Raw genomic sequence first — 113612 nt, 5'->3', positions numbered from 1 at the left:
AGCGGCAAGTCGACGCTGCTGCACCTGGTGCTGCGGCAGTTCGACGTGACCGCCGGGGCGGTGCTGCTGGACGGCACCGACGTCCGGCACCTGGGCGCGGAGCACCTGGGCCGGTTGGTCGCGGTGGTGCCGCAGACCCCCCGCCTGTTCTCCGGGACGCTGCGCGACAACCTGCGGTTCGGCGATCCCGACGCGGACGACGCACGGCTGTGGCACGCGCTGGCGGTGGCGCAGGTCGACGACGTGGTGCGACGGTTGCCGGACGGGCTGGACGGCGTGCTGGCGCGCGGCGCGCTGGACCTGTCCGGCGGGCAACGGCAGCGCCTCGCGATCGCCCGGGCCCTGCTGCGCCGCCCGCGGCTGCTGCTGCTCGACGACTGCTTCTCGGCGCTGGACGCGGGCACCGAGGCCCGCCTGCGCGCGGCGCTGCGCGCCGAGCTGACCGGCACGACGGTGCTGCTGACCAGCCAGCGGGTCGGCGCGCTGGCGGCGGCGGACCGGATCGCCGTGCTCGACGGCGGCCGGATCGTCGGTGCGGGCACCCACGCGGACCTGCTGCGGGACAACGACGTGTACCGCGAGTTCGTCCGGGCCCATCCGCCCGGTGAGCGGATCGCGTCCCGGCCCGGTGGGGAGATCGTGGATGCGCGGCCCGGCCGCCGGTGAGCGCGGGCGGTTGACCCGCCGGCTGCTGCGCCTGTGCCGTCCACGCCGGGCCGCCCTGTCGGTCGCCGTCCTGTTCGGACTGTGCTCGACCGTCGCCGGTCTGCTCGGCCCGTACCTGCTGGGCCGGGCCACCGACCTGATCGCCGCCGGCCTGGTCAGCCGCACCCTGGCGCCGGGAACCAGCCGGGAGCAGGCGCTCGCCGGGCTGCGCGAGCGGGGCGACGGGTTGGCCGCCACGCTCGACCCGGCCGATCTGGTGCCCGGCGAGGGCGTCGATTTCACCCGGCTGGCCATGCTGCTGGCGCTGAGCCTGGGCGTCTTCCTCGCCGGTGCCGTGTTCCTGTGGCTGCAGGGCCGGGTGCTGTCGCGCGCCGTGCAGGAGACCGTCCACGACCTGCGCGAGCGGGTGCAGCGCAAGCTGTCGCGGCTGCCGCTGGCCTACCTGGACCGCACGCCGCCCGGTGAGGTGCTCAGCCGCGTCACCAGCGACGTCGACAATCTGCAGCAGACGCTGCAACTGTCCGTCGGGCACAGCGTGAACATGCTGCTCTCCGTGGTCGGCGCCCTGATCGTGATGCTGCTGCTCTCGCCGCTGCTGGCGGTGCTGGTGCTGCTGGCCGTGCCCGCCTGCGTCGCGGTGATCGTCGTGGTCGGCCGCCGGGCGGTGCCCCGCTTCGCCTGGCAGTGGGCCGCCACGGGAACGGTCACCGCCCGGGTCGAGGAGATGTACACCGGGCACACGGTGGTGCGCGCGTTCGGCCGCCAGCCGGAGGTGATCCGCGAGTTCGAGGCGCACAACCGGGCGCTGGCCGACGCCGAGCGGCGGGCCCAGGCGCTGACCAGCACGATCGAGCCCACCGCCCGCTTCGTCACCGACCTCACGTACGTGCTGGTGGCGGTGTTCGGCGCGGCCCGGATGCTGTCCGGGGCGCTGTCGTTGGGCCAGGTGCTGGCCTTCACCCAGTACGCGGGCATGTTCACCCGGCCCCTGACGGTGCTGGCGAGCGTCGCCGGTCAGCTCCAGTCCGGCCTGGCCAGCGCCGAGCGGATCTTCGAGCTGCTCGATGCCGAGGAGCAGCGGGCGGAGGTGGCCGCGCCGGCATTCCCCGCGCGGGTGCGCGGCCGGATCCGCTTCGACCGGGTGTCTTTCCGGTACGCCGACGACGTCCCGCTGATCGACCGGCTGTCGCTGACCGTGGAGCCGGGGCAGCTGGTCGCCATCGTGGGTCCCACCGGCGCGGGCAAGACCACGCTGGGCAATCTGCTGCTGCGCTTCTACGAGGTGAACCAGGGCCGGATCCTGGTGGACGGCGTCGACATCGCGTCGATGACCCGTGACGACCTGCGTGCCCTGATCGGAATCGTGCCGCAGGAGCCGTGGCTGTTCCACGGCAGCGTCGCGGAGAACATCGCGTACGGGTCGCCGCGCGCGACCCGCGAGCAGATCCTGACCGCCGCCCGGGTGACCGGCGTCGACCGTTTCGTGCGCGGCCTGCCGGACGGCTACGACACGGTGCTGGACGACGAGGTGGCCCCGCTCAGCGCCGGGGAGAAGCAGCTGGTCACCCTGGCGCGGGCGGCCCTGCGGCCCTCCGCCGTCCTCGTCCTGGACGAGGCGACCAGCTCGGTCGACGCCCGCACCGAGGGGCTGGTTCAGCAGGCGATGAGCGCGCTGCGCGCGGACCGGACGAGTTTCGTGATCGCGCACCGGCTGTCCACCGTCCGCGACGCCGACGTCATTCTCGTGATGGACCGGGGTGCGGTGGTCGAGTCCGGCACGCACCAGCAGCTGCTGGCCCACGGCGGCCGGTACGCCGACCTTTATCGGAGTTCCCTGCACGCCGGCCGGGAGTAGCCTGTGTGGTAACGGTGCGGTAACCCGTGGAATCTCTAATGTTTTCCCAGTTTTGCCTCTGCTAGTGAACCCCTTATTCCGGCCGGGTTTCCCGCTTGTTGCCGGTCCCGACCGCAACGCTCAAACCGCCCTCCAGGTTCACCGGGCCCTCCACTATGGTCAATGTCGCTTTCCTGCCCACGTGCTGTCCACCGCCGACGCCATGACCTAGCATCGATCGCCGGAAGGCGTACGTTCTCCCGGCAGCACATTGGAGTGGCTGTGCTTGAATCCCTTCACCGATCGGCACCCCGCCCGCTCGGTGTTCTCACATATTCTTCGCCATTGCGACCGACCACCAGCCGATCCGACGAATTGTTTCGTTCATTGTTTGAAAGGTCCGGAGTGGGCATCGCCATTCTGGATTCGAGGCGCCGGGTGCAGCGCGTCAACGCCGATCTGCTGGCGATGTTGGACCGCAATGCCGCCGAGGTCGAGGGATTCGAGTTCACCGAGCTGCTGCGCTCCGACAGCAGGCACCGGCTACTGAACCGGCTCGACGCCCTGGGCGCGGGCCGCGACCGCAGATTCACCGAGCACGTTCAGGTACGCCGCCCGGACGACAGCGTCGTGGAGGGTGATCTGACCGCCCTGCCGGTGCCCGGCGACAGCACGGACGACGCCGCCTACATGGTGCTGCTGGTCGGGACCAGGTCCCGGGCCGAGGTGCCGGTGGCCCCCGGCAAGAAGCTCCTCAGCGCGGTCGACGCCAAGATCCTCGAAGGCGTGGCGGCCGGGGCGTCCACGGTGCAGCTGGCCGGTCAGCTCTTCCTGAGCAGGCAGGGCGTCGAGTACCACGTCAGCGCGATGCTGCGCAGGCTCAAGGCACCCAACCGGCCCGCCCTCATCTCCCGGGCCTACCGGATGGGCATTCTCACCATCGGCGCGTGGCCACCCCGGGTGCGGGAGGAGTTCGTGCACTGACGCACGCCGCGTCTGTGTCCGGTCCCGCAGACGCCGCTGGCCGGTCATCGCGGCTGCGATGACCGGCCAGCGGCGTGGCGGGTCAGGACTCGACGAACTCGGGGTGCACCTTCGGCGGCCAGGTCTCGATGTTGAACAGGCCCAGCGAGTGCGCCTTCGAGATCAGGGCGGGCCGGTTCGAGACCCGCAGCAGGCGCAACAGGGCGGTGACCCGGTACTCCACCCCGCCCCGGCTCATGAACAGCGAGGACGCCAGCTTCACGGTGGAGTCGCCGGCGGCCACCCCTTCGAGGATGCGCGCGTCCATCGGCCGCAGCTGGACCTTGAGGCTGGCCGACGCGGCGGCCCCGCCCTGCCGGGAACTCGGCATGACGAGCACGAGAACGGTGTCGACGTCGCCCTTGGGGTCGGACACCGCCACGGCGGTCATCTTTCCGGGCAGCAGCGTGCCGTCGCGTCTGGTCGCCACGATATGGCCGGTGAATCGTTCCCGCTGATTGGTGACGAGTGCGCTCAACTCGCGCTCTACCGTCGTGCGCACACTGCGGTGCAGCAGGGCCAGGAATGATCGGCCGTAACTGTCCTGTGGTTTGCGGTCCAGCTGACGAAGGAAATCCGAGTTCGCCTCGCGTAGCCGCAGCCCGGAATCCAGGTTGGCCATACACATGCCGGACTGCTCGAACAGGGACTTGAATCTGTCCTGGAACTCCGGCTGACACTTCGGCACGACCGAGAGGTTCTCGGTGGTCGCACCGCCCCAATCGCGTTGCATATGACACCCAATCTGCCGGCTGGCATCGAATAGAGACCGACTGAGTTTCTCGCGCCGCGACACGGTGGCGGCGGCCCTGCTGAGTCGTGCTGTCCACGCAGGGACGGAAAATCCTGCGGCGCCCGCGCCGGGTCAGGCGCGATCACCGCCGGCTCTCCGCGATGTTCACATCCGATGAAGACTCGATGAGGACTCGTCATGGCTGCATGCCCACCGCCCCCGGCGGCCGAGACGGGGCGCCGGACGCCCGGCTGTCTCGACAGGACCAGCCAACTCCATGCGACTCCTCGCGGGCAGCAGCAGCCCAGACCATGATGCTACTGAGGGGTAACCTGCATCGATGCTACTAGGCAGATCAGCCCTCGCCTATGGATTCAATAGCGGGCCTGCCGACTTCACCGTTTCGCAACCTCAACCTTGGCCCGGGCCACCGGGCGGCGCACCGGAAGCGTCGGTAGCAGGACAGGTCGGGACCCCGACACTATGCACGGACCTGTACCGATGCCGACGCCGCCGGGCGGGGACCCGGAGATGATCTTATTGGGGACCGACTGTCCACACGCGACCGGGCTCCCCGCGACGAGAAGCTAGGGAAAGCCCTAGAGCCCGGCGCCCACCAGCCGTCCGGCCCCCATCGGCCAGGCTCCTTCGCTACGATCGCGCCATCGACATGGACGAATCGACTCGGGGAGGCGGGCAGATGCCCGACGCGGGTGTTGACCCCAGCCCGGCTGGGACACGCCGCGCCACGGCGGTCCAGCGGCTGGTCACGGTGGCGGTGGCGACCGTCGCGACGGCCGCGGTGTGGCTGCTGGCGCACGTGGTCTTCGACGTCGCGCTGCAGGCGAAGTCCGGCAACGCCGTCCGCACGGTCACGCTGTCCGGGGTCGTCACCACGACCGTGGTCGTCGGTTTCGCCGCCTGGGCCCTGCTGGCGATCCTGGAACGGGTGACCTCGGCGGCGCGCACCATCTTCATCGCGGTCGGCGTCGTGTTCCTGCTGATCTCGCTACTCGGCCCGCTGAGCGCCGAGACCGGCGCCGCGAAGCTGGTTCTGACCGCCGAACACCTGCTCGCCGCGCTGATCATCATCCCCGGCCTGGCCCGGACCACCCGGCAGCGCTGAGCGGAGTCCCGGGGCTACGGGCCTACAGCACCCAGTGGTTCGAGCGCTCGGTCAGTGCACGGTGGACCGTGGCCACCGCCGGTGCGGCCAGGCCACCGACGCGGGTCACCAGGTACAGGGTGTTCAACGGGGGCACCTGCGGCTGGTGCAGCACCTCCACCGACCCGGCCGCGAGCGCCGGCTCCGCCACGTACCGGGGCAGGACCGACACCCCGGCGCCGGCCACCACGGCGGCCAGCGTCGCACGCAGGTCGGGGATGGTGATCGCGACCGGATTGGGTGGACGGCGGCCGAACTCACTGCGCCAGTACCGGCGGATGATGGGCAGGTCCTCCGCGTACGCGATGAGCGGCAGGTGCGCCAGCGCCCGCAGCGGTTCCGTGGCCAGCGCGCCCGGATCGATCGTGCGCGCCAGGCTGGGCGCGCCCACCAGGACGAACTCCTCGTCGGCGAACGCCGTGGCCACCACGGTGCCCGGCGGCGGCCGCACCGCGGACACCACCATGTCGAGGCTCCCGGCCGCCAGCACCGCCAGCAGGTCCTCCGCGAGACCCAGGGTGATCCTCAGCCGCAGCCCGCGTACCGCCAGCGGGGCGAGCACCGGCATCACGCGCATGGCCAGCAGATCCGAGGGGCCGGCCAGGCGTACCGTGCCGCGGTAGGCGGCCAGGTCCTCGGGCGGCGCGTCGAACACGTGGTGCAGCTCGTCGATGTGGGTCCCGATCCGACGGGCGAGATCAAGGGCCCGTTCGGTGGGCACCGCACCGCGCCGGGACCGGTCGAACAGGCGCTGGCCGACCTGCTGTTCCAGGCGTGCCAGCTGGCCGCTGACGGCAGCCTGGGACAGCCCGCGCCGCGCCGCCGCGGCCGTGAGCGATCCGCTGCGGTAGATCTCCAGGAAGGTCGCCAACAGGTCGAGGTCCGGCACGCAAGCCTCCATCCATCAGAATTCTGATGGATGATCTCAGGCCCGGGGAGGAATTCCGAAGAGCGCGAGGTTGCATGGGTACGACGGCACAGGCCGTGAACGGCACGAGGAAGGAAGAGGGACCGCCATGGCAAGGATCCTGATGGTCATCACGGGCGCGGACAGCCTGACGCTGGCCGACGGCACGAGTCACCCCACCGGCTACTGGGCCGAGGAGGTGGTGGCCTCCCACCGGGCGCTGCGCGAAGCGGGCATCGAGGTCGACATCGCCACCCCCGGGGGCGTACGACCCACCGTCGATCCCATCAGCCTGGACGAGCGCGGTGGCGTGCCGGAGGCGGCCGCCGCGGAGTTCCGCGCGTACCTGGAGTCCCTCGACGACCAGCTGGCCCGGCCGCTGGTCCTCGCGGAGGTAGACGCCGCGGACTACGACGGCGTCTACCTCCCGGGCGGGCACGGCCCGATGCAGGACCTGGCCCGCGACGCTGACCTCGGGCGGCTGCTGACCGACACCGACCGCTCCGGCAAGATCGTCGCCGCGCTGTGCCACGGCCCCGCCGGACTGCTCAGCGCGGTCGGCGCGGACGGGGCCTTCGCCTTCGCCGGACGCCGGCTGACCGTCTTCACCGATGAGGAGGAGGGGCAGGGCGGGCTCAAGGACGCGTCGCCGTACCTGGTGGAGAGCCGGCTGCGGGGCCTCGGGGCCGTCGTCGAGTCCGGGCCGGCGTGGTCGAGCACGGTCGTCGTGGACCGCAACGTCATCACCGGCCAGAACCCGCAGTCCAGCGCCGACACCGCGCACCAGGTGGTGAAGGCCCTGGGCTGAGGCGCGGGGAGGCCCCGCCGGTCGGCCGTCCTATCGGGGCGCGACGCCGTAGCGCAGCACCAGCACGCCGCTCCCGTCGAGCGCGGTGGTGTCGAGCAGCGTGAGCGGCCGCCCGTCGAACGGGCCGCCGACCAGCGGGACTCCCCCACCGGCCAGCACGGGGTTGAGTTTGATCACGAACTCGTCGATCTCGTCCCGGAGGGCGGCCGCCAGCGCGCCGCCGCCGCACAGCCAGATGTCCTTGCCCGGCCGCTGCTTGAGTTCGCGCAGGTACGGCGCCGGGTCGTCGGCCACGACGGTCACGGCCGGATCGGTCGCCGGATCCAGCGTCCGGGAGAAGACGTACTGGTCGAGGTGCGCGTACGGGCTGGTGACGCCGGCCGCCAGGGCCGGCTCGTAGGTGCCGCGTCCCATGACGACGGTGTCGAAGACCTGCGCGGGGCCGGTGGCGCCGAGTTGCTCGCGCACCGCCGTGGGCAGGGTCTCCGGATACCGCGCGGTGACGTACGCCATCAGCCCCGGGTCCGGCGCGCCGAAGAAGTCCCAGCTGCCGTCCGGTGCGGCGATGAATCCGTCGAGCGTGGCGGCCACGTAGTACACGAGCTTTCGCATGGGAGTCCCTCCGAACCACTATTGCTGTCGTGGACCAAAGTACATCACCTGTAGTGGTTTGTGCGATAGCCTTTTCCGATGGCAAGGAATCCCGAACGCCGGCGCCTGCTGGCCGACGCGGGGCTGCGCGTGCTCGCGGACTCGGGCGCGCGCGGCCTCACCCACCGCGCGGTCGACACGGAGGCGGGCGTGCCGACCGGCACCGCCTCCAACTACTTCCGCTCGCGCGACGCCCTGCTCGGCGCCCTCGGTGAACGGATCATGGAGCGGTTCGCGCCCGACGAGGCGGTACTGGCCCGGCTCGCCCGGCGCGAGCCGGGCCGGGAACTGTTCGTCGACTACCTGCGGTACATCGTGGAGCGGACCACGGCACAGCCCGAGCTGACCCGCGCGCTGATCGAACTGCGCCTGGAAGGGGCCCGGCGCCCCGAACTGGCCGAGAGCCTCGGCGCGACCCTGCGCGGCGGCTACCGCGAGGACGTGGCGTTCCACGCCACGACCGGGCTGCCCGGCGGCGCGGTCGAGATCGCCCTGCTGCACTACGCCCTGGACGGCCTGCTGCTCGACATGCTGACGACCTCGATCGGCGCGGACCTCACCCCGGACGACGCGGTGGTGGCGTTCGTGGACCGGCTCGTCCGCTGAACCCGGCGATCGTCACCCCGTTCCCCGCCGGCGCGGCCGCACCGGCGCCGAGATGCTCGCACCGGGCGCGGCCCGCCGCAGCAGCTCGGCGGCGGTCCGGCTGTCCACGATCAGGTCAGAGATGTAGCCCGCGGACAGCGCGGCGACCAGCCCGGGGACCTTCCCCGCCCCGGACGCCACGCAGACCGAGCGGCGCGAGCGAGCGTACAGCGACAGCGGGGGCCCGCTGGAGCGGCGGTTGATCGGCAGGTCGCCGGAGCCCTTCTGGTCGAAGAAGACCGTACCGATGTCGCCGACCACCCCGGCGGCCCGCAGGTCCCGGACGTCGCGGTCGCTGAGGAAGCCGGCCGTGTAGATGTGGCTGGCCGGGTCGCCGACCAGCGCGCCGGTGCTGAACACCAGCAGGTCGGCGTTCTCCTGCAGGGCCAGGATCTGCCGGATGCTGCGTTCCTTCCAGAGCGCCTCCTTGGTCGCGGCGTGGTCGAAGAACGCGGGCACCGGGAACAGGTGCGGACTGGCCGCGAAGTTCTCGGCGAACCGGACGACGATGTCCGAGGCGTACGCGAGGCCGAAGTTCACCCCGTTCCCGGCGCCGTTGAGCTGGACGACCAGCAGGTCGCTGACCGGCTTGGGATTCAGGTAGTCGATGAAGCTGCTGACCGTGTTGCCCCAGGCGATGCCGATCGTCATGCCCGGCTCCACCATGGCGGCGACCGCGTGGGCCGCGTACCGGGCGACGGCGTTGTTGACCCGGCCGCTGCTGGCGCCCGCATGCACCCCGATGACCTGGAACCGCACGTGCGGATACCGGGCCACCAGGTCGGCGGCGAGACCGGTGGAGGCGTCGAGGGTCTCGTGCACCCGCACCTCCACCACCCCCGCCTCGCGGGCGAACGCCAGCAGCCGGGACACCGTGGAACGTGAGACACGCAGATAGTCGGCGATCTCCTGAGTGGACTGTCCCGCACCGTAGTACATCCGGGCCGCCGTCACGGCCAGCGCCCGCCGCGTCTCTGCCATCCCTGCCTTGCCGGGTATCGCCGGATCAACCCTCCTTAGGGACAGCGTAGTCAAAAAGATCGATGTAAATAGATAGGAACCGGGGGCGTCAGCCGATGGCCTTCCAGTTGGCCAGCAGCTTGTCGTAGTCGACCGTCTCGGGGCGGCCGCGCTCGTCCGCCAGCTTCGGCGCGGGAGCGCCCGGCTGGTCGAACCAGGACTGCGCGCTGGTCTCCGGGTTCAGCTTGGGGGCGCAGTCGCCGCCGTAGCCGCGCCGTTCCAGCCGGGCCAGGATCTCGTCCTGCTGGCGGGCCAGGTTGTCCATCGACTGCTGCGGGGTGGTCTCCCCCGTGACGGCGGTCGCGACGTTCTGCCACCACAGCTGCGCGAGCTTCGGATAATCCGGCACGTTGGTGCCGGTGGGGGTCCACTGCTTGCGGGCGGGCGACCGGTAGAACTCGATCAGCCCGCCGTAGTTCTTCGCGTTGCGAGTGAAGTAGTCGCTGCGGATGTCGGAGTCGCGGATGAAGGTCAGGCCGGTGATCGACTTCTTCAGCGACACCGTCTTGGCCGTGACGAACTGCGCGTACAGCCAGGCGGCGGCGCGGCGCTTCGCCGGGGTGTTCTTCAGCAGGGTCCACGAGCCGGCGTCCTGGTAGCCGAGCTTGTTGCCGTTCTTCCAGTACGCGCCGTGCGGGCTGGGCGCCATCCGCCACTTCGGCGTGCCGTCCGCGTTGACCACGGGCAGGCCCTTCTTGGTCATGTCGGCGGTGAACGCGGTGTACCAGAAGACCTGCTGCGCGATGTTGCCCTGGGCGGGCACCGGACCGGCCTCGCTGAAGTTCATCCCGGCCGCCTCCTGCGGCGCGTACTTCTTCAGCCACTCGACGTACTTGGTCAGGGCGTACACGGAGGCGGGGCCGTTGGTGTCGCCGCCCCGGCTGACCGAGGAGCCGACCGGGCGGCAGTTCTCCACCCGGATGCCCCAGTCGTCCACCGGTAGGCCGTTGGGGATGCCCGGGTCGCCGTTGCCCGCCATGGACAGCCACGCGTCGGTGAAACGCCAGCCCAGCGACGGGTCCTTGCGGCCGTAGTCCATGTGACCGTAGACCTTCCTACCGTCGATGGTGCCGTTGCCGTTGACCTTGCGGGAGAAGAAGTCGGCGATGTCCTCGTACGCGGCCCAGTTCACCGGCACGCCCAGGTCGTAGCCGTACGCCGCCTTGAACTGCTTCCTGATCTCGGGATTGGTGAACCAGTCGTAGCGGAACCAGTAGAGGTTCGCGAACTGCTGGTCGGGCAGCTGGTAGAGCTTGTTGTCCGGGCCGGTGGTGAAGCTGGTGCCGATGAAGTCGTTCACGTCGAGGGTCGGTGAGGTGACGTCCCTGCCCTCACCGGTCATGTAGTCCGACAGCGGGACGACGTAGTCCCCCCGGGAGTGGGTGCCGATCAGGTCGGAGTCGTTGACGTACGCGTCGTAGATGTTCTTGTCGCCCTGGATCTGGGTCTGCAGCTTCTCGATGACGTCGCCCTCCTGGATCAGGTCGTGCTTGACCTTGATCCCGGTGATCTCTGTGAACGCCTTCGCCAGCACCTGCGACTCGTACTGGTGCGTCGTGATCGTCTCCGAGACGACGTTGATCTGCATCCCCCGGTACGGCGCGGCCGCCTTGATGAACCACTCCAGTTCCCCCAGCTGGTCCGCCTGCGACAGCGTGCTGGGGGTGAATTCGGCGCTGACCCACCGGCGGGCCGCCGCCCGGCCGTCGTCCACCTTGAAGTCGCTCTTGGGGGTGTCGTCGTCCCCGCCGGTGCAGCCAACCAGCACCAGGCTGAGCGCGGCGACCGACGCTACCAGAGATCGTCGTAGCACGGTGACTCCTCTCGATGTGATGTCATCCCCACCGCCCGATGACGACCACGGCCAGCAGCGCGCACGCCACCGCCAGCCACATCGACAGGTCGGTGACGGCCAGCCACACCGCCAGCACGACGGCGGCGGTGATCAGTCCGATGTAGAGCCGGTCGCCCCGGTCGGTCTCGATCCGCAGGAAGCCGCGCCGGGCCACCGGGGGCGACAGCCGGGCCCACACCCCCATCCCGGCCAGCAGCACGGCCAGGCCGAGGAAGACCGAGGCCGTCGGCGCGGTCCAGACCATCCAGCCGAGCATGGTCAGACCCTCCCGAGGGCGAAGCCCTTGGCGATGTAGTTGCGGACGAACCAGATGACGACGGCGCCCGGGATGATGGTCATCACGCCGGCGGCGGCCAACAGCCCCCAGTCCACCCCCGCCGCGCTCACGGTGCGGGTCATCGTGGCCGCGATCGGCTTGGCGTCGACCGACGTGATGGTCCGGGCGATGAGCAGCTCGACCCAGCTGAACATGAAGCAGAAGAACGCGGTGACGCCGATCGCCGACCGGATCAGCGGCAGGAAGATCCGCAGGAAGAAGCGGGGCAGTGAGTACCCGTCGATCGCCGCCGTCTCGTCGATCTCGCGCGGGATGCCGGACATGAACCCTTCGAGGATCCACACCGCCAGCGGAACGTTGAACAGCATGTGCGCGATGGCCACGCCCAGGTGGGTGTCGAACAGCCCCACGCTCTGATAGATCTGGAAGAACGGCAGCAGGAACACCGCCACGGGCGCCATCCGGTTCGTCAGCAGCCAGAAGAACAGGTGCTTGTCCCCGGCGAACCGGAAGCGGGAGAACGCGTACGCGGCCGGGATCGCCACCACCAGCGACATCATCGCGTTCAGCGACGTGTAGACGATGGAGTTCAGGTAGCTCGAATACCACACCTCGTCGGTGAGGAAGGTCCGGTAGTTGGCGGCCGTCACCTGCGTGGGGATGAGGGTGAAGCTGCCGAGGATGTCCTCGTTCGGCCGGATCGACATCCCGAACATCCACAGGATCGGCAACATCAGGGTGGCCGCGTACAGCCAGAAGACGGTGCGGGCCCACGGCAGCCGGCGCCGCACGCGTGGCTCAGCCGCCGTGGCCCGCCGGGCGGCCCGCGTGGTCTCGTGTTCGGTGACGGCCACCGCTCACCTCCCGGTTCTGGTCAGCACGACGAAGAAGACGAAGCAGACGACCTGCACGAACAGGAAGTACAGCAGCGAGAACGCACCCGCCGGACCCAGGTCGAACTGCCCGACGGCGACCTTCGACAGCAGGATGGAAAGGAACGACGTGGCGTTGCCGGGACCACCCCCGGTCACCACGAACGGCTCGGTGTAGATCATGAAGCTGTCCATGAACCGGAGCAGGATCGCGATGGTCAGCACCCCACGCAGCCGGGGCAGCTGGATGTGCCGGAACACCGCCCAGGCCGAGGCGCTGTCGATCTGGGCCGCCTGGTAGTAGGGCTCGGGGATCGAGCGCAGGCCCGCGTACGCCAGCAGCGCCACCAGCGGCGTCCAGTGCCAGACGTCCATCAGCAGGACCGTCACCCAGGCGTCGGTGGAGTCCAGCGTGTAGTTGAAGTCCACACCGAACACGCTGTTGATCGTCCAGCCGCCGAGCCCGATGTCGGGACGGGCGAAGATCTGCCAGATGGTGCCCACCACGTTCCAGGGGATGAGCAGCGGCAGCGCCACGACCACCAGCGCCGCCGACATCGCGCGGCCGCGGCGTGGCATCGCCACGGCGATGGCCACCCCCAGCGGGATCTCCAGCAGCAGCACCTGCAGCGAGAACAGCAACGTACGCAGGAAAGCCGCGCGGATCTCCTGGTCGCGGGTGACGGAGCGGTACCACTCGAGTCCCACGAAGATGCGGTCGTCCGGGCTGAACACGTCCTGGACGGAGTAGTTGACCACGGTCATCAGCGGGATCAGCGCGGTGAAGGCGACCGACGCCACGACCGGCAGCACGAAGATCCAGGCCCGGTTGTCCTTCGGCCTCGTGTCCGCGGACCCGTCGCGCGGGGTGTCGCTCACGGCCGCTCCGCCTCACCTGCGGCGGCGAGCACGCCGCACCGGACCGCGTCGCGGAACAGGAACGCACGGTCCGGGGCGAAGTGGAAGTACTCCAGGCTGCCGGGTGCGTACCAGGAGCCGGTGTCCACCTTGGCGACCAGCGGGTGCCCGTCGACGTCGGCGCGCACGAGGTGGTACGCCCCCATCCGGTCGACGCCGGTGACCCGCGCCGGCAGGCCCGGCGCGGCGGGCGCGGCCGGGATCCGGACGAACTCGGGCCGTACGCCGATGCGCGCCGGTCCGGCGGGCAGGTCGCCGTCGACACCCACCGCACGCCCGACGGTGGTGTCGCCGACCCGGACGACGCCGCCGGTGACCTCGGCCGGAATCATGTTCATCCCCGGTGAGCCGATGAAATGGCCCACGAACTCGTGTGCCGGCGACAGGAACAGCTCGGTCGGCTCCCCCGACTGCACGACCGCGCCGTCCTTGAGCACCACCACCTCGTCGGCGAACGTCAGGGCCTCCGTCTGGTCGTGGGTGACGTAGACCAGCGTGTGCCCGGTGTCGCGGTGGATCTCCTTGAGCTTGCTGCGCAGCGTCCACTTCAGCGCCGGGTCGACGACCGTGAGCGGCTCGTCGAGCAGCACGGCCGCCACGTCGGAGCGGACCAGCCCGCGGCCCAGGCTGACGATCTGCTGCCGCCCCGCATCCAGCCGCCGGGACCGGCGGTGCAGCTGGTCGTCCAGCCCGAGCAGCCGCGCGACCGTTCGCACCCGCCGGTCGACCTCGGCCTTGGGATACCTCCGGTTGCGCAGCGGGAAGGCGAGGTTGTCGTAGACCGACATGCCCTCGTAGAGGACCGGGAACTGGAAGACCTGGGCGATGTTGCGGGCCGCCGTGGGCATCGTGGTGACCTCGCGGTCCCCGAAGTAGATCCGGCCCACGGTCGGCCGCAGCAGCCCCGACATGATGTTCAGCAGGGTCGTCTTGCCGCATCCGCTGGGCCCGAGCAGCGCGTACGCGCGGGCCGAGCGCCAGGTCCGGGTCATCGGGCGCAGTGCCCAGCTCCGGCCGCCGTCGTAGCTGTGGCCCACGCCCTCCAGGTGGATGTCAACCATGCGGTTCGGCCTCCGCCGCCGGTCGGGCGGGCAGGCGTGCCCCGGTGTCGTCGAAGACCAGGACGCGCGCCGGGTCCACGTACGCCACCGCCTGCTCGCCCGGGGTGAACCGGTGCGTGCCGGGCAGCTGGGCGACCAGATGCCGCCGGTCGGACAGGACGAGATGCAGGAACGTGTCGCTGCCGGTCATCTCCGCCAGCCGGATCTCCGCGGGGAACGCCAGATCGTCCGGGCCGGTGCGCTCGACCGTGACGTGGTGCGGCCGCACGCCGAGGGTGACCTCCGCGCCGGGGGTGGCGGCGGGCGGCGGCGGGAGGGAGGCGCCGAGGCAGCTGATCCGGTCGTCGTGGACGGTCCCGGGCAGGCGGTTCAGCGGGGGGTCGCTGAGCGTCGCCGCGACCGCCAGCGTCGGCGGCTGCTCGTACACGTCGGCGACGTCGCCGACGTGCTGCACGCGCCCTTCGCCCAGGACGACGGTGGGCGCCGCGAAGCTCAGCGCCTCGGCTGGATCGGCGGTGGCGTAGAGCACCACCCCCGGGGCGTCGGTGAACATGTCCTTGAGGTCGGCGCGCAGCTGTTCGCGCAGCTTGTAGTCCAGGTTCGCCAGCGGCTCGTCCAGCAGCAGCACGTCGGCCGGCCGGGCGAGCGCGCGGGCGATGGCGGTGCGCTGCTGCTGGCCGCCGGACAGCTCGGCGGGCCTGCGGTCGAGCAGCGCCTCAATGCCCATGAGCGCGGCGATGTCGCGGACCCGGCCGTCGATCCCGGCCGTGGGGAATTCGCGGGCGAGCCGCAGCGGGGAGGCGATGTTCTCGTACACCGACAGCGAGGGATAGTTGATGAACTGCTGATAGACGAAGGCGACGGAACGCTTGCGGACCGAGAGCCGCGTGACGTCCACGCCGCCGACGACGATCCGCCCGGCCGTGGGTGCCAGCAGTCCCGCCACGACCCGCATCAACGTCGTCTTTCCGGCGGTCGCCGGCCCGAGGAGTACGGTCAGCCCGGCGGGCAGTTCGAGGTTCAGCTCGTGCAGCCAGACCTCCGCGCGTTGTCGCACGTGGACATGGTCGAGAATGAGCGCCACGGCATGCGATCCTCCCTGCTCGGAGTCTGATCTTTACCGTCGTGGCGCCTCAGCCTAGGAGCTGTTTCGGCGCGAGGGCAATCGCGGTGAAAATACGTGCACGACCCCGGGTCATGATCTGCATTCCTGTGCACCTCCCATTCACTCACGACAATGCGTTATTCGTGGACCGGGCTCAACGCGTCCGCCGGGCGGTTGCCCCCGCATGATCGAATGAAGGGGTGTCCGACATCGAGGAACGCCTGGCCCGGCTGGCCGAGCTGGGGCGCGAACGCGAGATCCTGCTCGCCCGGCGCACCTCGTTGCGGGGGCACCGCGACGTGCAGGCCGCCGCGCTCGAGGCCCTGCTTCGGCGCCACGCGCTCGAACAGCGCGACGTGGACCGCCTGGAGGGCCTGTCCCTCACCCGGGTGTGGGTCGCGCTGCGCGGCGCCCGCTACCGGCAGGACGCACTGGTCCGCGAGCGCGCCGAGGCCGGTGCGGCCCGCTACCGGGCGGCCGAGGCGCAGGACCGGCTCGACGCGATCGGGCGTGAACTGGCGGCCGTCGAGGCCCGGCTGGCGGAGCTGGCCGACGTTCCCGCCCGGTTCGCGGCCACGGTCGACGAGAAGGAACGCTACGTCCACGCGGCCGGTGGCCCCCTGGCGGCCCACCTGATGGAGCTGGCCGAACAGCGGGGACGCACCGAGGCGGAACTGCGCGAGCTGCACGAGGCGCGGCGGGCCGGGGAGGCCGCCCACCGGGCCCTGCTCGAGGTGCGGCGTCAGCTGGACGGCGCCGCGGGCTGGTCGGCGTACGACACCTTCCTCGGCGGCGGGGTGCTGGCCAGCTCGTTCAAGCACCACCGGCTGGACCAGGCCGCGGCCGCCGCCGCGTACGCGGACCGGTGCCTCGCGGTGCTGCGCGGCGAGCTGGCCGACGTGGGCCTGGTCCGGTCGATGGGCGAGGTCGGCGTGCGGCGCACCACCCGGTTCGCGGACGTGTGGTTCGACAACATCTTCACCGACCTGACGGTGCGCGGCCACATCAAGCAGGCCCTGCACAACGTCGACGAGTCGCTGCGGACGCTGGGCGCCGTGCACCACGACGTGGCGGCCCGGACCTCCACGGCCCAGGCGCGGCTGGCCGAACTGGCCCGGGCGCGCCACCACCTGCTCCAACCGTGACCGCCGACAGCGCTGGCCGCCGGGGCGCAGACGGCGCCCACGGTTGAACGCCAGGATCAGGCGGGCAGGCCGTCCAGGCGGGCGAGGACCTGCAGCATGACCTCGTCGGCGCCCGCGCCGATCGAGGTCAGGCGGGTGTCGCGCAGCAGGCGGGCGGTCCAGGTCTCCTCCAGGTAGCCCGTGCCGCCGTGCAGTTGCAGGCAGTAGTCCGCGACCTCCCGGACCAGGCGGCCCGCCTTGAGCTTGGCCACGGTGGCCATCCGGGTGATGTCCTCGCCGGCCATGTGCGCCTCGCACGCCTGCAGGTTGTGGCTGCGCAGCAGGTCCACTTCGGCCTGCAGCTCGGTGAGCCGGAACGCGACGTACTGGCGGTCGGCCAGGGGGCGGCCGAAGACGGAACGCTCGGTGACGTACGCGCGGGTGCGGTCGAGGGCGTACTGGCACTGCCCGACGGTGGAGTACGCGGCGAACATCCGCTCCAGGACGAACTGCCGCATCTGCTGCTGGAAGCCGCGCCCCACCTCGCCGATCGTGTTGGCCACCGGCACCCGCACCGAATCCAGCACCAGCTCGGCGGTGTCGGAGCAGCGGTTGCCGAGCTTGTCGAAAGTGCGCGCCACGGTGAAGCCGGGCGAGTCCGTGGGCACCACGATCTGGGACATGCCCCGGTAGCCGCCCTCGTCCGAGGTGCGGGCCAGCAGGCAGAGCCAGTCGGCCTGGGCCCCGTTGGTGATGTACACCTTCCGGCCGGTGATCACCCAGTCGTCGCCGTCGCGGACCGCGCGGGTACGCAGGCGCGAGACGTCGGAGCCGGTGTCGGGTTCGGTCACGGCGATCGCGGTGACCGCGGTGCCCGCGATGGCGGGGGCGAGGTAGTCCCGTTTCAGCTCCGGTGTCCCGTACTCGTGCAGGGACGGGGTGGCCATCATCGCCTGGACGCCGATGGCCATGCCGATGCCGGTGGCGTGCATCCGCCCGTACTGTTCGGCGGCGACGAGCTGGAAGCTGTGCTCGGCGCCCTCGCCCCCGTACGCCGCGTCGTATTCGAGGCCGAGCAGGCCGAGCGCGGCGGCCTTTGCGAACACGTCGTGCAGCGGCGCGCGCCCGGCCGCCTCCCACTGGTCGACGTACGGGTTGATCTCGGTGTCGACGAACCGGCGAACGGTGTCGGCGAACGCGCGGTGGTCCTCGGTGAGCCGCATCCGTCGACGGTATCGACGGCGCGCCGGGAAAACAAGCACGCTTGCTTGTTTTTCTCGGCTGTGCCAGTGTCACGTGTCATGGACCCTGACGTGCTGCGGGTGGGCAACAGCTCCGGCTTCTACGGGGACCGGCTGGCGGCCATGCGGGAGATGCTGGAGGGCGGCGCGCTCGACGTGCTCACCGGCGACTACCTCGCCGAGCTGACCATGCTCATCCTCGGCCGGGACCGGATGAAGGACCCCGCGACCGGCTACGCCCGTACGTTCCTCGCCCAGCTCGACGACTGCCTCGCGCTGGCCCTCGACCGCGGCGTGCGGCTGGTCACCAACGCCGGTGGGGTCAACCCGGCCGGGCTGGTCACCGCGATCGAGAAGCTGGCCGCGCGCCACGGCCTGAGCCCGCGGATCGCGCTGGTCCGCGGCGACGACCTGACCGCGCGGGCCCGCGACCTCGGGCTCGGCTCGCCGCTGGGCGCCCACGCCTACCTGGGGGCGTTCGGCATCGCGCGGGCCCTGCGCGCCGGGGCCGACATCGTGGTCACCGGCCGGGTGACCGACGCGTCCCTGGCCGTCGGCCCGGCCATCGCCCACTTCGGCTGGGACCGCGCGGACTTCGACGCGCTGGCCGGTGCCACCGTGGCCGGTCACGTCATCGAGTGCGGCACCCAGGCCACCGGCGGCAACTACGCGTTCTTCACCGAGGTCGCCGACCCGCTGCGGCCGGGCTTCCCGATCGCCGAGATCGCCCGCGACGGCTCCAGCGTCATCACGAAACACCCCGGGACCGGCGGCGCGGTCACCGTCGGCACCATCACCGCCCAGCTCGTGTACGAGGTGGACGACGCCCGCTACGCGGGCCCCGACGTCACCACCCGCCTCGACACGGTGTCGCTGCGCCAGGCCGGACCGGACCGGGTCGAGATCACCGGGGTACGCGGTGAGGCCCCGCCCCCCGAGGTCAAGGTGTGCCGCACCGCGATCGGCGGCTACCGCAACGAGCTGACCGTGGTGCTCACCGGGCTGGACATCGAGGCCAAGGCCGAGCTGTTCCGCCGCCAGTTCACCGCCGCCTGCCCGCGCGAACCCGCCGAGGTGAGCTGGACCCTGGCCCGGCTCGACACCCCGGACGCCGCGACCGAACAACAGGCGTCGGCGCTGCTCACGGTCGTGGCACGCGACCCGGACGAGGCCACGGCGGGGCGCGCGTTCACCAGTACCGCGGTCGAGCTCGCGCTCGGCTCCTACCCCGGGTTCTTCGCCACCGGCGTACCCGGCGGCGCCCACCCGTACGGGGTGTACACGGCCGGGTTCGTGCCCCAGTCCGTCGCCGCGCACGAGGTGGTGCTGCCGGACGGGACCGTCGAGCCGATCGCCGCCCCGTCGCAGACCCGGGCCCTGGAACCACTGACCGGGCCACTCCCCCGCGACCCCGGGCCGCCCGGCCCGACCCGGCGGCTGCCGCTGGGCACCGTCGCCGGGGCCCGCTCCGGCGACAAGGGCGGGGACGCCAACGTGGGCCTGTGGGTGCGCGACGACGCGGCGTACCCGTGGCTGGCGGCGCTGATCACCGAGGACACCGTCCGGGAGCTGCTGCCCGAGGCGGCACGGCTGCCCGTACGGATCACCCGGCTGCCGAATCTGCGCGCGGTCAACGTCGTCATCGAAGGGCTGCTCGGCGCGGGCGTGGCCTACCAGGCGCGCTTCGACCCGCAGGCCAAAGGGCTCGGCGAGTGGCTGCGCGCGCGGCACGTCGAGATCCCCGAATCGTTGTTGGAGGCACCGTGACGATCCTGCGGTCCACACTCGACACCACCACGGGCGACGCCCGCGCCGCGCGGCAGGCCATGCTCGGCGCCCTCGATGAGGTGGCCGCGCAGACCGCCCAGGCCGTGGCGGGCGGCGGCGCCAAGGCGGTCGAGCGCCACCATTCCCGGGGCAAGCTCACCGCCCGGGAACGCATCGAGCTGCTGCTCGACCCGGACGCGCCGTTCCTGGAGCTGGCCGCGCTGGCCGGGTACGGCTCCGCGTTCACCGTGGGCGGCAGCGTGGTGGCCGGGATCGGCGTGGTCAGCGGCGTGGAATGCCTGCTGATCGCGAACGACCCGACAGTCAAGGGCGGGTCCAGCAACCCGTGGTCGCTGAAGAAGACCCTGCGCATGCACGACATCGCCCGGCAGAACCGGCTGCCGGTGATCTCCCTGGTCGAGTCGGGCGGCGCCGACCTGCCCACCCAGAAGGAGGTCTTCATCCCGGGCGGTGCGGTGTTCCGCAACCTCACCCAGCTGTCGGCGGCCGGGATCCCCACGATCGCGCTGGTGTTCGGCAACTCCACGGCCGGAGGCGCGTACCTGCCGGGGATGAGCGACCACGTGGTGATGATCGAGCAGCGGTCCAAGGTGTTCCTCGCCGGTCCGCCGCTGGTCAAGGCCGCCACCGGGGAGGAGTCCGACGACGAGTCCCTGGGCGGCGCCGAGATGCACGCCCGGGTGTCCGGGCTGGCCGACCACTACGCCCGCGACGAGCCGGACGCCATCCGGATCGGGCGCTCGATCGTCGCCCGGCTGAACTGGCGCAAGGCGTCCGGCCCGGTGACCGCGGTGCCGCGCGCGCCCCGGTATCCGGCCGAGGAGCTGCTGTCGATCGTGCCGCCCGACCTGAAGGCACCGTTCGATCCCCGCGAGGTGATCGCCCGCATCGTCGACGACAGCGACTTCGACGAGGTCAAACCGTTGTACGGCACGTCGCTGGTGACCGGGTGGGCGCGGCTGCACGGCTATCCGGTGGGCATTCTGGCCAACGCCCGTGGGGTGCTGTTCAGCGCGGAGGCGCAGAAGGCCGCCCAGTTCATCCAACTCGCCAACTCCTCCGCCACCCCGCTGGTGTTCCTGCACAACACCACCGGCTACATGGTCGGCGCCGAGTACGAGCAGGGCGGCATCATCAAACACGGCGCCATGATGATCAACGCGGTGTCCAACTCGACCGTCCCGCACGTCTCGGTGCTCATCGGCAACTCGTACGGCGCCGGGCACTACGGGATGTGCGGGCGGGCGTACGATCCGCGGTTCGTCTTCGCGTGGCCGAGCGCGCGGTCGGCGGTGATGGGCGCCCAGCAGCTCGCCGACGTCACGTACCTGGTGTCCCGGGCGTCGGCGCTGGCGCAGGGCAAACCGTTCGATGAGGACGGCGCGCAGGTGGTACGGCACATGATCGAGCAGCAGATCTCCGCCGAGGCGATGCCGCTGGTGCTGTCGGGGCTGATCTACGACGACGGCATCATCGACCCCCGCGACACCCGCGACGTGCTCGGCGTGGCGCTGTCGGCCATCCACACCGCGCCGGTGCGGGGCACCGACGCCTTCGGCGTCTTCCGGATGTGAGGCACCATGACCGAGGTTCCGATCACGAGTGTTCTGGTCGCCAACCGTGGGGAGATCGCGCGCCGGATCTTCGCGACGTGCCGCCGCCGGGGGTTGGACACCGTGGCGGTCTTCTCCGACGCCGACGCGGACAGCCCGCACGTACGGGAGGCGGACGCCGCGGTGCGCCTGCCCGGTGCCGCACCGGCCGAGACGTACCTGCGCGGTGACCTGATCATCGAGGCGGCGAAGCGGGCGGGCGCCGACGCGGTCCACCCGGGCTACGGCTTCCTGTCGGAGCAGGCGGACTTCGCCCGGGCCGTCCAGGCGGCGGGTCTGGTGTGGATCGGCCCGGACCCGGAGGCCATCGCGGCGATGGGCTCGAAGGTGGCGGCCAAGGCTCGGATGGCCGCCGCGGGGGTGCCCGTACTGGCGGATCTGGAGCCGTCCGCCGTCACCGAGGCCGACCTGCCCGTACTGGTGAAGGCGTCCGCCGGTGGCGGCGGGCGGGGGATGCGGGTGGTCCGGGCGCTGGCCGATCTGGAGACGGCGGTGGCGTCGGCGTCGCGGGAGGCCGCCGCGGCGTTCGGCGACCCGACCGTGTTCTGCGAGCGGTTCGTGGAGTCCGGCCACCACGTCGAGGTGCAGATCGTCGCGGACGCCCACGGCACGGTGTGGGCGCTGGGCGAGCGGGAGTGCTCGCTGCAGCGCCGCCACCAGAAGGTCATCGAGGAGGCGCCCGCGCCGCTGGTCGAGCGGATCGGCGGCGACCTGCGCGCGCGGTTGCTGGCCGCGGGCCGGGCCGCCGCGTCCGCCGTCGGCTACCTCGGCGCGGGCACGGTGGAGTTCCTCGCCGACGCGGCGGGCGACTTCTGGTTCCTGGAGATGAACACCCGGTTGCAGGTGGAACACCCGGTCACCGAGTGCGTCACCGGGGTCGACCTGGTGGGTCTGCAGCTCGACGTCGCCGCGGGCCGGGCGCTGACCGGCGCCGAACCCACGATGACCGGCCACGCGATCGAGGCCCGCCTGTACGCCGAGAGCCCCGCCGACGACTGGCGACCGCAGACCGGCACCGTGGAGACCTTCGACGTCCCGCACGTGACGGCGCGGTTCGCCCATCCGGGGGCGGACGGGATCCGCCTCGACTCCGGCGTCGAGGACGGCAGCGTCGTCGGCACCCACTACGACGCCATGCTGGCCAAGGTCGTCGCGTACGCGCCGACCCGGGAGGCCGCGGCCCGGCAGTTGGCCGCCGCACTGCGCCGCGCCCGCGTCCACGGCCTGGGCACCAACCGCGACGTGCTGGTCGCGAGCCTGCGCCACCCCGTGTTCCTGGCCGGTACGGCCGACACCGGCTTCTACGCCGCCCACCCGCCGGCCGAGCTGACCATCGGCACCGGCCTGGAACCCGCCGTCGGCGCGCTGGTCGCGGCGCTGTCCGACGCGGCGGCCGAACGCGCCGCCGGGTTCGGCGACGCCGGGGCCGGGTCCCACGATCCGCTGCTGCCCGGCGTGCGCAGCGGATTCCGCAACATCGAAGTCGGCTACCGCAGCCGCACCTACGCGGCGGGCCCCGAGGAGTTCGAGGTGCGCTACCGGTTCGGCCGCACCGGTCTCGAGGTCGACCGGATGACCGGGATCGACCTGGTGGAGGCCACCGCCGAGCAGGTGGTTCTCGACGTCGACGGGGTACGCCGCCGGTGGCGGGTGGGCCGCTTCAGCACGGGCGACGACCGCCGGGTGGTGGTGGACGGGCCGCACTCCTCGATCGAGCTGCGCGTCGTGCCGCGCTTCACCGACCCGGCCGCGCAGGTCCCGGCCGGGGCGCTGGTGGCGCAGCTGCCCGGCACCGTGGTCCGGGTGCAGGTGCGCGCCGGCGACGCGGTCGTGGCCGGGCAGCCGCTGGTCTGGCTGGAGGCCATGAAGATGGAACACGCCGTGCACGCCCCGGCCGACGGCACGGTCATCGATCTGCCGGTCGTGGTGGGACAGCAGGTCGCGCAGGGTACGCTGCTGGCCGTGGTGGACAGCGGTGACGACTGACGACGCGGTGCCCAAGCAGGACCGCAGCCGCGCCACCCGGCAGCGCCTGCTGGAGACCGCCGTCCGCTGCCTGGCCACCCACGGGTGGGAGATCTCGACGGTCGGCTTCATCGCCGCCGAGGCCGGCATCAGCCGAGGCGCGGTGCAACACCACTACCGGACCAGGGAGGCGCTGATCCTCGCGGCGCTGGAGCACATGTTCGAGGAGCGTACGACGCTGCTCGACGCGCTGCCCGACCCGGCGGGTTCCGGGCCCGAGCGGGTACACGCCGTGGTGACCGGCCTGGTCGAGGCGATGGGCGGGGAGCTGTTCCGGGCCGCGTTGCAGGTGTGGACCGTGGCGGCCGCCGACCCGGAGCTGCGGGCCGCCGTGGTGCCGCTGGAGCGCCACTTCGCCCGCGAGGTGCACCGGCGCGCGGTCCGCCTGCTGCGGGTGGACGACAGCGACCCCGCCACGCGCGGGCTGATCCAGGCCACCCTCGACCTGGCCCGCGGCCTGGCCCTGGCGGACGTGCTCACGGACGACTCGCGGCGGCGCGCCCGCGTGGTGCGGGCCTGGTCGACCCAGCTCGCGGCGGCCCTGTCCGCCAGCGAGGAACCCGTGGGGAGCTGAGCGCCCCGGTCGGCGGGTGGGCCGGTCAACCCGGTGCGGCGCCGACGGCCGCATGCCGGGGGCGCAGGCCGGGCAGGGCACAGGCCAGGAAGCAGGCCGCGCCCGCGCACGTGTTCAGGTTGGCCAGGTACTCGTTGACCATCGATCCGGTGGCGGGCAGGACGTACCCGGCGAGCGCGGAGACGCCGAAGAAGACGCAGCCGAGCAGGTTGACGGCGGGCTGCCACCACCCGGCCGGGCCACGCGCGGGGAGCCAGCCGTGGCGGGCGGACGCCCGGTAGGCGATGGCGCCGGAGACCAGGAAGCAGATCGAGCCGAACAGGTCCGGGCGCCACACCCGGTGGTCGTAGCCGGGGCTGGACAGGGCGGTGTGCATGGCCTGGAAGGTGGAGACGTTGAAGAAGACCGTACCGGCGGACTGGGTGATCGCCGCCCACCACGCGGCACGTCCCGGGCCGGGGTCGTGGCGCCCCGGCGCGGCGGCCCGGACCTGCAGCGCGCCGCCGGTGGTGAACAGTATCGAGCCGACGAAGAACGTGACCGCGTCGGCGGTGTCGCCGACCAGCTCGGCGTAGCCCGGGATCGGGCCGATCAGGAAGCACGTCGACCCGAGGGCGAACGCGAGGGCCATCCACACGGCCGGTGGCGGGCCCGCTAGTGATGGAAGCCGGACGCGGTGGACGCGTCGTGCGTCGGCACGGGCTGCTTCTCCAGGCGTTGCAGGGCCCGCCGCAGGTCCTCGACCAGCATGTCGGCCAGGTCGTGGGTGAAGCCGCGCCGGACCACGATCCGCAGGGCCGCGAGGTCCTCGCGGTTCTTGGGGAACGTGTACGCGGGCACCTGCCAGCCGCGTTCCCGCAGCGCCTGCGAGACGTCGAACACCGTGAAGTTGGTGACCTGCTCGCGCAGCTTCACCGCGAACACCGGCAACTCGTCGCCGCGGGTGATCAGCTCGAACGGGCCCAACTCGGCGATCTGCGCGGACATCCGGGTGGCGACGTCGCGGGCGTACCCCTGGACCCGGGTGTAGCCGGCGAAGCCCAGCCGCAGGAAGTTGTAGTACTGCGCGGCGACCTGGGCCCCGGGCCGGGAGAAGTTGAGCGCGAACGTGGGCATGTCGTCGCCCAGATAGTTCACCCAGAAGATCAGATCCTCGGGCAGTGCCTGCGCGTCGCGCCACACGATCCAGCCGACGCCCGGGTAGACCAGCCCGTACTTGTGACCCGAGGTGTTGATCGACGCCACCCGGGGCAGCCGGAAGTCCCATTCCAGCTCCGGGTCGAGGAACGGCGCGATGAACGCGCCCGAGGCGCCGTCGACGTGTACGGGCACGTCGACGCCCGTGCGCTGCTGCAGGTCGTCGAGCGCGGCGCAGATCTCCGCGACCGGCTCGTACGATCCGTCGAAGGTCGAACCGAGGACCGCGACGACGCCGATCGTGTTCTCGTCGCAGAGCTTCACCGCCTCCTCGGCGTTCAGGTGGTAGCGGTCGCCGTCCATCGGGACCAGCCGCATCTCGACGTCCCAGTAGTTGGCGAACTTCTCCCAGCACACCTGGACGTTGATGCCCATCACCAGGTTGGGCCGGTCGGTGGAGGCGCCCGCGGCCGTGCGCCGTTTCTGCCAGCGGCGTTTGAGCGCGAGGCCGCCGAGCATGGCGGCCTCGCTGGACCCGGTCGTGGAGCAGCCGGTCGCCTGCCGCGGGTCCGGCGCATGCCAGAGCCGGCTCAGGATGTGCACGCACCGCGACTCCAGCTCGGCGGTCTGCGGGTACTCATCCTTGTCGATCATGTTCTTGTCGAAGCATTCCGCCATCAGCCGGTCGGCCTGCGGCTCCATCCACGTGGTGACGAACGTGGCCGTGTTCAGGCGGGCGTTGCCGTCGAGCATCAGCTCGTCGTGCACGATCTGGTACGCCACGTCGGGCGACAGCTCGTCGGCGGGCAGCTCGTGCCGCGGGATGGTCAGGTTCTCCAGCCCGTACCGGGGTGCCACCGCCACCTGCTCCGACACCGGCCGCGCGGCCCTGGGATGCTTCAACATCCGCGTCTCCCGTTCACCAAGCATTCAGGGTTGCTGCCGCAATCGAAACGTACGGCGCGCCTGGCTCACCTCCTCCGCGGCGAATGACCGGGTGGCACCGGGGGACGCGGAAATCCCCGTCGTGGGGTGGGCCGGCCCGTGCGAGGATGGCGCCCCCGCGTCGAGGAGGTGGTGGCGGTGACGGCCGCGGATGCGCTGAGCGCGCAACGGAACCGGGTGTGGGCGCGGGTCGGCGAGACCCCCGGCGGCGCGGTCGGCTACCTGCCGTTCTGGCGGCCCCTGCCCGAGGCCGACGGCACGCCCGGGCCGGTTGCCTGAGCCAGTTCTGGCAGGCGCCGTTCGTCGCCGGCGGCACAGTGTTCCCCACCGCCGAGCACTACATGATGTGGCGCAAGGCGACGCTGTTCGCCGACGCGGGTACGGCGCGCCGGATCCTGGCCGTCGAGGACCCGGCGGCGGCCCGGGAACTCGGCCGCCAGGTGCGCGGGTTCACCGAGCAGACCTGGCCGGAGCATCCCGACGCCGGTGTGCCCGGCCGCTGGCGCGGGCAGAACCTGCTGGGTTTCGCGCTCATGGAGGTGCGCGACCGATTGCGGGCCGCCTGACGCGGCCGCTCTTACGGCACCGGCTCCGTCAACCGGGCCCGGATCACCAGTTCGTCGAGGTCGGCGTGCGCGGACGGCTGTTCCGGCAACGTACTGTCCTGCTGCGCCTGGTCGAGCCGGGCGCCCAACCCGGCGAGGTCCTCGTCGAGCACGTCGGCGGCCACCCGGTCGCCGAGCGCGCCGTGTTCGGCGGTGGCCTTCGCGGCGATCAGGTCGGCGAGGTATCCGGGTGCCCGCTCCTCGGCGAGCAGCGTGGGCAGGTGCGCCTGGACCCGGCCGGTGCGCATCAGGTGGATTCCGGTCAGCAGCGCACGGAACGTGTACAGCAGCGGCTTCAGCTCGCGGGTCCGGTCGAACAGCCGCCGCTGCGTGGCGGCGAAGCCCCGGTAGTGGTGGGCGTGGTTGCGGGTCAGCACGCGCGGGGCCAGCGCCACCAGCTCGGCGTGCACCGGCCCGGTGTGCACCACCAGCGGCGACAGCAACTGTTCGAGCACGTAGCCGTTGCGGCGCAGCATCAGCCGCACGAACTTGCGCAGGTCGTGCGTCACCAGATCCATCTCGACCCCGGCGCGGTCCCACATCGTCGTGCGGGTCTCCTCCGGCTCGCCCAGCCCGATCAGGGCCGGAACCGGCAGCAGGTGCACACCGCGCAGGTCGACGTCGGAGTCGGCGGACGGGAAGCCGTACAGGTGCGCGCCCGACACGGTCGCGAACAGCACCGGGTACGGCTGCTCCGCGACGACCGCGGTCAGGTCGACCCCGCCGGGCAGCCCGGCACCGTCCAGCACGCTCATGCCCCACCCACCGATCGGCGCCGTACCGAAACAAGCCAGTTCTCGACCCGATCCTCGTCGGGTCCGTCCGGCAACGGGCTGCTGTCGAGGGCCGACCGCAGGCCGGCCGACAGCCGCCGTTGCCACTCGACCACCTCCGCCCACGGCACCTGGCCCGCCTTGACCGCCAGCAGGCGGTCCCGATGCTCACCGACATCGAGCACCAGCCTCCCGGTACGCACCAGCTCGCCGCCCGCGATCAGCAGCCGGATCAGATGCATCACGTGCCGCCAGACCGGGGTGCCCGAGCGGTCGATGCCGCGCTGCGCCTTGCCGAACTGGGCGTCCGCGTAGCGCAGGTAGGTGTCGGCCACCCGCCGCGACAGGAAGGCCGGGGTGAGCTCCCGCAACTCCTCGCCGAGCGGCGTGCACGTCTCCACCAGCGGCGAGTGGAGCACCTCCAGCACGTTCGGGTTCGCCGCCAGGCCCAGGCCGCACACCCGTTCCACCTCCCACCGCAGCTGCTCCGGCAACGGACCCTCGTGGTGCGGCGGCGGCTTCGCCAACCGCCAGAACGCCGGGGCGGGCAGCGCGAAGACGCCACGCCGATCCGTGTCCGAGGCCGGACCGGCCAGCCCGAACGCCCGCGACCCCACGACGACCTGGAGGATCGTGTGCTCCTCGACCAGTTCGTCGGTCAGCGCGGTGTGGTGGGCCATGGACCTGATCTTCGCCGACGTGCGCGGCCGCACGCACGGAAATTCCTGGTCACCGGCCCCCTGCCGGGAGACGGCGCGTGGCACCATCGTCTCCACCGCGCGGCCAGCAAGGACGTCCGCGGCCGACCATGGAGCACAGCGAATGCCACGCAGCATCAGGATCAGCGCGGACCAGGACCAAGCCATCGCCGGTACCCGGAAGATGCTCAAAGCGCACCAGCTGTTCGAGTACGTGGAGCGACTGAACCGTGGCATGCGCGAGGCGGCCGAGCAGCAACCCGCGGTCGTCGTGGTCGGCGAGGTGAAGCGCGGCAAGAGCTCGCTGGTCAACGCCCTGACCGGACGGGACGTGTCCCCGGTCGACGTGGAGGTGGCGACCGCGGCGTTCCTGCGCGTGGTGCCGCCGTCGGACGACCTGCCGGACGGCACCTGGGCCCTGGTCGGCCCGGACGGGCGGCGCCCGGTGCCCGCTCCCGAGGCGGCCGCCTTCCTGCGGGCCGGACCCGGCGAGGACGAGGCGGAGTCCGCCGAGTACGCCGAGGTGGCGGCGGACAGCCGGTGGCTGCCCACGGTGACCCTGGTGGACACGCCCGGGGTGGGCGGCCTGGAGTCGGCGCACACCCGGCTCGCCTCGTGGGCGGCGGCACGCGCGGGCGTGCTGCTCATGGTGACCGACGCCGGCCAGGTGCTCACCGCGCCGGAGCTGCGGTTCCTCCAGGAGGCGGCGCAGGGCGTGGAGACGGTGGTGTTCGCCGTGACCAAGTCCGACCGTTACCCCGACGGCGGCGGTCAGATCCTCGCCGAGAACGCGGCCCTGTTGCGGACGCACGCCCCCCGGTTCGCCGGCTCGCCGATGCTGGCCGTCTCGGCGAGCCTGGCCGCCGAGGCCGGCACCGTCGACGGCGACCCGGAGATCCGGGAACTGCTGGAACGGGAGTCGAACCTGCCCGCCCTGGCACAGGTGCTGCGCGAGCGCACCGCCGACGCCCGTACGGTCGGGTTGGCGAACGTGCTGCGCGTCGCCATCACCGGGCTGGACCGGCTCACCGGGGACCTGCAGGGCCGGCGGCGCGGTGCCGCCGGCTCACCCGACGGCGGCGACCCCGTCCAGGCCGAACGGGACGCGCTGACGCAACTGCGGCTGCGCGAGCGCCGGTGGCGCTCGGACCTGGACCGGGACCTGCTTCGGTTCCGGCAGTCCGCCATCCGCGACGCCGGCCGCCTGCTGGACGACGTACGCGACCGGTGGAAGTTGCGGATCTCGAAGGAATGGAGCGGGGTGACCGAGGACGGCGCCCGGCAGTTGCTCGGCGAGCTGCGCAGCGAACTGCGCCTCGTGGCGGCCCACGTCAGCGCCACGGTGCAGGACGGCCTGGTCGCCACGCTGGCGGAGCAGATCGGCGGCGTGGACGCCGCCGTCGCGGTGCTGCGCCCGGTGACCGCCGACTTCGAGATCGAGCTGACGCCGGGCCGCCGCGGCCCGGACATGAGCTCCGGCATGCTCGACCCGTCCCTGGCCAGTTCGGCGGTGATGGGTGCGGGCATGGCGACCAGACTCGGGGTCATCCACGCCACCGGAGCGACGATCTTCGGGCCGATGGGCCTGCTGTTCGGCGGGGCGTGGTTCCTGGTGAACCTCGGCATGCGGCGGCTGCGCGTCGGACGCCAGCGGCTCGAAGCCGCCCTCAACGAGTCCCTCGCGGTGCTGCGCGGTGACCTCGCGGCCGGGATCGACGCCGCCATCCGGGACTGCCGGCCGGAGGTGGGGATCGCCGTGGAGGACCAGCTGCGCGCGGAGATCGCGCGGGTCACGGCGGTCATCCAGGAGGCCGAACGCCACGCCAAGGCCTCCGCGCACGAGCGCGAACAGGAGGTGGCCGCGGTGGACCGGGAACTGGCCGCGGTGGCCACGCAACGCGACCTCGTCGTACGGGAGCTCGCGTTGCTCGCCCGGCCGGGAACATCCGCGGCGTCCGCCGCATCCCACTCCCGATGACCGACGACCGCGCCCGGGAGACGCCATGACCGACGAGCATCACTGGACCGACGCTCTGCAGCCGTTCCTGACCGACGCGCCCGAGCCGATCCCGTTCGAGCCGGACCCGGCGCCGTTCGACCCGGCACACGTGCAGGACGGCCCGCACGACGATCCGGCCGTGCCCGAGCGCCCCGAGCTGGACTTCGGTGCCGTGGGCCTGCCGGATCCCGGCTGGGTGACGGACGGCCGGCTGGTCGGCGACCCGACCGGGGACGCGGAGCACTGGTTCGAGCAGTCCGCCAACGGGTACTGCGTGCCGGCCAGCATCGCGCAGATCGTCTCGGAGTACACCGGCGTCCACAACATGGACGAATCGGCGTTCGTGGCCCGCGCCAACGCCCTCGGCCTGTTCACCGTCGGCCCGGACGGGGTGCCCAGCATGGGTGTCGGTGGCGCCCAGAAACTGCTGGAGGACGCGGGCGTACCGGCGGGGATCGAGGCTGGCATCGGCATCGAGACCCTGGAGGATTACCTGGCGCAGGGGCGCCGGGTGATGCTGGCGGTCGACAGCGACGAGATCTGGTACGGCCGTGAGGACGAGGCCACCGCGGACCACGCGGTGGTCCTCACCGGCATCGACACCGCGCGCGGCGTGGCGGTCCTGTCCGACCCCGGCACCCCGGACGGCAACATGCTGGAGGTTCCGCTGACCGTGCTGGCCGACGCGTGGGAGGACTCGGGCAACACGGCGCTGGTCTGCGACGAGCCGCCCGGCGGGCGGACGCCGGCGCAGCCGGACGGGGCGGTCCCCGTCGGGCTGCCGGTCGCCGACCAGGCGGGCAAGCCCGTGTTCGGCGTGGCCGACGACGCGACGGCGGCCCTGCTGGCGCCGAAGGGACAGATCGAATCCGTGGTGTCCTGGGTCGTGGACCGGCCCTACGTCCTCCTGCCGGTGGTCCTGGCCGGTGGCGCCTTGATCGCGACCCGTCGCAGGTGAGCGCGCCACGTGATCCGGGGGTGCTCGGCGAGCCGCCGGCACCCCCGCCGGAGGTGTGGACCTGGGTGCTCGCCCGAGCACTCGACCCCACCGCGCCGATGATCGAGGCCACCGGTCTCGTACCAGAGCTGGTGGATTTCGCCGGCTCTGGTGAGGGTCCGGCGGATTTCACCGGTTTCGAGGCGGACCATGCGGATGTCGTCGACGACCCGGCGGGGCCGCACCACGACGATCCGGACCGGTGGTCCGAGCCGTCCGGGCGGTTGACCGGGCATGCGCCGGAAGATCATGATGGCGCGGATCTTTCCCCGTCCGACGACCCCTGGTCACCGGGGCCTGAACCGGAGATGTACTGAATTGCCCGGCTGGTCCTTGTCGATCGACTTCGGCACCTCCAACACCGCCGCCGCGTACCGCCGCGGCGGCGGGGATCCCGTGCCCATCATGTTGACCAACGACGCCCACCAGATGCCGTCCGCCGTGCTGGTCACCCCGGACGGGATCCAGGTCGGCGCCACGGCGCGCCGGTCGGCGCGACGGTTTCCCGACGGGTTCGAACGTTCACCGAAACGCCTGATCGGCCAGGACACCACGTACCTGGGTGGCCGTGACGTGCCGGTGCAGAGCCTGGTCGCCGCCGTGCTGCGGGCCGTGGCCGCCAAGGCGAGCGAGGTCGGCGGCGACGACCGCCCGGACTCGGTGCTGCTCACGTACCCGCAGGACTGGGCGGGGCCGCGCCGTGACGTGCTGCGCGCGGCGGCCCTCGAGGCGGGTTTCGCCCCGGACGTCGTACGCCTGATCCCGGAGCCGGTCGCCGCGGTCGCCTACCACGCCCACACGACGCCGCCGCCGCCCGGCGCCGCGGTCGCGGTCTTCGACTTCGGCGGCGGGACCTGCGACGTCGCCGTGCTGCGGGCCGCAGACGCCGACAACCCGGCGGACCTGCGGGTGCTCGCCTCAGCCGGAGCCGACCCCCTGGGCGGCGACGTCATCGATCACCTGCTGGCGACGGCCGTACTGGCCCGGCTGGACGACCGGGACCGCGGTGACCTGGTCCAGGCCCTGCGCGATCCCGCGAACGCCAAGGCGCTGCACCGGTTCCGCAATGAGGTCGAGGTCGGCAAACGCGAGCTGAGCGAGAACGAGCAGGCCCGGGTCATGGTCGAGCTCGGCGACGACGAGGAGATCGTGACGATCACCCGCGCCGAGTTCGACGAACTGATCGCGCCGCAGATCCGGCGCGCGATCGAGCTGACCGAGCGGACCCTGGCGCAGGCGCAGGTCGCCGTCGCGGACCTGCACAAGCTCTACCTGACCGGCGGTTCGTCGTACCTGCTGGCGGTCCAGCGGGAGATGACCGCCATGCTGGGACGCTCGCCGGAGAAGTTCGACGACCCGAAGCTCGTCGTGGCGCTTGGCGCGCACCACGCCGCCGCCGCGCCGCCGACCAAGGCGAGCCCGGAACGAGCCGCGTCCCAGGCCTCACCGCCGGACCCGCGACAGGCCGCGGCACCCGCCCGGCCGGCCCCGGCGCCCGCCCGCCCGGCCGCGACCCCGCCGGCCCCGGAGCGGGCGGCGGCACCGCCACCGGAGACGGAGCAGGCGGCGGAATCCGCCGTGCCGGTGACGGCGAGCCTGATGATGTCGTCCGCCGGTATGCACGCGGCCAGAGCCGTGGCTTCCGGGGCGGCCGGGCTCAGCGCCGCCGCGCAGCGCGTCCTGATGGTCAACCCTGCGCTGATGACCGCGCTGGCGGCCACGCCGGAGGGCCCGGCCACCGTCGACGACCTGCCCACCCTGGCCGCACTCATGTGCGTTCCGGGGCTGCTGGACCAGGTGTGCGCCGACCCCGGCCTGATCGGGCGGCTGCGTGGCAGCAACACGCTGCTGAAGATTCCGCAGGCCCGGCCGGGCGGTGTGCCGCTGCCGATCCGGGTCTTCTTCGGCGACTCGCCGTACTGGCTGCGCGCCTACGAAGATCCGGCCGCGCGACGCCGGTGGGACGACAGCGAGGGACCGGGCGACATCTGGGCGGTACGGACGATGCGTACCTGGTGCACCGCGACCACGCAGGAGCAGCGGGAGATCCTGCTGAGCCCGCAGTGGGCGACCTGGGTGCCCGGCGAGCACTACCTGGACGCCTTCCACCACGGCGACGGCGACGAGCCCGACACGATCTGGCTGCCACCGGCCATCGAGCGGCCGAGCGCGGTCGCGCCGAAGGCGTCGCAGTTCGTCCGGCCCGCCCATCCGACCCCGCAGCAGGAGGCGTACCTGCGCGACCTGGCCGAGGCGTACGCGCCCGCGGGCGGCGGCGGCCTGGCCGCGGCGACGGCCCGTCAGCCGGACTCGGGCAAGCTCGTGCGGGCCCGCCTCGGTGAGCTGCCCGCGAACTTCCGGTGCCAGGTCGAGCTCATGGGCGTCGCCATGACCGGGTTCTCCACCGAGCTGCTGTTCTACCAGGCCACCGCGACCCGGCCGAGCGCCGTGGTGATCCCCTTCAACGGCGGCACGTACGACATGACGACCGGTCGGATCGGCTGGGGCGGTTTCCCGATCATCCTCACGCCCGACGTCGTCACCGGCGTACGGATCAAGACGGACTGGGCCAACGCGCAGCGACGGATCGTCGTCAGCACCTGTCCCCGGCCCGGGGCGAGCTGTCCGCCGTCCGGCGCGGACCTGCAGCTGAGGACCGGCCAGCTCAACGCGGTGGCGAACCGGATCCGCGCACACCTGGGCCGGCCCTGATGCGTCCGGTGGTCGCGCGGATCGCGCGGCTGTGCGACGACATCGGCCCGCTGCTGGCCGCCGACGGCCAGGACACGGTCGCGGCCGTCCGCGCCGGCCTGTCCGAACCGCTGCGCCTCGCCGTCGTGGGCCGGGTCAAGGCGGGCAAGTCCACTCTGGTCAACGCGCTGGTCAAGCGCCGCATCGCGCCGACCGCGGTGGGCGAGTGCACCCGTACGGTCACCTGGTACCGCTACGGCGCCCCGGAGCGCGCCGAGGTCGAGCTGCGCGACGGCAGCCGGCGTGACCTGCCGTGGCGCGGCGGGCGCCTGCCGGACTCACTCGGGGTGCCGGCGGAGCAGGTGGCCCGCGTCGTCGTGTACCTGCAGGCGGCCGCGCTGCGCGACCAGACCGTCATCGACACGCCGGGCCTGGCCACGTTGACCAGCGCCAACGAGGCGGCGACCCGGGCCGAGGTGTTCGGTGCCGGCGCGGCACCGGACGACGCGGAGCAGGTCTCCCGGTACGCCGCGGGTCAGGCGGAGGCCCTGCTGTTCGTGTTCCGGGAAGCGGAGCGCAAGGACGAGATCGAGTTCCTGACCCAGTTCCGCGCCGCCACCGGTGAGATCGGCGCCAGCGCCGTCAACGCGGTCGGCGTACTGTCCCAGTCCGACCAGTTCACGGGCACCGATCCGTTCGAGGTCGCGGACGGGCGGGCCGCCCAGCTCGCCGCCGCCCGCGCCGCCGACGTGTCCGCGGTCGTCGCCGCCTCCGGCCTGCTGGCCCAGGCCGCGCGCACCGGGCGGCTCGGCGAGGGCGAGGCCCGGCTGCTGGCCGGGATCGCCGACGTGCCGGAGAGCCTGCTACGGCTGCGGCGCACCCGCCCGCTGCCCGGCACCGACCCGGCCGAGCTGGACCGGCTGTTCGGGCTGCTCGGTGTCCACGGTGTCCACCAGGGACGGCACCGCAGCGCACGGGGAGCGCACGAGCTCGTCCAATGGCTGGAGTCCGTGTCCGGGGTGGCCAAGGTCGAGGACCTGGTGCGCCGCAGCCTGCTGAGCCGCGCCCACGCGCTGAAGGCCATGCGCGCGCTCCGGGTGCTGACCGACGCCGCGAACCGGACCGGCCTCGACACCGGCGCCGCGCTCGGTCTGATCGAGCAGGCCCGCCTCGACCCGGCCCTGCATCCCGTCCGCGAGTTGCGGGCCCTGCGTCACCTGGTCGCCGAGGCCCCGGTCTCGCCGCTGCGGGCCGAGCTGGAGCGCGTCAGCGCGGACACCACCGACCAGGTCAGGGTCGGCCTGCCCGCGTCGGCGACCCCGGACGACGTCGCCACCGCCGCCCGCCGGTGCGCCGCCGCGGCGCAGGAACAGGCCGCCTTCGCCCCGATGCCCGCCGAGGCGGAGGCCGGCCGGGTGCTGGCCCGCTCGTACCAGCTGATCGCCCAGCGGGCGCGGCCGTGAGCGCGGACGCCGCGGCCCGCCTTGCCGGAACAAGCGACGACGCCGCGCTCGTCGCCCGGGCGCGGGCCGGTGACAGTGTCGCCTTCGCCGCGCTGGCCGAGGGGTGCCGCACCCGGGTCTGGGCCATCTGCCTGCGGCTGACCGGCAACCACGCCGACGCCGAGGACGCGTTGCAGGACGCGCTGATGGCCGCGTGGCAGCACATCGGCGGCTTCCGGCAGGAGGCACGCTTCGGCACGTGGCTGTACCGGATCGCGGCGAACGCGGCGCTGGCCGTCGTACGCCGCCGCCGCGAGACTCCGCTGGCGCCCGAGGATCAGGACTACCTGGTCGTCGTCGACGACCACGCCGACCGGCACGCCGAGCGGGACCGCGTCCAGGCGGCGCTCGCGCGGGTGCCGGAGCCGTTCCGCACCGCCCTGGTGCTGCGCGAGTACGGCGACCTCAGCTACCAGGAGATCGCCGCGCACCAGGGCGTCGGCGTGCAGACGGTCAAGACCCGGCTGTACCGGGCCCGCTCCGCCGTGGCCGAGCTGCTGCGCGAACCCGGCTAAGCGTCCTACAGCCCCAGCCGGACGGCCGGGAGCACGTCGTCGAGGGTCGCCGACAGGGCGGCGTCGGCGTGGAACGGCAGCTCCATCACCAGCTGGAACCCGACGCCGTCCTGCACGCCGACCACCACGTTGGTGAGCATCCGGCCGCGACCCGACGGCTGCCAGTCGAAGCGGTGCATCCGGGCCTCGCGCAGGCCGTCGACGCGCACCGGGCGGTCGCCGAGCGTGCGCTTGCCGCGCAGGAACGGGGCCCGCGCGAAGACCTCCCCCGTCCACTCGTCGAGGTCCTGTGCCCAGGTCTCCTCGATGCTCGCGTTGACGATGCGGTCGCCCGCGTCCAGTTGCAGGGTCTCGCTCCAGTGCCAGCCGTCGGGCGCCGCCCACTCGCGCCACGGCCGTCCGGGCACCGCCGCGGTGGCCAGCGACCAGCCGGTCGCGGCGACCGTCTCGTACCGCGACGGCGGACCGGAGACCACGGCGACCACGCCCACCGGCGAGCCGCCGGCGTCGAGTTCGCCGGTGTCGGCCGACACGACGAACGCCCGCAGGCCCTCGCCGGTTCGGTCGCGGAAGCGGTCGCACCGGGCGGGCAACTCCCCGATCCGGCACGGTTCGCCCTCGGACACCGGCGCGCTGCCGTGCGGCAGCATGACCCGGAAGCGCCGCCGCAGCCGGTCGGCGACCGGCAGGCCCGGGTTCTGCGCCGGGTCCAGCGCGCGGTCCGGCACCACGGCCCGCCGCAGCGTGAACGGTTCCTCGTCCAGCAGGGCACCCGAGGTGGTGACGCGCATGGGCGCGGTCAGCCGCCGCACCGACGAGACCGCCCATTCGGCGCCGACGCCGGCGGCGAGCAGACCCTGCCACGGTCGCACCGTGGCCGGGTCCAGCTGCCGGACGGGGTCGATCGGGGGTGCCGGCAGCTCGTCACGGAACTCCGGCGGTGGTGGCCCGTACGGGTTCACGGCGTTCACGCCCGCCGGGGGTCGCCGGGCGCGGCGTCCCGGTTGTCCGGGTACGTGTCGCCGTCGCTGTCCGGCGTACCGAAGGTGACCTGGCCGGTCTGCTCGGCGATCTCGATGAGCAGACCCGTCTCCCCGTCGTACCGGGGCCGGCCGATCACCGCCGTGTCCGGGACCACGATCGCCTCGGCCGCGTCGTCGACGCCGTTCTGGTTGGCGTCGGTGACCACCCGGTCGGTGACGCCGTCGTCGTTGTCGTCGTAGGCGGCGCGGTCCAGCACGCCGTCGCCGCTGGTGTCGACGCCGACGCTGTCGAACCGGCCGTTGCGGTCCCGGTCGAGGTGGAACGTGTCCAGCAGGCCGTCCCGGTTGGTGTCCAGGCCGATGCCGTCGACCACGCCGTTGCGGTCGGCGTCCAGGGTGGCCGTGTCGTACCGGCCGTCCTGGTCGGAGTCGGAGACCACGGTCTCCGGGAAGCCGTCGCCGTCGTAGTCCGCGTACTCGTACATGTGCGCCTCCTCGCCTCGCTGTCGGAAGGTCTGAGGGCCGCACCGGCGGAAATGTTCCCGGAGGTCACCGGAAAGACCGGGCGACCCGGAACCCCACGTCGTCGATGGCCAGGTCGGGGTGGCTGCGGCGGCGTACGGAGGCCCGGCAGCTCCAGTGCTCGTCGAACCAGCCGCCGCCCCGCAGCACCCGGTACTCGCCGTAGACCGCCGGGTCGTAGCGGTCCCAGCACCAGTCCCAGACGTTGCCGAGCATGTCGTACAGGCCCCACGCGTTGGGCAGCCGGCCGCCGACGTCGTGGCACCGCTGCTGGGAGTTGCCGCGATACCAGGCGATGTCGTCGAGCGGCCCGTACCGGGGGCCGGTCGTGCCGGCGCGGCAGGCGTGTTCCCACTCGGCCTCGGCCGGCAGCCGGTACCCGTCGGCGGTGACGTCCCATTCGACCTCGTCGACGCCTTCGGCATACCGGTAGGCCGGCGTACGTCCCTCCGCGGCGGACAGCGCGTTGCAGAATCGGACCGCGTCCCACCAGGACACGCTGGCGACCGGGCGGCGCCGGTGCCCGGCGGTGGGTCGTTCCCCGCCGGTGACGCGCCGGTACAGCTCCTCGGTGACCGGGAACGCGGCCAGTTCGAACGCCGCCACCGGCACCGACCAGCGCCGCTGTGTGCGCCGGTCCGACAGGGTCACGCAGCCCTCGGGTACGCCAACCATCTCCACCGGGACGCCACCGCTCATCGCCCGCCGATCATACCGTTCGCCGTGCCCGCGACCGCCGCGCCCCGGGGAGCACGGCGGGGACCGCGACCCACCCTCGCCGGGACCATCGGCCCTGCCGGCCGACCGGACCGACCGGCGATCCTGACGACGAAAGGAGGCGCGGCGATGAAGGACTGGACCGTCAGCCACGTCATGACCAAGCCCGCGGTCTTCGCGACCGAGACGGACTCCTACCGGCAGGTGGTGAACCTGCTGATGGAGCACCGCGTCAGCGCCGTACCTGTCATCGATGCGTTCGAGCGGGTGACCGGTGTGGTCTCCGAGGCCGACCTGCTTCGGAAGATCGAGTATGTGGGTGAGGGCGACGCCCGGTTCCTCGAGGGGCGGCGGCGCCGCCACCACCGGGCCAAGTCGATGGCCCGTACGGCCGGCGACCTGATGAGCAGCCCGGCGGTCGTCGTCGTGCAGCGCACGTCGATCCCGGCGGCGGCCCGAATCATGGACGGCGAAGGCGTCAAGCGGCTGCCGGTCGTCGACGACCTCGGCCGGCTGGTCGGTGTCGTCTCCCGCGGCGACCTGCTGAAGGTGCACCTGCGACCGGACGAGGAGATCCTGCGCGACGTCGAGACCAGCGTGCTGCACCCGTTCCTGGCCGACGACGCCGCCACGATCTCCGTGACCGTGCTCGACGGTGTCGTCACGCTGGCGGGGCGGGTGGACCGCTGGTCGGCCGCCGACCTCGTCGCCCGGCTGATCTATCAGCTTCCCGGTGTGGTCGAGGTGCTCTCCACGGTGTCGTACACCTTCGATGACCGGGAGCTGGTGTCCTCCGGGAAGCGCCGGGGCTCCGCCTGAGCCTCGGCCGAGCGGCGGATCCCGGTCCACTCCCCTTCACCCGCGGCCGTCGCGGCCGATCGGGACCGGGAAGGGGGTGGACTCATGGACGGCAGCGCGCCGCACGGGGAGCTGTCGGCTGCCCTGCTCGTGCTCGAGGAACAGCCCATCGCGGACGCCGACGCGGCCCTCGCCACCGCGTCTGCACTCCAGGCCCGGGCCGCGGCGCTGGGGGACGCGGCGCTGGAGGTCCGCGCCCGCCTCGTGCGCGTCACGCTGCGCCTGCGGACCGGCGACATCGGCGGGGTGGCCCGCGAGGTCTTCGAGATCCACGAGTGGGCCACCCGGCACGGCGACCGCCTGTTGCAGGCCCGCTCCCACATGGCCTGCGCACAGGTCGCGCGGCTGTCCGGCGACGCCGCCAAGCACCTGGAACACGCGGTCAGCGCGGTCGAACTGCTCGACGAGACCGTCGCGCCGGACATCCAGGTGACGCACCGCACCAAGCTGGCCGACGCGCTGGCACAGACCGGAGCGATCGACGCGGCCCGGCTCCGATACCGGCAGGCCGCGGAACTGGCGCGCACGGCGGGCCAGTGGCAGCGGTTGATGCTCGTGCTCAACAACTGGGCGTTCGCGGAGTACGACAACGGTGACGCCGCGCGCGCCGAGGAGGTGGTCGGGCGCCTGCTGGCGCACGCCGAGGCGCACGGCCTCGAGCTGAATCCGCGCGACCTGGACACGATCGCGTGGATCCAGATCGCCAACGGCGAGTACGCCGAGGCGGAGCGCGCCATGCGCCTGTGCATCGCCCGCCGGGAGGCGGGTCTGAGCGACGGTGCCGACGACATGGCGGAATACCTGGTGACCCTCGCCCGCGCGCAGCGTGGGCTCGGAGAACTCGCGCAGGCGCAACAGAGTCTGGACGCCTCGCGGGCGCTGTGCGTGGATCTGGGGCTGCCCGAGGTGATGGTCCGGGTGTTGCAGGAGCAGTCCGAGTTGCTGGCGGTGCGCGGGGAGTTCGCGGCGGCGTTCGCGGCGCGCAAGGAGTCCTTCGCGGCGCACGAGCGGCTGCGCTCGCGGGAGCGCGAGGCGCAGGCGCAGGCCCGGCAGGAGTTGTTCGCGACGACCGAGGCGCGGCAGGAGGCGGTCCGGTTCCGGGAGCAGGCGCGGCGGGATCCGCTGACCCGGTTGCGCAACCGCCGGTTCGTGGACGAGGAACTGCCGGCGATGATCGCGGCGGACCCGGGCCTCGTGGTGGCGATCGCGGACGTGGACCACTTCAAGCGGATCAACGACGAGTTGTCCCATGACACCGGGGACCAGGTGCTGGTGAACGTGTCCCGGCTGCTGGAGGACGGCCTGGCCGCGGTGGCACCGGAGGGGTTCGTGGCGCGCCTGGGCGGGGAGGAGTTCCTGCTGGTGCTGCCGGCGACCCCGGTGCGGGTGGCGGCCGCCCGGCTGGACGCGCTGCGGCGGGCGATCGCCGAGCACGACTGGACGGCGGTGACCGGCGGCCTGCCCGTGACCGTCAGCGTCGGGGTGGGCGACCCCTCGCCGTCCAGCCCGTCGGCGGCCTTGTCGACCGCCGACCGCAATCTGTACGCGGCCAAGCGGGCGGGCCGCAACCGGGTCGTCACGGGCACGCCGCGCGACGACGTGACCAGCCCGGCCTACGCCGCCTCGTCCGGGCCCTGACCAGCGGGGCTCTTCGCCCGACGCTGGTCGGGTCCGAGCGTGCAGCGTCGCGGCGCCTGCCCGGCCTCAGCCGAGCGGGCAGACGATCCGGGTCCGGTACCCGGCCTCGCTGGCCGCATCCGGTCCGACCAGGTACTCCTCCCACATGATCTCGGGCGGGTTCAGCGCGTGGTCGCCGAACCACCGGCCGAGGGCCGCGTACGCGTCGGGCAGCGTCTCGTACGGCCCGAGGTGCTCGGCGCTGACCGCCCGCCCGGCCGGGAGCCGCTCCGCGACCAGGGTGCCGGCCCTCGCGGGCCCGCCCTCCACCGGGAAGCCGACGGTCACGTCGAACGCCCGTTCGACCTCGTGGCTGTACACCGCGACCGGCGGTCCCGCCGGGGCGGCGCCGCACTGGGCGAGTTCCCGGGCGACGGCCGGGATCGCGCGCGCGAAGAACTCGGGCAGTTCCGCCGCCGCGACGTGTTCCCGCATGCCCATGACCGTGCGCGCGGGCAGCGTGAGCGTTTCGACGGCGTCGTTCGCCATGGTGCTCATGATTCCCCCCTGCTCCTCCCCCAGGACCCCGCGAAAGATGTCCGCACCTTGATCCTTTGACGACGGCGATCCGGTGGTGAGGGTCCTTCGACCCCATTTGCGCGGGCCGTTCGCCGCAGGCGGTCCACCGGCGCCGCGGGTGTCTTCCGGACCGGCAGCCCCACCGCTAACGTGAGCAACACTCACCAACGGCCGGGAGGTTCGTCGATGGATCCGCTCCCCCGATTTCCCGCCGGCTTCCACGTGGGCGTCGCGACGGCCGCGTACCAGATCGAGGGTGCGGTCGACGAGGACGGGCGCGGCCGGTCGATCTGGGACACCTTCAGCCACACCGGCGGACGCACCCGCGGCGGCGACACCGGGGACGTCGCCTGCGACCACTATCACCGGTGGGCCGAGGACCTCGACCTGGTGGCCCTGCTGGGGGCGGACGCGTACCGGTTCTCGATCGCGTGGCCGCGCGTCCAGCCCGGCGGTGACGGCGCACCCAACGCCAAGGGCCTCGACTTCTACGAGCGCCTCGTGGACGGTTTGCTGGAGCGTGGCATCGAGGCCCTGCCGACGCTGTACCACTGGGACCTGCCGCAGGCCCTGGAGGACCGCGGCGGGTGGCTCGCCCGCGACACCGCCGAGCGGTTCGCCGACTACGCGGCCCTGGTGGCCGGGCGGCTCGGCGACCGGGTACGCCGCTGGATCACCCTCAACGAGCCCGTGGTGCACCTGGCCCAGGGGTACGCGTTCGGCGTCCACGCCCCCGGCCGGGAGCTTCTGCTGGCGGCCCTGCCGGTGGCGCACCACCAGCTGCTGGGGCACGGGTTGGCGGTGCGCGCGCTGCGGGCGGCCGGCGCGGGCGAGGTGCTGATCACGAACAATCTCACGCCGGTCGTCCCGGCCACCGACGACGAGGCGGACCAGGCCGCGGCGGCCGTGTACGACGCGTTCCACAACCGGCTGTTCCTCGACCCGATCCTCACCGGCCGGTACCCGCCCGGCCTGGACGCCGGGGTCCGCGACGGCGACCTGGAGATCATCGGCACCCCGCTGGACGGGCTGGGGGTGAACTACTACTTCCCCACCCGGGTCGGCGCGCCCGGTGCGGACGATCCGCTGCCGTTCCGCATCCTGCCCGTCGAGGGGGCGCCCACCACGGCCTTCGGCTGGCCGGTGGTCCCCGAGGGGCTGCACGAGGTTCTCACCGGCCTGCGCGACCGGTACGGCCGTGCCCTGCCGCCGATCTGGGTCACCGAGAACGGCTGCTCCACCCTGGACGAGGTGGAGCCGGGCGGCCGGGTCCGGGACACGCCGCGCATCGAGTACCTCGACGGGCACCTGCGGGCGCTGCACCGGGCCATGTCCGACGGGGTGGACGTGCGCGGGTACTTCGTCTGGTCGCTGCTGGACAACTTCGAGTGGGCCGAAGGGTACACGCAACGGTTCGGGCTGGTCCGGGTCGACTACGACACCCAGCGGCGCACCCCCAAGGACTCGTTCACCTGGCTGCGCGCCGCGCTGGCCGACCGCCGATGATCCGGGCCACCACGTGAGCGAGCGCACCGAGACCGCGTCCCACCTGCACAGCGAACGCACCGGCCGGGTGGGTGCCCGGTGGATCGGGCTGCTGTCGCTGGCCAACCTCGGCCTGTGGCTGGGCTACTTCGGACCGTTGCAGGTGCTGCTGCCCAACCAGGTGGAGCAGTTGGCGGGCGGCGGCAAGGCCACCGCCCTCGGCGTGGTCACCGGGCTGGGCGCGCTGGTCGCCGTGGTGGTCGGTCCGCTGGCCGGTGCGCTGTCCGACGCGACCACGGCCCGTACGGGGCGCCGCCGCACCTGGATCGCCGGTGGCGCGCTGGTGGGCTGCGCCGGGCTCGCCCTGCTGGCCGTCCAGGACGACCTGGCCGGGGTGGTCGTGGCGTGGTGCCTCGCGCAGGCCGGGCTGAACGCGCTGCAGGCCGGTCTCACCGCCGTGGTGCCCGACCAGGTCCCGGTGCCGCAGCGCGGCCTGGTGTCGGGTTGGGTCGGGCTGACCCAGTCGGCGGGCGTGGTGGTCGCGGTACTGCTGGCGGCGTCCACCGGCGGAGCCACCGGGTACGTGCTGACGGGCGTGGTGGTGGTGCTGGCCGTCGCGCCGTTCGCCGTGACCATGCCGGACCGCCCCGCCGCCGGGCCGCGCCCCGCCCGGGCGGCAGACCGGCCCCGGGCGGGGCGCGGCCGCGACTTCGGGTGGGCGTGGGCCACCCGGTTCCTGGTGCAGCTCGGCAACGCCATGGCGACGCTGTACCTGCTGTACTTCCTGCGCGACGAGGTGCGTTTCGAGCAGTTGTTCCCGGGGCGCAGCGCCGACGACGGCCTGGCGCTGCTCATCGTGGTCTACACCGCGGCGACGCTGGTCACCGTGGTCACCGGCGGCTGGGTGTCCGACCGCGTCGGGCGCCGCAAACCCTCGGTCATCGTCTCGGGCTACGTCATGGCGGCGGCCACGGCACTGCTGGCGTTCTGGCCGACCTGGGCCGGGGCGCTGGTCGCCGCGGCCGTACTGGGTCTCGGCTTCGGCGTCTACCTCTCCGTCGACCAGGCACTGATCACCGAGGTGCTGCCGAGTGCCCGGGACCGGGCCCGGGACCTGGGGATCATCAACATCGCCAACTCGGCGCCGCAGGTGCTGGGCCCGGTGGTGGCGGTGCTGCTGGTGGAGCACCTGGGCGGCTACCCGGCCCTGTACCTGGCCGCCGCCGCCGTGACGGCGCTGGGCTCGGTGCTGGTCACCCGGATCCGGTCGGTCCGGTAGCGGGCTGCGGGCCGGCCCACGACCAGCGGACGATGTCCAGACCCGCGGGGACGTCGTCGGCGGATTCGCGGAAGCGGGCGATCGTGTCGGTCGTGCGGGCGAAGTAGTCGTGCAGGACCCCCCGCAACGGTTCGGCGGTGAGCCCGGCGTCCACGAGGGCCTGGTCGAAACAGGCGATCGCGCGCTGGTCCATCTCCTCGTGGACGCCGTTGCCGCTGTGCCTACGGACGACCGAGCTCTCGTCGCCGTAGCGCTCGGTGTAGGTGGTGGGCCCGCCGAGGGCCTCGGCCCAGTACGCGGCGAGGCGCTCGGTGTGCCGGGGGTGGACGCCGTGGCGGAACGCGTGACCGACGACCTCGTCGGCGACCACCCGGGCGTGCCACGCCTCGGCCAGCCGGAGCAGTCCCGCGTCACCGCCGGCGGCCTCGTACACGCTCTGCATGCGCTTGAGCATGCCAGCCACCGGCGGGACACGGGAGGGGTGGCCCGGCCACGGCGCGCCGGGCCACCCCTGGGCGGTCACTTCGCGTACGCCTGAAGCTCGTAGACCGAGAAGCCGTACGAACTCGCCCGGCGGTCGCAGTCCAGGCGCAGGTAGCGGGCGCTCACCGCGGGGAACGCCACGGTGTCGACCCCGCCGTTGCTGTCGTCGACGGCCGCGACCTGCCGCCAGGTGGTGCCGTCCGTGGACACCTGCACGCGGTACGCGCTGGCGTACGCGGTCTCCCACCGGATCGTCACCCGCCCGACCTGCGTGGTCGACCGCAGGTCGAGCCGCAGCCACTGGTTGTCCGACCAGGAACTCGCCCAGCGGGTGGCGGCGTTGCCGTCGACCGCGTGCGACGCCGGATGCCCGAACTGGGCGCTGGAGACGGTGGCCGCCGCGCCGGACGCCCGGTTGCGGATGTCGTCGCCGCGCCGCGCCGGGAACGAGATCACCTGCTGGTAGGTGGGCCGGTTCTGCCAGGAGATCCGCTCGTGCGCGATCCCGCCCAGCGGGGACTGCACGATGGTGTCGGCGCACCACTGGTCCCCCGCCGCGCAGCCGCCGCTGTCACCCGGGTACGTGGTGGTGGCGGGTTCGGCCAGGGCCGCGGTGAGGCTGCTCAGCAGCGCCGTCCGGCAGGCTCCGACCGCGCCGCCGCCGCACCAGGTGCGTGGCCAGTTCGGCACCGTTTCGCCGAGGGTGGCGCGCAGGTCCTTGTCGACCCAGCCCCACCAGCCGTACTGGAAGGCCGAGCCCTTGTGAGGTTGGTTCTCGTTGGCCGAGCCCGGCAGGTCGGAGGCGGAGCCGGACTGCGCGCCGGACGGCGATTCGTTGATCTGCAGGGCGTTGACCAGGGCCTGGAACAGGTCGTCGCCGACCCCGGCGAACTGGGCGGTGGCCAGCTTCGGCCACCACGCGTCGAAGACCCGGATCGCCTCGGCGTCGCGGTACGCCTTGCTGCCCGGCGCGGTCTCTTCCCGGTGCGACCCGGCGGCGTACCAGGTGCGCAGCTTGGCGACGGCGGCGGCCTGGGCGGGATCGGTGACCGGGGCGGTGTCGATGACGCGCAGCAGGTCGCCGAGCACCTCCTTGCCGCGCAGGTCGGTGGTGGCGGCGGATTCCACGATCCGGGTCAGCCCGGCCCGGTCGAGCTTGCGCCCGGCGTCGATGGCCGCCTTGATCGGCCGGTCGAGCAGGTCGGCCCGGTGTACGGCGCCGAAGCTGAAGTTGCCGTCGGCCGCCGAGTATCCGGCCGCCTGCTTGTTGTTCCAGCTCACGAAGTAGTCCTGGTTGACGGCCTGGGGGTGGGCCGAGGCCGGGTCGTAGGTGGCGGTGTTGGTGGCGGGGTTCCAGCCCACCCATTCGTAGGCCGCCTCACCCCAGGTGGGCAGGTTCGGGTCGGCGGCGGGGGCGCGCACGGGCTGGTAGCCCGAGGCGAAGTACGCGGTGTCCGCGGCATTGACGTAGAACCAGTTGAAGGAGAACGCGATGTTCGAGGCCGCCGCGGTGAACCCGGCCGGGCCGCCCATCTGGTCCGGTTCGTTGAACATCTGGAACCCGATCGCGGAGTCGACCTCGTGCAGGTACGTCGAGCGCAGGCTGGTGAACGCCACCGGCTGCCCGCCGACCAGCCCGCGCCAGCTGACCAGCCCGTACTTCGTGCGCAGGACGGTCAGCCGGTAGGAGCCCGCCGGGGTCGGGTCGGCCGTGGTCGGCTTCCACGAGTTGACCTGGGTGAGCGCCTGCATCGGCAGGCACTGCCCGTGGAACAGGTAGTTCGTCGATTCGGCCGTCGGGGTGCCGCCGCCCGGCTCGCATAGCCGCACGGCGAAGGTGTCGGTGATGTCCTGACCGGCCGACGTGGCGCTCCACGCGTAGTCGGGGCCGCGCCCGAGCAGCGTGTAGAGGTTCAGCCCGGCGAACGCGACGCCCCGGCTGCTGATCCCCGGCCCCTGCAGCTCCTGCACCATGAGCAGCTGCGGCGCGAAGTAGGCGGTCTGCGGCCCGAAGACGGCCACCGGGTGCCCGGTCGCCGAGTGCGCGGCCGAGACGACGGCGGCGTTGGACATGCCGCGATGGGTTCCGTTGAACGCGAGCTTGCCGAGGGAGTCGGCGATGGCGCTCTTGCCGCTGGTGCCCCGGGCGGCGGATCCGGTCTGGTCGAACACCATCGGCACGAGCTTGGCCGTGCCCGCGTCGGGCAGCGCGACACCGGCCGCGTTGGGGTCGGCGGCGCCGTACGGGAAGTTCTGCCCGTTGTGGAGGGTGAGGGTGGTTTCGGGGTCGTTCTGGGTGCGGAACTGCGTCCACACCTGGTCGCCGATCTCGGTGCCGTACTTCGCCCGGGCGGCGATCCGGACCAGCGCCGACTGCATCTCGCCGCCGCCACCGCCGCCGAACAGGCCGCCGATCACGCCGGTGATGGCGACGAGGTCGGTGACGACGAACGGCTCGGGGCCGCCCTTGTTGGTGATCGCGTCCAGGTGCCCGGTCAGCACGTACTCGCCGGGGCAGTCCCGGCGGTCCATGCAGTCGGCGATGTACTTGTTGACGCCCGCGATGTACGCCTGGACGTCGTCGTAGAGCTGGGCGCCGCGAGGGCCACTGGCCCGCAGCGCGTCGATCTGTGCCTGCCGGTCCGCCTCGGTGTACGGGGCGCTGCGCCACAGGCTCTGCTCCAGCGACCGGTTGCCCTCGGCGCCGCCGGCGAACGGGGTGAGCTGCCCCCGCCCGACGTGGCGCATCAGGTCCATCAGGAAGAGCCGGTCCTGGGCGCCCGCGTAGCCGGCGCCGAACATGGTGCCGGAGCGGGTGGTGCCGGTCACGTGCGGGATGCCGAAGGACTTGTCCCGCACGATCGTGACGTCCGAGCGGGGCGAGATGGTGCTGGCCACGTCGGTGCTGGGCACGCCGTACGAGCTGTCGTTGAAGAACGTGCTGATCTGCTGGCTGGTCAGGCCGGTGTAGCGGGAGGCCAGCGACGCGTACAGGCCCAGTTGGTCGGCGGAGTGCGGGGGTCTGATACCGAGTGTCTGGTACGCGAGGATCTGCACCAGGTCAGCGTCGCCGTTCTGGCCGGGCGGCAGGATGTCCGAGCATTCGCCGAGGCAGTAATCGGCGGGGGCGGTGGCGGCCTCGGCGGCGGCCGCCGGGGCGGGGATGGCCGGGGTGAGCCCGGCCGTGGCGAGGAGGGCGGCGGCGAGCAGGGCGGCGAGGGAGGCGGAGCGTCGGCGCATGGAAGCTTCCTTCCGACCACACGAACGCGAAAAGATTTCAAACATGTTAAGTCGTCAATGTGCGCGAGCGCCAGAGCGCTCTGTGACATCGCACTGACGCCACGTGAGCTCGGTCATGGCGTCTTGTGCGAGCCGGGCCGCCGCCGATCACACCGATGCTCTGCAAGGCAATGGCGCCCGGAAGGACCTCGAAATGCGGATCGCGAACCTGCGTGTGGGTGTGCGTATGGGAGCGGCGTTCGCGATGGTCGCCGCCCTGATCATCGTCGCCTCGGTGGCCGGCGGCTGGGGCCTGCAGAAGACCAGCGACGCCCAGCAACGCTTCGGCGAGCTGGTCGAGATCCGCGAGGACGTCGCCGCCGCCCGCCTGCAGCTCGCCGACGTCAGCGGCTGGCAGGGCCTGGTCATCGTCGACGTGGCCACCGACGGCTACGCGGCCGCGACCGGCGCCGACGGATACAACCGCAAGGGCCTGCTGGAGGCGAAGGCGGGCGTCTACGACCTGCTGAAGCAGGGCGCCGCCAAGGCCGGAACGGCCCACGAACGCGACCTGTGGACCAAGCTCAGGTCCGGCTGGGACGCCTACTTCGCCGAGGACGACGCGCTGCTGCGGGCCATCCAGCAGGACTCCCGGGCGGGCATCACCGCGGCCAAGGCCAGCTTCAACGAGGGCACCACCCACGACGTCTACTCGCAGATCTCCGGCACCATCGACGCGATGGACTCCGACCTCAGCTCCCGGATGGCCAAGGAGCGGGCGTACATGGCGAAGCTGCGCACCACCAGCATCACGGTGCTGGCCACCACGCTGGTCGTCGCGCTGCTGGCCGCGGTCGCGCTGAGCGTGACCACCACCCGGTCGGTCGTGCGGCCGCTGCGCGTCGTCGTCCGGGCGCTGCGCGGCCTCGCCGCCGGTGACCTGACCGTCCGCGCCGACGTGGCCGGCAACGACGAGCTGGCCGAACTGGGTCACGCCCTGAACGACACGACCTCCGCACTGCGGCAGACCGTCGGCGCGCTGACCGGGCACGCCGAGCACATGTCCGACGCCTCCACCGACCTCACGGCGACCGCGACGCAGATCGCGGCGATCGCGGCGCAGACCAGCAGCCAGGCCGAGGAGGTCGCGCGCAGCGCGCAGCAGGTGTCGGCCAACGTGCACACCGTCACGGTCGGCAGCGCCCAGGTGGACTCCTCCATCGAGGAGATCTCCACCAACGCGTCCGAGGCCGCCGCCGTGGTCGTCGAGGCGGTCGCCGCCGCCGAGGCCACCACCGCCACCGTCACCCGGCTCGGCGCGTCCTCCACCGAGATCGGCACGGTCGTCAACGCGATCACCACCATCGCCGAGCAGACCAACCTGCTGGCGCTCAACGCCACGATCGAGGCGGCGCGCGCCGGTGAGGCCGGAAAGGGCTTCGCGGTCGTCGCGGGCGAGGTCAAGGATCTCGCGCAGGAGACCGCCCGGGCCACCCAGGACATCACCGAACGGGTCCAGATCATCCAGAGCGACACGGCCGGGGCCGTCGCCGCCATCGACGAGATCGCGACGATCATCCGCCGGATCAGCGGATACCAGGATCTCATCACGGCCGCCGTGCAGCAGCAGGCCGAGACCACGGCCGAGATGGGCCGCAACGTCGCCGACGCGTCGGCGGCCAGCGAGGAGATCAGCGCGACCATCGCGGACGTCGCGGCCGCCGCGAACTCCACCGCCGAGGGCGTCAACCGCTCCCAGGGCGCCGCCACCGACCTGGCCACGATGGCCGAGGAGCTGCGCACCCTGGTCTCGGCGTTCAAGCTCTGATCAGTACGGGTGAACCAGCGCGAGAGTGAAGACCGAGCCGACGTCCAGCGTGGACGCGACGGTGACGTCACCACCCATCGCCTGGGCCAGCCGCCGGGCCAGGAACAGCCCGATGCCGGTGCCGCTCGTACTCATGGTCATCGGGTCCTCGACCCGGTAGAACTTCTCGAACACCAGCTCCAGCGCGTCGGCGGGGATGCCGCGCCCGTGGTCGCGCACGTCGACGTACACGCCCTCGGCGCTGGAGCGCACGGTGACCTCGACCGTGGCGTCCGGCGCGGAGTACTTCAGCCCGTTGCCGATCAGGTTCGCCAGCACCTGCACGGTACGGCCGCCGTCGCAGTACGCGGGCACCGGCGTGTCCGGCACGCTCACGACGACGCGCGGCGAGCCGAGATCCTGCACGACCCGGGCGACCAGCGCCCGCAGGTCGTGGCTGGCGGCGGAGACGTCGAGCGCGATCTCGTCCCCGCCGTCGCCGAAGCGTGACGCCAGCAGCAGGTCCTCCACCAGCCGGGACAGGTGCGCGGCGCGGTCGCCGATGAGCTCCAGCGCCTCGGAGCGCTTCTGCGGGGTCATCCGGTCGCCGCGCTTACGCAGCAGATCGACGTAGCCCACGATCGGCGTCAGCGGCGTCCGCAGCTCGTGCGACACCATGGCGATGAAGTCGGACTTCAACCGCTCCGTGCGGTACTCCCGGGTGAGGTCGCTGATGACGATGACGTCGCGGGTCAGACCCTGCGCGGCGAAGGTGGCCGAGTGCGCCATCCGGATCCGGCGCTGCTCGCCGTCGGGCCGCCGGATCGTCAGCTCCGCCGCCGCCCGCGGCGCGCCCGGCGAGACCGGCAGGAGCGCGCCCGGCTCCTGGGCCGGCACGTCGAACAGCCGCGCCATCGGCCGCCCGAGCGCCTCGGCCGCCGGCACCCGGGTCAGCGCCTCCAGCGCGGGGTTCCACATCTGCACGACCGCGTCGCCGTCGACCACCATGATGCCCTCGGCGGACTGCTCCACCACCGCCTGCAGCTTGCTGGTCTCCTCCACCAGGCGGCCGAGGTGCTGCGCGCCGCGCAGCGACACCGCCAGCGCGTTGGCCAGCGACGCCAGCAGGGTGACATCCCCGGTGGACATGCGGCTGCGCGCGCGGGGCGCGAAGGCCGCCGTGCCGAAGCGGCGGCCGCCCGCCGCCACGGGCACCACGACCACCTGCCGCAGGCCCGCCGCGACGTGCTCGCTCAACTGCGTCGGGCCCTCGGCGTCGCGGGCGGCGGCCAGCCAGGACGGCGCGGCGCCGCGCCGCACCACGGCGGATTCCGTGGCGGTGACCGACAGCGCCTGGTCCTGTCCAGCCGGCAGGATCAGCGCCACTTCGGCGTCGAACGCCTCCCGGACCAGCAGCAGGAACCGGCGTTCCACGTCCTCGCGTTCGGCCAGCGCGTGCGACAGGCGCAGCAGGCAGGCCGAGCGGGCCCGCTCGTCGGCCTCGCGCGCCGCGGCCCGGTACGCGTACGTCACGGCCAGCGCCGGCATCGCCATGAACGGCAGCAGCAGCGGCGCGTGCAGTGCGACCACGGTGGTGGTGAGCCCCGTGGCGACGGTGCCCAGCGCCATGTACGCCGACAACCGCGCCTCGGCCCGTACCACGGCCCACGGCGACCGGCCGTTGATCAGCCCGAGCACCTGCGCCAGGCAGCACAGGTTCACCGCGGTGAAGGCGAACGTCCCGGCGACGACCGCCACCAGGACGCGGGGCGTCACGGTGCCGGGTGAGCCACCGGCCAGGTGCACGATGAGGATGAGCACCGACACCGCCGCGGTGTAGGTGCCGAGGTTGAAGGCGGCCTTGACCGGTGGCCGCCGCTGCACCACGCTGGCCGCGACCAGCCCGGCCGCCGCGGCCATCAGCGCCTCGCGCGGCGGCAGCAGCAGCACGTCGATGACGAGCGCGGCCTCGTAGAGGCTCAGCTCCTCCACGGCCTCGCCGTGACGCAGCCGCACGACCGTGACCTCGGCCAGGCAGGTGAGCAGTGCCAGGCCGGGCAGCAGCAGCGCCATCGGCACGGTGATGCCGTGCAGCACCTCCCGGTTTCCGGCCACGGCGACGACGAGGGCCGCGAGGAGCGCGCCGAGCAGGCCGACGGCGGCCACCCGCCGCAGGATCGGGTCCCGGACACGGGCGCGGAGCGTGGCCGCGGGTGCGCTCACGAGCTGGGGAGCCAGGCCCAGGACCGCGCCGACCAGTCGTCGTCCGCCCAGGCCCGGGCCCGCGCCGACCACTCGGCATCCGCCCACGCCCGAGCGCGGGCCGCCCAATCAGCGTCAGCCCAGGCGCGGGCGCGCGCGGACCACTCGACATCCGCCCAGGCCCGGGCCCGCGCCGACCACTCCGCATCCGCCCAGGCGCGAGCGCGCGCCGACCACTCGACATCCGCCCAGGCGCGAGCCCGCGCCGACCAGTCCTCGTCGGCCCAGGCGCGAGCGCGCGCCGACCACTCCGCATCGGCCCAGGCGCGGGCCCGCGCCGACCAGGCGTCGTCCGCCCAGGCCCGGGTGGCCCAGACGCGGGCGGCCCAGGCCCGGCCCGCCCAGTCGTCGTCAGCGCCGGTCCAGCCGTTGGCGGCCCACGACCGGGCGGCCCAGGCACGGGCCGCGGGGTCGAGCGCGGCCCACGACCGGGCGGCCCAGTCCCGCGACGGCGGCGTCAGCGCGTTCCACTCCCGCGTCGCCGCCGCCCGGTCCCCGGCGGCGATGGCCCCCGCCAGGGCCGACCACCGCTTCGCGTCGCGGCGCAACGTGTCGGTGTCCTCGTCGAAGCGCCTCTGCGCCTTGCCGGTCGGCCAGCCGGGAGCCGCCGCCAGCACCCGCCCGGCATCCAGCCCGCCCGCTCCGGCGCCCGCCGCGGCGGTCAGCGCGGGATTCGCGTACGTGGTGGTGACCAGCAGGTTCTTCACCGCGTCCGGGTTCAGCCGGGGCTGCACCGCGAGGGTCGCCGCGATCACCCCGGAGGTCACGGCCGTGGCCATCGAGGTGCCCGAGCCACGGAAGTAGGCGTCACCGATCCGGGCCTGCGGGTTGCCCGCGTCGATCGCGCTGCCCGGCGAACGCAGGCTCACGATCCGGCTGCCCGGGGCCACCAGCTCCGGCTTGGCATCGCCCTGCCACGTCGGTCCCCGCCCGGACCAGGACGCCACCACGTCGTCGGTGCGGGCGGTCGTGCCCGCCGCGTCCAGACCGCCGGCGGTCAGCAGCAGCGGGTCGTTGCCGGGCGAGGTCACCGTGCCGGCCTCCGGCCCGTCGTTGCCCGCGGGCACGACCACGGTGACGCCGTCGCGCCACAACGACTCCAGCGCCCGGTTCAACGGGTCGAGCTGGTACGGCAGCGGGCTGCGCGACGACAGGGACAGATTGAGCACCTGCACGTCCTTGCGGTGGTCGCTGACCCACTGCAGGCCACGCAGGACGGTGACCAGGTCGGTACGCCCCTGCGCGTCGGCGACCTTCACGTCGACCAGCTCGGCGGCGGGCGCCACCCCGCGATAGGCGCCGCCCGACGCGGCGCCGGACGCGGCGATCACGCCCGCCATGAACGTGCCGTGACCGTACCCGTCCCCGCCGCCGGTGCCGGTGAGGTCGACCCGCCGGGTCACGCGGCCAGCGAGGTCGGGGACGTTCGCGATGCCGGTGTCGACGACCGCGACGGTCACGCCGCGCCCCTCGTCGCCCTTCGCGGGCAGGCCGAGCATCTGCCGCACGGTGGTGGCGGTGCCCGCGCCGTCCGACGCCGCGGCGGCGACGGTGATCGCGCGTTGCGGCGCGACGGTCCACTCGGGACCGAGCGCGCTGCCCAGCGGGAGCCGGGCCGCGACCCCGCGGACCACCGGGAGGACCGCCAGGACGCGCCCACCGACGGCCTCGACCGCGTGGGCGGCCTGCTCGGCGCCCACCCCGGTCACCACGACCTCACTCCACGGCCGGCCGGCGGCCTGAGCGGGGGCGGAGATCGGCACACCGGCCAGCGCCACGGCGACGGCCGCGGCGACGGCGAATCCGCGCCGGTTCGCGCCGGTGTATGTCGCGGGACCCACTGGGTTGATCGATGTCATGGGATGCGCACCTCACTTGTCAGCGGTTCCCGTACACATCGGTCCGTCGGCGGCCAGAGCCGGACGCCGATGCGTTCAAGACCATCGGCGCGGCCGGGGGGAACTTGAGCAGAACTTGATCTCATGGTTGGCCCGGATAGCCCTGGCCGCGCGCGTAGTCGACGGCCGCCTGGACCTCCGCCAGTCCGGTGTCGTGCCCGAGCACCCCGTCGATGAGGTACAGCACCTCGTCCGCGGTGAACGGCTTGGACAGGAAGTAGTCCGCCCCGCAGGCCCGGCCCCGGGCCCCGGAGTCGGGCAGCGCGGTGAGCAGCAGCACCGGCACCCGCGTCACCTCCTGGGCGCGGATGGCCTGCAGGACCCCGTAGCCGTCCAGGCGCGGCATCATGACGTCCAGCACCACGAAGTCCGGCCGCAGGGCCAGGAACGCCTGGACGCCGTGTTCGCCGTCGATGGCGACGTGCACCTCGTGGCCGTCCAGTTCGAGGACGTCCATGAGCAGCCGGCAGATCGCCGGATCGTCGTCGACCACCAGAACCTTCGCCATCGTGCTTCTCCTGATCTTTCGGGGTCGTTGATTACCGGGCCCTCAGCGGGCGAACGCGTGGATGATCTGCAGTACGCCGGGTCCGAGGATCACCACGAACAGCGCCGGGAACAGACAGAACAGCACCGGGAACAAGATCTTGATGGGCACCTTCTGGGCCAGCTCCTCGGCGCGCTGGCGCCGTTTGACCCGCATCTCCCGGGCGTGCTCGCGCAGCACCCCGGCGATGGGGATGCCGAGCTCACCGGCCTGGACGACCGCGGTGACGAAGGTACGCAGCTCCGGCACGGTGGTCCGCTCGGCCAGCGCCCGCAACGCCGCGGCCCGGCTCACGCCGAGCTGCATCTCCTGCAGCACCCGCAGCAGCTCGCGCGCCAGCGGCGTACGGACGTGCTGGGCGACCTGGGCCATCGCCGCGTCGAACGCCAGACCCGCCTCCACGCTGATGACCAGGGTGTCCAGCACGTCCGGCATGGACAGCAGCAGTTCCTTCTGCCGTTTCAGCGCCATGTTGTAGACCAGCAGGTCGGGCCCGAAGAAGCCACCGGCCGCACCCAGGGCCCCGCCGAGCAGCGCACCGCCGCCCGCGCCGAGCAGGCCACCGAACCCCGCCCCGACCAGCGCCCCGACCGCCAGGGTGACCCCCTTGAGCGGCACCAGCCGGGCCAGCGACATCGACGGCGGATTCCCGGCGTAGTCGAGGTGGCGCTGCAGGCGGGCGATGGCGCCGGTCGGCGTCAGCACCGTGCCGAGCCGGCCCAGCCGGCGGGCCAGCGGCGCGCCGAGCCGCTCGGCGAACGGCCGGTCCCGGGGGGCGACGAAGGAGGCGGCGGCGGGCCGGGGCAGCGTGTCCAGCAGCCGGGCGACCCCGGCGCCGTCGCGGGCGTCGGCGAAGGCCAGCGCCAGCACGACGACCGCGCCGGTCAACGCGATCAGCCCGACACCCAGCACGATGGACGGTGGCATGCTCACACCTCCACCTTGACGAGCTTCTTCAGCCAGAGGGCGCCGATGACGACACCGACGACGGAGCCGGTGAGCATCATCAGCCCCAGCGGCTCGGTGTAGAGCGGGCGCAGGTAGTCGCGCCGGAACACGAACATCCAGCCGCCCAGCACGATCGGCATGCCGAGCAGGATCATCGCGGACAGGCGCCCCTCGGCCGAGAGCGCACGCACGTGCCGGTGCAGCCGCCCCCGCTCCCGCATGGTGCCCACGGCGGTCTCCAGGGTCTCGGAGAGGTTGCCGCCCACTTCCCGCTGGATCCGGATCGCCATGACCAGCCAGGCCATGTCCTGGCTGCCGTTGCGCTCACCGACGCGGTCGAGCGCCTCCTCCAGGTCCCCGCCCAGCCGCGTCTCGGCCAGCGCGCGACCCAGCTCACCCGCGATCGGCTCGCCGCCGTCGCGGACCAGCGCGTCCAGCCCCTGCGGCAGCGAGAACCCCGACCGCAGCGACCCGACCAGCAGTTGCAGCGCGTCCGGCAGCTGGTTGCCGAACGCACGGGCCCGGCGGGCGGCGCGCAGGCGCAGGTACAGCGCGGCACCATGCCACCCGGCCAGCGCGCCCGCCGGGATGGCGCACCACCACGGCAGCAGCACCAGCATGGCCAGCGCGCCACCGGCCGCGCAGCCCAACCGGATGAGCTGCCACTCGGCGGCCCGCAGCGGGCTGCCCGCCCGGTCGAGGGCCAGCTCCAGCCGCTGGCGGCGGTCGGGGCGGCGTACGGCGCGTTCGGACACGGCCAGCGCGGCCCGGACGAGGCCGTTGCCGTCCGCGTCGGCCGGGCCCGCCGCGCCGCGCCGGGCGGGGGCGAACCGTTCCAGGTCCCGGATCCGCCGCTGGACGGGACCACCGGCCAGCAGCGGACCGAACCCCAGCAGCGCCGCCCCGAAGATCGCCACGGCCACCACGACGATGGTCACGAGCGGCCCGCGACCCGGGGCCCCGCCGAACCGGAACGTCTGCGGCGCGGCGGCCGCGGCCGGGTCGGCGCGGAAGGCCACCGGCACGTCGGCGCCGACGGTCTGCGCGCCGACCCGGACCTGCACCCGCAGCACCGTGGTACGGCCGGACAGTGCGGGCGGGACGGTGGCGCGCACCAGCACGGGCGCCGACAGGCTCTCGGCCATGCCGCGGAAGGCCGCGCGCAGTGCCGGGGCGTCGGCGGCGCTGAGCACCCGCCCGCTGCCGGCTGCCGCGAAGTCGCCGAGGCGCTTGGGGTCGGCGCCACGGCCGAAGGCCACCGCGTCCAACGTCGCGTCCGCCCGGGACACTCTGGTCAGCAGGCGGTCCGCGGTCAACCGCGAGGAGGTGTCGGCGCCGTCGGACAGCACCACGATGCGCCGTTCGGCGTACGCGGCGGCGGCCGCGTGGCGCCGCTCGTCGAGCAGGTCCTCGGCGGTGGCGATGCCGTCGTACAGGGCGGTGTGCCCGGCGGCGGTGAGGCGCGAGACCGCCGCGGCGAACGCGGCCCGGTCGCCGGTCGGCGCCAGCGCGACCGTGGCCCGCTCGGCGACGGCGACCACCGCGAGCTGGACCTCGGGCGGCGCCGCGGTGGCGTAGTCGAGGGCGGCGGCGCGGGCGGCCGTCAGGCGGGCACCCTTCATGGACCCGCTCGTGTCGAGGACCAGCACCACCGCCCGGGGCGGGGCGCCGGCCGACGTGGCGGCGACCCGGTGGGTGCGGGCGGGCAGGACGACGCCGTCCGCGGTCACGCTCATGGCGGCGCCGGCCAGCGCGGCGGCCGGCAGGTGGCGGCCGGTCACGAAGAACTCGATCGCGCCGGGTGAGGGCTGGACCCCGGTGACCACCAGGCCCGCCGAAGCGGCGGCGACCGGGCCCGCGGGCAGCAGGCTCAGCGCCACCAGGAACGCGGCGGCGAGCAGGCGGCGGGTCATCGCCCACCGGCCTGGAAGACGTCGACGCCGACGGTGACCCCGTGCGCGGCCAGGTGCTCCAGGAACCGCGGCCGCAGGCCGGTGGGCTGCAGCGCACCCTGGAAACGCCCGGCCGCGTCCGTGCCGGCCCGGAAGTCGAACAGGAACAGGTCCTGCAGGGTGACGACGTCGGACTCCATGCCGACGACCTCGGTGACGTGGGTGATCCGGCGGCTGCCGTCCTTCAGGCGGCTGACCTGGATGATCAGATGCACCGCGGAGGCGACCTGCTCCCGGATGGCGCGTACCGGCAGATCCATGCCGGCCATCAGCACCATGGTCTCCAGGCGGGCCAGCGCGTCGCGGGGGGTGTTGGCGTGCAGGGTGGTCAGCGACCCGTCGTGGCCGGTGTTCATGGCCTGCAGCATGTCCAGGGCGGCGCCGTCGCGGACCTCACCGACGACGATGCGGTCCGGGCGCATCCGCAGGGCGTTGCGGACCAGGTCGCGGGTGGTCACCGAGCCGCGACCCTCCACGTTGGGCGGCCGGGACTCCAGGCGCACCACGTGGTCCTGGTGCAGTTGCAGCTCCGCGGCGTCCTCGACGGTGACGATGCGCTCCTCGGCGGGCACGAAGCCGGACAGCACGTTGAGCGTGGTGGTCTTGCCCGAGCCGGTGCCGCCGCTGACGACGATGTTGAGGTGCCCGCGTACGCAGGCCCGCAGCAGTTCGGCGGTCTGCCGGGTCAGCGTGCCGAAGTTGACGAGGTCGTCGACGGTGAACGGATCACGGGAGAACTTGCGGATGGTCAGCGACGAGCCGTCCAGCGCGATGGGCGGCACGATGGCGTTGACCCGGCTGCCGTCGGGCAGGCGGGCGTCGACCATCGGGCTGGCCTCGTCGACGCGGCGCCCCACCCGGGACACGATCCGGTCGATGACCCGGCGCAGGTGGCCCTCGTCGGCGAACTCGGCGGCCACGGCCTCCAGGCGGCCGCTGCGTTCGACGTAGATGCTGTGCGGGCCGTTGACCATGACCTCGCTGACCGACGGGTCGCGCAGCAGCGGCTCGATCGGCCCGTGCCCGAGGATCTCGTCGGTCACCTCCTGCGTGATGCGGGCGCGGTCGGCGCTGGTCAGCGGCGTCTCCTCGACGGCCAGCAGCTCGGCGACCGCGCGGCGTACCTGGAGTTCCAGCTCCTCGGCGGCGCCCATCTCGTCGTACAGCTTGGGGCCGAGCAGTTCGGCCAGCCGGCGCTGGATGCGCAGCCGTACCTCGGTGAGCGGGTCCGGGCCGGGGCGGGCCGCCCCGCGCAGCCGGTCGCCGCCCGCGTCGGCGGGCCGCGCCGCGCCGGGCTCGGCGCGGACCGGTTCGGCCGGGCGGTGCCGCTGGGACAGGTGTTCGGCGAGTCCCATGTCAGTGCCTCCGGCCGAACAGCCCGGCCCGGTGGCGACGGGTGCGTCCCGAGTCCGGCGCGCCGCACTTGCCGGCGAGTTCCCGCAACGCCTTGGCGACCGGGTGGCCCGGGTGCTCGATCACCAGGGGGACGCCGCGGTTCACCGACAGCGGCACGTCGCGCGAGGACGGCATCAGCACGGCGGTGGGCTGGCCGATCGCCTTCTCGACGTCCGCGACGGTCAGGCCCACCTCCGAGTTCGCGCGGTTGAGCAGGACGAGCCGGCGCTCGGCCGGGTACTGCAGCATCTCGAAGGTGGTCAGGGTGAGCCGGACGCTCTTGAGCGCGGGCAGGTCCGGCGTCACCACGAGCACGAACCAGTCGGTGCGGTCGAGGGCCGCGAGGACCTGGTCGCTGACGTACGGCGGGGTGTCCACGACGACGTAGTCGTACATCGGCGCCAGCAGGCCGAGCAGCTCGCCGACCAGCTCCCGGCTGACCTGGTCGCCCTCGGCCGGTCCGGACGGGGCCAGCAGCACGTCGATGCCGTCGCGGTACGGCGTGATGAGCGAGCGCACGCCGTCCTCGTCGAGCCGCCCGGCCATGCCGACGGCGTCGGCGAGGCTGCGCTCGGGTGGCAGCTGGAGCATGATGCCGACGTCGCCGAACTGCAGGTCGAGGTCGACCAGGCAGACCCGGCGGCGGCCGTTGTCGGCCAGGGTGACCGCCAGGTTCACCGCGACGGTGCTCTTGCCGACCCCGCCCTTGCCCGCGAACACGGTGATCACCTGGGTCGCGTGTTCGCCCGCCGCCGGCGGCACCGAGGTGAGCTGCCGGGACAGTTCGACGGACCGGGCGCAGGCGCCGTCCACGGCGCCCCGGTCCCCCGCGGCCACCACCTCGCGCACCCCGGCACGCATCGCCTCGGCCAGCACGTCCACCTCGACGTGCTCGCGCAGCAGCACGACGCCGAGGGCGGGGCGTTCGACGCGCTGCCGGGCGGCGAACCCGACGGCCTCGTCGAGGGGCACCCCGGCGCCGATGACCACCAGCTGGGCGTCGGGCCACTCGGCCAGCACCCCGGGCAGTTGCGCGGTGTCCGGTACGGCGCAGGCGGGCTGCGCCGAGCCGGGGAACGGGGTGAAGGGGTCACAGTAGATGGTCATCGTCATCACCAGCGCCGTCACGGGAAGAGGGTGTTGTTGTCGATGCCGGCGTCCGGTTCGACGGTGGCGGTGTCGTCCAGCAGGGCCAGCGACAGCGTCCCGGTCAGCGAGACGTGCACGAGCTTCGCGGCCTCCTGCTGGCTCACCGCGACCGTGACCAGCATGGTGACGCCCGCCTTGGCGGCGGAACCGGAGCCGGACTCACCGGAGCCGTCGGCCGCGGCGGCGGTGTCGCCCGCGGTGGCCGCGCCCGACACGCCGCGCTCGCCCACCCCGATCACCTCGACGCGGGGCAACAGCACCCGGGTGGCCTGGTTGTAGTCGTGGCCGCTGCTCAGGCCGTCACCGGCGGGCACCCGGCCGCGCCCCTCGCGCATGGTGAACGTGCTGAACACGGCGACCCGGGAGCCGGGCCGCACGTAGCCGGCGACCCGTCCCGCGGCGGTCATCTGGACGCTCACGGCCAGCTTGCCGTCGGGCACCGGCAGGCCGCCGGTCACCTCGCTGGACTCGGCGAACATGCCGCGCAGCACGAGCTGGCTGGGCGGCAGGTCGGCGGTGAGCACGAGCGTGTCGAGCTGGGCGTCGAGCTGGCCGAGCGCGGTCGAGGGAACCGTCTCGGCGGGCATCGCGACCCGTTCGGTGTACCCGCCGCCGCGGATGGCGGCCGCGCTGGTGCCGGCCGGGATGCGCTGGGTGCTGATGAGCACCCAGACGGCCTGCCGGCCGGCGAGGGCGCGCTGGTCGGCGCCGCGCACGTACGCGACGACCGCGATGCAGCCGATGCCCGCCAGCACGGCCGCCACGAGGACCGCGAGGAGCCGCCGTCTCATTGTTCGCTTTACTCCTGCCCGGCTCAGCCGACGAGGTTGACGACGGCGGCACCGAGGTCCGGGCCGCCGATCTGCGATCCGGTCGCCTGGACCAGTCCGCGCACGAAGTAGCCGTACAGGCAGCGCTCCTGGCCGCTGCAATGGTGCACATTGGTCAGCCAGGACGGCGCCGAGAAGCCGGAGAGCAGGTACCCGGTCAGCACGAACGGGGCGAAGCCCACGAGGTGGTACTCCGTGTTCGCGCCCTGACCGCGGACGTAGTCGTAGACCGGGATCAGCACCATGTTGCGTGCCTGCCGGGCCGCCTGCAGGGCGTCCTTGCACGGGTGCGACGCCGAGTTGCCGGTGTCGCCCTCGAAGGTGCCGTCCGCCTGCACGATCGCCGTGCAGGACGCGGTCGGGTCGTCGAGCCAGCCGAATCCGCCGGGTTGGTCCCAGCCGGCCGGACCGGCCGGGCAGACGGGATTGCCCTGGCTGTCGTGCAGCTTGACGACGCGCTCGGCGCTGGCCGGTGGGATGCCGGTGGCCGACCAGAGCGTGGCCCCGCCGCCGGTGAGGTTGTCCCACTCGCAGAGGGAGAAGGTGACCGCGAAGCCCTGCGCCACCCGGGGCGGGCCCCACGCGACCCGGGCGCAGCCGCCGACGGTGGTTCCGGGCTCACCGCCGGCCAGCGCGCGGGCGAACACCGACGGCAGCACGGTCGAGCCGTCCGCCAGCTTCGTCTCGACGCGCACCTCGGCGTAGCGGGCGTCCTGCGGCGCCGTGCCGAGGCAGCCGGTGCGGTTGGTGGGGTTGGCGGGGCACGGCGCCAGGCCGGTGCCGGTGCCGCAGATCGCGGTCACCTTGGTGGCGCCGTCCGCGGCGTTGGTGTTCGCGTACCGGCCCGCTGTGCCGGTCTGGCCGGCGCACTGCGCCGGGGTGACGGCGCAGACCTCGGCGACGGCCCAGGCGGCGGCGTCGGCGCCGCTCTGCAGCTGCTCGCGTTCGGCGTAGAGGCGGCCCACGTCGATGACCACCGCGCCCACGCCGAGCAGGACGCCGACACCGAGCACCACGGCGACGGTGGCGGCGATCGCCCCGCCGTCGTCGCGGCGGGGACGGTGAAACAGCGTCAGCCGACGCATGGCATGACTCCTCGTGCGGTGATGGTGAAGGATCCGTCCGAACGCCCCCCGAACAGCGTCATCAGCGACCCCACGGGGGTGACCGGACGGAAGGCGGTGGACACCTGGACGACGGCGTCCCGGGTCAGGTCGGTGCCGCAGAGGGTGACCTGTACCGAGCTCACGTTGACCTGGCCCGCCGCGGACGTGACCCGCGCGCGGCCGTCGAGCCCCATGGCGGTGGCCCGGGCGCCCTCGCGGGCCGCCTCGGTGAGCGTGATCTGCGCGTTGAGTGCCCGGCCGAAGTCGATGATTCCGAACAGGAGCAGCAGCAGCAGTGGTAGCACGATGGCCATCTCCACCGCCGCCGCTCCCCGGTCCGGGGCCGGCCCCCCGCGCCGGCCCGCGGGCGCGGCCGACCGCGTGGGCCGGCCACGCCCGCGACGGCTCACGGTCCGGCCGGGGCCTTGACCGAGTCGGCGACCCCGCCGAACATGGCGCTGAGGTTGTCGCCCAGCAGGATCACGGCGCCGATGATGACGACCGCGATGAGGGCGACCATGAGGCCGTACTCGACGGCGGTGGCGCCCTCGTCGTCGTGACGCCGCACGGACGCGAGCACTGCCTGGATGTACTGGATAAGCATGTGAACTCCTTGGAGACTCCGCAACTCCACCCTTGCAACCGGGTGACTGCGCTTAGTGATCGTCCCGCGACGGAGTGTCATGAGCTTTTTCTCAGGATTTGATCAAGACATCGGCCCGGAACCCCCGGGGCTGAGGGTCCCAGGGGGTTCCGGGCCGGCGGCGGGACTCAGCCCGCCTGGGCGAAGACGCTGCTGCCCCGTACGTCGGCCGCGGTCAGCGTGGTCAGCTCGGCCAGACCGATCGGCTCGCGCAGCGCGGCCAGCCGGATCGCCTGCCGCAACCGGCACCGTTCGAGCGCGTTGCGGATGCTGCGGGCGTTCGCGAACCGCGGCATCGCCATCCGCAGATCGACGTACGCGTCGAACGCCGCCCGCGCGTCCGGCGTGAACGAGTAGCTGTCGCGCGACAGCATCAGCTCGGCGATCCGCACCAGCTCGTCGTGGCTGTAGTCGTCGAAGCGGATGTGGTGGGCCACCCGGGAGCTGAGGCCGGGGTTGGACGACAGGAACTTCTCCATCCGGTCCGCGTACCCGGCGAACACCACCACCAGCGAGCCGCGCTCGGACTCCATCTCCTGCAGCAGGATCTCGATGGCCTCCTGCCCGTAGTCGCGTTCGTTCTCCGGGCGGTGCAGGTAGTACGCCTCGTCGATGAACAGCACCCCGCCGGCCGCCCGGGCGATCGCCTCCTTCGTCTTCGGCGCGGTGTGTCCGATGAACTGCCCGACCAGGTCGTCGCGGGTCACCGCGACCACCCGCGGCGTGCGCAGGTAGCCCAGCGCGTGCAGCATCTCCGCGATCCGCATCGCCACCGTGGTCTTGCCGGTGCCGGGACCGCCGGTGAAGCTCATGTGCAGCGACGGTTTGCTGGCCGAGAGTCCGAACCGGGTCCGGGCCCGGCTCACCAGCAGCAGCGCCGCGATCTCGGCGAGGCGCCGCTTGACCGCGGTGAGCCCCACGGTGTCGCGGTCGAAGTCGGCCAGCACCGCGCGGGCCTTCGCGGCGGCCTCGTCCGCGTTGAGGTCGATGCGCGCGTCGTCGGGCAGCAGTTCCGGCTCCTGCCGCGCTCCCGCGGGCCGCATCGAGAACCCGGCGGTGGTCATGGCGCCGCGTACCGCGCCCCGGTGGGCGCCTCGGTCGCGTACGGCTGGAACGAGTAGCGCTGCACCCGGTCGTGGGCCTCGGTGCGGACCAGGCGGAAGCCGGGCTCGTGCGCGGGCCGCTGGACGAGGAAGCTCAGCGCCGTGGTCTGGCGCCCCAGCCGCGCGTCGTACGCCAGCACCCGTACGTAATGCTGCGGGAACGCGGCCCGGCAGTCCTGGATCTCACGCACCACCGCGTCGGGTTCGGTGAGGTCGAACATGGGCAGGCCCCACATGTCCCAGTACACGTTGCGCGGGTGCGGGTCGTCGGTGTACTCGACCGAGACGGGCCAGCCGTTGTCGAGGGCGTACCGGACCTGCGCGGCGATCTCGTCGTCGGTCAGCTCGGGCAGGTAGGAGAAGGCTCCGTGGCGCAGATACATGTCTGTGGTCTCCTATCGGCTGGCGGTGACGACGACGTCGGGGGCGTCGGTGGCGGCGTAGTCGAACGTGACGTCGCCCCAGGTGGACAGCGCGGCGTCGAGCGGCCCGCAGCGCTGGGCGGCGGCCCGCAGCACGGTGGGGCCCTCCTTGAGCAGGTCCTTGCCCTCGTTGCGGGCCTTGATGATGGCTTCCAGCGCCACCCGGTTGGCCTCGGCGCCGGCCGCGATGCCCATCGGGTGCCCGATGGTGCCGCCGCCGAACTGCAGGATGACGTCCTCGCCGAGCAGGTCGATGAGCTGGTGCATCTGGCCCGCGTGGATGCCGCCGGACGCGACCGGCATGACCCCGGGCATGCTGGCCCAGTCCTGCTCGACGTAGATGCCGTTGGCGGGGTTGGCCGGGACGTGGTCCAGGCGCAGCGTGTCGTAGAAGCCGCGGGTGGTCGCGGGGTCGCCTTCGAGCTTGCCCACCACGGTCCCGGCGTGCACGTGGTCGACCCCGATGAGGCGGCACCACTTGGCGATGACGCGGAAGCTCACGCCGTGCGTCTTCTGCCGGGTGTACGTCGAGTGCCCCGCCCGGTGCAGGTGCAGCAGCACACCGTTGCGGCGGGCCCAGTTGGCCATCGACTGCATGGCCGTGTAGCCGACCGTCAGGTCGATCATGATGATGACGCTGCCCAGTTCCTTGGCGAACTCGGCCCGCTCGTACATCTCCTCGACGGTCGCCGCGGTGACGTTGAGGTAGTGGCCCTTGCTCTCGCCGGTCTCGGCGATCGCCCGGTTCACCCCCTCCATGCAGTACAGGAACCGGTCGCGCCAGCGCATGAACGGCTGCGAGTTGATGTTCTCGTCGTCCTTGGTGAAGTCCAGGCCGCCCCGGCACGCCTCGTAGACCACGCGGCCGTAGTTGCGGGCCGACAGGCCCAGCTTCGGCTTGACCGTGGCGCCGAGCAGGGGGCGGCCGTACTTGTTGAGGACCTCGCGTTCCATCACGATGCCGTGCGCCGGACCCTGGAAGGTCTTCACGTACGCGACGGGGATGCGCATGTCCTCCAGGCGCAGCGCCAGCAGCGGCTTGAAGCCGAAGACGTTGCCGATGATGGACGACGTCAGGTTCGCGATCGACCCCTCCTCGAACAGGTCGATGTCGTACGCGACGTGCGCGAAGTACTCCCCCGGCCGCCCGGGCACGGGATCCACCCGGTACGCCTTGGCCTGGTAGTGGGTGTTCGCGGTGAGCCGGTCGGTCCACACCACGGTCCAGGTGGCGGTCGACGACTCTCCGGCCACCGCGGCGGCGGCTTCGAGGGGGTCGACCCCGGGCTGCGGCGTCACCCGGAACACGGCGATCACGTCGGTGTCCTTGGGGACGTAGTCGGCGTTGTAGTAGCCCATGCTCGCGTAGCTGTGAACCCCGGGGTTCCACCTGTCCTCATTGGTCATGCGCTCGACACTGCCGCCCGGACAGTCAATCCGTCCAGCGAGCTTTCCCCGTCGACACTTGAGGATTCGCTTGTCTATCGTGACGCCATGACCCCCGCGCGGCTGCAGACGTTCCTGGCGATCCACGAGTGCGGCTCCGCCCGGGCGGCGGCCCAGCGGCTGTCGGTCACCGAGTCGGCCGTGTCGGCGTCGCTGGCCGCGCTGCACGCCGAGGTGGGCGTCACGCTGTTCGAACGCAGCGGCCGAGGGCTGCGGCTCACCGAGGCGGGCGCGGTCTTCGCCGGGTACGCGCGGCGCATCCTCGGCCTGCTCGACGAGAGCGTCGCCGCCGCCCGCCGCGGTGCCGACGCCGAACGCGGCCGGCTGCGCATCGGCGCGGTCACCACGGCCGGGGAGGCCCTGATCCCGGGTCTGCTGGCGTCGTTCCGGCAGCGCTACCCGCAGGTCGAGGTGACCCTCGACATCGACGTCCGCGACCGGGTGTCGGCGCTGCTGGCCGACCACCGGCTCGACGTGGTCATCGGCGGGCGCCCGGGCGCGGGCCAGGTCACCCGGGCCACCCGGGCGAACTCGATGGTGCTGGTGGCGGCACCCGACCCGGGCGCGGGGCCCACTCTCGACCTGGGCGCGGTGACCTGGCTGCTGCGCGAGGCCGGCTCGGGCACCCGGGACGCGACGCTGGCGCTGCTGCGCCGGATCGGGATCGACCCGCCGCTGCTCACCCTCGGCTCGGTCGGGGCGGTGGTGTCCTCGGCGGCTCTCGGGCTGGGCGTCACCCTGGTCTCCACGGACGCCGTCGAGCACCACCTGCGCGCCGGCACGCTGCGCCGGGTGCCCGCGCCCGGCACCCCGCTGAGCCGGCCCTGGCACGCCGTCACCACCGCCGCCCCGACCGCCACCACCGCGCTGTTCCTGAAGCACCTGACCGATCCCGAGCGGGCGGGCGAGCTGGTGTTCCGGGTGGCCCGATCTCATCCGTCCACCCGCCCGCGCGGGTGAGGCGGTCGCCCGCGTCCCGCCGTACGGTCCTGGGCATCCTGAGGACGCCGCGGACGCGGCCCGACCGTTGGGAAACCACCGTGCCCACCCTGACCGACGGCCCGCTCGGGCGCATCACCCTCACCCGGCACACCATCGAGCAGGAGCACCGCCACCTCGACTCCACGGGCGACTTCTCCGGCCTGCTCAACGCGATCGCCACCGCCGTGAAGATCATCGCCAACCAGGTGAACCGGGGCGAGCTCGCCGCCGACGGGGCGGGTTCCGGCAGGGTGCAGCACCGCCTCGACCTGGCCAGCAACGAGGCGATGGTCGCCGAGACCCTGTGGGGCGGGCACCTGGCCGCCATCGCATCCGGCAAGTCGGCGGGCATCCTGCCGATCCCCGCGCCCTACCGGCGCGGCAAGTACCTGCTGCTGTTCGACCCGCTCGACGGCTCCAGCGACCTGGACGTGAACCTGTCCGTCGGCACGATCTTCTCCGTGCTGCGCAGCCCCCGCCCCGGCGGCGAGGCGCGCGTCGATGACTTCCTGCAGCCCGGCACCGAACAGGTCTGCGCCGGCTTCGCCCTGTACGGCCCCGCCACCATGCTCATCCTCACCACCGGCGACGGGGTGGACGGCTTCACCCTGGACCGCGACATCGGCGCGTTCGTGCTCACCCACCCCCAGATGCGTGTGCCCGAGCAGACCCGGGAGTTCGCCATCAACAGCGCCAACGAACGCTTCTGGGAGGCACCGGTACGCCGCTACATCGGCGAATGCCTGGCCGGGCGCAGCGGCCCCCGCGAGCACGACTTCACCATGCGCTGGGTGGCGTCCCTGGCCGCCGACGTCTTCCGCATCCTCACCCGCGGCGGCGTGGTGCTGTACCCGGCCGACAGCCGCGACCCCACCCACCCCGGCGGCCTGCGGCTGATGTACGAGTGCAACCCGGTCGCGTACCTGATCGAGCAGGCGGGCGGCCGGGCCAGCACCGGCCGCTCCCGGGTGCTGGAGCTCAGCCCCGCCCGGCTGCACCAGGGCGCGCCGCTGGTCTTCGGCTCCCGCGCCGAGGTCGAACGCGTCGAGCGCTACCACTACGAACCCGACGACGACAGCTTCGACGGTTCGCTGTTCAACGTGCGCTCGATGTTCCGGGGAGCCCGCTGATGTCGGCCGAACACCCCGTCGTGGCCATCACCGGCTCCTCGGGCGCGGGCACCACGTCGGTCACCCGGACGTTCCAGCACATCTTCCGCCGGGAAGGGCTGAGCGCGGCCATCGTCGAGGGCGACTCGTTCCACCGCTACGACCGGGAGGAGATGAAGAAGGCGATGGCCGAGGCCGCCGCGGCCGGCAACGTCAACTTCTGCCACTTCTCCCCCGAGGCCAACCTGCTGCCCGAGCTGGCCACCCTCTTCGAACAGTACGGCCGCACCGGCACCGGCCGGATCCGCCGTTACCTGCACGACGACGAGGAGGCCGCCCCGTACGGCCAGGACGCCGGCACGTTCACCGCGTGGGAGGACGTCCCGCCCGGCACCGACCTGCTGTTCTACGAGGGGCTGCACGGCGCGATCGTGACCCCGGACGCCGACGTCGCCCGCCACGCGGACCTGCGCATCGGGGTGGTGCCGATCATCAACCTGGAGTGGATCCAGAAGCTGCACCGCGACCGCACCCAGCGCGGCTACTCCGACGAGGCTGTGATGGACACGATCCTGCGGCGGCTGCCGGACTACGTGCACCACATCTGCCCGCAGTTCTCCCAGACCCACATCAACTTCCAGCGGGTGCCCACGGTGGACACGTCGAACCCGTTCATCGCCCGGACCATCCCGACCGCCGACGAGAGCTTCCTGGTCATCCGGTTCGCCGACCCGAAGGGCATCGACTTCCCGTACCTGCTGTCGATGCTGCACGACTCGTTCATGTCGCGGCCCAACGTGATCGTCGCCCCGGGCGGGAAGATGGAACTCGCCATGCAGCTGATCTTCACCCCGATGATCCTGCGCCTCATGCAGCGCAGGGCCCGGGCGTGACGGCGCGATGTCCGACAAGCTCATCCGGATGATGCGCTCGCGCGGGAGCGAGCCCGCCGAGACCCGGCCGGTCATGCTGGCCGTGGGCGGCGACAGCGGATCCGGCAAGACGACCCTGGCGCGGGGACTCGCCGCGGCCATCGGCGCGCACCGGTGCACCACGATCGGCGTGGACGACTACCACCGCTACGACCGGGCGCAGCTACGGGTGCTGCCGCTGACCGCGCTGTCCCCCGACGCCAACTACCTCGACATCATGGAACAGCACCTGCAGATGCTGGCCACCGGTCAACCCATCCTCAAACCGGTGTACGACCACCGCACCGGCACGTTCGCCCGGACCGAGTACCTGCGCCCCCGCCCGTTCGTCATCGTCGAGGGCCTGTTCCCACTGTTCTCCAAGCTGTCGCGGGCCTGCTTCGACATCACCGTCTTCCTCGACCCGCCCGAACAGATCCGGCACCGGTGGAAGATCCGCCGGGACGCCGCCTGCCGCGGGTACACCGAGTCCGAGGTGCGCCGCGAGCTGGCCCGGCGCGAACCCGACTCGGCCGCGTACATCCGGCCGCAGCGGCGCTTCGCCGACATCGTCGTGCGGTTCGCGCCCGCCCGCGACGGCTCCGACCCGCCGGACACACCGTCCACCGCCGAACTGCTGCTGCGCCCCACCGTGCAGCATCCGCCGCTGACCCACCTGCTCACCGACGACGTCGGCACGGCCCTGTCGCTGAACATCATCCGCGACGACGACGGCACCCCGGTCGACTGCCTGCGGGTGCACGCGGACGCCACCGCCGACGACGCCCGGCTGCTGGAGAAGGCGCTGTGGGACGGTGTCGGCCACGACCGGGAGATCCCGCGCGGGCTGGGGCGCCTCGCCGACGGCGCGCACAGCGAACCACTGGCGATCACCCAGGAACTGCTGCTGTTCCACCTCATGCAGGAGGTGTACCAACGATGACGGCCCGCCGGCTGCGCGCGGTGATCTTCGACGTCGACGGCACCCTCGCCGAGACCGAACGCGACGGGCACCGCCGCGCGTTCAACCTCGCGTTCCGCGACCACGGCCTGCCCTACGAGTGGGGCGTGGAGGAGTACGGCGAACTGCTGGCCGTCACCGGGGGCCGGCGCCGCCTGGCCGGGTACCTCGCCGAGCGCGGCCTGCCCCACGCGGACGGGCTGGCGCAGGTCCTGCACCGGACCAAGACCGCCTACTACACCGACTGGCTGCGCGACGGGCCGATCGTCGCCCGGCCCGGCGTGCCCGAGCTGATGGCCGGGCTGCGCGAGGGCGGGGTGCGTCTGGCGGTCGCCACCACCGGACGCCGGCAGTGGGTGAGCGTGCTGCTCGAACGCCTCTTCCACGGCATCGCGTTCGCGGCCACCGTCACCGGTGACGACGTGACACGGCTCAAGCCGCACCCCGAGGTGTACGACCGGGCGTTACGGGAGCTGCGGATCGAGGCCCCGGACGCGGTTGCCGTGGAGGACTCCCCGCCCGGGCTGGCCGCCGCCACCGCGGCCGGTCTCACCTGCCTGGTGGTGACGTCGGCCTACCACCGGGACATGCCGTTCCCGGGGGCGGCGGCGGTCGTGCCCGGCTACCTGGCCCGCGACATGGCAGACCCCCACCCCCACCCCCGCCCACCCGACGCCCTCACCGCCGGAATCACCGTGGACGCACTACGCAACCTCCACGCCACCACCCCCACCCACCCCTCGATCCGCCGATCTTGATGACATCAGGTCAGGAGCTGACCACAACTCCGCAATGTTCGGGTGGACCCTCGGTTCCTGCCGGGTCACCGTGGGTCGCGGTCGCCCTCGACATCGATGGGCATGGCCCGTACCATTCCCATGCCGACCAAAGGCCGTCATCGGCGGGGGAATGCCGCCGCATCGGACGGGTCCGGTCGCGTGGGTGGGACACACCCGACGACGAGCGAGGTATCGACTCGCTTGAGGAGTGTCATCGTGAGCAGCCACCGGACGCCGATCCGGGTACTGCTGGTCGACGACCACGAGATGGTGCTGCAGGGACTGCGGGCCATGCTGTCCCGCTTTCCGGACGTGGTCGAGGTGATCGGCACGGCCGGCGACGAGGCGGGTGCGGTACGGGCGGTCACCACGGACCGGCCCGACGTGGTGCTGTGCGACGTCCGGCTGCGCCGCGACAGCGGGCTCGACGTGTGCCGGGCCGTGCGCGCCGCCGCACCGGACACCAGGGTCGTCTTCCTCACCGTGTACGACGACGAGCAGTACCTGTACCAGGCGCTGCGTGCGGGCGCGTCCGGGTACCTGCTCAAGCGCGTCGACGGGCAGGAACTGGTCCGTCACCTGGAGAACGTCCAGCTCGGCGACATCGTCATCGACCCGGGTCTCGCCGGGCGGGTGGCCGCGGCCGCCGCCCACGTACGCCGGGGCGAGTTCTGGCCCGGTGCCCGGCTGGGCCTGACCCAGCGCGAGAGCGAGGTGCTGGCCCTGCTCGTCGGCGGCCTGTCCAACAAGGCCATCGCCGCGCGCCTGGTGGTCAGCGACGACACGGTCAAGACCCACCTGCGGGGCCTGTACCGCAAGCTCGAGGTCAACGACCGCGGCTCGGCCGTCGCGGTCGCCCTGCGCGAATCGCTGTTCCATTGACCGAGCGGCAGCGGCCGCCGGGCTGCTCGACGCCCGGCGGTGCGGAGCTCCTCGACCGGATCCGGCACTGGGTGACGCGCGAAGCGGAACTGCCGACCGTGCTGGATCGGGTCGCCGCCGCCCTCACCGACACCCTCGCGGCCGACGGTTGCCTGGTGTTCCGGGTGACCGACGACGGCGACCTCCTACTGACGACGGTGCACCCAACCCCGCAGCACCACACACAGACGACCGAGCGCCCAGGGCCGGGTGAGCACGGGCTGCGGATTCCGCGCGGGTTCGGCGTCACGGGGCGGGTCGCCGCCGACGCGCACCCTGCCGTCCTCGTCGACGACCACCCCCGCAACGCGCGCCACCGGGAGCTGATGGGACTCCAGCCGGGCGAGCCGGTGTCCCGGCTGTGCGCACCGGCCCGGATACCGGGCGGCACGACGGTGGCCGTGCTGGCCGTGTTCAGCAGGCGCCGCCGCGCGTTCACCCGCGCCGAGGTGGACACCGCCCAGGCGGTCGCCGACCTGGTGGCGCTGCGGGTGCACCTGTCCGCGCAGGCGACGGCCATCGACGGATACCGGGACCTGCGCACCACCGCGGTCGCGACCACCGTCACGATGCAGGAGGCCGAGCGCCGCCGGATCGCCGGCGATCTGCACGACGGCGTCACCCAGGCCCTCGCCAGCCTCAGCTTCCGGTTGTCGGCCGCGAAGGCGGCCGTGCACGCGGGCGACATCGACGACGCCGCGCGGCAGGTCGACGCGGCCCGGTCGCTGGCCGATCTCGCGTTCGGTGAGACCCGCAGCGCCATCACCGGACTGCGCAGCCCGATCCTCGACGACCTCGGCCTGGCGGCCGGACTGGCCAGCCTGGCCCGCAACGTGCCGAACCTGCCGATCCAGGTCGACGCGCAGGACCTGTGCCTGCCGGAACACGTGGGCACGTCGCTGTTCCGGGTGGCGCAGGAGGCCGTACACAACATCGTCCGCCATGCGCACGCGAGCCGGGCCGTCATCCGGCTGGCGAAGCATGGCCGCACGGCCATGCTCACCGTCACCGACGACGGCCGCGGCTTCGAGCCGAGCGGTCAGGCGCTGCGCCCCGACGGCACCCCGCACGGCCTGCGCGGCATGGCCGAGCGGGCCCGGCTGCTGGGCGGCGAGCTGCGCGTGCGCTCCCGGCCGCAGGAAGGCACCACCATCGAGGTACGGATTCCCGACGTTCTCTGAACCAGTACGGCGGGAACCCGGGCCCTCGGCCGGAAAATGGCGCAGGTCGTCTCGTGATCAGAGTGCCCGCAGGATGTCCTCCACCCGTTCCTTGGCGTCGCCGAAGAGCATGGCGCTGTTCTCGCGGAAGAACAGCGGGTTCTGCACACCGGCGTACCCGGAGGCCATCGAGCGCTTGAACACGATGACGTCGTCGGCGTCCCACACCTTGAGCACGGGCATCCCGGCGATGGGGCTGCCGGGGTCCTCGGTGGCGGCCGGATTGACCGTGTCGTTGGCGCCGATGACCAGGACGACGGAGGTGTTCGCGAAGTCGTCGTTGATCTCGTCCATCTCCATGACGATGTCGTACGGCACCTTGGCCTCGGCCAGCAGCACGTTCATGTGACCGGGCAGGCGGCCCGCCACGGGGTGGATGCCGAAGCGGACGTCGACGCCCTTGTCCCGCAGCTTGCGGGTGAGCTCGGCGACGCCGTACTGCGCCTGGGCCACCGCCATGCCGTACCCGGGGGTGATGATCACCGAGTCGGCGGAGGTCAGCAGGCTGGCGACGCCCTCGGCGGTGATGTCGCGGTGTTCGCCGTAGTCGGTGTCGTCGGCGGGTCCCGCCTCGATGCCGAAACCACCGGCGATCACGGAGATGAAGGACCGGTTCATCGCCTTGCACATGATGTACGACAGGTACGCACCGGACGAGCCGACCAGCGCGCCGGTGACGATGAGCAGGTCGTTCTCCAGCAGGAAGCCGGAGGCGGCCGCGGCCCAGCCGGAGTAGCTGTTGAGCATCGACACGACGACCGGCATGTCGCCGCCGCCGATGGAGGCGACCAGGTGCCAGCCCAGCAGCAGGGCGAGGACGGTGACGACGATCAGCAGCCACAGCTGCGGCTGGATCACGAACCAGGCCGTGAACACGGCGAACGCGGCGAGGGCACCGAGGTTGAGGAAGTTCTTGCCCGGCAGCATCAGCGGGCTGGACTTCATCCGGGCGGACAGCTTGAGGTACGCCACGATCGATCCGGTGAAGGTCACCGCGCCGATGAAGACGCCGATGACGACCTCGGCGCTGTGGATGCCGAGCAGTTCCTGTCCGCGCAGCAGCCCGGCCTCGGCCCCGTCGAGGTCGGCCTCGACGTGCAGGTAGCCGTTCCAGCCGACGAGCACGGCGGCGAGGCCGACGAAGCTGTGCAGCAGCGCGATCAGTTCCGGCATCCCGGTCATCTCGACCTTGCTGGCCCGGTACAGGCCGATCGCGGCGCCGACGGCGGTCGCCACGATGAGAAGGGCGAGGCCGACGGTGCTGAGTTCGTGGACGATCGCCAGCGCGATCGTCGCCACCAGCGCCAGAGCCATGCCGGCGATGCCGAAGACGTTGCCGATCTTCGCGGTCTCGTGCTTGGACAGGCCCGCCAGCGCCAGGATGAACAGCAGAGCGGCCACGAGGTACGCGGCCTGCGCCGCCGCTTCGATGAATGTCATCAGAGTCAGCTCCTGGAGAACATGGCGAGCATGCGACGGGTCACCGCGAAGCCACCGAAGACGTTGATGCTGGCCAGCAGGATGGCGACGAAGGACAGCGCGGTCACGACGTAGTCGCCGTGCCCGAGCTGCAGCAGGGCGCCGACGACGATGATCCCGGAGATCGCGTTGGTCACCGACATGAGCGGGGTGTGCAGGGCGTGGTGCACGTGCCCGATCACGTAGTAGCCGATGACGATCGCCAGCGAGAAGACCGTGAGATGGCCCCGCATGGCGGCCGGCGACAGCGCGGTCAGCAGGAACAGTACGGCGGCGGCCGCGCCGACGACCGCCAGGCGGCGCGGCGTCGAGGGCGGTTGCTTGGCGTGCTTTTCGGTCGCCACGGCCGCCGGAGCGGGCGCCTGTGCCGGTGCGGCCGACACGGACACGGGCGGGGGCGGCCAGGTCAGCTCGCCGTCGCGTACGACGGTCATCGACCGCTGGACGACGTCGTCGAAGTCCAGCACCAGCCGGCCGTCCTTGGCCGGGGTCAGGAGCTTCATCAGGTTCACCAGGTTGGTGCCGAACAGCTGGGACGCCTGCGCGGGCAGGCGTCCGGCCAGGTCGGTGTAGCCGATGATGGTCACGCCGTTGTCGGTGACGACCACCTCGCCGGGCACGGTGCCCTCGACGTTGCCGCCGTTCGCGGCGGCCATGTCGACGATCACGCTGCCCGACTTCATGCTGGCCACCATCTCGGCGGTGATCAGCCGGGGCGCCGGGCGGCCGGGGATGAGGGCCGTGGTGATGATGATGTCGACTTCCTTGGCCTGCTCGGCGTAGAGCCGGGCGGCACGCTCGTTGTAGTCGTCGGACATCTCCTTGGCGTAGCCGGTGGCGGAGACCTCCACGTCCGGGGCTTGAACCGCGAGGTACTCCCCGCCGAGGGAGCGGACCTGATCCGCAACTTCGGGTCGCGGGTCGGTGGCCCGGACGATCGCGCCGAGGCTGCCCGCGGCGCCGATCGCCGCGAGACCGGCGACACCGGCGCCCGCGACGAGCACCTTGGCGGGCGGCACCTTGCCCGCCGCCGTCACCTGCCCGGTGAAGAAGCGGCCGAAGACGTGCGCCGCCTCGACCACCGCGCGGTACCCGGCGATGTTGGCCATCGACGACAGCACGTCGAGCGACTGGGCGCGCGAGATCCGCGGCACGGCGTCGATCGACAGCGCCGTGATGGGCCGCCGGGCCAGGTCCTCGACGAGGTCGGGGTCCAGCCGGGGGTTCAGGATGCCGATCACGGTGGCGCCCTTGGGCAGCCGGTCGAGCTGCTCCTTCGTGGGCGCATTGACCGCGAACACGATATCGGCGACCAATGGGTCACCGATTCTCGCACCGGACGAAACGTACGCCGTGTCGGCGAACGAGGAGGCGAGACCGGCACCGGCCTCCACCACCACCTCGTACCCCAGCTTGATGAGCTCCGTGACGGTGGCGGGCGTGGCCGCCACCCGGGTCTCACCCAGGCGTAACTCCCTGACTACACCAATGATCATCAGTCGACTCCGCAGCAGACGGTTGACGTTCAGTACGTTGGGACAAGGGCTCGGGGTTCGAGTGGGTCGGGAGGAGTTACCCGGCGGTTGCCGAGCCGTGACCTCGTTCGCGTCGAGTGATTGTTACTTGCCAGTAGGCCGAAGATGACTATGGTTGATATCACATTGTCCGCGTCCACGCCATGCAAACGATCGCCGACAGCCACCGGCATCAGTAACTGAGCGTAATGACACGGGGGTGCGGGCGGAAGCGCCGGGCGATGATCAGCCTGGCCCAGGGTCATCGCGCGCACGGCGAACGGGAGCGTGAGCAGCGCCAGCACGCCGACGGGGAACCGATGCCCTCGGTGAAGTAGAAGGAGATGCCCGCCCGCCGGGTACGGGGTAGGGCCAGCCCTATCCCCGAGCCGTCCGGCTGCCTCAGCCGGAGAAGCGGGGCTTGCGCACCATCGCCCGGTACGCCGCCAGCGCCTCGGCGTCGGTGTCCGGGCGGAAGTTGCGCCGGGTGCCCCGCTGGGTGTCGGTGTCAAACCAGACAACGGCGCCGATCGATGGCGTGGCGGACACGTACTTCGACAGCTTCCTGATCCAGCGGGCCTTGGTGTGCGAGCCGTGCCCGATGGCCGCGGTCTCCGCCAGCATGATGGGCTTGCGCTTTCCGTACGCCTTGACGATCGGGCTGAACAGCCTTTTCGGCGATTCCTTCGAGAAGTTGTAGCCGGAGACGCCGACCCAGTCCACGTACGCGTCGCCGGGGTAGTAGTGGTGGAACTTGTTCCAGGACACGTCGGGGCCGGAGTTCCAGTTCGGGGCCCAGACCCAGGCGACGTTCGTGGCGCCCTGCTGGCGGAAGATGCGGTGCATCCGCCGCCACGCCTTGATGTACGCCGACGGCTTCTTGCCGTTGTGCACGCCGTCCCAGGAGAACCAGTTGCCGTTCATCTCCCAGCCCCAGCGCAGCAGGATGGGTCGCTTCATGTCGGCCATCAGCCGCGCCATCTTGGCGATGTGGTGGTCGCGGGCGCCACTGGTGATCTTGCTGAGTTTGGTGCCCTTCCAGGAGATCATGAGCACCGCGTCGGCGGGCACCTCCGGGTGCGCGGCCGGGAAGTAGTCGGACCACGGGTAGTAGAGGTGCACGATCCGCTGGTCGCGGCCGAGTTGCCGACGGCGCAGCGCGAGGCTCTGGGTGAGCGTCCGGCCGTGCAGGGACAGGTACGAGCCGAACATCGCCCGGCCGCGCCGGAACGGCACCGCCCCGCCCCAGCGCGCCGCGGCGGACGCCGGGTTCGAGGCGAGATCGAGGGTCGCGGGCGCCCGGCCGGCCGTCGACGCTCCCGCGGCGGCCTGGCCGGTGGCCAGGGCCACCGCCGTGAGCCCCAGCAGGCCCAGTACCCGGCGGCGCGCCAGCCCCCGGCCTTCAACCTGCTCCAGCTCCACGCGTAACCCCTTGACGACCGGCGGCGAATCCGGACCAGCATGCCGTGCCGCAGGCCCGGGCGCCCTCGCCTCTGCGGCCGGCGAACCCGAGCTGACCAGCCCGAAACCACCAACCAGGAAGAAAGGTGATCGGGCGGCGGGCGTGGATCAAATAGCGCCGGTGCATTTACGTACGGGACGCAGCGCAATTGCACCGGGCCCGGGAAATACGAGTACCGGCGGCGTTCTTGAAACATTCTTGGCGGTTCGCGCAGGAAACATGACCGCATGGCGTTCATGCAGGTCACATTGATGCATGTTACAACACGTTAACAACAATGTCACTATATTAATTCGCTTGAGATATTGACATACTCGTCGGTACCGGAGCGCTTCGGCCCCCTTTCCGATCGTGGATCCGGAGGCCCCCCGATGAGCAGAGCCACCACCGCCCTCGCCTGCCTCATCTCGTCCATCGCACTGACCATCGCCACCGCAACTCCCGCCGCCGCCGCGGCAGCGGACTCATCCGATTGGGACTACGTCGCCCTCGGCGACTCGTACTCGTCCGGGGTCGGCGCCTCCGGGCAGTCCGGCATCTGCCTGCGCAGCCCCAACGGATATCCGGGGCTGTGGGACAAGGCGAACGACCCGGCGACGTTCCGCTCGGTCGCCTGCAGCGGCGCCACCACCGACACGCTGCGCTCGAGCCAGCTGTCCGCGCTGAACTCCAGCACGGACCTGGTCACCGTGACCATCGGCGGCAACGACGTCGGCTTCGCCTCGACGATCATCACCTGCACGCTGTCCAGTGACAGCGGGTGCGCGGCCAAGGTCGCCGAAGGGATGAAGAAACTGAAGGAGCAGATGCCCGCCAAGTTCAACGCCACCTACCGGGAGATCCGCGCGAAGGCACCGAACGCGACGGTCGTCGTCCTCGGCTACCCGATCCTGTTCGACGAGAACGCCCCGAGCTGCGGCTTCGCGGGCATGAGCATCCCCAAGCGCAAGTCCATCAACGCGGGCGCGGTCGAACTCAACAAGGCCATCAAGGCCCACGCCCAGGCGGCCGGCTTCCGCTGGTCGGACGTCAGCGACGAGTTCGCCGGGCACGGCATCTGCGGGCCCAGCCCGTGGCTGCACGGCCTGACCGTGCTCCCCCCGACCGACTCCTTCCACCCGACGGGCACCGGCTACCAGAGTGGCTACCTGCCGGCCCTGAACTCCGCACTCTGACCCCTCCCCCGACGGCGGCCCGCGGGATCCACCACCCGCCGGGCCGCCGCCACCCGTTCCGTCCACCAGGGAAAGGCGCCCTTCGCCGCGGGTCTCCCGTGCCCGCATCCACCGGGCCGGTATGGCCGGGCTCGCTCCCAGATGGCCTAGGCCGAAAGTCGGACCGCCGCCCACCATGATCCGTCCACGGCCCGAGGCCCGCCCGGGTGACTCGCTGTAACACTCGGCCGGGTCATCGCCGAGGAGGGACCCGAGACCGTGCAGCCAGCCGTTACCGAGCGTGATCTCAACCAGGCCGATGTGGCCGACGCCGCCCGCTATCTGGCCGGGCGGATCGTGCCGACCCCGATGCTGGGTTGCCCGGAACTGGACGAGCTGGCCGGTACCCGGCTGCTGCTCAAGGCCGAGAACCTGCAGCACAGCGGCTCGTACAAGATGCGCGGCGCGACCGTCGCGGTGGGCCGGCTGGCCGCCGCCGGGCAGGCCACCGGGGTGGTGTGCCAGAGCACCGGCAACCACGCCGCCGCGGTCGCGCAGGCCGCGCGGCGGCACGGGCTGGCCGCCGTCGTGGTGCTGCCTCCCGACGCCGCGCCCGCGAAGGTGGCCCGGGCCGCCGCCGCGGGCGCCTGCGTGCTGCGCGCCGACGGCGACCCGCACGAGGTCGTCCGCCAGGTCCACGCGGACACCGGCTACCCGGTGATCGACGCGTACGACCACCCGGACGTCGTGGCCGGGCAGGGCACCGCGGCGCTGGAACTCATCGAGGCGGCCGAGGCGGCGGGCACCCCGCTGGACGCGCTGGTCGTCCCGGTCGGCGGGGGCGGCGGCGCGGCGGGCGCTGTGCTGGCCGCCACGGGCCGCGGCATCGACGTGTACGGCGTCGAACCGTACGGATGCGACTCGCTGGCCCGCAGCCTCGCCGCCGGCCATCGCGTGCCGGTCACCCCGGCGGCGACGCTGGCCGACGGCCTGCGCCCCGCCTGTGTCGGGGCGCTGCCGTTCCGGGTCCTGCGCGACTCCGGAATCGACGCGGTCGGCGTCGGCGACGACGCGATCGCGCACGCGTTCCGGCTCATCGTCACGCACCTCAAGCTCGTCGTCGAGCCGTCCGGCGCGGCCGCCCTCGCGGGCGCGCTGCGGGTCGCCGAGACGAGCACCCACCGTACGGTCGGCGTCCTGCTGACCGGCGGCAACGTCGAGGCCGACCTGGTCGGCCGACTCATGGAAGGCAGTGCGGCATGAACATCGCGGTTCTCTTCGGTGGTCCCTCGGCCGAGCACGACGTCTCCTGCGCCTCGGCGCTGGGGGTGCTGCGCGCCCTTACCGAGGGCGGTCACCAGGTTTCCGCGGTGGGCGTCACCCGCGACGGCGGCTACCGGCTGGTCCCCGACGAGGTGCTGGAGAAGCTGCGGGACCGTAGGGTCGCCCGGGCGATCGACGACGCGCTGGAGGTCACCGGGCCCGAGGTCGAGCTGCGCCGGGGGGCCGCGCCCCGCACGCTGGCGATCCACGCCGACGGGGCCGTGCTGGCGACCTGCGACGTGGTGTTCCCGGTGCTGCACGGGCCGTTCGGCGAGGACGGGGTCGTGCAGGGCGTCCTGGAGGCGCTGGGCGTGCCGTACGTCGGGTGCGACATCGCGGCGTCGGCGGTGGGGATGAACAAGGTCGCGATGAAGCGGGCGTTCGTCGCCGAGGGGGTGCCGGTCACCCCGTACGTGTGGTTCGACCGGCACACCTGGCGCACCGCGGCCGATCCGGAGGCGCTGGCGGCCGGGTTGCGGCGGCCGCTGTTCGTCAAGCCCGCGCGGATGGGCTCGTCGATCGGCATCACCCGGGTCACCGACGACGACGATCTGGCCGCGGCGGTGGAGACGGCGCTGGAGCACGACCGTCTCGTACTGATCGAGCAGGGGGTCACCGCGCGCGAGATCGAGTGTGGTGTGCTCGGTGGCTGGGAGCCCGCGGCGTCCGTCGTGGGCGAGGTCGCGGTCAGCGGTGGCTGGTTCGACTACCAGCAGAAGTACTTCGGCGACGCGGACCCGATGACGGTTCCGGCCGACCTGCCGGAGGCCGTCACCGATCGGGTACGCGAGCTGGCGCTGGCCGCCTTCACCGCGGTCGGCGGCTGGGGTCTGTCCCGAGTGGACCTGCTGTGGGACGAGACGGCCGGCGAACTGTACGTGAACGAGCTGAACACGATGCCCGGCTTCACCGCGCACTCGATGTACCCGAAGGTGTGGGCGGCGTCCGGGATCGACTACGTGTCGCTGGTGGGGCGGCTGGTCGAGCTGGCGTTCGAACGGTGATCCTGCTGTCGGACCCGCGGGTCGCGGCCGTGCCCAGCCGCGACGACGGTGAACCGCTCGTTGACGTGCCCGATGTTCCGGAGCTGCGGGTGGATGGGCGCGCCGCCGACGGCTCCGGTGCCCACGCCCGCTACGGCCCGATCTAGGGCCCGGTCACGCCTCGGCCACGAGGATGGTCGTGACCAGCAGCACGCAGGCGGCGATCTCGACGAGGCCGACGTGGACGGGGCGCAGTCGCCGGGCCGGCAGCGCCCACGCCCGCACCGCGAGCGCGGCGAAGAACACGGACAGCGGCCACGCCAGCCAGGCGGCCACCGCGACGGCCGCCACGTGGTAGCCGACCGACAGCCGGTAGTGGGAGGCGCTGCCCCGTTCGCGGATCATCGTCTTGACGTAGAACACCGTGCCGGCGAAGTACAGCAGGACGGCGCCGAACGCGACGCTCACCCGGCTGGGCGCGACGCCGGCGACCGTCGCGGCGACGAACACCATCAGGCAGCTCTGCACGACGGAGACGAGGTCGTTGACCAGGGCCCGCTCGTCGCGGCGCCGGGCGTAGGCGGCGTTGACGGCCAGCAGCAGCGCGTAGACCGGTGCGTACAGCAGCACCTGCGGCCGGGCAACGACGACCACGGCGCCGAGCAACGCGGTGATCGGGGCGTAGAGCAGGAGCTGGGCGCGGAAGCGGCGCGGGCGGCCGGTCTTGACCGCCTGCAGCGCGTAGTACGACAGCAGGTAACCGGCCAGCCAGGCGCCGAGCAGCGGCACGTGCGGCCAGCGGAATCCGGCGGCCAGCACCCCGACGAGGTACGGCACCAGCAGCATCGCCCAGGCCCCGTGCTGCGGCGCGACGAACCGGCGCACGGACCGGCGCCGCTTCGGCGCACGCGGCCGGGCCAGATCGGTGGCGCTCATCGTGGGCCCCCCTCCGCCGTTTCGGGGCCGCCGCGCTCGGCGCGCGACGGACCGGTCGTCGGCAGGGGCAGGCGGATCACGCAGGCGTGGGGCGCGCCGAAGGGCTCCAGCACGGCGTCACCGCCGCCGACCCCGTGATGGCCGAGGGCGCCGCGCACGACACCCAGGTGCAGCCCGCACATCGCATCCGGGTTCTGCCCGACGAGCTCCAGGAAGGGACACGTACGCAGGTGCACCTCGACGGCACCGTCCGGCTGGGCGGGCTGGCGCCGCGGCTCGAAGCCGAGCCCGGTCAGGACGGCCGAGACCGTGTCGACCGGGTCGTCGTGGGGCGGGCTCGCGGCGGCGAGCTGCCGGCCCCAGTCCTGTCCCACCCGGGCGGCCGCGTCGCGGACGTCCCCGCCGGCGGCCCGGGGCAGGTGATCCAGCAGCGCCGCCGCCAGCGCCCGGTACGGCGCCGGAGCGGGGCCGGCGGCGGTCGCGCGGTAGCGCCAGGCCGGGCGGCCCGGAGCACCGCCGCTGGCGCGCGCCTTGACGAGCAGCCCGGCGTCGACCAGCCGGTCGAGGTGGGTGCGGGTGGTGGACAGGTGCTGCCCGGTGTGGGCGGCCACGTCCGCGGCGGTCAGCCCACCGGCCGCGGCGCGCACGAGGCTCAGGATCTCCACCCGGCTGTCGGAGCCCAGGGCCCGGTACCGGTGCGTGTTGACCGTCTCCCCGCTGGGGCCGGTCCGTTCAGTTTCCACGGTGTTTGACGTTATAACGTCGAACACCGTGGAAACCAGCGGAGGGGTTCCATGTCACAGCCAGACCGCGCCGCCAACCCGATGGGCTATCTCCGTCAGGTCCGGCTCCAGCACGCCCACCACTACCGCCTCGCATACGGGTGCCCGCCTTGCGCACCCTGCGACGCGGCAGGTCCTGAGCCGGACCCACGAAACCCCGAGCGGATCAGGGGGCCGGTGCCAGGGTCACCGTCGTCTCGGCGGGCTTGCCGTCGCGGGCGTAGCCGATGACGACGCGGTCGCCCGGGTCCTTGGTCAGCGTCAACGCGGCGATGTCGTCGGTGCTCAGGACCGGTTTCCCGTCGGCGGAGGTGATGATGTCGCCCGCGCGCAGGCCCGCGGCGGCGGCGGGCGCGCCGGGCACCACCGCCCTGATGTAGGCGCCGCGTGGCGGCCCTCCCGGCGCGGCGGGAGGTACGGTCGCCAGGCTCAACCCGAAGTACGCGTGCGTGACCTTCCCCGTCGCGATGATCTCCTCGGAGACCGCCCTCGCGAGGTCGACGGGGATCGCGAATCCGAGTCCGATGCTGCCTCCGCCGGAGTCCGGCACGGTCGCGCCCGCCGAGGGCACGCCGATGAGCTGACCCGCGCAGTCGACCATCGCGCCGCCGCTGTTGCCCGGATTGATGGCGGCGTCGGTCTGCACCGAGGACACCAGCAGGGCGCTCTCACCCGCTTCGCCCGGCACCTCGATGGTGCGGTCCAGCGCGCTGACGATGCCCGAGGTGACGGTGTTCGACAGGCCCAGGGGTGCGCCGAGCACGACCACCGGCTGACCCACCACGACGTCGTCGGAGGAGCCGAACGGGATGACCGGCAGCGGCGGCTGGCCGTCGACCTTGATCACCGCCAGGTCCGTCTTGGGGTCGCGGCCGACGATCACGGCGGGCACCGAGCGGCCGTCGTTGAACACGACACTGACCTGGCCTCCGTCGGCGGCCAGGGCGATCACATGGTTGTTCGTGAGGATGTGGCCGTCGCTGCGGATCACCTCGCCGGATCCGGTGCCGGCGCCCCGGCCGTTGGTCGCGGAGATCGTCACGACGGTGGGGAGCACCTGCTCGGCGACCTGGGTGGCCGAGCAGACGCTGGCCTGGTCGGCGGCGACGGCCAGCGTGCTCTGCGGTGGGCGGTTCGTCCCGACGATGGCGGCGGCCACGACCGCGATCATCAGCACGGCGGTCGCCGCGCTCGCCCAGATGCGCCACTGCCCGCCGCCGCCATGACCGGCCGCGTGCGCGGGCGTGTGCATGCTTGGAACCTCGTTCACCGTGCCCACCTCCTCGAACGCCGCCGCCGGGGTTCACCAGGCGCGGCGGACCGCGTCCCCGCCCCAAGCAAAGGCCCGTTCGGGGGCCGGGACATCCTCCCGAAGGGGTGAGCGGGTCGCGCCGCGCGGCGGGTGGGCCGGCTCGGCCCGTTGTGGAACGGATCACGGGAGGCGCTGTCGGCGCGGGCGCCCCCGGGACTTTGGTCCCGGCAAGCTCGGGACCGCCGCCTCCCGTCGAAAGATCAGTGCTGCGCAACCTTGGGCAGGTACCCCGCAGCCGCGCGGTACCGACGCCCGCACGGGCCCGTCGTGCACCGCCCCGAGGAGCCCCCCGTGTCACCGCACCGCCACCCCCCGGTCGCCGCGCCCGCCACCGACCAGGTTCGCGGTACCGCGCCGCTGCTGGCCGCCCGCCGCTTCCTGACCAGGGAGACCGTCGGCGACCACGGCCGCACGCTGCACCAGGTCGGTGACGGCGGGTGGGAGGCGTTCTACCGCGACCGGTGGCGCTACGACCGGGTGGTCCGCTCCACCCACGGGGTCAACTGCACGGGCTCCTGCTCGTGGAACGTCTTCGTCAAGGACGGGCTGATCACCTGGGAGCACCAGGCCACCGACTACCCCACCACCGGCCCGGACTCGCCGGACTACGAGCCGCGCGGCTGCCCCCGCGGCGCCTCCTTCTCCTGGTACGAGTATTCGCCGTCGCGGGTGCGCCACCCCTACATCCGCGGCGTGCTGGCGGAGATGTTCCGGGAGGCGCACGAGCGCCTGGGCGATCCCGTACTGGCCTGGGCGGAGATCGTGGAGAACCCGCTGAAGGCGCGGGCGTACAAGTCGCAGCGGGGGCGCGGCGGTTTCGTGCGCGCCGACTGGGACGAGGCGATCACCATGATGGCGGCCGCGCACGTGTACACCACCAAGACGTACGGCCCGGACCGGGTCGTCGGGTTCTCGCCGATCCCGGCGATGTCGATGGCGTCGTTCGCGGCGGGCACCCGCTACCACTCGCTGCTCGGCGGCACGCTGCTGAGCTTCTACGACTGGTACGCCGACCTGCCGATCGCCTCGCCGCAGATCTGGGGCGACCAGACCGACGTGCCCGAGGCCGGCGACTGGTGGAACGCGACGTACCTGATGATGTGGGGTTCCAACATCCCGGTGACCCGCACCCCGGACGCGCACTTCCTGGCCGAGGCCCGCTACCGGGGCACCAAGGTGGTGGCGGTGAGCCCGGACTACGCGGACAACGTGAAGTTCGCCGACGACTGGCTGGCCCCGCACCCCGGCACGGACGGCGCCCTGGCGATGGCGATGGGCCATGTGGTGCTCACCGAGTTCTTCCGCGACCGCGAGGTGCCGTACTTCCTCGACTACGTGCGCAAGTACACCGACCTGCCGTTCCTGGTCACGCTGCGGGAGACCGCCGACGGCGGGTGGGCGGCGGACCGGTTCCTCACCGCCGCGGACCTGGGCGCGGACGACGGGACACACAAGACGGTCCTGATCGACGAGCGCACCGGCCTGCCGGTCGTGCCCAACGGTTCGCTGGGCTTCCGGTACGGCGAGCCGGGCCGCTGGAACCTCGACCTCGGCGACGTGATCCCCGCGCTGGGCCTGCTGGACCGCGCCGACGAGAACCTCGAAGTCGACCTGGCCCGCTTCGACGTCGGCGACACCGAGGGCGGCGCCACGATCCGCCGCGGCGTGCCCGTCGTGCACCTCAACGGGCACCTGGTCACCTCCGTCTTCGACCTGCTCTTGGCCCAGTACGGGGTGCGCCGCGGTGATCTGCCCGGCGACTGGCCGACCGGCTACGACGACGCGGACTCCCCGAACACCCCGGCCTGGCAGGAGCGGATCACCGGCGTACCGGCGGCGTTGGCCGCGCGGATCGGCCGGGAGTTCGCCCGCAACGCCGAGCGCAGCAAGGGCCGCTCGCTGATCGTGCTGGGTGCGGGCGCGAACCAGTGGTTCCACTCCGACATGACCTACCGGGCGTTCATCTCGCTGGTCACGCTGACCGGCTGCCAGGGGGTCAACGGCGGCGGCTGGGCGCACTACGTCGGGCAGGAGAAGGCGCGGCCGGTCACCGGGCAGCAGCACCTGTCGTTCGCGTTCGACTGGCAGCGCCCGACCCGGCACCAGGCCAGCACCCCTTTCTGGTACCTGCACACCGACCAGTGGCGCTACGAGCGGGTGCCGGCCGACGAGCTGTCCTCCCCGCTGGGCACGGGACGGTTCGCCGGGATGTCGTTCGCCGACACCGTCGCGGCCGCGCAGCGGATGGGCTGGAGCCCGGGGCACCCGGCGTTCAACCGCAACCCCCTGGATCTGACTGATGAGGCCGCCGCGGCCGGACGCACCGTCGCCGAGCACATCGTGGCCGAACTGAAGGCCGGCACGCTCAAGGGTGTCGCGGAGGACCCGGACGACCCGGCGAACTTCCCGCGCTGCCTCACGCTGTGGCGGGCCAACCTGCTCGGCTCCTCCGGCAAGGGCAACGAGTACTTCATGCGGCACCTGCTCGGCGTCGACTCGTCCGCCACCGCGCAGGAGTGCGACCCGGACCACCGGCCGCGCGACGTGGTGTGGCGCGACGAGGCGCCGATCGGCAAGCTCGACCTGCTCACCGCGCTGGACTTCCGGATGACCAACACCGGCCTGCACGCCGACCTCGTGCTGCCCGCCGCCACCTGGTACGAGAAGCACGACATCTCCACCACGGACATGCACCCGTTCGTGCACTCGTTCAGCCCGGCGGTCGAGCCGCCCGGCGACGCGCACACCGACTACGACACGTTCCTGGCCCTGGCCGACAAGGTCAGCGCGCTCGCCATGACCCACCTCGGGGTGCGCCGCGACGTGCTGGCCGCGCCGCTGCAGCACGACACCCCGGACGAGCTGGCCATGCCCGGCGGCCGGGTGCGCGACTACCGGACGGGCGAGTGCGCGCCGGAGCCGGGAAAGACCATGCCGAAGCTGGTCGAGATCGAGCGCGACTACACGCTGATCGGCGCGAAGATGCGCGCGGTCGGCCCGCTGCTCGACACGCTCGGCACCACCACCAAGGCGATCACGGTGGACGTCACCCCGGAGATCGAGTACCTGCGGCACCAGAACGGCGTGATCACCGACGGGCCGTGCGCCGGGCGGCCGTCGATCGCCACCGCCGACCGGATGTGCGAGGCGATCCTCGCGCTGTCCGGCACCACCAACGGCCGGGTCGCCGCGGCGGGCTTCGCCGCGCTGGAGCAGCGTACGGGGCAGCCGTTCGCCGACCTGATCGCCGGGCACGAGACCGACCAGATCACGTACCCGGACACGCAGGACGCGCCGCAGCCGGTGTTCACCAGCCCGGAATGGTCCGGGTCGGAGAAGGGCGGGCGCCGGTACTCGCCGTTCACGCTCAATGTGGAGCGGCTCAAGCCGTGGCACACCGTCACCGGACGCCAGCACTTCTTCGTGGAGCACGACTGGGTGGCAGAGCTGGGCGAGCAGCTGCCCGCGTTCCGGCCGCCGCTGAACATGGCACGGCACTTCGGCCAGCCGGGCGAGCTGGTCGACGGCGGGCTGACCGTACGGTTCCTGACCCCGCATGCCAAGTGGTCGATCCACTCGATGTACCACGACAACGAGCTGATGCTGGCGCTGTCGCGGGGCGGCCCGGTGGTCTGGATGAGCGTCGAGGACGCCACGAAGATCGGCGTCGCCGACAACGACTGGATCGAGGCGCACAACCGCAACGGCGTCATCGTGGCCCGCGCCGTGGTCAGCCACCGCATGCCCGAGGGCACGGTGTTCCAGTACCACTCCCCCGAGCGCACGGTGAACGTCCCGAAGGCGGAGAAGAGCGGCCGCCGTGGCGGCTACCACAACTCGATGACCCGCCTGCTGATCAAGCCGACCCATTTGGCGGGCGGCCACGCCCAGTTCACGTACGCGTTCAACTACTACGGCCCGATCGGCAGCCAGCGCGACGAGATCACCGTGATCCGCCGCCGTACGCAGGAGGTGGAGTACTGATGCGTATCCGCGCGCAGGTCGCCATGGTGATGAACCTCGACAAGTGCATCGGCTGCCACACCTGCTCGGTGACGTGCAAGCAGACCTGGACCAACCGGGAGGGCACCGAGTACGTCTGGTTCAACAACGTCGAGACCAAACCAGGCATCGGCTACCCGAAGCACTACGAGGACCAGGACCGCTGGCACGGCGGCTGGAAACTCGATGCGAAGGGGCGGCTGACGCTGCGTTCCGGTGGCCGCCTCAAGCGGCTCACCCGGATCTTCGCCAACCCGGATCTGCCCACATTGGACGACTACTACGAGCCCGCCACGTTCGACAAGGACATCCTCGTCAACGCGCCCGCAGGCCTGAAGGACACCCCGGTGAAGCGGCCCCACTCGGCGCTGACCGGCGAGCCGATGGCGCTCGCCTGGGGTGCCAACTGGGAGGACAGCCTCGGCGGGGCGCACGAGCACGCGGGCACCGACCCGAACATCGCCCGCATGCCCGCCGAGGCGGCCGCGCGGGTGAAGTTCGAGTTCGAGAAGACGTTCATGTTCCACCTGCCGCGCATCTGCGAGCACTGCCTCAACCCGGCGTGCGTGTCGGCCTGCCCGTCCGGGGCCATGTACAAGCGCGAAGAGGACGGCATCGTGCTGGTCGACCAGGACCGGTGCCGGGGCTGGCGGATGTGCGTGTCGGCGTGCCCGTACAAGAAGGTGTACGTCAACCACGCCACCGGCAAGGCGGAGAAGTGCACGTTCTGCTTCCCGCGCATCGAGGCCGGGCAGCCGACTATCTGCTCGGAGACGTGCGTGGGGCGGCTGCGCTACATCGGCATCGTCCTGTACGACGAGGACGCGGTGCTGGCCGCCGCGTCCGTACCCGATGAGAAGGACCTGCTGGACGCGCAGCGCGCGGTGTTCCTCGACCCGCACGACCCGCAGGTCCAGCAGGCCGCCCGCGACTCGGGGCTGCCCGAGGAGTGGCTCGACGCGGCCGGGCGCTCGCCGGTGTGGCGGCTGATCAGCGAGTACAGGATCGCGCTGCCGCTGCACCCGGAGTACCGCACCCTGCCGATGGTCTGGTACGTGCCGCCGCTGTCGCCCGTGCTGGACGCGGTCGGCGCGGCGGGCCGCGACGACACCGACGCCGACGACGTCTTCCACACCATCCGCGAGCTGCGCATCCCGGTGGAGTACCTGGCGGAGCTGTTCACCGCCGGTGACGCCGAGGCCGTCGCGGGCGTACTGATGAAACTGGCCGCCATGCGCTCCTACATGCGGGCCCGCACCCTGGACGGGACCGTCGCGCGGGAACTGCTCGACGGGATCGGGATGAGCGCCGCGCAGGTCGAGTCGATGTACCGGCTGCTGGCCATCGCCAAGTACGACGAGCGCTACGTCATCCCGGCGGCGCACCACAAGGACGCGGCCGCCCTGGAGGCCCAGGCCACCCAGGCCGGATGCTCCCTGGACTGCGAGGGTGGCCCCGGCATGAACGAGAGGGCCACGGTGGAGAGTTTCCACCTGGTCGGCGGCGAGCAGGTCCACCCGGGACGGCCGGGCCTGTTCAACAAGCGCCCCGACGGCCGGCGCGGCCTGACCATCAACCCCGTGGGAGGTACGCCATGACCGCCTGCACCGCTTCCCCCGCCGACCGCGCTCGGATCTTCCAGCTCGTGTCGCTGCTGCTCACCTACCCCGACCGCGAGCTGCTGGACGCGGGACCGCAGCTGCGCGCGGCCGCCGCGGACATCGCGCACGACGACGTTCGGCAGGACGTGGGCGAGTTCCTGGACTGGGTGCTGGCCACGCCGCCGATCGAGGTGCAGCGGCACTACGTTCAGACGTTCGACCTGCGCCGCCGCTCGGGGCTGTACCTCACCTACTACCTGCACGGCGACACGCGCCGCCGGGGGCTGGCGCTGCTGATGCTCAAGCAGCGGTACCGGGCGCACGGGCTGCGACTGGCCGGCGGGGAGCTGCCCGACCTGCTGCCGGTGGTGCTGGAGTTCGCCGCCACGGTGGGGCCCGGTGACGGGGAGGCACCGCTGCGCCAGCACCGGCAGGGCATCGAACTGCTGCGTGCCGCGCTGACCGGGGCGGGCACCCCGTACCGGCTGCTGCTGGACGCGGTCGCGGCCGTGCTGCCCCCGCTCACCGAGGCCGACCGCGACGCCGTCGCCGCCCTCGCCATCGACGGCCCACCCGTGGAGACCGTCGGACTGGACGCGCTCGGCTACGGCCCCGACTCCGGCGGCGATGTCCTCGCTCCCTATCCCGCCTGCTCTGCGCCGGAGGCCACCCGATGAACACGCTCATCTGGATCGTCCTGCCGTACTTCTGCCTCGGCGTCTTCGTCGGCGGGCACGTGTGGCGGTGGCGGCACGACCAGTTCGGCTGGACCAGCCACACCAGCCAGTTGCTGGAGAGCCGGATCCTGCGCTGGGGTGCGCCGCTGTTCCACCTCGGCGCGTTCGGGGTGATCGGCGGGCACGCCATGGGCCTGCTGGTCCCGGCAGCTCTGACCGAGAAGATCGGGATCAGCGAGCACGTCTACCACACCACCGCGGTGTGGGGCGGCACCGTGACCGGGACGATGCTGGTCGCCGGGCTGGCGCTGCTGATCGCCCGCCGGTTCGTCAACGGCCGGGTCCGGCGGGTCACCACCGCGACCGACAAGGTGCTCTACGCCGCCCTGGCCGCCATGGTCGCGCTCGGCATGACCGCCACGGTCGCCACCAACCTGCTCGGCGACGGCTACGACTACCGGGAGACGATCGCGGTCTGGTTCCGGGGGATCTTCTGGCTCCAGCCGCACACCGAGCTGATGACCTCCGCGCCGCTGGTGTACCAGCTGCACGCGATCGGCGGGTTCCTGTTCCTCGCGCTGTGGCCGTTCACCCGGCTCGTGCACGTGTGGTCCGCGCCGCTGGCGTACCTGTGGCGGCCGTACGTGGTCTACCGCGCCCGCCGGGGCGCCGCGCCCGCGCCGCAGCCGCCGCCCGCCGTCGTGCGCGACACCGGCCGCCGGGGTGTCGGCGCGCACCACTGAGTTCCCGGCCCGCCGCACCCCGACGCTGGCTACGGTGAAGACGTCGAACCGATCATGCGGCGGAGGGCTAATGTCCGACTACCTGCCCAGCATCTACACCAAATTCCTGGCCCAGTTCCCGGAGGTCGCCGAGGCGCAGGGCGCGGTCGCGCAGGCGGTGCGCGAGCGCACCCCCTTCGACGAGCGCACCGACCGGCTGCTCAAGCTCGCGATGGCGATCGGCGCGCAGGCCCAGGGTGCGGTGAAATCCAACGTACGCAAGGCGCTGCAGGCCGGCGCCGGCCTCGACGAGGTACGCGCGGTCGCGCTCGGGGCGATCACCACGTGCGGCTTCCCCACCGCGATCGCCGCGCTGGGCTGGATCGAGGAAGTCGCCGAGGCCCCGTAATGACCGAGGAGAACCTCTGGCTGCGCCAGATCGCCGAGAACCCCGGCCACTCCCAGTGGTACATCAAGCGGTTCCGGGACCTGGCCGCGGCCGGCGCCGACCTGGCGGGCGAGGCCCGCATGATCGACGCGATGGTGCCGCGCGGCGCCCGGATCCTCGACGCCGGCTGCGGCACCGGCCGGGTCGGCGGCATCCTGGCGGCGGCCGGACACGACGTCGTCGGCGTGGACCTGGACCCCGACCTGATCGCCGCGGCCCAGGCGGAACATCCGGGACCGCGCTGGCTGGTCGGTGACCTGGCCGAGCTGGACCTGCCGGGCGCCGGGATCCCGGACGGCTTCGACGTCGTCGTGTGCGCGGGCAACGTGATGACGTTCGTGGCCCCGGCCACCCGGGTGGAGATCCTGCGCCGCCTCGCCGGGCACCTGCGCGCGGACGCTCGGGTGGTGGTCGGCTTCGGCACCGGGCGCGGTTACGCGTTCGACGACTTCCTGGCGGACGCCGCGGCGGCGGGTCTGCGTCCCGAACTGTTGCTGAGCACCTGGGACCTGCGTCCGTTCACCCCGGACGCGGAGTTCCTGGTCGCCCTGCTCGTCCCGGCCTGAGCGGTCAGCCGGGCGGGCCCACCGCCGTGCCCCGTACGTGTTCGAAGATCAGGCTGGTCTCGGCGTGCGCGACCTCGGGACGGCTCAGCACGTGGTCCACCACGAAGTCGCGCAGCGCGTCCGGGTCGGCGACCGCCACGTGCAGCAGGTAGTCGACCTGCCCCGTGACGTGGTAGACCGCGACAACACCCGGCAGCCCCGGCGCCGCGGCGCGGAACGCGGCCACCCGGTCGCGGTGGTGCACGGCGAGCCGCACCGACACCATCGCCTGGATCGGCAGCCCCACCCGGGCGAGGTCGACGTCGGCGTGGAAGCCGCGCAGCACACCCCGCTCGCGCAGCGACCGCAGCCGGGTCAGGCAGGTGGACGGGGCGACGCCGAGTTCGGCCGCGAGGGTGGCGTTGGCCGCCCGCGCGTCCTCGGCGAGCAGCGCGACGAGACGCCGGTCGAGATCGTCCAGCCCGCTCGGCGCGGGACGCTCCGGCGGTCCCGGGGCGCGCCGCAGTTCCTTCGCCATGGTCACCTCCCCGGCCGGCTCACTCCGAACATTATGCAACAGCAATGGCGTTGTGCCGAAGAAAATTCGGAACTGTTGTGTGTCTGCCGAACGGTGCGCACCCTTGCGGCCATGGAGAGCAGCCTCGACACCCGGGCCGTGCACGCCGGTCGCGCCGACCTCGCCCAGCTCGGCGTCCACGCCCTGCCCATCGACCTGTCCACCACGTACCCGCTGCCGGACGTCGAGTCGGGCGGCGACGCGTACGAGGCGCTGGCCACGGGCGGTCGTGAGGCGCCCGGGGACAGCCTGGTCTACCAGCGGCTGGCGAACCCGACCGTACGCCGCTTCGAGTCCGCCCTCGCCGAGCTGGAGGGCGTCGAGGAGGCCGTGGCGTTCGGTTCCGGCATGGCGGCACTGACCGCGTGCCTGCTGGCCGCCGCCGAGGGCCGCCGCCACGTGGTCGCCGTCCGCCCCCTGTACGGCGGCAGCGACCACCTGCTGGACTCCGGGCTGCTCGGCACGGAGGTGAGCTGGGCGGCGCCCGACACGGTGGCCGCCGCGCTGCGCCCCGACACCGGGTTGATCATCGTGGAGACCCCCGCCAACCCGACGCTGGAGATGCTCGACCTGACCGCCCTGCACGCGCAGGCGGGCGAGGTGCCGCTGCTGGTGGACAACACATTCGCCACACCGGTGCTGCAGCAGCCCGCCCGGCACGGCGCGGCCCTGGTGCTGCACTCGGCCACGAAGTTCATCGGCGGGCACGGCGACGTCATGGGCGGCGTGGTGGCCTGCGGACCCGAGTGGGCCGCGCGGCTGCGCCGGGTCCGCGCGGTCACCGGCGGCCTGCTGCACCCGCTCGCCGCGTACCTGCTGCACCGGGGGCTGCAGACCCTGCCCGTGCGGATGCGGGCCCAGCAGGAAGGGGCGGGCAAGCTCGCCGACCAGCTGGCCGGCCACCCCGCGATCACCCGCGTCTACTACCCGGGGCGCCCCGAGTGCGACCCGGCCGGGCTCGTCGGGCGCCAGGTGAGCGGCCCGGGAGCCATGCTGGCGTTCGAGGTCTCCGGCGGGTACGCCGCCGCCGCGCGGATCGCCGCGGCCTGCAAGCTGATCACCCACGCCGTGTCGCTGGGCGGCGTCGACTCGCTGATCCAGCACCCGGCGTCGCTCACCCACCGGCCCGTGGCGGCCGAGGCCAAACCGGACGGTGGCCTGCTGCGCCTGTCCGTGGGCCTGGAGGATCCCGCGGACCTGTGGGCGGATCTGGCGCAGGCGCTCGACGCGGCGCGGTGACCGCGAGACCCGACCGGCGCTGACCGGCCGGGCGGCCCGTGCTACGGGGTGTGCGGCGCCGCCACGGCGGCCCGGACCATCATCTGGCGCCGTCGGGACTCAGGTCGTCGTCGACCGCCTTGCGCGCGACGGCGGACTCGTCGGTCTCCATGGCGATGATCACGCCACCGCTGACGGCGCCGTCCAACGGCGCCAACGGGGTGCAGGCCACGCGAACGATCACCGGCCGGCCGCGCCGGTTCACCGCGTCGACCGTGGCCTCGCCCACCTCGCCGCCGGGCCCGAGCGCCGCCCGCAGCGGCACCCGCAGCTTCTCGAACGGCAGGCCGATGTCGAGGTTGAGGAAGTGCTGGCCGACGACCTCGCCGGAGCGCAGGCCCCACAGATCCTCGGCGCGGCGGTTCCACACCCGGATCCGCAGATCCTGGTCGACGACGGCGACCCCGGCCCGCAGGCTGGTCAGCACCGCTTCCAGGAACCCGTTGGCCTCGTCCAGCTTGGCGGTGTTGATGCGCAGCTGGTCGTTGATGCTCTGCAACTCGTCGTTGGTGGACTGGAGTTCCTCGTTCATCGTCTCCAGTTCCTCGTTGGTGGACTGGAGCTCCTCGTTGGTGGTCTCCAGTTCCTCGACCGTCGAGTGCAGTTCCTCGTTGGTGGTCTCCAACTCCTCGACCGTCGACTGCAGCTCCTCGTACGCGGATTCGAGCTGCTGGTTCGCGTGTTCGAGATCCTCCTGGAGCTTCCGGGCCGCGGTGACGTCGTGGAAGACGAGGTTGACGCCGAGCAGGCTGCCGTCGCCGTCGCTGAGCGGGCTGATCTGCACCTCGAGGTTCGTGGTGTCGCCGCCGCGCTGGTACTCGACGTCCGTGACCCGCAGCGTCCGCCGTTCCACCTGCGCCTGCTCGATGTAGCTGCGCAGCTCGACCGGCCGGTAGGACAGATCCAGGTCACGGAACGGCCGGCCGACGTCGCGCGAGGTGAGACCGAACAGCTTCTCCATCTGCCGGTTCGGCAACGCCACCAGCCCGTCCGAGGTGAGAACGAGCTGAGCGGGCGGACTGGCCGCGAACGCCTCGTTGCGCAGCCGGTCGAGTCCGGTGCCCGGCGTGGTCGACGGCTGCGGCGGCTCCACGAAGATCGCGCCGGGGGTGCTGGTGAGCCGGGGCACGCGCCGGAACACGCGCCGCTTCAGGTCGATCGGAGTGAACAGGGAGCCGTGACTCAACAGCATCTCGGCCTTGCCCAGGAACAGCACACCGCCGTCGGCGAGGGCGAAGTGGAACCGGCCGAGGATCCTCGCCTGGGTTTCGGTGTTGAAGTACATCAGGGTGTTGCGGCAGGTCAGCAGGTCGATGCGGGAGATCGGGGCGTCCTGCACGAGATCGTTACGGCCGAAGATCACGGAACGGCGCAGGTCCTGGCGGAACGTGTACCGCTGCGCGGACGCCTCGAAGTAGCGTTTCACGAGTTCCGGGGGGACGGCCTTGACGTCGCGCTCCGTGTAGGTCGCCTGCCGGGCCTCGTTGAGCTGTTCCTCGTCGACGTCCGTCGCGTAGATCTTCACCCGGTCCCGGAACGCCTCCGGCCCGAGGATCTCGGCCAGCGCCATGGCCAGGGTGTACGCCTCCTCACCGGAGGCACAGCCCGCGGTCCAGACCCGGATCACCGAATCGGCCGGCTTGTTGGCGACCAGGGTCTCAAGGACCTCGTGGCGCAGGTACTCCCAGGCCTCCGCGTCGCGGAAGAAGCCGGTGAGGTTGATCAGGATGGTGTTGAACAGCGCCGTGAACTCGCCCGGGTGAACCTGCAGGTAGTCGTGGTACTCCTGGTAGTCGCCGATGCCGACCTGGCCCATGCGCCGGTTCACCCGCCGGGTGAGGCTGGACCGTTTGTAGCCCGTGAAGTCGAAGCCGCGCGATTCCTTGAGGTAGACGAGCAGCGCTTCGAAATACGGATCAGTCGATTCCATCCAGTCTCCCAGGGTACGGAGCAACCTGCCCGGCGACGCTACCGCAGCCCGGTGAGGCGGTGGTGGACTCGGCCCGTTCCGGTGGTGTTGCCGTGGAGCCCAGCTGAGAGATCAGCCGGCGGATGGTCTCGCCCGCCGCCTCGGCGTCGGCGGCCATGTCGTGGAACCGTGCGCCCGTGGCGTTGTGCCGTGGCGTGCGGCTACGGGCCATCCGCCGGCTCAGCGCGGACTTCTCCTCCAGCGCCCGCAGCGCCATCCACAACGCCCCCTCCAGCGCGATGGCCTGTTCGTCGAGCAGGCTTTCCGGCGACCAGGCGTGCCCGACCCGGCAGCGGTAGCGCGGCGCCGACTCGGTGCCGATCTGGAACAGGGCGCCGCCGCAGGCGGGGCAGCCGTACCCCGCCGCGGGCTCGGCCAGTTCGTCGGTGGTCAACGGTTCGAGGCTCGAGATGGCGACCTCGGCGGTCAGCGTGTCGTCGTCAACCGCCACGGCCGTGGGACCGGACAGCTCCACGGTGGTGAGCCGGTCGAGCATGCCGCCCAGGTCGGCCGCGGCGGCGACGTACGCGCCCGGCGTCCGGGCGAGCGCGGCCTTCGGCATCCACGGGTACAGCGCGTCCGACGGCTCCTGCACCACGGCGGCGCCGCCGTGCGCGACGATGCTGGCCAGCCCGGCGGCGCCGTCGTCGCGCGAGCCCGACAGCACGACGCCGATCGACCGGCGCCCGGCCGCGCGGGCGACGGACCGGAAGAGCGGGTCGACGGCGGGACGGTGGCCGTTCTCCGCCGGCCCGCGCGTCAGCCGGATCCGGCCGTCCAGCAGCAACATGTGGTGATCGGTCGGGGCCACGTAGATGCAGCCGGGGACCAGTTCCGCCCCATCGACCGCGGTCGACGCGGTCAGCGGGCCGCTGCGACTCAGGATGGCGGGCAGGGCGCTCGGGGCGTCACGAGGAACGTGCAGGACGACCAGGAGCGCGCCGGAGAAGTCGGCGGGCAGCCCGGCGACCAGCGCGCGCAGTGCCTCGACCCCGCCTGCGGAAGCGCCCACCGCGACGATGTCCCGGTGCACTGCCGTCCCACGTGCGGGCATGTTGCCACACTATCGCTCGGCAGGGCACTCAGCTGATCTTGGGAAGTTGGAGATGTTCGGCGCGGGCCCGGCCATGCGGGCACGCCGCCGGATGGTCAGCGCCGCGGCGGAGTCGAAGAACAGTACGTGGTGCGGATGGCCGGCGGAACCGGTCGCTGGCCGTCACCAGCATCCGGCACGCCTCCACGCCGCGCGGCGGGTAGAACTCCGCCAACGGCAGGAGCTCGGTCTCCGCGCCGTGCAGCAGGAGCAGGTGGCCGTCCCAGCCGGGCACCGCGTCGCCGCTGTCCGAGTCCGTCACCCTGGTGCCGGTACCCATCGCGGGCAGGGTAACGGCCGAAAGGACATGATCGATGCCGTAGGCAAGGATCCGCCACACCGACTTGCCCGTTGCCGTCCGGGTTTACCCCTGATTCGGGCCGGGCATGCACAGGGCAGGCGGGGGAGGTGAGTGTGATGACCGCGCCGTTGGACTGGACGACCGTGAACGAGGGCGAGGGACGCGCCGTCGTGACGGTGCGGGGACGCCTCGACCTGGCCACCGCGCCGAGCCTGCGCCAAGCGTTGCTCAAATGCCTGGCGGAGCAGCCGGAGGCCCTGTTGATCGACCTGTCGGGCATGGAGGTCGCCGGCAGCACCGCGCTGTCGCTGTTCACCTCGGTCGCCCGGCAGGCCGCCAGCTGGCCGGGCACTCCGGTGCTGCTCTGCGCGCCGCCGGCGGTGGCCACCGAGCTGGAGCACGGTCGGTACGGCAAGCTGACGGTCCATCCCGATCTCGACGCGGCGCGACGCGCGGCCCCGCATGAGGGCACGGCGACCCGGTCGGTCTTCGACCGGCTGTTGCCGGTCACGGGAGCGGTCCGGCACGCGCGGGACATGGCCACCGACGCGTGCGCGCGGTGGGGCCTGCCGCACCTGACCGGTCCGGCCTGCCTGGTGGTCAGCGAGCTGGTGGCCAACGCCGTCGAGCACGCCGGCACGATGATCACGTTGCAGATCTGCCACCGGGGCCGCTACCTCAACATCGCGGTCCACGACGGCTCACCCACACCACCCGAGTTGATCAAGCTGCAGGCCCTGGATCGGGAACGCGGCCGCGGCATCATGCTGGTCGACAGCGTCGCGGCGCACTGGGGCTGGCTGCCCTCGCGCGAGGGCAAGGTCGTCTGGGCGACGCTCGCCACCTGACGGGCGGCGGCCGAAGGCAAGGGGACCTCGGCAGCGGGGCCCCGAAAGACAATGGCCCGGCGGGATCCACGGCCGCCGGGCCATTGTCGGTCTGTGCCGGTGGCGCACCGGCGGCGCGGTCAGCCCTTGACCGCGCCGGCCGTCAGCCCGGACACGAGGTGCCGCTGGGCGAAGAAGAACACCACTCCCGCCGGCACGGTGATCAGGACCGCCGAGGCCGTCAGGTACTCCCACTGCGGGTTGAACGCGGGCACGAACTGCTGCAGGCCGTACCCGAGGGTGAACTTGCTCTTCTCCTGGATGAACGCGGTGGCGTAGGCGACCTCGCCCCACGCGGTGAGGAAGGAGAAGAACGCGGTGACCGCGATGCCGGGCCGGGCCAGCGGCAGGATGACCCGCCAGAACGTGGCGAACGGCCCGCACCCGTCGAGGTGCGCCGCCTCGTCCAGCTCGGTGGAGATCGAGTCGAAGTAGCCCTTGAGCATCCACGAGCAGAACGGAACGGCGATGGTCAGGTACGCGATCACCAGCGAGCCGAGCGTGTTGATCAGGCCGAGGTTCGCCATGATCACGTAGATCGGCACGATGAGGATCGAGACCGGGAACATCTGCGTCACCAGGAACACCAGCAGCAGCTTGCGGCGCCCCGGGAAGTTGAACCTCGACAGCGCGTACCCGGTGGTGGCCGACATCAGCACGCCGATCGCGGTGGTGGCAATCGCGACGATCACCGAGTTGAGCGCCCACCGGGGGAACATCGTCTCGGTGAGCACGTACCGGTAGTTGTCGAGGGTGGGTTCCTTGATGAGGCTGATCTCGGTGGCCTGGATGTACACCCCGGGCTTGAACGACGACAGCACGACCCACACGATCGGGAAGACCGCGATCAGCGTGGCGATGATCAGGGTGGCGTGCATCGCGATCGACGCCAGCGGTGAGCGGCGGCTCCGGGGCCTGCGCCTGGCTTCTACCTGAGCGGACATGTCACCACACCTCGCCTTGCTTGCGCAGCGCCCGCCGGTAGAACACCGAGAACACGAGCAGGATGGACAGGATCAGTACGCCGTAGGTCGAGGCGAGGGAGTAGTTGCGGATGCCCTCGAAGGCGGCCCGGTAGGCGCCGGTCACCAGGATCTCGGTCTGCCCGGCGGGCTGGCCGCGGGTGACCAGGAAGATGATCGGGAACATGTTGAACGTCCAGATCGTCCCGAGCAGCAGCACGGTCATGCTGACCGGGCGCAGGCCGGGCAGGGTGACGTTCTTGAACTTCTGCCACGGGGTGGCGCCGTCGATGGTGGCCGCCTCGTACAGCTCGGCGGGGATCGCGGTCAGGCCGCCGAGCAGCGACACGATCATGAACGGTACGCCGAGCCAGATGTTGGTGATGATCGCGGTGGACAGCGCGGTCCACTTGTCGTCGAACCAGTGCACCGGGTCCAGGCCGACCGCCTTGAGCAGCGCGTTGACCACGCCGAAGTCGTGGTTGAACATGAACCGCCAGGAGAACGCGCTGACGAAGCCGGGCACCGCCCAGGGCAGGATCAGCAGCACCCGGTAGAAGCTGCGCCCGCGCATCGGACGGTTGAGCAGCACCGCCAGGCCCAGACCGATGCCGTAGGTGAAGACGACGCAGGTGACGGTCCAGATGATGGTGGTCCAGAACTGGGGCCAGAACTGGCCGATCTGGCCGCTGAGCACCTGGATGTAGTTGTCGAGGCCGACGAACTCCCAGGCGTTCGGGTTCGCCTGGCAGGTCAGCTCCCCGGTGATCGACGGGGTGCACAGCTCGCGCTGCTGGTTGGCCTCGGTGAGGTCGGTGAAGGACAGGTAGATCCCCCGGGCGAGGGGGTAGAAGACCAGGACGCTGAGCACGATCACCACGGGCGTGACCATCGCCCAGGCGTACCAGTGCTTGTCCCAGCTGCGCCGCAGCCGCCCCGGCGGGGCCGGCTCGCGGACCGGCTCGGGGGTCGGGGTGCGGCGTCCGACCGTTGCGGTGCTCATCGCTGCTCCACTTCCGGGGGAAGGCTCCAACGCGGCTGGCCGCCGACCCGAGGGCCGGCGGCCAGACGATCAATCAATCAGTTGCTGTAGTCCTTGACGACCTCGGACTTGTAGGTCTTGGCGACCGTGTCCAGCGAGGCCTTCGGGTCCTTGTTCTGCACCAGCACCTCGACGGCCATCTTGTCCATCGGGCCGAAGAACTGGCCGCCCTCGGGGATCCAGGGACGGGCGACCGCGCTGTCGAGAACCGGCTTGAACGCGGCGACCGTGGCGTTGTTCTTCACCGCGGGCAGGTCGTAGGCCGACGTGCGGGTGGGCAGCAGGCCGAGCTTCTCGGCGAGGAACGCCTGCGACTCCGGCGAGGACATGAACTTGACGAAGGCGACCGCGGCCGGGACCTTCTCCTGCGGCATGCCGGACCAGATGGTGTAGTTGTGGCCACCGACCGGGCCACCCGCCTTGGCGCTGCCACCGGGCACCGGGGCGACACCGAGGTTCTCCAGCCCACCGAAGGTCGGGGCCGACTTGATGTTGTTGACCTCCCACGGGCCGTTGATGATCATGGCGACCTTCTGCTCCTTGAACAGGGTCATCATGTTGCCGTAGGCGTCGTTGGCCGGGGGCTTGACGGCGGTGCCGTCCTTGACCAGGTCCTGAGCGATCTTGACGCCGGCGACGGCCTGCGGGCCGTTCACGGTGATCTTCTTGGCGGCCGCGTCGACGACGTCGCCGCCCTCGCCGTAGATGAACGGCAGCAGGAAGTAGCCACCGGAGTTGATGAACAGCGCCTGCTTGCCGGTCTTCGACTTGATGGTCGCGGCGGCGGTCTTGACCTCGGCCCAGGTCTTCGGGGCGGCGGTGATGCCCGCGGCCGCGAACATCTTCTTGTTGTAGAGCAGCGCGAGCGAGTCGGTGACCTGCGGGACGCCGTAGGTCTTGCCGCCGAACTTGTTGGACGACATCGGGGTCGCGAGGAAGTCGCTCTCGTCCTTGAGCAGCTCGGAGCCGTCCAGGTTGTAGAGGTAGCCCAGGGAGGCCAGCTCCGGCACCCAGGCGACCTCGGCGCGCAGGATGTCCGGGGCGCCCGACTTGGCGGCGGCGGACGTCTTGAACTTGTTCTGGGCGTCCGCGAACGGCACCGACTGGTAGTCGACCTTGACGTTCGGGTACTCCGCGTTGAACTTCTTGATCAGCTCCTGGAACGCCGGGCCCTCGTTCTTCGGGTCCGAGGTGTCCCACCAGGTCAGCGAAGCGCTGAGCGACTTGGGGTCAGTCGCGGCCTTCTTGTCGCTGCTGGTGCTGCTCTTGTCGTTGCCGCTGCACGCCGCGGCAGTGAGCGCCACGGCCAGGGCGGTGGCGATCATACCGACGCTACGAATGCGCATCGGATCTCCTGTCGATTCTCGTGTCATGGACCCGGGGGACGGGTGCCATGGCCTAAGGGGTGGGATCGCCGCCGTCCGGCGGCTGGTGACCGGAGTCACGCTAACACGCAAGTAAAACGTGTTAGGTAACTGTTTCTTAACGAGATCTTCCCACCGTCGTTCGCGAGACGTGCTCCTCCCTTCGGAGGATGCGGGACAGGCTCGCGGACGCCGGAAATCCGTGCTAAACAGTGCACGACGGCAGTAACCGTTTACTAAACTTCACACTGCGTGAGCTGATAGTCTGGCCGCAGTACACGCCCCGAGGGAGCGCAATGGCAGCGAAGGACGCCCCCGCCGGCCGGGGCAGAGCCACCTCCAGCGACGTCGCCGCCGCCGCCGGTGTCTCCCGTTCCGCGGTCTCCTTCGCCTTCAACGACCCCGCCCGGGTCTCCACCGCGACCCGCGAGCGGATCCTCGCCGCCGCCCGCGACCTGGCCTACACCCCGCCGCCGTCCGGCCGGGCCGTGCGCAACCGCCGGACCCAGTGCCTCGGCGTGCTGCTCCCGCACGACATCCCCAAGGCGATGGAGAACCCGTACTACTCCCGGTTCCTCATGGGCATCGGCCAGGTGTGCACCCGGGAAGGGTTGTCCCTGCAGCTCATGCCCCCGGTCGGCGACTCCCTGGTCAAGGTCATCCGGGAGGCCGCGGTCGACGGATTCGTCGTGTGTGGACTCGACACCGACCGCGGCGAGATCGCCGAACTGAGCCGCCGGGCCCTGCCGTACGTGCTGGTCGACAGCGACGCGCCGGACGGCGGCGCCGCCAGCGTCGACGTCGACGACCGCGACGGCGCCCGCCACGTCGCCCAGCACCTGCTCGACCTCGGGCACCGCCGGATCGCCGTACTGAGCATCGAACACCGCTCCGACCAGCCCGCCCGCACCTACCGCGACCCCATGGTCCGCCGGATCGCCGGCATCGAGGACGCCCTGCGCACCGTCGGCATGGGCCGCCGCGACATCACCGTCACCGAGGCGCCCTGCACCCGGATGGACGGCTACCGCGCCGCCCAGGCCATCATGGCGGCCCGACCCCGGCCCACCGCGCTGATCGTGCTGGCCGACCTGATGGCGTTCGGCGCCATCGACGCCCTGCGTGACCTCGGCCTGGACGTGCCGGGCGACGTCTCCGTCACCGGCTTCGACGACCTGCCGGAGGCACAGTGGAGCCGGCCCCGGCTGACCACCGTGCGCCAGCCCATCGCGGCCAAGGGCCGGATCGCGGGCGACTTCCTCGTCTCCGCGATCCGGGGCGAGGACCAGCACCCACACCAGCTCCTGCACACCGCCCTGATCACCCGGGAGTCCAGCCGCCCACCGGCGGACCTCATCCAGGACCTCTCCGCGTAAGCAGGCCGTCCTCCCCCACGTGTGTGAACCACCGACCGTTCACGGCCGGTGGCGCCCCGGCCGTGCCTACGGTGCTGAGGTCAGGGAGGTGGGTTCATGCGGACCACACGACGGCGCCCGCTGCGGGCGGGACTGGCCGTACCCGCGGCCACGGCAGCCGGCCCGGCCTGGGCCGGGCCCGCCGAAGCCGAGCGTCCCGACGATCACGGCGACCGTCGGGACGCTGGACGGCACCGGCACCCCGCCGGCCCTGCCACCGGACACGAATGTCGCCATGGTCAGCACCGTACGTCGAACGCCGCCGGCCTCCACTCGTCTTCGCCTCGACCGGGGAGCACCGTGATCACTGGAGCTCATGCCATCCTGTTCAGCACCGACGCGGAACAGGACCGCGCCTTCCTGCGCGACAAACTCGGCCTCGCCGGGGTGGACGCCGGTGGCGGCTGGCTCATCTTCGCCCTGCCGCCCGCCGAGGTGGCCGTCCATCCCGCGGAGACCGGTGGGGCCTGCGAGCTGTACCTGATGTGCGACGACGTCAACGCCACCATCGCGGAGCTGCGCGGCCGGGGCGTGGAGCTGCGCGGCGAGGTCCAGGACATGGGCTGGGGCCTGCTCACCTCGATACCACTGCCCAGCGGTGGCCAGCTCGGCCTCTACGAGCCCCGCCACCCGACCGCACCGCACTGAGCGGCTCGGTTCTCACCGCGGGGTGCCCTCACCCGTTCCGGCGATCCACGCGGCGGCGTCGCCGGACAGGGCGAGCTCCAGGCAACGCGCCTGGTGCGGCGGCAGCGGCGGCACCGAGCCCGGATCGAACCAGCCGACCTCGACGGACTCGTCGTCGTTGACCCGGGCATCGCCACCGAGGACCCGGCACCGCAGCCCGATGGAGAGCCAGTACACCTGGTCGCCGTTGGGCGCCACGGACAGGTCGAGGGCCTCGACGGCCAGCAGCCGCTCCACGGCGACCTCCATGCCGGTCTCCTCGTACACCTCGCGGACCGCGCCGGCCGCCGGCTGCTCGCCCGGCTCCAGGCATCCCGTCGTCAGGGCCCAATCGCCGGTGTCGGAGCGACGGACCAGCAGCACGCGGCCCTGCTCGTCGAGGACCACGGCGATGACGCCGGGCAGCGGCAGCGGGTCGTGGCCGATCTTGGCGCGCAGGGCAAGGACGAATTCCGGGATAGCCATGCCAGCACCCTACGAACGGCCGGCCAGCGTCCTAGCCGACAGCGCGCAGAGCCGCGGCATGACCGTCCCGATCGGTCCAGGCAAGCAAGGGAGGCGAGCAGAATGCGTCCCGGTCTTGAGATCCGGATCGGCGGCAAGGCCGAAACCGAATCTCACAAGGGCCAGCTCCTTGAGGTCTACCGCAACGCATACGCCGACAAGCTTGACAACCCTTTCCTGTCGGAGGAGAGGCACTGGGAGCGACTTCAAGCCTACGCTTCGGCGGACGGATACGCCCTCGCGGAGGGATGGATGGATGATTGCATGGTGGGGTGCGCGCTCGGCTACCGATTGCCAGCGAATTCGCGGTGGTGGCAAGGGCTTCTCGCGGACATCGAACCCGAACTGATTGCTGAGGACGGCACCCGAACGTTCGCGCTCACATACATGATGGTCAGAACAGAATTCCGTCGCCAAGGTATCGCCAGAACAATACATGACGCACTGCTGGGCGATCGTCCCGAGGCACGAGCCACTCTGCTGGTGCAGCCGTCCAATACGGTCGCGCGCCACGCATATGACGCATGGGGCTGGTACGAAATCGGGAAGCTGAAGCGTTGGATTCGCTGTCCACCACTGCGTGAGGATGATCAGGCCGGTGGGGGGATGCGGCGGCGTACGTCGTCGACTGTGGCGGGTCCGGGCTGCCAGGTGCTCACCCAGGCGCCGTCGGAGGCCGGGGTGACGATGCCCTCCTCCAGGAACGCGTAGCGCCCGTCGAGCGCCCGCCGCGCCAGCCGTACGTCCAGCGAATCGGTGTTGTCCCACAGATCGGCGAACAGCGCCTCCGCCCGCAGCCGCGCCTGCCGGCAGAACAGATCGGCCAGTTCCACGCCCTCCGGCCGGTCCCGCCGCTCGGCGCGGGCGCGGACGCACACCGCCGACATCGCGAACAGTTCGGCGCCGATGTCCACGACCCGGGCGAGGAATGCCTGCTTGCGTTCCATCTTGCCCTGCCAGCGCGACATGGCGTAGAAGGTGGACCGGGCGAGCTTGCGGGAGGCGCGCTCGACGTACCTGAGGTGGGCGGCGAGGGGCCCGAACCTGCCGTACCCGGTCGGCACCTGGCCACGGCCGACCGCGAGGGTGGGCAGCCACTTCGCGTAGAAGGCTCCGGCCCGTGCCCCGGCGCGGGCCTTGCGGCCGAGCCCGGCGTCCGGGTCGATGATGTCGCCCGCGACCGACAGGTGCGCGTCGACCGCCTCGCGGGCGATCAGCAGGTGCATGATCTCGGTGGAGCCCTCGAAGATGCGGTTGATCCGCAGGTCGCGCAGGAGCTGCTCGACCTCGGCCGCGCGTTCGCCGCGCGCGGCCAGCGACGGTGCCTTCTCGTAGCCGCGGCCGCCACGGATCTGGATCAGCTCGTCGGCGATCTGCCACGCCATCTCGCTGGCGAACAGTTTGACCAGAGCCGCCTCGATGCGGATGTCGTTGCGGTCGTCGTCGGCGATCACGCAGCACAGGTCGAGCATGGATTCCATCGCGTACGTGGTCGCGGCGATGAAGGCGATCTTCTTGGCGACTGCCTCGTGCTGCCCGACGGGGCGTCCCCACTGGACCCGCTCGGCCGACCATTCGCGGGCCACGTTGAGGGCCCACTTGCCCGCGCCGACGCACATCGCGGGCAGCGACAGGCGGCCGGTGTTCAGTGTGGTCAGCGCGATCTTGAGCCCCTTGCCGAGGCCACCGATGACGTTGCCCTCGGGCACGAACACGTCGTGGAAGCGGGTCACGCTGTTCTCCAGGCCGCGCAGGCCGAGGAACTCGTTGCGGCGTTCCACCGTGATGCCCGGTGCGTCGCCCTCCACCACGAACGCCGTGATGCCCTTGTCGGGCACCCGCGCCATCACGACCAGCAGGGTGGCGATGGTGCCGTTGGTGGCCCACAGCTTCAGCCCGTTGAGCCGGTAGCCGCCCTCGACCGGCTCGGCGACGGTGCCCAGCCGTGCCGGGTCGGAGCCGACGTCCGGCTCAGTCAGCAGGAACGCGGACACCTCGCCCGCCGCCAGCCGGGGCAGGAACGTCTTCTTCTGCTCCGGCGTACCGAAGATCTTCAGCGGCTGCGGGACGCCGATCGACTGGTGCGCGGACAGCAGCGCGGCGACCGCGGGGCTGACCGAGCCGATCAGCGTCAGCGCCTTGCAGTAGTGCAGGTTGGGCAGGCCGAGCCCGCCGTACCCTTTGTCGATCTTCATGCCGAACGCGCCGAGCTCGGCGAGGCCGTGGAACACCTCGTCGGGGATGCGGGCCTCGCGTTCGATGCGGGCGCCGTCCATCCCGGAGCGCACGTACGCGTCCAGCCGGGCGAGGTAGTCGTCGGCGTCGGGGCGGGGCTCGACCGTGGGCCACGGGTCGATGAGGTCGAGACAGAACCGGCCGAGGAACAGTTCCTTGCCGAAGCTGGGCTTGCGCCACTCGGACTCGCGGGCGGCCTCGGCGACCTGCCTCGCCTGCTTCTCCGAGACGTCGGCCGGCTTGCGCTGCGTCGTGGTCACGGCTTAACCCCCTCGATCCGAGTACGGTTACCAGACCGCGAAGACGCTCCACTCGGCGCCTCCGGGACCCCGCTAGCGCCACGCTACCCATCCGTATTACCGGGTGGTAGCCCTCTGCGCATATTCGCGATTCCGTCGGGCCGGGGACTGGACGCCCCGGACCCGCCGTCAGTCGACCACGCTCACCGGGGTGCCGGGCGCGATGGCGCTGAGCAGCCTGCGCTGTCCGGATTTGGGCACCCGGATGCAGCCGTTGGAGACACTCTTGCCGAAGCTGCCGCCGCGGTGCCAGCTGTGGATCCCCGTGTGTGCCCCGCGCAGCGCGGGAGGCACCGCATGCCGGTCGTCCGGGACGGAGCCCAGCACCAGGGCGTCGAGACCGCCGTAGACGGCACCGCCGGGCGTGCTGCGGCCCAGCACGAAGCTGCGGCCCAGCGGGGTCGGGGTCGCCGGTGAACCGGTGGTGACGGTCCACCGCGCCACCAGGGCCCCGTCGCGCAGCCAGGTCAGTTCGTGCGTGCGCCGCCGCAGGATCAGGTGGTCCCGCAGCGGCTGGACGGCCCACCGACCGGCGGGCAGCCAGCCCATGGTCCGGTTGATCGAGGGCAGCAGGACGGCAACCCAGCCGCCGCGCCGCATGAGGATCGGCACGGTGACCGGCACGCCGCTGATCGACGGTGGCAGAAACGCCCGGGGCCGGCCACCGGGGGCGTCGTAGACCGCGAGCCGGGCGCGGGGACGCAGGCCCTCGGTGAGCGCCGCGGTCGACTGCGGCGTGGGGTCGGGCGGAAAGCCCCCCGGAACGGACCGGTAGTCGATCACGGGGAGATCCGCGGGTGCGGCACGGGCCGGGAGTGCCGGTTGCTGCCCGGGCCGGGCCGTCGACGGCGCCGGGCGGACCGCGGTCGACGCGGCGGTACGGTCCACCTCGCGCAGCCGCAGGGTCACCGCCCCACCCGCGACTGCGACGAGGAGGACGACGGCCAGCAGGTATACGGGCGCCGGGCGACGGAGTCGATGGTCGTCGGGGCCGCGCGGCACCCGCCCAAGGTTACGGAGCCATGGTCGGTCTCGCTCGCGGGACGGCGAGGACCACCGGATCGGTGGACGGGCCGATACTGATCATTCGGTGGATCCACCGTGGTCAGCCCGCCCCGGCGTCGAAGAACTCCTCGATACACATATCTTCCCCGCAATGAAGCTGTAAACAAGCTACGGAATTTGAGGTATTGACGCCCTTGATAGCCTGTCCGCAGTGATTGATTGGGAGTGCGCTCAGGAAGAGGCGCCTACCTGCGCACCACTCCCTTATCTCAAGGGGGAATCATGAAACGCACGGCAGCGTGGCTGACGGCTCCGGTGGTGGCGATCGTTCTCGGCGTTTTCGGCCTGGTCGGTCCGGCACAGGCGGCCGGGCCCTACTGGTGGCGCAACATCGCCACCCAGCGGTGCCTGGACAGCAACACCAGCGGAAGTGTCTACACGCTCGGCTGCAACGGCGGCAGTTTCCAGTTGTGGACGTGGACCGGCTCCTCCTCGTCAGTGGAGCACCGCAACTACGCGACCGGATTCTGCCTGGACAGCAACACCAGCGGCAGCGTCTACACGCTCCGCTGCAACGGCGGCAATTTCCAGCGCTGGCGGCGGAGCGGTCAGCAATGGATCAATGTGGCGACCGGCAGGTGCCTGGACAGCAACACCGGCGGGAGTGTTTACACACTTCCCTGCAACGGCGGCGCATTCCAGCGCTGGGAATGAGAAGCGCCGGTAGCACCCGCGCCAATGTGCGGTAAACGGGTGTCGTGATCGCGACAAATGAGCGACCGCGCGATTCCCTGATCCGTGCCGATCGGGGAATCGCGCGGCGCTTCGGTGTCAGGTCGCCCGCGGAGGCTGTCGACGGGGTCGCGGTCAGCCTCGAAGCTCGGGCAGGAGCCGGGTGGCGACGTCGACCAGGACCGCCTCGTCGCCCGCGTACCAGCTCTCGGTCCGGGGCCAGTGGGTGATGACGTCGGTGAAGCCGAGCCGCGCGGCCCGGGCGACCTGTTCGGCGAAGAAGTCGGCGTTGGCCAGCGAGAAGACCGGCGCGGCGTCGAGCAACAGGTGACGGTCCAGAGTGTCCGGGTCACGGCCCGCCGACGCCAGCGCCGCGTCCATCCGGGTGGACAGCTCGGCCACCGAGGACCACCAGCTCTCCAGGTCGTCGAAGACGGTGCCGGTGGTGACCCAGCCCTCGCCGAAGCGCGCCGCCAGGCGCATGGAGCGGGGACCGTTCGCGGCCACCAGGAACGGCACCCGGGGACGCTGGACGCAGCCCGGGTTGTTGCGGGCGTCCACCGCGGCGAACCACTCCCCCTTCCACGTGGTGCCGTCCGTCCGCAGAATCAGGTCGAGCAGCTCGGTGAACTCGGCGAACCGGTCCACCCGCTGCCGCGGCGGCAGCTCCTCGCCGCCGAGCACCAGGGCGTCGAAGCCGATGCCGCCCGCGCCGAGGCCGAGCAGCAGCCGGCCGTCGCTGACGTCGTCGACCGCCGTGATCTGGCGGACGAAGGCCGCCGGGTGGCGGAAGTTCGGCGAGGCGACGAGGGTGCCGAGCCGGATCCGCGAGGTGACCGTGGCGGCGGCGGTGAGCGTGGTCATCGAGTCGAACCACGGCCCGTCGACCAGGTCGCGCCAGCCGAGGTGGTCGTAGGTCCAGGCGTGGTCGAAACCCCACGCGTCGGCCTGCCGCCAGCGCTGCCGCGCATCCGACCAGCGCTGATCGGGGAGGATCACAATGCCAATCCGCATGATCGTCAGCGTACGGGGCGGCGCGGCCGCGGCCGCGCCGAGCACCCGGGACCGGGCGGAGCCCCACCGGAACCGCCCGGTCCCGGTGCGATTCAGCCGCCGGCCACGCAGGTGCCGTCGGAGTCGATGTTGTTGCCGAGGTCGACGATCCGGGCCCAGACGGCCCGGCAGTCGGACGGCCCGCTGTCGCTGGTGTTCCCGGTGACCGTGCTGTGCCGCAACTCCACCTTTCCGGGGCCGGGTGTCCCCGGCGGACCGGGGATGTAGCCGAGGGTGATGTTGATGCCGCCGCCGCCCTTGTCGGCGTGGTTGCGGCTCACGGTGCTGTCCACCACGGTGACGGTCTGCGGGCCGCGCACGTCGATCCCGCCGCCGTACCCGGCGAGCTCGCCGGGACGGGTCGGGTCGTAGGGGTCGGTGACCCGGTTGTCGGTGATCACCGAGTTCTCCACCCGGCCGCTCCAGTCGAACCGGATGCCGCCCGCCTCGCCCGCCTCGTTGCGGTCGACCAGGCTGTCGCGCAGCGTCATCGTGGCGAACGGGATGTTCTGCACGGCGCCGCCGAACCGCGCGCGGTTGCCGGTCAGGTGGACCCGCTCCATGGTCAGGTCGGAAGCGTTGAGCACCGCGCCGCCGCCGTAGTAGTTGTAGAGCGACGCCACCGGCGCCGACACCCCGCCGGTGATGGTCAGGTCCACCATCGTGGCCGGTCCGAGCGTGGTGAAGACCCGGTCGAGACGTCCACCGTCGAGCACCGTGGTGTCGCGTCCGGCGCCCTCGACCCGGGTCCGCTTGAAGATCTTCAGGTTGCCGTGGGCGGCATCGGCCAGCGTGTAGTCGGTGAAGGCGCGGCCCAGCAGCGGCGGGATGGTCAGCCGGTAGCGACCGGCCGGGATGACGATGGTCGAGCCCGGGTTGGCGTTGGCTTCCATGGTGGCGGCACGCACGGTGCAGGCGCCGGCGGCGCTGGCGCAGCGGCCGTCACCGGGGTCGGCGTCGGGGGCGTCGGCGGTGCTGTCTACCTGGTAGCGCCCGGCGGCCGCGTGCGCAGGGGCGGCCGGGACGAGGACGGCGGCGGCCGCGAGGGTCGCGACGGCGAACTCCCGGCACACCCGGGAACGTTGAGGTGAGGTCCACATGGCGAGTGGTTACCGACAAGTAGGCCACACCAAACGGACAGAAACAAAGAAATATATGAATTCTTATGCGGCCCGCGTCGGTTGCGCCGCGCTCTCCAACCGCCCACCGGTACGCGCCAGCAACGCGGTCAGCTCGGCGGCGGGCATCGGCCGGGCGAACAGGAAGCCCTGGGCCAGCGGGCACAGCAGGTCACGCAGCCGGTCGGCCTGCGCCGCGGTCTCCACCGCCTCCGCCACCGTACGCAACCGCAGGCTGCGTGCCATCTGCACGATGGCCTGCAGGAACGCCGTGGAGTCGCCGCGCCCGTCCTCGTCCTGGACGAACGCCCGATCGATCTTGAGAACGTCGACCGGCAGGGTACGCAGGTAGGCCAGCGAGGAGTACCCGGTGCCGAAGTCGTCGACGGCCACCCGGACGCCCTCGCCGCGGAGCCGGTCGAGCACCTCGCGGGCCGCGGCCGCCTCTGCCCCGACGTCGGCCACCACCACGGTCTCGGTGATCTCGACGACCAGCGCGGCACCCGCCAGGGACTGCTCCTCCAACGCGTCGAGCACCACGTCGGCGATGTCGGGCTCGCGCAGCTGGCGGCCGGACACGTTGACGGTGACGGCGATGCCGTACGCCTCGTACCACGGCCTCACGTCGGCCAGCGCCCGGCGCAGCACCCAGGCGCCCAGCGGCACGATCAGCCCGCTCTCCTCGGCGATCGGGATGAACTCCCCGGGTGGAATCCAGCGCGTCCCGTCCGGCCAGCGCACCAGGGCCTCCACGGCGGTGACCGCGCCCGTGACCAGATCGACGACCGGCTGGTAGTGCACCTCGAGGGTCTCGTCGGCCAGTGCCCGGCGCAGGTCGGCGATCAGCCGCATCCGGCGGTCCCGGGCCTCGGCCAGGGCGTCGGAGTAGACCTCGACCCGGTTCTTGCCCGCACCCTTGGCCGCGTACAGGGCCATGTCCGCCTTGCGCAGCGCCTCGACGGTGCCCGCCGGCCCGGCGGCGCGGAGCACCCCGACGCTGGCCGTCACCAGGCTCTCCCGCTCGCCGAGCTGGAACGGTTCCCGGACGGCCTCGACCAGGGCCCAGGCGACGTCCGTGCTCGCCGCCGCCCGCTCCCCCACCAGCAGCACCGCGAACTCGTCGCCGCCGAGCCGGACCAGCAGCCCGTCGCCGACGGCCTGCCGCAGCCGCTCGGCCACCGCGATCAGCAGGGTGTCGCCGACCGCGTGGCCGTACAGGTCGTTGACGTCCTGGAACCCGTCCAGGTCCAGCAGCAGCAGCGCGTGCGCGCCCGTCACGGCGTCCAGCCGGTCGCGCAGCAGGTTGCGACTGCCCAGACCGGTGAGGTCGTCGCGCAGCGCCCGGGCGGTCAGCTCGGCCCGCAGTTCCTGCTGCTCGTGCAGCGCGGCGTTCAGTTCCACCGCCTGGCTGTCCAGTTCCACCGCCCGCCGGTGGGGCCAGCAGGCCGAGCCGCGCCACCAGCAGCACCGCCGTGGCGGCGGCGACCACCATGGGCACGATCAGGTCGACCGGTGAGACGCCGTGCCCGCGCAGCAGCACGGTGCCGACCGCGACGGCCGGGCCGATCAGCGCCAGCAGGACGTAGAGGCTCAACCGCGCCGGGGAGGCGAGCGGCTGGACCCGTTCCGTCGAGCCGGTGGAGCGCACCATCGACGGGTGCAGCGTGGCCGCCCCGAGGAACGCGTACGCCAGGATCCACAGCGACCCGCTCGCCGCGCCGCTCATCGCGGGCACGTCCCAGGCCAGGCCGAGGTAGTAGACCATGTCGCCGGCCATGACCAGGGACAGCCCGCCCAGGACCATGACGTACGACGCCGTGCGCACCCCGGAGCTGAACAGCAGCCGCAGCGCCAAGGCGATGATCAGAAGATCGAGCACCGTGTAACCGAGATAGCCCGGGGAGCGCTGGCCGAGCTCCGGCGAAGCCATGATCGGCGAGATGATGAACGCCCAGGCCAGTCCCGACAGCCCGCAGGCCACCACGGCCGCGTCGACGACCGCCTCGTGGGCGAGCCGGGCCCGGTCGCGCCGGGCCCAGGTGAGCAGGGTGGCGAAGAACAACGGGTACCCGCTGAAGTAGGTCAGGTCCCCGACGGAGGGAAAGTGCCGCGACCCGGTGAGGACGAGTTCACCGGTCCACCACAGCACCCCGCCCAGGGTGGCGGCCAGCCCGGCGGTCATCAGCAGCCAGGGCGCGCGGTACGCGGGGCGATGCCACCGCAGCCCGCAGACCATGGCCACCACGGCGCCCACCGCGGCCACGGCGAAGCCCGCCTGCCGTCCGGTCGTCGGCAGCCAGGGCACCGTGGCCGTGAGGACGAATCCGCCCAGCAGGAACCAGCGCCACGCCCACGCGTCAGACCGCGTCGGGGCCTCGTCGCCCCCACCCACCGGAGTCACCACAGGCCATGTGTACCGACCATCGGTTGCAGCTCCGGTTGCCGTTCGGTGCAATGCCGGGCGGCGGCCGGGCCTCTCCGGCGGCGGCGCCGGACCCGGCGGGCCTCACTGGGGCAGCCAGCGCTGCCAGGTCGTGCGGTGGGCGTCCAGCCACCGTTTCGCGGCGTCGTCGTGGGAGAGCTTCTTGACCGTGATGTCGCGGGCCACCGAGTTCTGGTCGTCGTTGCTCCAGCGGAAGTTCTTGATCAGCTCGGCGGCCGGGCTGCCGGAGTCGACGAACGCCTTCCTGGCGATCTTGTCCAGGTCGTACGGCTGGTAGTCGCAGGCCACCTTCTCGGGCACGGCGTCGCAGCCGGGCCGGTACAGCGGCAGCGGGATGTGCACCAGCTTGATCTCCGACAGCAGCCACTGTGGTGTGTAGAAGTAGCCGATCAACGGCGTCTTGTTCGCCTCGGCCTCCCGGAACGCGGCGATGAGCGCGTCCTCGCTGCCCCCGTAGACGACCGAGTAGTCGAGCTTGAGGTTCTTGATCAGGGCGGCGTCGTTCGTCACGAACGACGGGTCGCCGGCCAGGAACTGGCCCTTGCCCTCGGACTTGGGCGTGCGGAACAGCGACGCGTACTTGTTGAGGTTGCGCCACTTCACGATGTCCGGGTACTGCTGCGCCATCCACGGCGGGACGTACCAGCCGATGACGCCCTTGTTGCCGGTCAGGCCCTGCTCGACGGCGATCTTCTTGTCGTCGATGTACGTCTTCTTCAAGTCGTCGTGGCCCCAGACCTCCAGGATGACGTCGACCTCGCCCTTGGCCATCGCCTCCCAGGAGTCCTGCTCGGTGAGCTTCTTCTCCACCACCTTGCAGCCCAGCTCGGTGCGCAGCAGATAGCTGACCACCGCGACGTTCGCCTCGTAACCCACCCACGGGTTGACCGCGATCGAGACGGTGCCACAGGGCGTACGCGCGACGCCGGGCGGCGCGATGATCGCGGCGGACGGCTCACCGCAGGCGGACAGCGCCAGCACACTCAGCAGGGCCGCCGCCCGGCGCAGCCGCCGCCACGGCGTACGTGAAGGCATGGTCTTCCGTTTCTGCTCGTCGGGGTGTCGCATCACCACGTGGGCACCGGCCGTTCCCGGCTCAGCCGCTTGGTGAGGATCTCCTCGGTGAGGGCGACCAGGATGGCCTTGACCGACTCGCGGAACCGCGCGTCGCACTCCAGCACCGGCACGTCCGGGCTGATGCCCAGCGCGTCGCGGATCTCCTCCAGGTCGAACCGCTGGGAGCGGTCGAACATGTTGACTCCCACGAGGAACGGGATGTCACGCTCCTCGAAGTAGTCGACCGCGGGGAAGCAGTCCTCGATCCGCCGGGTGTCGACCAGGACCACGGCGCCGAGCGCGCCGTCGACCAGGTCGTCCCAGAGGAAGTCGAAGCGGTCCTGCCCGGGGGTGCCGAACAGGTAGAGCAGCAACGCGTCGTCGAGGGTGATGCGGCCGAAGTCCAGCGCCACCGTGGTGGTGGTCTTCGCCGACACCGCGGAGGTGTCGTCGATGCCGATCGACCGCTCGGTCAGCTCGGCCTCGGTCACCAGCGGCTCGATCTCCGAGATGGCCCCGACGAAGGTCGTCTTGCCCACCCCGAAACCCCCGCTGATGACGATCTTGACCGCCACCGGTGGCAGGGCCACCGGCGCCGGCTGCCTAGAGCGCCCGTACACGATCCCTGATCCTCTCGATCAATTCGATGGGCAGCTCACCGAGCTGCTGCTCGACCCGCAGGTAGCCGTCGGTCACCAGGTCCGCGACGATCACCCGTAACACGCCGAGCGGTACTTTCAGGCCGACCGCGAG

The 113612-nt window shown here is 72.2% G+C and carries 105 protein-coding genes and 1 pseudogene (2 of these 106 cut by a window edge); 48 read left to right on the top strand and 58 right to left on the bottom strand.

All coding sequences use genetic code 11. The features are described 5' to 3' along the window. From EV385_RS30380 to EV385_RS30370, 3 genes are all read left to right on the top strand, one after another. Positions 1-666, top strand: the final stretch of a protein-coding gene (locus EV385_RS30380; protein WP_130512567.1) for an ABC transporter ATP-binding protein. It extends 1113 nt beyond the left edge of the window; the window shows 666 of its 1779 coding nt (coding positions 1114-1779); its start codon lies beyond the left edge, outside the window; the stop codon is at positions 664-666. Beyond that, entirely contained in the window at positions 644-2521 is a 1878-nt protein-coding gene (locus tag EV385_RS30375; RefSeq protein ID WP_130512566.1) for an ABC transporter ATP-binding protein, read from the top strand. The genes EV385_RS30380 and EV385_RS30375 overlap by 23 nt, the downstream gene beginning before the upstream one ends. A gap of 162 nt (positions 2522-2683) precedes the next feature. After that, positions 2684-3484 carry a LuxR C-terminal-related transcriptional regulator gene (locus EV385_RS30370; protein WP_130512565.1) on the top strand — a complete coding sequence of 267 codons (801 nt, stop codon included), beginning with the start codon at positions 2684-2686 and terminating at the stop codon, positions 3482-3484. Between the two features lie 82 nt (positions 3485-3566). Here EV385_RS30370 and EV385_RS30365 read toward each other — a convergent pair whose 3' ends face one another. After that, positions 3567-4211 (bottom strand): helix-turn-helix transcriptional regulator, encoded by a 645-nt coding sequence (locus EV385_RS30365; protein ID WP_165449661.1) that lies wholly within the window; start codon positions 4209-4211, stop codon positions 3567-3569. Between the two features lie 715 nt (positions 4212-4926). Between EV385_RS30365 and EV385_RS30360 the strand changes: the two genes are divergently transcribed. Next, the gene (locus EV385_RS30360; RefSeq protein WP_130512563.1) at positions 4927-5382 is read left to right on the top strand and encodes a DUF6069 family protein; all 456 of its coding nucleotides are present in this window, start codon (positions 4927-4929) and stop codon (positions 5380-5382) included. Between the two features lie 22 nt (positions 5383-5404). On the opposite strand, the gene EV385_RS30355 is transcribed toward EV385_RS30360, so the two are convergent. Then, the gene (locus EV385_RS30355; protein ID WP_130512562.1) at positions 5405-6310 is read right to left on the bottom strand and encodes a LysR family transcriptional regulator; all 906 of its coding nucleotides are present in this window, start codon (positions 6308-6310) and stop codon (positions 5405-5407) included. A gap of 127 nt (positions 6311-6437) precedes the next feature. Here EV385_RS30355 and EV385_RS30350 point away from each other — a divergent pair, with 127 nt between their 5' ends. Then, positions 6438-7136 (top strand): type 1 glutamine amidotransferase domain-containing protein, encoded by a 699-nt coding sequence (locus EV385_RS30350; RefSeq protein WP_130512561.1) that lies wholly within the window; start codon positions 6438-6440, stop codon positions 7134-7136. 30 nt (positions 7137-7166) lie between these two features. On the opposite strand, the gene EV385_RS30345 is transcribed toward EV385_RS30350, so the two are convergent. Beyond that, positions 7167-7748, bottom strand: coding sequence for a dihydrofolate reductase family protein (locus EV385_RS30345; protein ID WP_130512560.1), 582 nt, complete (start codon positions 7746-7748; stop codon positions 7167-7169). 78 nt (positions 7749-7826) lie between these two features. On the opposite strand from EV385_RS30345, the gene EV385_RS30340 reads away from it, so the two are divergent. Then, positions 7827-8393, top strand: a complete 567-nt coding sequence (locus EV385_RS30340) for a TetR/AcrR family transcriptional regulator (RefSeq protein WP_130512559.1) — start codon at positions 7827-7829, stop codon at positions 8391-8393. 12 nt (positions 8394-8405) lie between these two features. Here EV385_RS30340 and EV385_RS30335 read toward each other — a convergent pair whose 3' ends face one another. The 7 genes from EV385_RS30335 to EV385_RS30305 all read right to left on the bottom strand — a co-directional run bounded on the left by EV385_RS30335 (position 8406) and on the right by EV385_RS30305 (position 15492). Continuing rightward, entirely contained in the window at positions 8406-9413 is a 1008-nt protein-coding gene (locus EV385_RS30335; protein WP_130512558.1) for a sugar-binding transcriptional regulator, read from the bottom strand. Positions 9414-9501: 88 nt separating this feature from the next. Then, positions 9502-11265 (bottom strand): ABC transporter substrate-binding protein, encoded by a 1764-nt coding sequence (locus EV385_RS30330; RefSeq protein WP_207230015.1) that lies wholly within the window; start codon positions 11263-11265, stop codon positions 9502-9504. 22 nt (positions 11266-11287) lie between these two features. Beyond that, positions 11288-11563, bottom strand: coding sequence for a DUF2160 domain-containing protein (locus tag EV385_RS30325; RefSeq protein ID WP_130512557.1), 276 nt, complete (start codon positions 11561-11563; stop codon positions 11288-11290). 2 nt (positions 11564-11565) lie between these two features. After that, positions 11566-12438, bottom strand: coding sequence for a carbohydrate ABC transporter permease (locus tag EV385_RS30320; RefSeq protein WP_242625161.1), 873 nt, complete (start codon positions 12436-12438; stop codon positions 11566-11568). A 3-nt stretch (positions 12439-12441) separates the two neighbouring features. After that, positions 12442-13335 (bottom strand): carbohydrate ABC transporter permease, encoded by an 894-nt coding sequence (locus tag EV385_RS30315; RefSeq protein ID WP_207230014.1) that lies wholly within the window; start codon positions 13333-13335, stop codon positions 12442-12444. After that, on the bottom strand, positions 13332-14435 hold the full coding sequence (locus EV385_RS30310) for an ABC transporter ATP-binding protein (RefSeq protein WP_130512556.1): 1104 nt from the start codon (positions 14433-14435) through the stop codon (positions 13332-13334). The genes EV385_RS30315 and EV385_RS30310 overlap by 4 nt, the downstream gene beginning before the upstream one ends. Continuing rightward, positions 14428-15492 (bottom strand): ABC transporter ATP-binding protein, encoded by a 1065-nt coding sequence (locus EV385_RS30305; RefSeq protein WP_207230013.1) that lies wholly within the window; start codon positions 15490-15492, stop codon positions 14428-14430. The genes EV385_RS30310 and EV385_RS30305 overlap by 8 nt, the downstream gene beginning before the upstream one ends. A gap of 248 nt (positions 15493-15740) precedes the next feature. Here EV385_RS30305 and EV385_RS30300 point away from each other — a divergent pair, with 248 nt between their 5' ends. After that, on the top strand, positions 15741-16685 hold the full coding sequence (locus EV385_RS30300; RefSeq protein ID WP_130512555.1) for a hypothetical protein: 945 nt from the start codon (positions 15741-15743) through the stop codon (positions 16683-16685). Positions 16686-16741: 56 nt separating this feature from the next. On the opposite strand, the gene EV385_RS30295 is transcribed toward EV385_RS30300, so the two are convergent. Continuing rightward, a complete protein-coding gene (locus EV385_RS30295) occupies positions 16742-17887 on the bottom strand; it encodes an acyl-CoA dehydrogenase family protein (protein ID WP_130512554.1) in 1146 nt (381 codons plus the stop codon). Positions 17888-17965: 78 nt separating this feature from the next. Between EV385_RS30295 and EV385_RS30290 the strand changes: the two genes are divergently transcribed. Genes EV385_RS30290 through EV385_RS30275 form a run of 4 tightly spaced genes read left to right on the top strand, consistent with a single transcriptional unit; the run spans position 17966 to position 23905 of the window. Then, positions 17966-19672 carry an acyclic terpene utilization AtuA family protein gene (locus tag EV385_RS30290; protein WP_130512553.1) on the top strand — a complete coding sequence of 569 codons (1707 nt, stop codon included), beginning with the start codon at positions 17966-17968 and terminating at the stop codon, positions 19670-19672. After that, complete coding sequence (locus tag EV385_RS30285) at positions 19669-21267, top strand: acyl-CoA carboxylase subunit beta (protein WP_165449660.1); 1599 nt, start codon at positions 19669-19671, stop codon at positions 21265-21267. The genes EV385_RS30290 and EV385_RS30285 overlap by 4 nt, the downstream gene beginning before the upstream one ends. 6 nt (positions 21268-21273) lie before the next feature. Further along, positions 21274-23292 (top strand): acetyl/propionyl/methylcrotonyl-CoA carboxylase subunit alpha, encoded by a 2019-nt coding sequence (locus EV385_RS30280; protein WP_130512552.1) that lies wholly within the window; start codon positions 21274-21276, stop codon positions 23290-23292. Further along, positions 23282-23905, top strand: a complete 624-nt coding sequence (locus EV385_RS30275; protein WP_207230012.1) for a TetR/AcrR family transcriptional regulator — start codon at positions 23282-23284, stop codon at positions 23903-23905. Before EV385_RS30280 ends, EV385_RS30275 begins: the two co-directional genes overlap by 11 nt. A 25-nt stretch (positions 23906-23930) precedes the next feature. On the opposite strand, the gene EV385_RS30270 is transcribed toward EV385_RS30275, so the two are convergent. After that, positions 23931-24536 carry a YrhK family protein gene (locus tag EV385_RS30270; RefSeq protein WP_130512551.1) on the bottom strand — a complete coding sequence of 202 codons (606 nt, stop codon included), beginning with the start codon at positions 24534-24536 and terminating at the stop codon, positions 23931-23933. Between the two features lie 23 nt (positions 24537-24559). Then, entirely contained in the window at positions 24560-25948 is a 1389-nt protein-coding gene (gad, locus tag EV385_RS30265; protein ID WP_130512550.1) for a glutamate decarboxylase, read from the bottom strand. A gap of 177 nt (positions 25949-26125) precedes the next feature. Here gad and EV385_RS35435 point away from each other — a divergent pair, with 177 nt between their 5' ends. After that, on the top strand, positions 26126-26266 hold the full coding sequence (locus EV385_RS35435; RefSeq protein ID WP_242625160.1) for a hypothetical protein: 141 nt from the start codon (positions 26126-26128) through the stop codon (positions 26264-26266). 38 nt (positions 26267-26304) lie between these two features. Next, entirely contained in the window at positions 26305-26553 is a 249-nt protein-coding gene (locus EV385_RS35430) for an NADAR domain-containing protein (protein WP_242625159.1), read from the top strand. An 11-nt stretch (positions 26554-26564) separates the two neighbouring features. On the opposite strand, the gene EV385_RS30255 is transcribed toward EV385_RS35430, so the two are convergent. Together EV385_RS30255 and EV385_RS30250 are read right to left on the bottom strand one after the other, a co-directional pair. Further along, positions 26565-27347, bottom strand: coding sequence for a nucleotidyltransferase domain-containing protein (locus EV385_RS30255; RefSeq protein ID WP_130512549.1), 783 nt, complete (start codon positions 27345-27347; stop codon positions 26565-26567). Next, complete coding sequence (locus tag EV385_RS30250; protein ID WP_130512548.1) at positions 27344-28045, bottom strand: nucleotidyltransferase domain-containing protein; 702 nt, start codon at positions 28043-28045, stop codon at positions 27344-27346. Before EV385_RS30250 ends, EV385_RS30255 begins: the two co-directional genes overlap by 4 nt. Positions 28046-28187: 142 nt before the next feature. On the opposite strand from EV385_RS30250, the gene EV385_RS30245 reads away from it, so the two are divergent. From EV385_RS30245 to EV385_RS30225, 6 genes are all read left to right on the top strand, one after another. After that, entirely contained in the window at positions 28188-30041 is a 1854-nt protein-coding gene (locus EV385_RS30245; protein WP_165449659.1) for a dynamin family protein, read from the top strand. Between the two features lie 25 nt (positions 30042-30066). Next, a complete protein-coding gene (locus EV385_RS30240) occupies positions 30067-31020 on the top strand; it encodes a cysteine peptidase family C39 domain-containing protein (protein WP_130512546.1) in 954 nt (317 codons plus the stop codon). A gap of 98 nt (positions 31021-31118) precedes the next feature. Next, entirely contained in the window at positions 31119-31376 is a 258-nt protein-coding gene (locus EV385_RS34110; protein ID WP_165449658.1) for a hypothetical protein, read from the top strand. Positions 31377-31392: 16 nt separating this feature from the next. Continuing rightward, a complete protein-coding gene (locus EV385_RS30235) occupies positions 31393-33771 on the top strand; it encodes an Hsp70 family protein (RefSeq protein ID WP_207230011.1) in 2379 nt (792 codons plus the stop codon). Further along, positions 33771-35213: a dynamin family protein gene (locus tag EV385_RS30230; protein WP_130512544.1), complete on the top strand. Its 1443-nt coding sequence runs from the start codon at positions 33771-33773 to the stop codon at positions 35211-35213. Before EV385_RS30235 ends, EV385_RS30230 begins: the two co-directional genes overlap by 1 nt. Beyond that, positions 35210-35767, top strand: coding sequence for an RNA polymerase sigma factor (locus tag EV385_RS30225; protein ID WP_130512543.1), 558 nt, complete (start codon positions 35210-35212; stop codon positions 35765-35767). Before EV385_RS30230 ends, EV385_RS30225 begins: the two co-directional genes overlap by 4 nt. 5 nt (positions 35768-35772) lie before the next feature. Here the strand turns inward: EV385_RS30225 and EV385_RS30220 are convergent, their stop codons facing one another. The 3 genes from EV385_RS30220 to EV385_RS30210 all read right to left on the bottom strand — a co-directional run bounded on the left by EV385_RS30220 (position 35773) and on the right by EV385_RS30210 (position 37971). Continuing rightward, positions 35773-36738, bottom strand: a complete 966-nt coding sequence (locus EV385_RS30220) for a hypothetical protein (protein WP_130512542.1) — start codon at positions 36736-36738, stop codon at positions 35773-35775. Beyond that, positions 36735-37235 (bottom strand): hypothetical protein, encoded by a 501-nt coding sequence (locus EV385_RS30215; protein WP_130512541.1) that lies wholly within the window; start codon positions 37233-37235, stop codon positions 36735-36737. The genes EV385_RS30220 and EV385_RS30215 overlap by 4 nt, the downstream gene beginning before the upstream one ends. A 64-nt stretch (positions 37236-37299) precedes the next feature. Then, entirely contained in the window at positions 37300-37971 is a 672-nt protein-coding gene (locus EV385_RS30210; RefSeq protein ID WP_242625158.1) for a formylglycine-generating enzyme family protein, read from the bottom strand. A gap of 147 nt (positions 37972-38118) precedes the next feature. Between EV385_RS30210 and EV385_RS30205 the strand changes: the two genes are divergently transcribed. Together EV385_RS30205 and EV385_RS30200 are read left to right on the top strand one after the other, a co-directional pair. Then, positions 38119-38808, top strand: coding sequence for a CBS domain-containing protein (locus EV385_RS30205; protein WP_130512540.1), 690 nt, complete (start codon positions 38119-38121; stop codon positions 38806-38808). An 84-nt stretch (positions 38809-38892) separates the two neighbouring features. After that, positions 38893-40485, top strand: a complete 1593-nt coding sequence (locus EV385_RS30200; RefSeq protein WP_130512539.1) for a GGDEF domain-containing protein — start codon at positions 38893-38895, stop codon at positions 40483-40485. A 66-nt stretch (positions 40486-40551) separates the two neighbouring features. On the opposite strand, the gene EV385_RS30195 is transcribed toward EV385_RS30200, so the two are convergent. Next, a complete protein-coding gene (locus EV385_RS30195; RefSeq protein ID WP_130512538.1) occupies positions 40552-41022 on the bottom strand; it encodes a GyrI-like domain-containing protein in 471 nt (156 codons plus the stop codon). Between the two features lie 207 nt (positions 41023-41229). On the opposite strand from EV385_RS30195, the gene EV385_RS30190 reads away from it, so the two are divergent. Together EV385_RS30190 and EV385_RS30185 are read left to right on the top strand one after the other, a co-directional pair. Next, positions 41230-42549 carry a GH1 family beta-glucosidase gene (locus tag EV385_RS30190; protein ID WP_130512537.1) on the top strand — a complete coding sequence of 440 codons (1320 nt, stop codon included), beginning with the start codon at positions 41230-41232 and terminating at the stop codon, positions 42547-42549. A gap of 13 nt (positions 42550-42562) precedes the next feature. Continuing rightward, the gene (locus EV385_RS30185; RefSeq protein WP_242625157.1) at positions 42563-43807 is read left to right on the top strand and encodes an MFS transporter; all 1245 of its coding nucleotides are present in this window, start codon (positions 42563-42565) and stop codon (positions 43805-43807) included. Here the strand turns inward: EV385_RS30185 and EV385_RS30180 are convergent. Then, complete coding sequence (locus EV385_RS30180; protein ID WP_207230010.1) at positions 43782-44261, bottom strand: group II truncated hemoglobin; 480 nt, start codon at positions 44259-44261, stop codon at positions 43782-43784. The two genes, EV385_RS30185 and EV385_RS30180, sit on opposite strands and share 26 nt — an antisense overlap. Positions 44262-44326: 65 nt before the next feature. Next, on the bottom strand, positions 44327-47530 hold the full coding sequence (locus tag EV385_RS30175; RefSeq protein ID WP_130512536.1) for a penicillin acylase family protein: 3204 nt from the start codon (positions 47528-47530) through the stop codon (positions 44327-44329). Positions 47531-47723: 193 nt separating this feature from the next. On the opposite strand from EV385_RS30175, the gene EV385_RS30170 reads away from it, so the two are divergent. Next, a complete protein-coding gene (locus EV385_RS30170; protein WP_130512535.1) occupies positions 47724-49337 on the top strand; it encodes a methyl-accepting chemotaxis protein in 1614 nt (537 codons plus the stop codon). Here the strand turns inward: EV385_RS30170 and EV385_RS30165 are convergent, their stop codons facing one another. From EV385_RS30165 to EV385_RS30100, 14 genes are all read right to left on the bottom strand, one after another. Further along, positions 49338-51611: a sensor histidine kinase gene (locus EV385_RS30165; protein WP_130512534.1), complete on the bottom strand. Its 2274-nt coding sequence runs from the start codon at positions 51609-51611 to the stop codon at positions 49338-49340. After that, positions 51536-53437 carry a S8 family peptidase gene (locus EV385_RS30160; RefSeq protein ID WP_130512533.1) on the bottom strand — a complete coding sequence of 634 codons (1902 nt, stop codon included), beginning with the start codon at positions 53435-53437 and terminating at the stop codon, positions 51536-51538. The genes EV385_RS30165 and EV385_RS30160 overlap by 76 nt, the downstream gene beginning before the upstream one ends. A 121-nt stretch (positions 53438-53558) precedes the next feature. Beyond that, positions 53559-53984: a response regulator transcription factor gene (locus EV385_RS30155; RefSeq protein WP_130512532.1), complete on the bottom strand. Its 426-nt coding sequence runs from the start codon at positions 53982-53984 to the stop codon at positions 53559-53561. A 42-nt stretch (positions 53985-54026) separates the two neighbouring features. After that, the gene (locus tag EV385_RS30150; RefSeq protein WP_242625375.1) at positions 54027-54950 is read right to left on the bottom strand and encodes a type II secretion system F family protein; all 924 of its coding nucleotides are present in this window, start codon (positions 54948-54950) and stop codon (positions 54027-54029) included. Between the two features lie 2 nt (positions 54951-54952). Further along, complete coding sequence (locus EV385_RS30145) at positions 54953-56884, bottom strand: VWA domain-containing protein (RefSeq protein ID WP_130512530.1); 1932 nt, start codon at positions 56882-56884, stop codon at positions 54953-54955. Next, a complete protein-coding gene (locus EV385_RS30140) occupies positions 56881-58278 on the bottom strand; it encodes a TadA family conjugal transfer-associated ATPase (RefSeq protein ID WP_130512529.1) in 1398 nt (465 codons plus the stop codon). Before EV385_RS30140 ends, EV385_RS30145 begins: the two co-directional genes overlap by 4 nt. A gap of 1 nt (position 58279) precedes the next feature. Then, positions 58280-59446: a CpaE/TadZ family protein gene (locus tag EV385_RS30135; RefSeq protein ID WP_130512528.1), complete on the bottom strand. Its 1167-nt coding sequence runs from the start codon at positions 59444-59446 to the stop codon at positions 58280-58282. Next, positions 59443-60258, bottom strand: coding sequence for an RcpC/CpaB family pilus assembly protein (locus tag EV385_RS30130; protein WP_130512527.1), 816 nt, complete (start codon positions 60256-60258; stop codon positions 59443-59445). Before EV385_RS30130 ends, EV385_RS30135 begins: the two co-directional genes overlap by 4 nt. 23 nt (positions 60259-60281) lie before the next feature. Then, positions 60282-61382 carry a pilus assembly protein TadG-related protein gene (locus tag EV385_RS30125; RefSeq protein ID WP_130512526.1) on the bottom strand — a complete coding sequence of 367 codons (1101 nt, stop codon included), beginning with the start codon at positions 61380-61382 and terminating at the stop codon, positions 60282-60284. Further along, the gene (locus EV385_RS30120) at positions 61370-61723 is read right to left on the bottom strand and encodes a TadE family protein (protein WP_207230009.1); all 354 of its coding nucleotides are present in this window, start codon (positions 61721-61723) and stop codon (positions 61370-61372) included. The genes EV385_RS30125 and EV385_RS30120 overlap by 13 nt, the downstream gene beginning before the upstream one ends. Before the next feature lie 86 nt (positions 61724-61809). After that, positions 61810-62007: a Flp family type IVb pilin gene (locus EV385_RS30115; RefSeq protein WP_130512525.1), complete on the bottom strand. Its 198-nt coding sequence runs from the start codon at positions 62005-62007 to the stop codon at positions 61810-61812. A gap of 167 nt (positions 62008-62174) precedes the next feature. Next, complete coding sequence (locus tag EV385_RS30110; protein WP_130512524.1) at positions 62175-63110, bottom strand: AAA family ATPase; 936 nt, start codon at positions 63108-63110, stop codon at positions 62175-62177. After that, positions 63107-63532: a ribulose bisphosphate carboxylase small subunit gene (locus tag EV385_RS30105; RefSeq protein WP_130512523.1), complete on the bottom strand. Its 426-nt coding sequence runs from the start codon at positions 63530-63532 to the stop codon at positions 63107-63109. Before EV385_RS30105 ends, EV385_RS30110 begins: the two co-directional genes overlap by 4 nt. 12 nt (positions 63533-63544) lie before the next feature. Further along, entirely contained in the window at positions 63545-64978 is a 1434-nt protein-coding gene (locus EV385_RS30100) for a form I ribulose bisphosphate carboxylase large subunit (protein WP_130512522.1), read from the bottom strand. An 87-nt stretch (positions 64979-65065) separates the two neighbouring features. Here EV385_RS30100 and EV385_RS30095 point away from each other — a divergent pair, with 87 nt between their 5' ends. The 7 genes from EV385_RS30095 (at position 65066) to EV385_RS34105 (ending at position 71860) form a co-directional block, all read left to right on the top strand. Then, positions 65066-65977 (top strand): LysR family transcriptional regulator, encoded by a 912-nt coding sequence (locus tag EV385_RS30095; RefSeq protein WP_130512521.1) that lies wholly within the window; start codon positions 65066-65068, stop codon positions 65975-65977. A gap of 80 nt (positions 65978-66057) precedes the next feature. Then, entirely contained in the window at positions 66058-67128 is a 1071-nt protein-coding gene (locus EV385_RS30090) for a class 1 fructose-bisphosphatase (RefSeq protein ID WP_242625156.1), read from the top strand. Further along, positions 67128-68000 carry a phosphoribulokinase gene (locus tag EV385_RS30085; protein WP_130512520.1) on the top strand — a complete coding sequence of 291 codons (873 nt, stop codon included), beginning with the start codon at positions 67128-67130 and terminating at the stop codon, positions 67998-68000. The genes EV385_RS30090 and EV385_RS30085 overlap by 1 nt, the downstream gene beginning before the upstream one ends. Before the next feature lie 7 nt (positions 68001-68007). After that, positions 68008-68961: a phosphoribulokinase gene (locus EV385_RS30080; protein WP_130512519.1), complete on the top strand. Its 954-nt coding sequence runs from the start codon at positions 68008-68010 to the stop codon at positions 68959-68961. Further along, positions 68958-69737 carry an HAD-IA family hydrolase gene (locus tag EV385_RS30075; RefSeq protein ID WP_130512518.1) on the top strand — a complete coding sequence of 260 codons (780 nt, stop codon included), beginning with the start codon at positions 68958-68960 and terminating at the stop codon, positions 69735-69737. Before EV385_RS30080 ends, EV385_RS30075 begins: the two co-directional genes overlap by 4 nt. A gap of 237 nt (positions 69738-69974) precedes the next feature. Then, on the top strand, positions 69975-70640 hold the full coding sequence (locus EV385_RS30070; protein WP_242625155.1) for a response regulator: 666 nt from the start codon (positions 69975-69977) through the stop codon (positions 70638-70640). Then, entirely contained in the window at positions 70637-71860 is a 1224-nt protein-coding gene (locus EV385_RS34105) for a GAF domain-containing sensor histidine kinase (protein ID WP_165449656.1), read from the top strand. The genes EV385_RS30070 and EV385_RS34105 overlap by 4 nt, the downstream gene beginning before the upstream one ends. Before the next feature lie 57 nt (positions 71861-71917). On the opposite strand, the gene pntB is transcribed toward EV385_RS34105, so the two are convergent. The 3 genes from pntB to EV385_RS30045 all read right to left on the bottom strand — a co-directional run bounded on the left by pntB (position 71918) and on the right by EV385_RS30045 (position 76314). Continuing rightward, positions 71918-73339 carry a Re/Si-specific NAD(P)(+) transhydrogenase subunit beta gene (gene pntB, locus EV385_RS30055; RefSeq protein ID WP_130512516.1) on the bottom strand — a complete coding sequence of 474 codons (1422 nt, stop codon included), beginning with the start codon at positions 73337-73339 and terminating at the stop codon, positions 71918-71920. A 5-nt stretch (positions 73340-73344) separates the two neighbouring features. Then, on the bottom strand, positions 73345-74874 hold the full coding sequence (locus tag EV385_RS30050) for a Re/Si-specific NAD(P)(+) transhydrogenase subunit alpha (RefSeq protein WP_130512515.1): 1530 nt from the start codon (positions 74872-74874) through the stop codon (positions 73345-73347). A gap of 420 nt (positions 74875-75294) precedes the next feature. Then, entirely contained in the window at positions 75295-76314 is a 1020-nt protein-coding gene (locus EV385_RS30045) for a glycoside hydrolase family 26 protein (RefSeq protein ID WP_130512514.1), read from the bottom strand. Positions 76315-76725: 411 nt separating this feature from the next. On the opposite strand from EV385_RS30045, the gene EV385_RS30040 reads away from it, so the two are divergent. The 4 genes from EV385_RS30040 (at position 76726) to EV385_RS30025 (ending at position 79981) form a co-directional block, all read left to right on the top strand. Then, positions 76726-77529, top strand: a complete 804-nt coding sequence (locus EV385_RS30040; RefSeq protein ID WP_130512513.1) for an SGNH/GDSL hydrolase family protein — start codon at positions 76726-76728, stop codon at positions 77527-77529. A 258-nt stretch (positions 77530-77787) separates the two neighbouring features. Next, positions 77788-78771, top strand: a complete 984-nt coding sequence (locus EV385_RS30035; RefSeq protein WP_242625154.1) for a threonine ammonia-lyase — start codon at positions 77788-77790, stop codon at positions 78769-78771. Next, positions 78768-79835, top strand: a complete 1068-nt coding sequence (locus tag EV385_RS30030) for a D-alanine--D-alanine ligase family protein (protein WP_130512512.1) — start codon at positions 78768-78770, stop codon at positions 79833-79835. The genes EV385_RS30035 and EV385_RS30030 overlap by 4 nt, the downstream gene beginning before the upstream one ends. Beyond that, on the top strand, positions 79832-79981 hold the full coding sequence (locus EV385_RS30025) for a hypothetical protein (protein WP_242625153.1): 150 nt from the start codon (positions 79832-79834) through the stop codon (positions 79979-79981). The genes EV385_RS30030 and EV385_RS30025 overlap by 4 nt, the downstream gene beginning before the upstream one ends. Before the next feature lie 7 nt (positions 79982-79988). On the opposite strand, the gene EV385_RS30020 is transcribed toward EV385_RS30025, so the two are convergent. From EV385_RS30020 to EV385_RS30010, 3 genes are all read right to left on the bottom strand, one after another. Further along, entirely contained in the window at positions 79989-80750 is a 762-nt protein-coding gene (locus EV385_RS30020) for a YwiC-like family protein (protein WP_130512511.1), read from the bottom strand. Further along, entirely contained in the window at positions 80747-81493 is a 747-nt protein-coding gene (locus EV385_RS30015; protein WP_130512510.1) for a helix-turn-helix transcriptional regulator, read from the bottom strand. The genes EV385_RS30020 and EV385_RS30015 overlap by 4 nt, the downstream gene beginning before the upstream one ends. Positions 81494-81698: 205 nt before the next feature. Continuing rightward, a complete protein-coding gene (locus EV385_RS30010) occupies positions 81699-82802 on the bottom strand; it encodes a S1C family serine protease (protein ID WP_242625152.1) in 1104 nt (367 codons plus the stop codon). A 333-nt stretch (positions 82803-83135) separates the two neighbouring features. Between EV385_RS30010 and EV385_RS30005 the strand changes: the two genes are divergently transcribed. The 6 genes from EV385_RS30005 to EV385_RS29980 all read left to right on the top strand — a co-directional run bounded on the left by EV385_RS30005 (position 83136) and on the right by EV385_RS29980 (position 90860). Beyond that, on the top strand, positions 83136-86828 hold the full coding sequence (locus EV385_RS30005) for a nitrate reductase subunit alpha (RefSeq protein ID WP_130512509.1): 3693 nt from the start codon (positions 83136-83138) through the stop codon (positions 86826-86828). Next, positions 86828-88444, top strand: a complete 1617-nt coding sequence (gene narH, locus EV385_RS30000; protein ID WP_130512508.1) for a nitrate reductase subunit beta — start codon at positions 86828-86830, stop codon at positions 88442-88444. Before EV385_RS30005 ends, narH begins: the two co-directional genes overlap by 1 nt. Then, the gene (gene narJ, locus EV385_RS29995; RefSeq protein WP_130512507.1) at positions 88441-89124 is read left to right on the top strand and encodes a nitrate reductase molybdenum cofactor assembly chaperone; all 684 of its coding nucleotides are present in this window, start codon (positions 88441-88443) and stop codon (positions 89122-89124) included. Before narH ends, narJ begins: the two co-directional genes overlap by 4 nt. After that, a complete protein-coding gene (gene narI / locus EV385_RS29990) occupies positions 89121-89867 on the top strand; it encodes a respiratory nitrate reductase subunit gamma (RefSeq protein ID WP_130512506.1) in 747 nt (248 codons plus the stop codon). The genes narJ and narI overlap by 4 nt, the downstream gene beginning before the upstream one ends. A gap of 70 nt (positions 89868-89937) precedes the next feature. Next, positions 89938-90255, top strand: a complete 318-nt coding sequence (locus tag EV385_RS29985) for a carboxymuconolactone decarboxylase family protein (protein ID WP_130512505.1) — start codon at positions 89938-89940, stop codon at positions 90253-90255. Further along, positions 90255-90860, top strand: coding sequence for a class I SAM-dependent methyltransferase (locus tag EV385_RS29980; protein WP_130512504.1), 606 nt, complete (start codon positions 90255-90257; stop codon positions 90858-90860). Before EV385_RS29985 ends, EV385_RS29980 begins: the two co-directional genes overlap by 1 nt. 4 nt (positions 90861-90864) lie before the next feature. Here the strand turns inward: EV385_RS29980 and EV385_RS29975 are convergent, their stop codons facing one another. Then, the gene (locus EV385_RS29975; RefSeq protein ID WP_130512503.1) at positions 90865-91377 is read right to left on the bottom strand and encodes an Lrp/AsnC family transcriptional regulator; all 513 of its coding nucleotides are present in this window, start codon (positions 91375-91377) and stop codon (positions 90865-90867) included. Positions 91378-91488: 111 nt separating this feature from the next. On the opposite strand from EV385_RS29975, the gene EV385_RS29970 reads away from it, so the two are divergent. Beyond that, the gene (locus EV385_RS29970; protein WP_130512502.1) at positions 91489-92655 is read left to right on the top strand and encodes a trans-sulfuration enzyme family protein; all 1167 of its coding nucleotides are present in this window, start codon (positions 91489-91491) and stop codon (positions 92653-92655) included. Between the two features lie 79 nt (positions 92656-92734). Here the strand turns inward: EV385_RS29970 and EV385_RS29965 are convergent, their stop codons facing one another. From EV385_RS29965 to EV385_RS29955, 3 genes are read right to left on the bottom strand one after another with little or no spacing between them, the layout of a single operon-like run. Beyond that, positions 92735-94624 (bottom strand): CheR family methyltransferase, encoded by a 1890-nt coding sequence (locus EV385_RS29965; RefSeq protein ID WP_130512501.1) that lies wholly within the window; start codon positions 94622-94624, stop codon positions 92735-92737. Then, on the bottom strand, positions 94611-95717 hold the full coding sequence (locus EV385_RS29960) for a chemotaxis protein CheB (RefSeq protein ID WP_130512500.1): 1107 nt from the start codon (positions 95715-95717) through the stop codon (positions 94611-94613). The genes EV385_RS29965 and EV385_RS29960 overlap by 14 nt, the downstream gene beginning before the upstream one ends. 28 nt (positions 95718-95745) lie before the next feature. Next, positions 95746-96036: a hypothetical protein gene (locus EV385_RS29955; RefSeq protein WP_130512499.1), complete on the bottom strand. Its 291-nt coding sequence runs from the start codon at positions 96034-96036 to the stop codon at positions 95746-95748. Between the two features lie 137 nt (positions 96037-96173). Between EV385_RS29955 and EV385_RS29950 the strand changes: the two genes are divergently transcribed. Then, the gene (locus tag EV385_RS29950; protein WP_130512498.1) at positions 96174-96905 is read left to right on the top strand and encodes an STAS domain-containing protein; all 732 of its coding nucleotides are present in this window, start codon (positions 96174-96176) and stop codon (positions 96903-96905) included. Positions 96906-97024: 119 nt separating this feature from the next. Here EV385_RS29950 and EV385_RS29945 read toward each other — a convergent pair whose 3' ends face one another. From EV385_RS29945 to EV385_RS29935, 3 genes are all read right to left on the bottom strand, one after another. Then, positions 97025-97888 (bottom strand): sugar ABC transporter permease, encoded by an 864-nt coding sequence (locus tag EV385_RS29945; RefSeq protein WP_130512497.1) that lies wholly within the window; start codon positions 97886-97888, stop codon positions 97025-97027. Position 97889: 1 nt separating this feature from the next. Next, the gene (locus tag EV385_RS29940; protein ID WP_242625151.1) at positions 97890-98909 is read right to left on the bottom strand and encodes a carbohydrate ABC transporter permease; all 1020 of its coding nucleotides are present in this window, start codon (positions 98907-98909) and stop codon (positions 97890-97892) included. 77 nt (positions 98910-98986) lie between these two features. After that, the gene (locus tag EV385_RS29935; protein ID WP_130512496.1) at positions 98987-100294 is read right to left on the bottom strand and encodes an extracellular solute-binding protein; all 1308 of its coding nucleotides are present in this window, start codon (positions 100292-100294) and stop codon (positions 98987-98989) included. A 314-nt stretch (positions 100295-100608) separates the two neighbouring features. Between EV385_RS29935 and EV385_RS29930 the strand changes: the two genes are divergently transcribed. Then, the gene (locus EV385_RS29930; RefSeq protein WP_130512495.1) at positions 100609-101688 is read left to right on the top strand and encodes a LacI family DNA-binding transcriptional regulator; all 1080 of its coding nucleotides are present in this window, start codon (positions 100609-100611) and stop codon (positions 101686-101688) included. 66 nt (positions 101689-101754) lie between these two features. Here EV385_RS29930 and EV385_RS29925 read toward each other — a convergent pair whose 3' ends face one another. Next, a complete protein-coding gene (locus EV385_RS29925) occupies positions 101755-101964 on the bottom strand; it encodes a hypothetical protein (RefSeq protein WP_130512494.1) in 210 nt (69 codons plus the stop codon). Between the two features lie 63 nt (positions 101965-102027). Here EV385_RS29925 and EV385_RS29920 point away from each other — a divergent pair, with 63 nt between their 5' ends. Then, positions 102028-102375, top strand: a complete 348-nt coding sequence (locus EV385_RS29920; RefSeq protein ID WP_130512493.1) for a VOC family protein — start codon at positions 102028-102030, stop codon at positions 102373-102375. A gap of 12 nt (positions 102376-102387) precedes the next feature. Here the strand turns inward: EV385_RS29920 and EV385_RS29915 are convergent, their stop codons facing one another. After that, positions 102388-102879, bottom strand: a complete 492-nt coding sequence (locus EV385_RS29915) for an NUDIX hydrolase (protein WP_130512492.1) — start codon at positions 102877-102879, stop codon at positions 102388-102390. A gap of 102 nt (positions 102880-102981) precedes the next feature. Here EV385_RS29915 and EV385_RS36205 point away from each other — a divergent pair. After that, positions 102982-103437 (top strand): annotated as a pseudogene (locus EV385_RS36205) (GNAT family N-acetyltransferase); the annotation flags it as partial. A gap of 71 nt (positions 103438-103508) precedes the next feature. On the opposite strand, the gene EV385_RS29910 reads toward EV385_RS36205, so the two are convergent. Beyond that, complete coding sequence (locus tag EV385_RS29910) at positions 103509-105413, bottom strand: acyl-CoA dehydrogenase family protein (RefSeq protein WP_130512491.1); 1905 nt, start codon at positions 105411-105413, stop codon at positions 103509-103511. A 168-nt stretch (positions 105414-105581) separates the two neighbouring features. Then, positions 105582-106454, bottom strand: coding sequence for a L,D-transpeptidase (locus EV385_RS29905; RefSeq protein ID WP_130512490.1), 873 nt, complete (start codon positions 106452-106454; stop codon positions 105582-105584). 285 nt (positions 106455-106739) lie between these two features. Here EV385_RS29905 and EV385_RS29900 point away from each other — a divergent pair, with 285 nt between their 5' ends. Next, on the top strand, positions 106740-107171 hold the full coding sequence (locus EV385_RS29900; protein ID WP_130512489.1) for an RICIN domain-containing protein: 432 nt from the start codon (positions 106740-106742) through the stop codon (positions 107169-107171). Positions 107172-107324: 153 nt separating this feature from the next. Here EV385_RS29900 and EV385_RS29895 read toward each other — a convergent pair whose 3' ends face one another. The 3 genes from EV385_RS29895 to EV385_RS29885 all read right to left on the bottom strand — a co-directional run bounded on the left by EV385_RS29895 (position 107325) and on the right by EV385_RS29885 (position 110782). Then, entirely contained in the window at positions 107325-108203 is an 879-nt protein-coding gene (locus EV385_RS29895; RefSeq protein ID WP_130512488.1) for an LLM class flavin-dependent oxidoreductase, read from the bottom strand. Between the two features lie 92 nt (positions 108204-108295). After that, the gene (locus EV385_RS29890; protein WP_130512487.1) at positions 108296-109342 is read right to left on the bottom strand and encodes a right-handed parallel beta-helix repeat-containing protein; all 1047 of its coding nucleotides are present in this window, start codon (positions 109340-109342) and stop codon (positions 108296-108298) included. Positions 109343-109405: 63 nt separating this feature from the next. Continuing rightward, complete coding sequence (locus EV385_RS29885) at positions 109406-110782, bottom strand: putative bifunctional diguanylate cyclase/phosphodiesterase (protein WP_130512486.1); 1377 nt, start codon at positions 110780-110782, stop codon at positions 109406-109408. Between the two features lie 518 nt (positions 110783-111300). Between EV385_RS29885 and EV385_RS34100 the strand changes: the two genes are divergently transcribed. Then, positions 111301-111441, top strand: a complete 141-nt coding sequence (locus EV385_RS34100) for a hypothetical protein (protein WP_165449655.1) — start codon at positions 111301-111303, stop codon at positions 111439-111441. 425 nt (positions 111442-111866) lie between these two features. Here EV385_RS34100 and EV385_RS29880 read toward each other — a convergent pair whose 3' ends face one another. The 3 genes in view from EV385_RS29880 to EV385_RS29870 are tightly spaced (at most 32 nt apart) and all read right to left on the bottom strand, a layout consistent with a single transcriptional unit that may run on beyond the window. Beyond that, positions 111867-112838, bottom strand: a complete 972-nt coding sequence (locus EV385_RS29880) for an ABC transporter substrate-binding protein (protein WP_130513648.1) — start codon at positions 112836-112838, stop codon at positions 111867-111869. 32 nt (positions 112839-112870) lie between these two features. Then, a complete protein-coding gene (locus EV385_RS29875) occupies positions 112871-113449 on the bottom strand; it encodes a GTP-binding protein (protein WP_130512485.1) in 579 nt (192 codons plus the stop codon). Positions 113450-113462: 13 nt separating this feature from the next. After that, on the bottom strand, positions 113463-113612 hold the end of the coding sequence (locus tag EV385_RS29870; protein ID WP_130512484.1) for a DUF742 domain-containing protein. The gene runs 288 nt beyond the window's last position; only the last 150 of its 438 coding nucleotides appear in the window; its start codon lies off the right edge, out of view; its stop codon occupies positions 113463-113465.

This window comes from Krasilnikovia cinnamomea (assembly GCF_004217545.1).
GTDB lineage: Bacteria > Actinomycetota > Actinomycetes > Mycobacteriales > Micromonosporaceae > Actinoplanes > Actinoplanes cinnamomeus.
Note: the sequence above shows the minus strand (reverse complement) of the source record. Positions and strands in the feature narration are given on the sequence as shown.

Bases quoted from the DNA above. Each gene is read 5' to 3' on its own strand.
- EV385_RS30375 (WP_130512566.1), top strand. From the start codon at position 644: ATGCGCGGCCCGGCCGCCGGTGAGCGCGGGCGGTTGACCCGCCGGCTG.
- EV385_RS30370 (WP_130512565.1), top strand. From the start codon at position 2,684: ATGTCGCTTTCCTGCCCACGTGCTGTCCACCGCCGACGCCATGACCTA.
- EV385_RS30360 (WP_130512563.1), top strand. From the start codon at position 4,927: ATGGACGAATCGACTCGGGGAGGCGGGCAGATGCCCGACGCGGGTGTT.
- EV385_RS30350 (WP_130512561.1), top strand. From the start codon at position 6,438: ATGGCAAGGATCCTGATGGTCATCACGGGCGCGGACAGCCTGACGCTG.
- EV385_RS30345 (WP_130512560.1), bottom strand. From the start codon at position 7,748: ATGCGAAAGCTCGTGTACTACGTGGCCGCCACGCTCGACGGATTCATC.
- EV385_RS30340 (WP_130512559.1), top strand. From the start codon at position 7,827: ATGGCAAGGAATCCCGAACGCCGGCGCCTGCTGGCCGACGCGGGGCTG.
- EV385_RS30335 (WP_130512558.1), bottom strand. From the start codon at position 9,413: ATGGCAGAGACGCGGCGGGCGCTGGCCGTGACGGCGGCCCGGATGTAC.
- EV385_RS30325 (WP_130512557.1), bottom strand. From the start codon at position 11,563: ATGCTCGGCTGGATGGTCTGGACCGCGCCGACGGCCTCGGTCTTCCTC.
- EV385_RS30310 (WP_130512556.1), bottom strand. From the start codon at position 14,435: ATGGTTGACATCCACCTGGAGGGCGTGGGCCACAGCTACGACGGCGGC.
- EV385_RS30295 (WP_130512554.1), bottom strand. From the start codon at position 17,887: ATGCGGCTCACCGAGGACCACCGCGCGTTCGCCGACACCGTTCGCCGG.
- EV385_RS30290 (WP_130512553.1), top strand. From the start codon at position 17,966: ATGGACCCTGACGTGCTGCGGGTGGGCAACAGCTCCGGCTTCTACGGG.
- EV385_RS30280 (WP_130512552.1), top strand. From the start codon at position 21,274: ATGACCGAGGTTCCGATCACGAGTGTTCTGGTCGCCAACCGTGGGGAG.
- EV385_RS30270 (WP_130512551.1), bottom strand. From the start codon at position 24,536: ATGGCCCTCGCGTTCGCCCTCGGGTCGACGTGCTTCCTGATCGGCCCG.
- gad (WP_130512550.1), bottom strand. From the start codon at position 25,948: ATGTTGAAGCATCCCAGGGCCGCGCGGCCGGTGTCGGAGCAGGTGGCG.
- EV385_RS30255 (WP_130512549.1), bottom strand. From the start codon at position 27,347: ATGAGCGTGCTGGACGGTGCCGGGCTGCCCGGCGGGGTCGACCTGACC.
- EV385_RS30250 (WP_130512548.1), bottom strand. From the start codon at position 28,045: ATGGCCCACCACACCGCGCTGACCGACGAACTGGTCGAGGAGCACACG.
- EV385_RS30245 (WP_165449659.1), top strand. From the start codon at position 28,188: ATGCCACGCAGCATCAGGATCAGCGCGGACCAGGACCAAGCCATCGCC.
- EV385_RS30240 (WP_130512546.1), top strand. From the start codon at position 30,067: ATGACCGACGAGCATCACTGGACCGACGCTCTGCAGCCGTTCCTGACC.
- EV385_RS34110 (WP_165449658.1), top strand. From the start codon at position 31,119: ATGATCGAGGCCACCGGTCTCGTACCAGAGCTGGTGGATTTCGCCGGC.
- EV385_RS30230 (WP_130512544.1), top strand. From the start codon at position 33,771: ATGCGTCCGGTGGTCGCGCGGATCGCGCGGCTGTGCGACGACATCGGC.
- EV385_RS30215 (WP_130512541.1), bottom strand. From the start codon at position 37,235: ATGTACGAGTACGCGGACTACGACGGCGACGGCTTCCCGGAGACCGTG.
- EV385_RS30210 (WP_242625158.1), bottom strand. From the start codon at position 37,971: ATGAGCGGTGGCGTCCCGGTGGAGATGGTTGGCGTACCCGAGGGCTGC.
- EV385_RS30205 (WP_130512540.1), top strand. From the start codon at position 38,119: ATGAAGGACTGGACCGTCAGCCACGTCATGACCAAGCCCGCGGTCTTC.
- EV385_RS30200 (WP_130512539.1), top strand. From the start codon at position 38,893: ATGGACGGCAGCGCGCCGCACGGGGAGCTGTCGGCTGCCCTGCTCGTG.
- EV385_RS30195 (WP_130512538.1), bottom strand. From the start codon at position 41,022: ATGAGCACCATGGCGAACGACGCCGTCGAAACGCTCACGCTGCCCGCG.
- EV385_RS30190 (WP_130512537.1), top strand. From the start codon at position 41,230: ATGGATCCGCTCCCCCGATTTCCCGCCGGCTTCCACGTGGGCGTCGCG.
- EV385_RS30180 (WP_207230010.1), bottom strand. From the start codon at position 44,261: ATGCTCAAGCGCATGCAGAGCGTGTACGAGGCCGCCGGCGGTGACGCG.
- EV385_RS30175 (WP_130512536.1), bottom strand. From the start codon at position 47,530: ATGCGCCGACGCTCCGCCTCCCTCGCCGCCCTGCTCGCCGCCGCCCTC.
- EV385_RS30170 (WP_130512535.1), top strand. From the start codon at position 47,724: ATGCGGATCGCGAACCTGCGTGTGGGTGTGCGTATGGGAGCGGCGTTC.
- EV385_RS30160 (WP_130512533.1), bottom strand. From the start codon at position 53,437: ATGACATCGATCAACCCAGTGGGTCCCGCGACATACACCGGCGCGAAC.
- EV385_RS30155 (WP_130512532.1), bottom strand. From the start codon at position 53,984: ATGGCGAAGGTTCTGGTGGTCGACGACGATCCGGCGATCTGCCGGCTG.
- EV385_RS30150 (WP_242625375.1), bottom strand. From the start codon at position 54,950: ATGCCACCGTCCATCGTGCTGGGTGTCGGGCTGATCGCGTTGACCGGC.
- EV385_RS30145 (WP_130512530.1), bottom strand. From the start codon at position 56,884: ATGACCCGCCGCCTGCTCGCCGCCGCGTTCCTGGTGGCGCTGAGCCTG.
- EV385_RS30140 (WP_130512529.1), bottom strand. From the start codon at position 58,278: ATGGGACTCGCCGAACACCTGTCCCAGCGGCACCGCCCGGCCGAACCG.
- EV385_RS30130 (WP_130512527.1), bottom strand. From the start codon at position 60,258: ATGAGACGGCGGCTCCTCGCGGTCCTCGTGGCGGCCGTGCTGGCGGGC.
- EV385_RS30125 (WP_130512526.1), bottom strand. From the start codon at position 61,382: ATGCGTCGGCTGACGCTGTTTCACCGTCCCCGCCGCGACGACGGCGGG.
- EV385_RS30115 (WP_130512525.1), bottom strand. From the start codon at position 62,007: ATGCTTATCCAGTACATCCAGGCAGTGCTCGCGTCCGTGCGGCGTCAC.
- EV385_RS30110 (WP_130512524.1), bottom strand. From the start codon at position 63,110: ATGACCACCGCCGGGTTCTCGATGCGGCCCGCGGGAGCGCGGCAGGAG.
- EV385_RS30105 (WP_130512523.1), bottom strand. From the start codon at position 63,532: ATGTATCTGCGCCACGGAGCCTTCTCCTACCTGCCCGAGCTGACCGAC.
- EV385_RS30100 (WP_130512522.1), bottom strand. From the start codon at position 64,978: ATGACCAATGAGGACAGGTGGAACCCCGGGGTTCACAGCTACGCGAGC.
- EV385_RS30095 (WP_130512521.1), top strand. From the start codon at position 65,066: ATGACCCCCGCGCGGCTGCAGACGTTCCTGGCGATCCACGAGTGCGGC.
- EV385_RS30085 (WP_130512520.1), top strand. From the start codon at position 67,128: ATGTCGGCCGAACACCCCGTCGTGGCCATCACCGGCTCCTCGGGCGCG.
- EV385_RS30080 (WP_130512519.1), top strand. From the start codon at position 68,008: ATGTCCGACAAGCTCATCCGGATGATGCGCTCGCGCGGGAGCGAGCCC.
- EV385_RS30075 (WP_130512518.1), top strand. From the start codon at position 68,958: ATGACGGCCCGCCGGCTGCGCGCGGTGATCTTCGACGTCGACGGCACC.
- pntB (WP_130512516.1), bottom strand. From the start codon at position 73,339: ATGACATTCATCGAAGCGGCGGCGCAGGCCGCGTACCTCGTGGCCGCT.
- EV385_RS30050 (WP_130512515.1), bottom strand. From the start codon at position 74,874: ATGATCATTGGTGTAGTCAGGGAGTTACGCCTGGGTGAGACCCGGGTG.
- EV385_RS30040 (WP_130512513.1), top strand. From the start codon at position 76,726: ATGAGCAGAGCCACCACCGCCCTCGCCTGCCTCATCTCGTCCATCGCA.
- EV385_RS30030 (WP_130512512.1), top strand. From the start codon at position 78,768: ATGAACATCGCGGTTCTCTTCGGTGGTCCCTCGGCCGAGCACGACGTC.
- EV385_RS30020 (WP_130512511.1), bottom strand. From the start codon at position 80,750: ATGAGCGCCACCGATCTGGCCCGGCCGCGTGCGCCGAAGCGGCGCCGG.
- narH (WP_130512508.1), top strand. From the start codon at position 86,828: ATGCGTATCCGCGCGCAGGTCGCCATGGTGATGAACCTCGACAAGTGC.
- narJ (WP_130512507.1), top strand. From the start codon at position 88,441: ATGACCGCCTGCACCGCTTCCCCCGCCGACCGCGCTCGGATCTTCCAG.
- narI (WP_130512506.1), top strand. From the start codon at position 89,121: ATGAACACGCTCATCTGGATCGTCCTGCCGTACTTCTGCCTCGGCGTC.
- EV385_RS29985 (WP_130512505.1), top strand. From the start codon at position 89,938: ATGTCCGACTACCTGCCCAGCATCTACACCAAATTCCTGGCCCAGTTC.
- EV385_RS29980 (WP_130512504.1), top strand. From the start codon at position 90,255: ATGACCGAGGAGAACCTCTGGCTGCGCCAGATCGCCGAGAACCCCGGC.
- EV385_RS29975 (WP_130512503.1), bottom strand. From the start codon at position 91,377: ATGGCGAAGGAACTGCGGCGCGCCCCGGGACCGCCGGAGCGTCCCGCG.
- EV385_RS29970 (WP_130512502.1), top strand. From the start codon at position 91,489: ATGGAGAGCAGCCTCGACACCCGGGCCGTGCACGCCGGTCGCGCCGAC.
- EV385_RS29965 (WP_130512501.1), bottom strand. From the start codon at position 94,624: ATGGAATCGACTGATCCGTATTTCGAAGCGCTGCTCGTCTACCTCAAG.
- EV385_RS29960 (WP_130512500.1), bottom strand. From the start codon at position 95,717: ATGCCCGCACGTGGGACGGCAGTGCACCGGGACATCGTCGCGGTGGGC.
- EV385_RS29955 (WP_130512499.1), bottom strand. From the start codon at position 96,036: ATGGGTACCGGCACCAGGGTGACGGACTCGGACAGCGGCGACGCGGTG.
- EV385_RS29950 (WP_130512498.1), top strand. From the start codon at position 96,174: ATGACCGCGCCGTTGGACTGGACGACCGTGAACGAGGGCGAGGGACGC.
- EV385_RS29945 (WP_130512497.1), bottom strand. From the start codon at position 97,888: ATGTCCGCTCAGGTAGAAGCCAGGCGCAGGCCCCGGAGCCGCCGCTCA.
- EV385_RS29940 (WP_242625151.1), bottom strand. From the start codon at position 98,909: ATGAGCACCGCAACGGTCGGACGCCGCACCCCGACCCCCGAGCCGGTC.
- EV385_RS29935 (WP_130512496.1), bottom strand. From the start codon at position 100,294: ATGCGCATTCGTAGCGTCGGTATGATCGCCACCGCCCTGGCCGTGGCG.
- EV385_RS29930 (WP_130512495.1), top strand. From the start codon at position 100,609: ATGGCAGCGAAGGACGCCCCCGCCGGCCGGGGCAGAGCCACCTCCAGC.
- EV385_RS29925 (WP_130512494.1), bottom strand. From the start codon at position 101,964: ATGGCGACATTCGTGTCCGGTGGCAGGGCCGGCGGGGTGCCGGTGCCG.
- EV385_RS29915 (WP_130512492.1), bottom strand. From the start codon at position 102,879: ATGGCTATCCCGGAATTCGTCCTTGCCCTGCGCGCCAAGATCGGCCAC.
- EV385_RS29900 (WP_130512489.1), top strand. From the start codon at position 106,740: ATGAAACGCACGGCAGCGTGGCTGACGGCTCCGGTGGTGGCGATCGTT.
- EV385_RS29895 (WP_130512488.1), bottom strand. From the start codon at position 108,203: ATGCGGATTGGCATTGTGATCCTCCCCGATCAGCGCTGGTCGGATGCG.
- EV385_RS29890 (WP_130512487.1), bottom strand. From the start codon at position 109,342: ATGTGGACCTCACCTCAACGTTCCCGGGTGTGCCGGGAGTTCGCCGTC.
- EV385_RS34100 (WP_165449655.1), top strand. From the start codon at position 111,301: ATGATGAACGCCCAGGCCAGTCCCGACAGCCCGCAGGCCACCACGGCC.
- EV385_RS29880 (WP_130513648.1), bottom strand. From the start codon at position 112,838: ATGCCTTCACGTACGCCGTGGCGGCGGCTGCGCCGGGCGGCGGCCCTG.